The organism is Streptomyces sp. NPDC003032 (assembly GCF_053591415.1).
The window spans coordinates 169567-281893 of the sequence record NZ_JBSFTT010000008.1 but is presented as its reverse complement, the minus strand read 5'-3'; the positions used below and the strand labels follow the sequence as shown (position 1 = coordinate 281893).

Sequence of the window (112327 nt, the reverse complement as noted above, 5' to 3'; positions counted from 1 at the left end):
GTACGGCGAGTTGGCCGTGATGGCGATCAGGAGAGGAATCCACGGACGCAGGTGGTTGCTGATGCGCAGCGCCGTGGCCAGATCGGGGACGCCGACGTGGATGTGGCACGCGCAGGCGCTCTGCTCGTCGTCCAGGGCGCGGAACATCGCGGCGCTGCGGGCGTAACGGGGGCCGTCGGTCAGCGGCGGCGGGCCGGGTGGGCCATGGACGGGTGTACCGCTGGAGATGATGCGCAGGCCCAGACGCGCGGCGGCCCGTGCGACTGTCTCCCGCGTGGCACGGACCTGTTCGGCCAGGGCACTCAGGCTGGTGTGGGGGTCGGTGCGCACCTCGACCTGGTAACGCGTGATCTCCGTGGTGACCCGGTCGCCGAGTTCGCGCGAGGCTTCGGCCACCACCTTCGCGGCCTCGGTGCTCAACTCGCGTGACACCGGATCGACCAGTAGGTACTCCTCCTCCGCTCCCACCGTCGGCGGGGCCGTTCCCGCGGAGTGTCCATCCGTCATGTGACCATGCTGTCACGTGCGGTGATCGTCGTGCAGAACGCAAAGGCGTCAATCTCCCGGCCCCACCTGGTGTGGGAGACGGCGCGGGACCGTGCCGGAAAACTGCGTGTAGTCGTCCCGTAACACGTCTGGTGTTATCTTCCGGACCGGAAGACTCCAGGCTCCACGGGGCGGTGCTGGTCAGATGGCAGTGGGACAACTCCCGGAACAGGCGGGGGAGTTCGCAAGGTACTTGAGGGATCTGCTGGGGCGGCTCGATCAGTCCACCGGCTGGTGCGGCGTGTTCTGGCAACGGGACCCGGACGGCATGCGCGCCTGCCTGGACGGCGCGGAGGTGCCGCCCTGGGACGTGGTGCAGGCGCTGCTCCACGACCTGGCGGCGGACCGCGGCATCCCGGAGGCCGAGCGCGAGATTGACCGGGCGCGCATCCTGCACCGCGCCTCGCTCACCGCGTACGACGCCCGGCCCGGCGCCCGCGAGCTGCTGAGCACCCGGCTCGACATGATGCTCGGGGAGCAGCGGATCGCCCTGGAACGGCAGGCGGAACTCGGTCGGCAGCTGACCGAGGCGACCGGTCCGGACGAGGCCGACCGCATCAACCTCGACCTGGCGTGGGTCCGGGACGACCACGAGCGCGCGACCGCCCGGTGCGCGGAACTCCAGGAACGTATGGACCGCCTGGACGCGGCGGAGCGCCCCGCATGGGTGGACCTCGGCACGGCGTCTGCGCCGGACAGGCCCGACCTCTACGGCTCCGACCACATCCCCGAGGGGCGCGAACACGCCCGGCGAGCCCCTCGTGGCGCCCGCTTCGCGGGCCTCACGGACACGGACACGGATACGGATACAGGTACGGGTACGGAGGCCGAGGCGCCTTCACTCTTCGCGCCCGAAGCGGACCCCGCACGAGCCACCCCGCGCGGCGCGCGCTATGAGCCCGCCACGCGAACCTCCGCGATCCCCCGATCTCGACCTCAAGCCCCCGACGACACCACCGACACGACGGACGCCACCGAGACCACCGCCACCGTCCAAACCCTCCTCCGGCTCCGCGGCGCGGCCCGCACCGGTGAGGCCCACGCCGTCCTGGTGGAGGCCGCGGCCTGGCCCGCCCCCCGCCTGCCGCCGCTGGCCGTGGAACTGCACCGCGCGGGCCTGGCCGCCGACTGGGCGACCCTCCTGTGGGAGGCCGCCTCGCTGCCGCCCGGCCAACTGGTCGCCCTGGCGGACGCCCTCGCGGGGGCGGGCCGCGCCGACGACTGCCGGAAGCTGCTGCGCCAGGGCGTCGCGCGCCCCGCCCCGGAGATCGCCGAGGCGATCCTCGCGCTGATCGACGCGGACAGGGAGCGCGAGGCCCGCGCCCTCCTCGACTCCTACCTCCGCGTCCGTACCCCCGAGGACGCGGCCCGCTGCGCGCACACCGACCCGCACCGCCTCATCCCGCTGCTCCTGGAGACGGCCCGAGCGGTCTCCGAGGAGCACCACTGGGACCTGGTGCACGCCCTGCGCGTCGCGGGGTTCAACACCTGACCCCCCCTGGTCCCGTGCCGCTTTCCGCTCGTTTCCGGCCCGCGCGGGTACGAATCATGAGAGTCTCTACGGGCGTAGAAGCTCTCTGATGTTCTCTTCAGGACAGTCCTCCCCAGGGCAGTGAAGGAGCAGCTCATGGTCAACGTCGTACGCGCCGCACTAGTCCAGGCGACCTGGACGGGCGACACCGAATCCATGATCGCCAAGCACGAGGAGCACGCCCGCGAAGCGGCTCGGCAGGGCGCGAAGGTCATCGGGTTCCAAGAGGTCTTCAATGCCCCCTACTTCTGTCAGGTCCAGGAGCCCGAGCACTACCGCTGGGCCGAGCCCGTGCCGGACGGCCCCACCGTCACACGCATGAAGGCGCTCGCCCGCGAGACCGGCATGGTGATCGTCGTCCCGGTCTTCGAGGTCGAGCAGTCCGGGTTCTACTACAACACCGCGGCCGTCGTCGACGCCGACGGCAGCTACCTCGGCAAGTACCGCAAGCACCACATCCCCCAGGTCAAGGGCTTCTGGGAGAAGTACTACTTCAAGCCGGGGAACCTCGGCTGGCCCGTCTTCGACACCGCCGTCGGCAAGGTCGGCGTCTACATCTGCTACGACCGCCACTTCCCGGAGGGCTGGCGCCAACTCGGCCTCAACGGCGCCCAGATCGTCTACAACCCCTCCGCCACCCACCGCGGCCTCTCCTCGCACCTCTGGCAGCTGGAGCAGCCCGCGGCGGCCGTCGCCAACGAGTACTTCATCGCCGCGATCAACCGCGTGGGCCAGGAGGAGTACGGCGACAACGACTTCTACGGAACGTCGTACTTCGTCGACCCGCGCGGCCGGTTCGTCGGTGAGCCCGCGAGCGACAAGACCGAGGAACTCCTCGTCAGGGACCTCGACTTCGGACTCATCGAAGAGGTACGCAGGCAGTGGGCGTTCTACCGCGACCGACGCCCCGACGCCTACGAAGGGCTGGTGCAGCCGTGACCGACCTGTACGCCCGCCACAAGGCAGTGCTGCCCGAGTGGCTCGCGCTCTACTACCAGCAGCCCCTCGAACTCACCCACGGCGAGGGCCGTTACGTCTGGGGCGCCGACGGAAGGAAGTACCTCGACTTCTTCGGCGGCATCCTCACCACCATGACCGCGCACGCCCTGCCCGAGGTCACCAAGGCGGTGAGCGAGCAGGCCGGACGGATCATCCACTCCTCCACCCTCTACCTCAACCGCCCGATGGTCGAACTCGCCGAGCGCGTCGCGGCGTTGTCCGGCATCCCCGACGCCCGCGTCTTCTTCACGACCTCCGGCACCGAGGCCAACGACGCGGCGCTGCTGCTCGCCACCGCCCACCGCCGCTCCAACCAGATCCTGGCGATGCGCAACAGCTACCACGGCCGTTCCTTCACGGCCGTCGGCATCACCGGCAACCAGTCGTGGTCGCCGACCAGCCTCTCGCCGCTCCAGACGCTGTACGTGCACGGCGGCGTCCGCAGCCGGGGGCCGTACGCCGCTCTGAGCGACGCCGAGTTCACCGCGGCCTGCGTCGCCGACCTGCGGGACATGCTCGGGCAGGCGCGCGGGGGAGTGGCGGCGCTGATCGCCGAGCCGATCCAGGGCGTCGGCGGCTTCACCTCGCCGCCCGACGGGCTGTACGCCGCCTTCCGCGAGGTCCTCGCCGAGCACGGCATCCTGTGGATCTCCGACGAGGTGCAGACCGGCTGGGGCCGCACGGGCGAGCACTTCTGGGGCTGGCAGGCGCACGCCCAGCACGGCCCGCCGGACATGCTGACCTTCGCCAAGGGCATCGGCAACGGCATGTCGATCGGCGGTGTCGTCGCCCGCGCCGAGGTGATGAACTCCCTCGACGCCAACTCCATTTCGACGTTCGGCGGGTCCCCGGTCACCATGGCGGCGGGCCTCGCCAACCTCTCGTACCTCCTGGAGCACGACCTCCAGGGCAACGCCCGGCGCGTCGGGGGCCTGCTGACAGAGCGGCTGCGGGCGATCTGCGCCCAGCTGCCCGTCGTACGCGAGGTGCGCGGGCGCGGCCTGATGATCGGCATCGAACTGGTCAGGCCCGGCACCGACGAGCCGAACCAGCGAGCGGCCGCCGCGGTGCTCGAAGCGGCGCGCGAGGGCGGCCTGCTCATCGGCAAGGGCGGCGGCCACAGCACCAGCGTCCTGCGCGTCGCCCCGCCGCTGACGCTGACCGTGGCGGAGGCGGAAGAGGGCGCGGCCATCCTCGAAGAGGCCCTGCGGAACGCGTAGTCGACCCCGTACCCCTGTCGACACCCGTACCCCTGTCACGTACGTACCCCTGTGCAGAAAAGGGAGCGCACCACATGAGCACCCGCACCCTGATCCGCGGCGGCCTCGTCGTCACCGCCGCCGAGGAGACCCACGCCGACGTGCTGGTCGAGGACGGCAGGATCGCCGCGCTCGCCGCGAGCACCAGCGCCGCGGCGAGCGCGTGGACCGCCGACCGTGTCATCGACGCCACCGGGAAGTATGTGATCCCGGGCGGCGTCGACGCCCATACGCACATGGAGTTCCCGTTCGGCGGCACCTTCTCGTCGGACACCTTCGAGACCGGGACCCGGGCGGCGGCCTGGGGCGGCACCACCACCATCGTCGACTTCGCGGTGCAGTCCAAGGGCAGGGCGCTGCGGTCCGGCCTGGACGCGTGGCATGCGAAGGCCACCGGGAACTGCGCGATCGACTACGCCTTCCACATGATCGTGTCGGATGTGAACGACTCGACGCTGAAGGAGATGGACGGGCTCGTCGAGGAGGGCGTGACCTCGTTCAAGCTCTTCATGGCGTATCCCGGGGTCCTCTACTCGGACGACGGGCAGATCCTGCGCGCGATGCAGCGGGCCGGCGAGAACGGCGGGCTGATCATGATGCACGCCGAGAACGGCATCGCGATCGATGTGCTCGTGGAGCAGGCGCTGGCCCGCGGCGAGACCGATCCCCGCTTCCACGGGGAGGTCAGGAAGGCGCTCCTCGAAGCCGAGGCGACGCACCGCGCCATCAAGCTCGCGCAGGTGGCGGGGGCGCCGCTGTACGTGGTGCACGTGTCGGCGCGGGAGGCCGTGGCCGAGCTGACCCGGGCGCGGGACGAGGGGCTGCCGGTCTTCGGGGAGACGTGCCCGCAGTACCTGTTCCTGTCGACGGACAACCTCGCCGAGCCGGACTTCGGCGGCGCGAAGTACGTGTGCAGTACGCCGCTTCGCCCGAAGGAGCACCAGGCGGCGCTCTGGCGCGGCCTGCGCACGAACGATCTCCAGGTGGTGTCGACGGACCACTGCCCGTTCTGCTTCTCGGGGCAGAAGGAGCTGGGGCGCGGCGACTTCTCCAAGATCCCCAACGGGATGCCTGGCGTGGAGAACCGCATGGACCTGCTCCACCAAGGAGTGGTCGACGGCCGCGTCTCGCGGCGCCGCTGGATCGACATCGCCTGCGCGTCACCGGCCCGGATGTTCGGCCTGTACCCGAGGAAGGGCACCATCGCGCCGGGCGCCGACGCGGACATCGTCATCTACGACCCGCACGCCGAGCAGACGATCTCGGCGGCCACGCACCATATGAACGTCGACTACTCGGCGTACGAGGGCAAGCGCCTGACCGGCCGGGTGGAGACGGTCCTGTCGCGCGGCGAACCGGTCATCACCGGCCGGGAGTTCACCGGCCGCACCGGTCACGGCGCGTACACCGCGCGCGGCACGTGCCAGTACCTGGACTGACCGCGCCACTCCGGGGCCAGAACCGCCCAGTTCTGCTTGTCGTAACGGGTGCCGGCGTAGGGCCAGGCCTCGCGCTGCACCCCTTCGAGTGTCATGCCGAGCCGCTTGGCCACCGCGGCGCTGCGGTCGTTGTCGGCTCGGCAGCGCCACTCGGCGCGGTGCAGGCCCCGGGTGGTGAACGCCCACTCCAGCAGCGTGCGGCACGCCTCGGTGATCAGGCCGTGGCCCTCGGCGGCGGGCTCCAGCCAGCAGCCGACCTCGCACGAGCCCGCCGCCGCGTCGAAGGCGACGAACATGACGCCGCCGACCAGCGTGCCGTCCAGCCAGATGCCGTACAGGCGGGCGCCGTCCGCGGCCTGCCGCTCGGCGTACCGGCGCAGGGTGGCCCGCGCGCCGTCGACGTCGTCCGTGACGAAGCCGGGCCCCACCCACGGCCGGATGTGCTCGCGCGCCCGGTCCAGGTGGGCGGCGAACTCCTCGGCGTGCCGGCTCTCAAGGGGACGCAGCTGGGCATCGCCCCGTAGCGGGAGGGAGAGCGAGAGGGAGAACATCGGGACCCCATTCACACAACAAGCGTTACGGTTATGTACCGTAGCAGCATGCCACGGACCAAGGGCGACCACGAGGCCCGCCGCCGCGATGTCTCCGAGGCGGTCTGGCGGGTGCTGGCCGCGCACGGCTTCGGCGGGCTGACGATGCGCGCCGTCGCCACCGAACTCGGCGCCACCACCGGCCTGCTCACCCACTACTTCCGCACCAAGCGCGACCTCGTCGCCTACGCCCTCGACCTGCTGGAGCGGCGCACCGCCGCCCGCCCCCGGCGCGCGGCGACCGCGGGGCAAGGCATGTCCGCCGTACGGGCCGCGCTCCTCGACGTCCTGCCGCTGACGGAAGAGGCCACCGACAGCAACCGCATCTGGGTCTCCTCCTGGGACACCGCGCTCGCCGACCCCGAACTGAGCGCCGACCACGCGCGCAGGTACGCGCAGAGCCGCGACAAGCTGCGCGACCTGGTCGAGCGGGCCCAGCGGCTCGGCGAACTCCTGCCCGGAGACCCGGTACGCATCGCCGCCGGCGCCCAGGCCTTCGTACTCGGCCTCGTGGTGCAGGCCCTGCTCGACGCCCCGGCGTTCCCGCCGCAGCGCCAGGTCGAACTCCTCGACGACTACCTGTCCGCGCTCGCCCCTACGCCCGCCCCCGCGCACGACGCCTGACGCGGGGCGGCCCTCTTGCCAAGGACCGAGGGGAAGTCCACGATTGTCCCTTCTCGGATCACCTTCGAGACCAGGAGGTCCCGCTGTGGATTTCGGACTTGTGCTGCAGACCGATCCGCCCGCCTCGGCGGTCGTCGGACTCATGCGGCGCGCGGAGCGCAACGGCTTCCGCTACGGCTGGACCTTCGACTCCGCGGTCCTGTGGCAGGAGCCGTTCGTCATCTACAGCCGCATCCTCGAACACACCACACGGCTGACGGTGGGCCCCATGGTCACCAACCCGGGCACCAGGACCTGGGAGGTCACCGCCTCCACCTTCGCCACGCTCAACGACATGTACGGCAACCGCACCGTCTGCGGCATCGGGCGCGGCGACTCCGCGATGCGCGTCGCGGGCCGCAGACCCCACACGCTGGCCCGGCTCGGCGAGGCGATCGACGTCATCCGTGACCTCGCCGAGGGGCGCGAGGCGGACATCGACGGGCGGCGGCTGCGGCTGCCGTGGGTGCGGGACGGGAAGCTGCCGGTGTGGATGGCGGCGTACGGCCCGAAGGCGCTCGCGCTCGCCGGGCAGCGGGCGGACGGCTTCATCCTGCAGCTCGCGGACCCCTATCTCACCGAGTACATGGTGAAGGCCGTACGGGACGCGGCCGCCGCGGCGGGGCGCGACCCGGCCGACGTGAGGATCTGCGTCGCCGCGCCCGCGTACGTCGGCGACGACCTCGCGCACGCCCGCGAGCAGTGCCGGTGGTTCGGCGGCATGGTCGGCAACCACGTCGCCGATCTCGTCGCCAGGTACGGCGAGCAGTCGTCGGTGGTGCCGCAGGCCCTCACCGCGTACATCAAGGCGCGCGAGGGCTACGACTACAGCCACCACGGGCGGGCCGGGAACCCCGACACCGCCTTCGTGCCCGACGAGATCGTCGACCGGTTCTGTCTCCTGGGACCCGTTGAGGCACATCTAGAACGGCTCAAAGGGCTACGGGAGTTGGGCGTCGACCAGTTCGCCGTGTATGCGATGCACGACGCCCGGGAGGACGTCATCGACGCGTACGGAACCTCCGTCATCCCGGAGCTCGCCCGAGCGGCGAGGTGAACGCGAGCAGCAGCTCCGCGGTGCGTCCGGGCGCTTCGAGCATCGGCGTGTGGCCGACGCCGGGGAGGAGTTCGAGCCGCAGTCCCGGTACGGCGCGGTAGCCATCGGCGGACGAAGGACGCCACCGGCGGTCCTGGCTCCCGAAGATGACCAGGAGGGGTATGTCCAACGCGCCGAGGCGGGAGGGTAGTTCGCGCTCGCTCAGGTAGGTGAGGGACTCCCGTGACGTCGCGGTGACGGCGAGGTAGGTCATGCCGCGCACATCCATGACGACCCGGTCGGGGAGGGTGGTCTCGCGGCCGACGGCGGTGTCCAGGCCCCGCCGGATCGTGGTGTCGTTCCGCATGCGCCACACCCACCGGCCGAGCACGGGCACCGTGACGAGGCGCCCCGGCCAGGGCTCCGGCAGGCGCGCGTCGGGGCTCGGGCCCGTGTTGATGAGCGCCAAGGCGCCCACAAGGTCCGGCCGTTGCTCGGCCAGCGCCGTGCCCACCAGGCCGCCTGTCGAGTGCCCGGCCACGGCGGCCCCCTGTACGCCGATTCCGTCCAGGGCGGCGGCGACCCGGCGGGCCTGGGCCGGGATGTCGTAACCGCCCCGGGGCGGCCGCGCCGACCTGCCGTGCCCGGGAAGGTCGAGGCGGATGACGCGGTGGGCCCGTGCCAGCTCCGGGACCACGGCGTCCCACCAGGCCGTCGAACCGGCGAGGCCGTGGAGCAGGACGAGGGCGGGAGCGTCCGCGGGGCCGCTCTCGGTGATGTCTGTCGGGTCATGGCTCCGCATGCCCTGACCCTCACCGGCGCCGGGGGTCCACGTCTTGGACGAATGTTCCCCGCTGGGCTGTTCTCCGCTGAGCTGTTCCCGCCGAGCTATTCCCCTGCCGAGGCGCCCAGCGCGCGTAGTGCTCCCGGTGTGCACCCCGCGAAATCCCGCAGATCGCGGTGCAGATGGGACTGGTCGGCGTAGCCGCACGCCGCAGCCACCTCTGCGGCGTCCCGGCCCGCCGAGAGGCCGCGCACGGCCCGGTCGAAGCGGACGAGCATCGCGGCGCGCTTCGGCGTCATCCCGATCTGGGCGCCGAACCTGGACCACAGCCGCTTGCGGCTCCAACCACAGGACGCCGCGAGGTCGTTGACGCGCACCTGCCCCCGCCGGGCGACGATCTGCCGCCAGGTGGCCGCGACCTCCGCGTCCATCCGCGCACCCGATCCGATCCGCTCGGCGAGGAACGCCTCAAGAGCCGCGAAGCGCCCGTCCCACCCCGGCGCGGCGGCCAACCGCTGGTGCAGAGTTTCCAGCTGTCGTCCCCACAGGTCCCTCAGGTCGGTCACGCCTTCTCCCTCGCGCTCGGACGGGGCGATGCCCAGCGACGCGTACGCCGCGACGGGCGACATGCGGACCTCGACACAGTCGACGTGCTGCCCCCGGATGCGGGCCGGACCGGGTGACATACCGGCGACGAGGCTGCTCAACGCCCGCCTGCCTCCCGCCCGTTCCACGACGATGGCCTCGTCCCCGAGTTCGAACACGACGGTCACGGCCGGCTGGGGCAGCACCCGCGCGTCGAGGCCGACCGCGTCCCGGTCGCGGAACCCGGCCACCGTCACGCCGTCGAACGGCGTGCCGCCGCGCGGGCGGGCGATCTCCCAACCGGGCAGCCGGTCGGGGTCGTGCGGGCCCGTTTCCATGCGGTTCAGGCTAACGGGCGTGCGCCTGCCACGTTTCTGGGCAGGTGTTCGCAGTGCGTGACGTGACGTTCGTACGCCCGCTCGATCCCGGGTCCGACGGGGTGGTCCTGGCCGCTGAAGCGTTCCACGGGTGCGTGTCCCTTCATCGTCCGTGACGTTGTGCCGGTGACGCCCTCACCGGTGAGCTGCTCGGCCGAGCCGGCTGCACCGACGCGCGCAAGGGAGACTGTGAGCTCTATGGCGGACATCTTCGACAGGGACCAGGAGTCGATTCCCGCATCCGTTCTGACCATGGTGAGAAGCGGAGATCGTCCTTTCTACCGGCCCATGCATCCGGCAGCGGAGTGCGGGGAGGTGGTGGTGGAAGGAAGGGTCGTCGTCCAGGCGGGCTCCAACGACTATCTGGGTCTGTCCACCGATCCCCGGGTCACCGGCGCCGCGGCGCGAGCGGTCCAGAAGTATGGTTCCTCCTGCTCGGGATCGCGGGTCATGAACGGCACCCTGCCGATACACGTGGAGCTGGAAGAGCGGCTCGCCGCGTTTCTCGGCACCGAGGCGGCCGCCGTGGTGACGACGGGATTCCAGGCGAATCTGGCCGTCTCGGCACTCCTCGGCAGGGACGCCATCGTCTTCAGCGACACCGCCAACCACGCCTCCCTGGTCGAGGGCATCCGGCTCGGAGGCGCCCGCCGGTTCCCGTACCGGCACGCTGACGCGGCACATCTGGCCGAGCGGCTGGCGGCGGCGGACGCGGCGACCCCCGAGGCGGCCAAGGTGATCGTCACGGACGGCATGTTCTCCATGGAGGGCGACCTGTGCCCGCTGCCGGAACTCACGGCGCTGGCACACCGGTACCGGGCCCGGCTCGTCGTCGACGGCGCCCACGACATCGGGCTGATCGGGGCCGGCGGGCGCGGCGTGGGCGAACACTTCGGCGTGCCGGACGCGATCGACCTGCACACCGGCACCCTCTCCAAGTGCTTCGGCTCCACCGGCGGCATCATCGCCGGCCCCGCGCACGTCATCGAGTATCTGCGGTACGCGGCGCGCTCGATCACCTTCTCCGCGTCGATGCCCCCGGCCGCGCTGGGCGCGGGCCTCGCCGCCCTCGACATCATCGAGTCCGAACCGTGGCGGCGGTCACGCGTCCTTGAGCTGGGCGAGAGGCTGAACAAGGGGCTGAGCGCCCTGGGGTACGACACCGGGCGGTCGGTCACACCCGTCGTCCCCGTACGGATCGGCGCGGCGGAGAAGTGCGCGCCGATGTGGAACGCGCTTCTGGACGAGGGCGTTCTCACCAACGCGGTCAGCGCTCCCGCGGTCCCCGAGGGCGAGTGCGTGATCCGGACGGCTCTCCAGGCCTGCCACACCGATCAGCACATCGACCGCGTCATCGACGCCTTCGCCACCGCCGGACGCAGGCTCGGGCTGATCCCCGGACCCGCCGCGGTGACCCGGGCACAATCTCCGGAGCGTGGCCGATGAGCAGTACGGCCATCACTGTCACGCCCGCCGCCGTCGCGCCCGTCACCGTCACCCCCGTACGGGGCCGCGCGGACACCACCGCCTTCATCCGCCTGCCCTACGCCGTCTACCGCGACGACCCGCACTGGGTCGCCCCGCTGGAACGGGAACGGCGCGCCTTCCTCGACCCGAGCCGCAACCCGTTCTTCGAGACGGGCACCGTCCGGCTCTTCCTGGCCCGGCGTGGGCGCACCCCCGTGGGCAGGATCGCCGCCGTCATCGACCCGCGGTTCCAGTCCCGCCATGACGCCCGGTGCGGCCACTTCGGCCTCTTCGAGTGTGCCGACGACACCGAGGCGGCCGCCGCGCTCCTCGACGCGGCGGCGGGCTGGCTGGCCGAGCGGGGTCTCGACCGGATGCTCGGGCCGCTGAGCTTCTCCACCAACGACGAATGCGGTGTACTGGTGGACGGCTTCGACGGACCGCCCACCGTCCTCATGCCGTACAACCGGCCTTACTACGCCGCCCTGTTGGAGGGATGCGGCTTCGTCAAGGCCATGGACCTGCTCTCGTACCGGGTGCCGATGTCCTGCGACGGCGAACCCCCGGCGGCCGTAGGGCGGGCCGCCGAACAGGCCCTGCGCACACCGGGAACGCGGGTCAGACCCATGGACCCGGCGCGTTTCGAAGCCGACATGGCCGTCGTCAGAAGCATCTACAACGACGCCTGGACCGAGAACTACGCCTCCATCCCCATGACCGACAGCGAATTCGCGCACTGGGTGCGGGAGTTGCAGCCACTCCTCCCCGCAGAGCTTCTCCAGATCGCCGAAGTCGAGAACGAACCCGTCGCCTTCGTGCTCTGGCTCCCCGACATCAACCAGGCGCTGCGTGCCGCCCGCGGCCGCCTCACCTCGTACGGCCTGCCCATCGGACTGCTCCGGTTCAGAAGGGCCCTGCGCACGGTCGACCGGGCCCGTCTCGTGGCCCTAGGCATCAAGAAGGAGTATCGCGGCAGCGGCCTGGCCTACGCGCTGCTCACGGAGAGCCTCCGCGCCGCGTACCGCCTCGGCTACACCGGAAGGGAACTCTCCTGGGTCCTGGAGGACAACCGCGCGTCCAACGGCGCCGCCAGAGCCGTCGGCGGTGTCCACTTCCGCACCCACCGGCTCTACGAGCGCCGATCCGGGTGAACCACGCTGGTCAGGCAGTACAACTCATGGGCAGGCCACCGTTAGACGGGTGCGGACGCCGTCAGGGCACCCGGGCCGTCCATTCGGCGGTGCCGAACTTGCTGTGCACCAGCTCCTGGGCCCGGGCCAGTTCGGCGTCGGTGACCTTCCCCCGGGTGAGGCCGTAACGGGAGCGGAAGGAATCGATCATGCGGTCGATGACGGTCTCGCGCGGCAGACCGGTCTGGCGGCGCAACGGGTCCACCCGCTTCTTGGCGCTCTTGGTGCCCTTGTCGGAGAGTTTCTCCTTGCCGATGCGGAGCACTTCGAGCATCTTGTCGGCGTCGATGTCGTACGACATCGTCACGTGGTGCAGGACCGCGCCCGCGCCCCCACCGGGCCCCACCACGCGCTTCTGCGCGGCGCCCGCGATCTTCCCCGCGTCCGTCGCGATGTCGTTGAGCGGCTGGTACCACGCCTTGATGCCCATGTCGGCCAGAGCGCCGAGCACCCAGTCGTCCAGATAGGCGTAGCTGTCCTGGAAGGACAGCCCCTGCACGAGTGCGTCGGGCACGGAGAGGGAGTACGTGATGGTGTTCCCCGGCTCCACGAACATCGCGCCGCCACCGGAGACGCGGCGCACGACATCGATCCCGTGCCGGGCCGCGCCCTCCTGATCGACCTCGTTGGCCAGCGACTGGAAGCTGCCGATGATCACCGAAGGGGCGCCCCACTCCCACACCCGCAGCGTCGGCGGGCGCCGGCCCGCCGCGACCTCCTGGGTCAGCACCTCGTCCAGGGCCATGTGCAGGGCGGGCGGCTGCGGCCCGTCGTGGACGAGCTGCCAGTCGTAGTCGGTCCAGTCCGTCGCGTGCGCCAGGGCTCGGCGCACGGCGATGCCGATGCCCTCCGACGTCAGGCCGTACATCACGGTGCCTTCGGGGAGGGCCGCCTCGATGCGGGCCGCGAGGCCCGCGGCGTCCGTGTCGGCGGGGGCGCCGTCCAGCGCGCCGTTGATCGCGTCGAGCGCCTCGTCCGGTTCGAGGAAGAAGTCGCCGGCCACGCGCGTGCGCCGCAGCTCGCCGCCCTCGACGTCCAGATCCACCACGACGAGCTTGCCGCCGGGGATCTTGTACTCACCGTGCACCGTGCGTCCTCCAAGTGCTCCGAGCCCCCGGGACGCGCGTCACGCCCCTCGGCTCACTGTCTCGCAATCATCCCCACGCTAGCCGAGTGCCGGAATGCCCGGCCCGACGGAAGATGAGGCAGGAGGGACGAGAGGGACGGGTCGGGACGGGACGGGACGGGACACGCGAGGGTGAGCAGGTGGAGGAAGCGATGAGCGTTCACGCCGGACCGGGCGGCGAGCCGGGCCCGCACGTCCTGCTGCCGGGCCCGCACGTCCTGGTGACGGGAGCGACGGGCTACATCGGTGGCCGTCTGGTCCCCGAACTCCTCGACGCCGGATACCGCGTGCGCTGCCTGGCCCGCACACCGGAGAAGCTGCGCGACCACCCCTGGACACCCCGCACCGAGGTCGTACGAGGCGACGTCACCGACGCTCCCTCGCTGGCCGAGGCGCTGCGCGGCATCGACGTGGCGTACTACCTGGTGCACGCCCTCGGCACCGGCGCACGCTTCGAGGAGACCGACCGCAAGGCGGCCGAGACCTTCGCGGAACAGGCCCGCTCCGCCGGTGTGCGACGCGTCGTCTACCTCGGCGGCCTCACCCCCGCGGACGTACCGCCCGAGGAACTCTCACCGCACCTGCGCTCCAGGGCGGAGGTCGGCGAGATCTTCCTGCGCGCGGAGGTCCCGGCCACCGTGCTGCGCGCGGCCGTCATCATCGGCTCCGGCTCCGCCTCCTTCGAGATGCTCAGATACCTCACGGAACGGCTGCCGGTCATGGTCACGCCGAGCTGGGTCGACACCCGCATCCAGCCCATCGCCGTACGCGACGTCCTGCGCTACCTCGTCGGCGGCGCGGGCATGCCGCCCGACGTGAACCGCGCCTTCGACATCGGCGGCCCCGACGTCGTCACGTACGAAGAGATGATGCGGCGGTACGCGGTGGTGGCCGGGCTGCCGCACCGGTTCATCGTGCGCGTGCCGATGCTCAGCCCCGCGCTCTCCAGCCTCTGGATCGGCCTCGTCACGCCGGTGCCCCGCTCGCTGGCCCGGCCCCTCGCGGAGTCGCTGCGGAACGAGGTGGTCTGCGACGAGCACGACATCGGGCGCTACGTGCCCGACCCGCCCGGCGCCCCGATCCCCTTCGACGAGGCGCTCGCGCTCGCGCTTCGCCGGGTGAAGGAGGCGCAGGTCGTCACCCGCTGGTCGTCGGCGGCGCTGCCCGGCGCGCCGAGCGACCCGCTGCCCACCGACCCCGACTGGGCGGGCGGCAGCCTCTACACCGACCACCGCCGGATCACCGTCGACGCCCCGCCGCAAGCCCTGTGGCGGATCATCGAGGGGGTCGGCGGCGACAACGGCTGGTACTCCTTCCCGCTGGCCTGGGCAGCGCGGGGCTGGCTCGACCGCGCGGTCGGCGGCGTGGGCCTGCGGCGGGGCCGCCGGGACGCGGCACGGCTGCGGGTCGGTGACTCGCTCGACTTCTGGCGGGTCGAGGAGGTCCAACCGGGCCGGCTCCTGCGGCTACGGGCCGAGATGAGGCTGCCGGGCCTCGCCTGGCTGGAAATGCGCGCCGACCGTGACGCCGAGGGCCGCACCCGCTACCGCCAGCGCGCGCTCTTCCACCCACACGGGCTGCTGGGCCACGCGTACTGGTGGAGCGTCTCGCCGTTCCACGCGGTGGTGTTCGGCGGAATGGCCCGCAACATCGCCAAGGCGGCGGCCAGGGAGGCGGGGAGGCGGGGCGGCGGCGGTGCCGGTGCCGGCCCTGGCCCCACAGAAGCAGCGCCCTGACCACCTCGGTCGTCCTGTTCGTTCGCGACCGGGTCATCGACGGGATCGGGTTCGCGGGGCCGAACCGGGAGGCGTTCCTCGCCGACTGTCTGGCCGACCTCGACCGGCGGCTGTGCGAGGCGCTTGGGGCGGACGGCCGCCGGCCGCACGTTCACGACGCCGTGATCACCCGTCTTCACCCTGTCCCTCCGCCGCTGGTCCGCGCACGGCGTACGGGCCGTCCTCGGCGCCCCGCGCACCGTACGCGTCCCCGACCACGTCCGCTCGCGGCCCGTCCCCGCGCGCGACGGCATCACCGGCGTCTCGCCGGGCTCGCACGCGGCGGCGAGAGCGAGGGCCGGGCGCTTTGGAGGGCATGGCTGTGCGACGGCATCGACCGGACTTCGTCCGGCGACCGTGCCGGCGCGACTTCCACCACCAGGTGCCGGCGGCGGCCAAGGGACGGATGCCTCGCGCGGTCGGGTGCGCGACCGGCCCGCGGCGCAGGCTTCGCGCACCGCTTCCGGTGGAATACGTGCGTATGCGCAGCGACTGCCCAGGCCCGAGGAGGCCGACGTGCCAGAGACCATGGATTCCGTGTACGCCCCCGTCGGACAGGAGGTGGCCGCTCGCGCCGACCGGCTCTGGGACGTGAGCCTCGCCCTGCACCGGGAACCGGAGACCGCCTACGAGGAGCACCGGGCGGCCCGCCTGCTGGCCGGTGAGCTCGAACGGGAGGGTTTCCGTGTGGAGCGCGGGGTGGCCGGGCTGCCGACCGCCTTCGCCGCCCGTACGGGCACGGGAGCCATGGAGACCATGGGGGCCTCGCCAGGCGAAGGGCCCCGCGTCGCCCTGTTGATGGAGTACGACGCGCTGCCGCTGCTCGGGCACGCCTGCGGCCACAACCTGATCGCGTCGGCAGGCCTCGGTGCGGCACTCGCCGTGCGGGCCGCGCTCGGCGAGATCGACGGGACTCTCCTGGCCGTCGGGACACCGGCGGAGGAGAGCGGCGGCGGCAAGGTCGCGGAGGTGGCGGCGGGCCTGTTCGACGGGGTGGACGCGGCGCTGATGTTCCATCCGGGCGTCTACGACTGGTCGTGGGCGCCGCTGACGGCCAGCGCGCAGGTCCGGGTGGGTTTCCACGGGCGGGCCGCGCACCCGACCGGCAATCCGACGGAGGGGATCGACGCGTTGGGGGCACTGATCCAGCTCTTCAACACGCTCGGCGTACTCGACAGGCGGCTGCCCGCCGGATCGCACATCCAGGGCATCGTCACGGACGGGGGCCGGGCCACGAACATCGTCCCCGCGTACGCGGAAGGCCTGTTCGGATTGCGCGGAGGGACCACGTCAGCGCTGGAGGAACTGGTGGAGGAGCTGCGTTCCTGCGCGCAGGGCGTCGCCCTTGCCACCCGTACGAGGGCGGAAGTGACCGACGTGGGCGGCCGGTACGAGCACTTCCGTGACAACGAGGTGCTGTCCGGGCTGTTCGCCCACCACCTGGGCCGGGCGGGCATCCAGCTGTCGGAGCCCGCGCCGGGCGTCCACCTGGGCTCATCGGACATCGGCAACGTCAGCACGCGCGTGCCGGCGATCCATCCGTTCGTCGCCATCATGGGCTCCGACGGCTCCGATCACACACCCCAGTTCGCACAGGCGGCCGCCGGGCCACGCGGGCGGGACGTGATGCTGGCCGCGGCGCAGGCACTGGCGTGCACCGCGGCCGACGTCCTCCTGCGGAAGGACGTGCCGCGGCAGGCCTGGACGGCCTTCCGGCAGAAGGACGCGGCGGGGCTGTAACGCGAGGGGGCTTCGAAGCAGAGGGGCGTGTGGTGAGGAACCGCTCCAGCGCGCCGCGCGTTGACACCGTCGGGGCTCGGCAGCGGGGTGCCGATACCCGCTGGACCGCCGTTCGCGCGGAAACAACGAGGCGAGAGGCCCTATGTTTCCCACCCGCCCTGCTCTCCAGGGCACCTTCGCGATCGCGTTCTCAAGGCGGGAGCGTGAAGACGGGTGCAGCGGAGAGAGCAGGATTCGAACCTGCGTGGGGCAGAACCCCTGACCGGAGCGGACTCCGGTCCCCATTGGGCCGCTATGGGCATCTCTCCTTGCCACCCTTGGCGGGTGACGAGTCACAGCATGGCAGTTCCGGCTTGCACGGCGCTGAGACGATCTTCTCAGCGGGCGACGACGGGGGCGGACGCCTCCGTCAGACCCGGCGCTCGGCGGCTCCGAGCAGGTAGTCCCCGCTGATGAGGGTCACGGCGTCGCGTACCGTCAGGCCCTGCCGATGCAGTTCGGAAAGGAACTGCCCTGCCGTGAAACGATCCTCGTCGGGGTGATCGAACAGCAGCCGGTAGCTGGGCCTGGCGAGCGCGTGCGCCGTCACCTCCTCGAAGGCGAACAGGCCACCCGGCTTGAGTACACGGGCGACCTCGGCCACCGCGTCACGCCAGTTCGGCACATGATGGATGATCGCAAAATCGAACACAGCGTCGTACGAACCGTCGGCGGCGTCGAAGGCGGACCGCAGGTCCGTCGCGTCTCCCACGGTGACCCGCGTCCGGTCCGCGTGGTGCCGGGCCAGTCGGCGGCGCGCCTTGGCGACCATGCCGGGGTCCAGGTCCACGGCGTCCACCCGCGCCGCGCGGAACTTCTCCAGGATCAGCTGGGTGCCGTAGCCGGAACCGCAGCCGATCTCCACCGCGTGTGCGCCGGGCGGCAGTGGCCCGCCTGCGAGCCGCAGCAACCGGGGGAACTCGTAGTGGCGTTGCAGCGCCCGGCGGCCGGCGTTGTCGATCGCCGCCTTCTCGATGCGGTTCATCAGCACTGCGCAGCCCCTGTCCGGCACCTCGAGTGCCCTGTCACCGCTGTCACGTCCACCGTCCGATGCCGATCCCCGCGGTCCCCGCGAGGAGCTGCTCGCGCAGCATCGTGCGGCGGATCTTCCACGTCGCGGTGCGTGGAAACTCGTCCCATCCGATGCGGACGGGCGCCGCCATGACCGGCAGGTCCGCGGTCGCCCGACGCCACTGCCCGGGTGCGATGTCGGCTCCTTCGCGCACGCTGAGTACGGGTTGCGGGTTGCCGTCCCGCACGGCGAGCACGACCACCTCGGTGATCTGCGGCAACCGGTCCAGAAGCAGGTCCTCGATCTCCAGCGCGCTCGTGCCGGGAATCCGGTCGATCTCACGGTCGATCAGGCGGACCGATCCCCAGCGGCCGATGACGGCCATGTCACCGAGGTCCCACCACGGGCCCTCGCACTTGTCGGTGTGCCGCTTCTGCTCGCCGACGTAGCCGAGGCAGCGGCCGGGCGCCGAGAACTGGATCAGACCCACCTGCCCGGCCGGTACGGCGTCACCGCTGTCCGGGTCCACGGCGCGAACCTTGCCGAATCCCGGTATCGGCCACCCCACGTTCTGCGTCGGCGACGGCCGGCGTCCGCGCCGCCTCACCGAACCGCGCACATACGGGCGGATGGCGACGGCCCCGGCCTCCGTCTGACTCCACGACTGCACCCAGACGGGCAGCCTGCGGTCGGTGGCCGCCAGGAAGATCCGCACGGTACGGGTGTGGATGGCGTCGAAGGAGTTGACGTACAGGCGGACGTTGCGGAACGGCCGACGCGGGTCACGGGCCAGTTCCTCCCAGGCCAGGAAGGCGTTCGGCAGTGTCTCCACGAGCGTCGGGGCGTGCTGGGCGAGGAGCTGGTGGGCCTGGGGTGACTCCGGGTCCGACAGCATCAGCAGCTTCGGCCCGACGGTGGTCAGGGGAAGCAGACCGGTGATGACGCGCTGGTGCGAATACGGGTGGCAGAACGCCACGGTGTCGTTCCCGCGCAGCCGGAAGAGCGGCCACCGCTCGGTCTCGACCAGGCCCAGGGAGTAGAGGGACTCCGCCGAGTGGAGCACCAACTTGGGCACCCCGGTCGTGCCCGACGTGTGGGTGATGACCATCGGCTCGTGCGGCCTGCGCATGCTCACCTGTGGCGCCGGTCCGTCGGCCAGGTCCGCGAGGTCGGGCACCTGGGGCAGGTCCGGCGGAGGCGCGCCCACACAGGCGGTGCGTTCCGTCAGCGCGGCAAGGCCCTCCTCGTCCAGGCCCAACCGCTCCAGGGTGTTCCTGTCCGCCACCAGGAAGGGGCGCTCCAGGCGTTCGAGCAGCACGACGAGGGTCTCGGCGGGGTGGTTGTCCGTGATCAGCGCCGGTATCGCGCCGAGCCGCGCGGCGGCGGAGGCGAGCAGCGCCACGTCGAGATGGTTGCGCTTCACGACGGCGACCCGGTCCCACGCACGGACCCCCAGCGCGTGGAGCCGTGCGGTCAGCTCGTCCACCAGCGACGCCCACTCGGCATAGCCGCGTACCAGGGGCCCGTCCGGGTCGACGTCGGGCGCGCGGTCGACGATCACCGGGCCGAACCGGCCGCGCCGGGCGGCGAGATGCCAGGCCTCACCGATCCGTCCGGTGTGCGGGGTCCGGGACAGCGGGCTCAGTCGGCGCCGGAACCGGGTCGGGGAGCAGTCCGTCAGGAACGCCGGACGTGGTCTTCCGCTCTGATCGGCCGTGGCGGGAGTCGTGCTCATGTCTGCCGCCCGGAGGGGGATTCCAAGGGCGCGTCCTCAAAGGCCGCCTCGCCGAGCGCGATGCTCTCCTCGACCTCCGCCGTGCGGGCGATGGTGTCGCGGCGCTCCCTGTCCAGCTCGTCTGCCTGTGCCTCGTCGGACTCCATGAGTTTGACCAGGTCGCTGTTGGCCATGTCCAGGACCCCCATGCGGTCATAGGCGTCCCGGACCGGCTGGCCCCACAGTCCGATGTCCCTCACGCACGGCACGATGCGTGCGAAGAGCAGTGACCGGAAGGCACGCATCCGCGGTCCTCGGTTCATGTACTCCATGCACTCCTTCATGTCGAAGCCGAGGTTCTCCCACACCTCCTGCATGCGGAAGCGGTCCCGCATCAGATGACAGCCCTCGATGACGAACTCCTCGCGCTCCGCGATCTCCTTGCTCGACAGCTCGGCGTAGTAGTCGCGCAGCCCCAGTCGGCCGAACGCCACATGCCGTGCCTCGTCCTGCATCACGTACGCGAGGATCTGTTTGGGCAGCGGCTTGTCGGTCCGGTCGCGCAGAATCCCGAAGGCCGCGAGCGCAAGTCCCTCGATGAGGACCTGCATTCCCAGGTAGGGCATGTCCCAGCGGGAGTCGTTGAGGGAGTCTTCAAGGAGGGACTTGAGATGCGGGTTGATCGGATAGGTCATGCCGATCTTCTCGTTCAGGAAACGAGTGAATATCTCGGCGTGCCGGGCCTCGTCCATCACCTGGGTCGCCGCGAAGAACTTGGAGTCGATGTCGGGCACCGACTGGACGATGCGGGCTGAGCAGATCATCGCGCCCTGTTCGCCGTGCAGGAACTGACTGAATTCCCAGGCCGCCATGTGCTGACGCATTTCCTGCCGCTCACGCGCGTTCAGCTTCTCGTACTGCCGGGACCCGTACAGCGCCAGGGTCTTCTCGGGTGTTCCGAGGGCGTCGTAGGGGTCGACCTCAAGTTCCCAGTCGATGCGCTGCGTGCTGTCCCACTGCTTGTCCTTTCCTTTCTGGTAGAGGTTGAGCAGCCGTTCGCGTCCCGTGTCGTACTCCCAGGAGAAGAAATTGTCACCGGCGGTGGGAAACGTCCAGCTTGTGCTCTCCGGCGTCCCATCGGGGACATTGCTGGCATTCATGACCAGTCCTCCGTGTTCGGCTTTCCTCTGGCCCTCGCTCATACGCCCGGTGCGGCAAGGACGGGAAGGATGTCGGGCAGCACCTCGATCGTGTAGCGACCGGCGTCGGTGGCGGGGAGTTCACCGTCGTGCTCGAAGGTCAGGGGCGCGCCGTCGGTGCGCTCCAGGACGATGCGGCGGCCCCTGGCATAGACGGTCTCGGGGCGATCCACATGGCTTCCGTCGGCTGTCAGGCCCGGGAGCGCCGCGGGGTCGAGCTCACCGCCCACGACGCACACGTCCAGCAGGCCGTCGTCGAGCTCGGAGCGCGGCAGCACCTTGAACTGACCGCCTCGGTAGCGGCCTCCGCCGACGTTGGCGAGCACCGCGGTGCCTTGGTGGACGATCACTCCGTCCACCGTCACCCGGCCCGGATAAGGCCGGAACGTCCGCAAAGTCTGTGCCACGGCCGCGCGGTATCGCTCCCGGCCCGTCAGATCCCGGAGCCCTCCCGCCGTCACCAGTGCCTCGGCGACCAGACCGGAGCACGCGCCGAGCAGTACCAAGGTGCCCGTCTCGACGATCCGCGCCATGTCGATCCTGCGGATCCGTGGACGCTCCGTCGCGAGCGCGCCTTCCAGGGCGCCCCGCCAGGGGTGGTCCGACCAGATCTCGCGGTAGAAGGAGTTGCCGGTCCCCGCGGGCAGGTTGACCATGGCGGTGCCGGCCGTGACCGTGCTCCGGGGGCTCCGCAGGCGTGCGCGGGCGATACCGGACGCCACGTCCCGTGTCGTGCCGTCACCCCCGAGAACGACGATCACGTCGATGCCGTTCTCGCATGCTTTCGCCGCCGCGTCCGCCGCCTCGCCCGGACCCTGGGTGGTGATCAGGTCCACGTCGTCCACGTGGGAGCGGCAGCGGCGCGTCACCTCCTCGACAAGGTGCGCGTCGACCGCGCCGGCCACCGGATTCACGAGGACCAGCGCCGTACGGGCCCATCGAGGTGCGGGCATGCCACCACTCTCCTCCCTCGTCGAAGAACCTCGGGAGGAACACTGGCAGCCGCCACTGGCACGCCGCTGAGACCGTGGTGCCAGCGACTGCCCAACCGGTTCAGTGGCCGCCGGACCGGAGCAACAAGGCCTCCCCGAGGCTGCCTTCGCCGCAGACGCCCGCCGCTCCGAGACCGCCGCCCCTGCGGTGCAGGGAGTGCGCCAGGTGGAGCACGATGCGCGCCCCCGACGTGCTGGTCGGATGCCCGAGAGCGATGGCTCCGCCATGCGGGTTGATGCGGTTCACGCCGGTGCACAGCACGCTCACCGCCTGGGCCACGACGGCCGCGAACGTCTCGTTGATCTCGATGAGGTTGAGGTCTCGCACCTTGAGGCCGAGCCGAGCGAGAGCCTGGCGGATGGCGAGCGAAGGTTGCAGGTGCAGGCCGTCCGCACGGCCCGACACTTCGCCGTGCCCGACGAGTTCGGCGAGCCAGTCCAGGCCGCGCTCCTGCGCGAGCGAGCGGCGCATCAGCACCACCGCCGCGGCCCCGTCGGCCGCCGACGAGGTGTTGGCGGCCGTGACCGTGCCGTCCGGAAAGTACAGCGGTTCGGCCGCGGCCAGCGTCCCGGCGTCGAGGTCGTGCCGGACGCCCTCGTCGCTGCGGACGAAGCCGCCTCCGGCGCGCCGGGGCAGCGCGACCGGCACGATCTCCTCCCCGAAGAGGCCCTTGAGCTGGGCTGCGGCAGCACGCTCGTGGGACAGCGCGGCGATCTCGTCCTGGGTGCGCCGGTCCAGCTTCAGCGGTCGGCGCCGCGGACACGCAGGGCGGGACGACGCGGGGGCTTCGAGGGCCGGGCGTGAGGCGGTCATGGACTCCATGCCGCCGGCGACGACGATGTCCCTGGTGCCGGAGCGGATCAGACGGTCGGCCAGGGCGATGGCGTTCAGACCCGACAGTGACATCCTCACGATGACGCGCAGGGGCACCTCGGGCGGGATCCCCGCGTCGACCATCGCCGTGCGTGCGGCACGGCCGTCGGAGGCGTCGGCGCCCGTATGCCCGAGGAGCACCTGATCGACCTCGTCGGCAGGCACCCGGGCCCGCTCCAGTGCCGCACGGATCGCCACGGTGCCCAACTGGGCGGCGGACAGCGCCCGCAGGCTGCCGAACGGAAGCGCCAGGGGTGTGCGGGCGCCCGCCAGGACAACGGTCTCGCTCACTGGTGATTCCCTCCACAGGTCGTTCCGGACAGTTGCCGGGAACGGCTCGCGCGGCAGCGGATGTACGACCCACGTGCGGCTTGGCCAGGGGGTGACCTTCGCGCAATTCCCGGCGCCGCGCCAGGGGACCGCCGACATCAACTCTCCTGCCCTCACGGAACGTTGCCGACCGAAATCTGCCAGACATCGCATCCGGGGTCCGTCAGGATTGCATGGCTCCGACTCTTCTGGAGGACACTGCTGATGCTCGAAATGAAGCCCACGTGCGAGAAGTGCGGTACCGCGCTCGCATTCGGAACCCCTGCCAAGATCTGCAGCTACGAGTGCACGTTCTGCGTCACGTGCGCCGAAAGCGGGGGCGGTCGATGCCCCAACTGCGGGGGCGAGTTGCTGACCCGTCCGCGGCGCGCCACGGAGGGCGCCGCGTGAGCGGGGGCGAGGCCTCCACGCGGCAGCCGGGGTACCTGACGATCGCCGCGCTCGCGGCCGGCGCCATGTTCCTGGCGATCCTCGACTCCACGATCACCAACCTGGCCGTCGCCGACATGCAGGAGACCTTCCGGGGCGCGTCGATCGCCGATTTCTCCTGGGTCATCACGCTGTACGCCATCTTCTTCGCGGCACTGCTGGCCCCGGCCGGACGGCTCGCGGACGCTGTGGGGTGGCGAACGATCTACAGCGCGGGTGTCGGGATCTTCGCGCTGGCATCCCTGTTGTGCGCCGTCGCGCCGAACCTGCCCTTCCTCCTGGTCTCCCGTGCGGTGCAGGGCGCGGGCGCGGCGGCCATGATCCCCGCGTCGCTCGCGGTGATCCTGTTCAACACGCCTCCGGCGCGCCGCATGGCGGCCATCGGCCTGTGGAGTGCTTCCGGGTCCGCCGCCGCGGCGGTCGGCCCCAGCCTCGGCGGTGTCCTCATCGACGCGTTCGGCTGGCGGGCCGTCTTCCTCGTCAATGTGCCGCTCGGTATCGCGCTGATAATCGGTGTGCGCGCCGTCCAGATGTCCCGGCCGCCCGCCGGCCGCGTCCCCGACATCCTGGGCTCGCTCGCCCTGGCGCTCGGCATGGGGGGCGTGGTCCTCGGAGTGACACAAGGGTCGGACTGGGGATGGGGCGACCCTTTGACGCTGGGATGCCTGCTGGCGGGGATCGGCGTGCTCGCGTACGGCGTAGTGCGGGCACGGACCCAGCCGATCCCCGCGATCGACACCGCCCTGTGGCGGAGCCGGACCTTCTCCCTGTCGAACGTCGTCTCGTTCTTCTTCGGCGCGGCGCTCTACGCGTGGCTGCTGTGGGGGGTGCTGTTCCTGGTGAACGTCTGGCGGTACTCGGAGCTGAAGGCCGGTTTCGCCGTCAGCCCCGGCGCCTTGTTCTCGGCGCTCGCGGCCATCGGCATCGGCCGCGTGCTCGGCAGGCGCGCATCACCGCGGCTGATGGTGTGCGGCGGGTGCCTGCTCATCATGGGGGTCGGGGTGTGGCTCATGGCCGTGCTGTCCGCCGAGCCGCACCTGATGGACCTCTGGGTGCCGACGGGCATCATCGCGGGCTTCGGCATGGGCGCGGTGAGCACCGGCGTCTCGACGGCGGCGGCCCTGTCCGTGGCTCCCGAGCAGTTCGCCGGCGCGACCGGGCTCAACATGGCGGCGCGCCAAGTGGGCGGCGCGCTGGGCATCGCGGGGCTCGCCTCGATCGTCGCCGCTGGGGACGCGTCCGCCACCACCACGTACGCCCATGTGGTGCTCTTCTGCACGGTGTCGGCGGGGATCGCCGGCCTGACCGGTCTGGGACTGTCCATGAAGCCCCGCCCACCCAAGCCCTCGGCTCCCGCCGCCGCCACACCGACGCGAGGAGCCACCACCAAGAGTGGCTGACCCCGACCGGCGAGGGCCGGGCGCGAAGGCCTCCGCTGAACCCGGCTCGTTGCTGACCTACCGAGTGGCTCTCCAAGTGGCCCTCCAGAGAAGGGAGTTCGACGGCCGAGACTTCGAGCGGGGCGACGGAATCATCCTGATGGTGGGCGCGGCGAACCGCGATCCGATGGCGTTCCCGGACCCCGGGATTCCGCGGGGCTCGGCCGGCCGTCGCTCACCGACGAGCCGCCATGCCGGGATCCTGGACCGCATCCCCTGCACCACGTCCCGGCCACACGGACGTTGATGTCGGATTTCTGCTGGCATTGCCCTCCTCATGACTCCATGGTGGACAGATGACGGAAGAGGAGCTCCATTACCGGGCCGCTCTGAGCAACGACAGCCGGTTCGACGGGCGGTTGTACATCGGAGTGGCGAGCACGGGCATCTACTGCCGTCCGTCCTGCCCGGCCATGACACCCAAGCGTGTCAACATGCGTTTCCACCGGACGGCGGCCGCCGCACAGGCCGCCGGGTTCCGCGCCTGCAAGCGCTGCCGGCCCGACGCGACCCCCGGGTCGCCGGAGTGGAACAGCAGAGCCGACCTGGTCGGTCGTGCGATGCGTCTGATCGCCGACGGCCTCATGGACCGCGAGGGCGTCGGCGGCCTCGCCGCTCGGCTGAACTACAGCGAGCGCCAGCTCCAACGGCAGCTCGTCGCCGAGGTCGGCGCGGGCCCGCTCGCACTCGCCAGGGCCCAGCGGGCGCGCACCGCGCAGCTCCTCCTCGAGACCACCGACCTGCACGTCAGCGAGGTCGCGTTCGCGGCGGGATACACCAGCATCCGGCAGTTCAACGACAACATCCGGGCGATCTTCTCGATGCCTCCGACGGAGCTGCGGGCCCGCGCCACCGCCCGCCGCCCGCGCACGGGCGCGCCCGCCCGGCCGTGGGGCCACGGCATCCGCATCCAACTGCCGTACCGCACCCCGCTGGACCTCGGGGCGCTCTTCGGTCAGCTCGGCGACGAGGCGGTGCAGGGCATCGAGGAGTACACCGACGGTGTCTACCACCGGGCGCTGTCCCTCCCGCACGGCCCCGCCGTCGCCACACTCTTCAAGGCGGCCGGACGCCCCGGGGGCAGAACACTCCAGCCCCCGGGGCGCGGCTTCCTGGAGTGCGAGCTGCACCTCCAGGACCTGCGCGACATGACCGCCGCCGTCCAGCGGTGCCGCGACCTCCTCGACCTGGACGCCGACCCCGGGTCCGTCGACGAGGTACTCGCGCGCGATCCGCTCCTCGCCCCGCTCGTCGCACGCGCCCCGGGCCGCAGGGTGCCCGGCTCGGTGGACCCGGCCGAGTGCGCCGTGCGCGCGGTGCTGGCCCAGGACGCGGACCAGCAGGAGGCCAGGAACGACGCGGCACTGCTCGTCGCCCGCTACGGCAAACCGCTGACCAGGGAGATCAGCGGGATCACGCATACGTTCCCCGCAGTCGAGACCCTCGCGCAGCCGGCGCCGGTTGAGCTGGCGAGCACCCACGAGCGGGGACTCCTCGTCAAGGCGATCGCCACCGCACTCGCCACCGAGGACCTGGTCCTCGACCGCGGCGTCGACCGGGACGAGGCCACCAGGAAACTGCTCAAGGTCGACGGCATCGGACCGCGGACCGTCGCCGTGATCAGAATGCGGGCACTGGGCGACCCCGATGTGCTCGTGCCCGGGGAAACGGAGCCGCCGACGCCGCACGACGTGTTCCGGCAGGTCTCCGCCGACGCGGTACCGCCGGCCGATGACCGGGCCGAGGCCTGGCGCCCGTGGCGCTCGTACGCCGTTCAGCACCTGTGGGCCGCCATGGGGGACACACGTTGATCCACCAGGACCAGGACGCGCTCTTCGGACGCCCACCGCTCGTGCTGCGCGACGGCGCGGTGCTGCTCCCGCGGTGGCTCGACGCCGAACGGCAGCGGACGCTGCTCGATGCCTGCCGGGAGTGGGCCCGCGGAGCCGCGGGACTGCACCGCCCGGTGATGCCCGACGGCACCCCGATGCGCGTGCAGTCGGTCTGCCTCGGCTGGCACTACTCCGTGGGCTTCGGATACACGCGGACCACGCCTGACTCGGTCCCGGTCAAACCGCTGCCCGGCTGGCTCGCCGAGCTCACGCGCGACGCCGTCACCGAGGCCGCCGCACTCGACCGGGAGGTGTGCCGAAGCCCCCGGGCACACACCGCCGATGCCTCGATCGTGAACTTCTACGACGACCGGGCCCGACTGGGAATGCACCAGGACCGTGCCGAGGAGAACAGCGCGCCGGTGGTCTCGTTCAGCCTCGGGGACAGTTGCGTGTTCCGCTTCGGGAACAACGAGACGCGCACGCGCCCCTGGCAGGACGTGACGCTGCACAGCGGCGACCTGTTCGTCTTCGGCGGCCCGGCGCGGATGGCCTACCACTCGGTGGTGCGCACCCTGCCCGGCACCGCCCCGGCCGAACTGGGCATCCGCGGGGGCCGGGTGAGCGTCACGGTGCGCGAGACCGGCCTCGTCGCCGGTCCCACGGCACGGCGCGGTGCCTGACGGCGGGCGCCCAGGGGGTATATCAGCGGCATCTCAGAGTCGGCTGACACGGTTGCTCGGACAAGAGGCCCAGTGGTGACGGTGACGGCGTCGGCGGCGTGGCATCACGCGGCAGCCGACCGCGACCCCCGCGCACGCGTCTCTCCCCCGTATCCGGCGAAAGGTCTGCTGCTCGTGTCTGCACAGCCACCGCACCTCACCTATCCGGTCCAGCGGACGACGGTCACCGATCCGCCTGAGGAGTACAAGCGGCTCCAGCAGGAGGCGCCGGTCTGCCCCATCACTCTGGCCACGGGGTTCCCCGCGCTGTTCGTCAGCGCGTACGACGACGTCAGGACCGTGCTCTCCGACCCTCGCTTCAGCCGCGACGCGCTGTTCGAGCCCGGCGCTCCGCGCTCCCAGCTCGCCGAGCCCGACCAGGACAGCGTCATCAGCATCGACCCGCCGCGCCACACGCGGCTGCGGGGGCTCATCAACCGGGAGTTCAGCCGGCGACGCGTCGAGTCCATGCGCCCGAAGATAGAGAAGCAGGTGGCCGAGCTCCTCGACGCGATGGAGGCCGCGACGCCGCCCGGTGACCTCAACGAACTCCTGGGGCGGCCGCTCGCCTTGCAGGTCATCTGCGATCTGCTGGGGGTGCCCTATGCCGACCACATGAAGTTCGGCCGGTGGTGCGACCACTTCATGTCGTACGCGAAGTACCCGCTGGAGGAGGTCGGCCGGGCCAACGGTGAGATGCGTGCCTATCTGGCCGGGCTGATCGAGACCAAGCGGCGGGATCCCGGCGAGGATCTGCTCAGCGCCCTCGTGCACGCTCGGGACACGGACGGGAAGCTGACGGAGAACGAGCTCGTGAGCCTCGGCGTGATCCTGCTCCTCGCGGGCCACGACACCACGGTGACCTCGCTCGGCGGCGGGGTCGTCACACTGCTGCGCAACCCGGAGGCACTCGCTGAACTGCGGGCGGACCCGTCACTGATCCCGCGGGCGATCGAGGAGCTGGTGCGGCTCAACGAGCCCGGAGACGGCTCGTTCCTGCGCATCGCGACCGAGGACGTCGAACTGGGCGGCGGGCAGGTGCCGGCGGGGACCGCGGTCGTCGCGTCGATCAGTACGGCCAACCGGGACCCCTCGGTCTTCCCGGAGCCGGAGCGGCTCGACATCCACCGCGAGAGCAACCCGCACCTCGCCTTCGGCTTCGGCACGCACTTCTGCGTCGGCTCCTCGCTGGCCCGCGTCGAACTGGAGAGCGCGCTGAGCGCCCTCCTCCCGCGCTTCCCCGACCTGCGTCTCGCGGTGCCCTTCGAGGATCTGCGCTGGCGCTCCTACGCCCACCTCGGCGGCATCGAGGAGCTGCCGGTCACTTGGTAGAGCGCTCGTGGCCGTGCACCGGCCCTTCACGGCCCCTTCAGCTTCCTCCCGCCCCAACAGCGAGGCCAGATGTCTCTGGATCGGCAGCCTGATCAGGCCAAGGAGTACGACGTGGAAGCACTGCGGTGAACTGGGTCTGCTGGGGCTCTGTGCGGTCCGGCGGCGAGGCCGTGCCGATCGGCGGGCTCTCCGCCATGGCGGGCTACTGGGGTCCCGGCGCGCACAAGGGCCCCCACTGGAACGGCGACATCGTCCGTGTGCGGGCGGACGGCGGCTTCGAGTACCGCGGACGCCTCGACCAGATGGTCACGGTGCGAGGCCACCGGGTGGAACTCGGCGAGATCGAGGCGGGCCTGTCCCGGCGCCCCGGGGGCGGCGAGGCGGGCCGGGCTCGTGGAGGGCGCAGGCACCGCCCCGCGGATCGTCGCCGCCGTGGTCCCCGACGGGAGCCCGCCAGGACTCCTGACGCTGAAGCGGCACCGCGCCGAGCGGCTGCCCAGACACATGATCCCGGACGCCTCGGCCCGGCGAGCGGTACGAGGTGACCATGTCGCCCCGGGACATGAGCCCGGACAATTTCCGGACCATCGAGAACGTGGCACTGATGGTGCTCGACAAACGGCGGGACCGGCCGACGGTCTGACCGCACGGCCCGGGATTCATTCCACTGAGGGAGTTGGCACCTGTGCGCTGGAACGACATCTGCATCGCCGGTCTGGGAATCCGCCTGCCGCCACCGGAGCCGGCCGTCGACATGGCGGCGGTCGCGGGGCGGCAGGCGATGGCCCGCAGCGGGCCGGCCGACCGCGGCGGTGGCGTCGCCCGGGTCCTGGCCACCCACTCCTCGTCGGAGCCGTTCTTCGAAGGGCTGGACCGCGACACCGACTGGTCGGGGCCGTACGCCGAGATCCTGCGGGTGGCGGAGTGAAGGCACGCGTGCGTGGCAGCGTATCGGTCGCGGCTCCGAGAGAGATCGACGATCCGTGCTGCCTGCCCGAGGAAGAAGCCCAGCGGCTGGTGTCGGGCTCCCCCTGGCATCGCCTCGTGGTGATCGGCGACGGAGCGGCCGAGGGAGTCGGGGAGCCCATGGAGGGATTCCGGCGCAGGTCGTGGGCGGACCGCGTCTCGAACACGCTGCGGGCCGTCCATCCCGAACTGGCCTACATCAACCTGGGCAAGCGGGGTCTGCTGGCCGCTGACGTACGGGCCCGTCAGCTCGCCAGGGCGCTGACCCTCAAGCCCACCCTCGCGGTGATCGCCTGCGGGGGAACCGACGTCCTCGGCGACTCCTTCGACGCCCACGCGGTGGAGATCGAGCTGAGCCGTATGATCGGCCCGCTGCGCGACACCGGCTGCACGGTGCTCACGATGGGCGTGCCCGACATGTCCTGCTCACATCTCGTGTTGGAACAGTGCCAGGCCGAAGCGCGGTACCGCGCCCGGCGGCTGGCCGAGCGCACCGAGGCCATCTCATTGCGGCACGGGGCGCTCTACGTGGACCTCGCGCGGCGGCCCGTGACGCCGGGGCCGAGCCCTTGGAGCTCGACCGCTCCCTATCTGAACGGCCGTGGCCACGCCATCGCGGCGGGGGCCGTCATCCAGGGCCTCGGAACGCTCCTGTCGAGCCGTATCTGAGCGACGACGAGCCGTCCTGCGGGGCCCGGGAGAACCCCGGCCGCGCAGGACGGCTTCTCAGGTAAGGGCGTCGGCGGCCTGCGGCGCGGCAGACCTGTGCCGTGCCATCGCCAGGGCCGACGCGGCGCGCAGCAGCCCGCTCAACTCGTCCGCCTCGCACGCGCTCAGCGCCTCGTAGGCGGGGGCCGCCATCCGGTCGGTCAGTTCCTCGGCCGCCGCACGACGGGCGTGCGTCTCCCCGTCGATACGGGGGTAGGGACCTTGCCATCCCAGGAACTCCGCTCGCCGAAGGCCGTTGTCCCGGGTGAGGGTGGCCTCCAGTGGCGTGATCTCTGTGGTCAGCACGGCCGAGAGATGCAGGCCGCCACGGTGTTCCCGCAGGAGATGGGCCAGTTGGACGACGCGCGCGGGAGCGTCATCGGGGCGCTGGACGTCCCGCCAGCCCGCGAACAGAGGGATACCGGGCACCTCCACCCGGTCGGCGACTGTCTCCATGAGCTCGGCGAGCCGGGCGGCGGACGAGAAGCCCGCCAGGCAGCGGCGCCCCCAGGCACGGCACGACTCCGCGTAGCGGGCCGTGATGTCCGGTGGCGGCGGTGTGTGCTGCGGCGCCGCACAGTGCGTGCGGACGAACTCCAGCGGAAAGAACCCGAAGACGGCGGCGGTGACGTCCGCGGTCACTGGACCCAGGACACCGCCGCGTCCCCGGAAGTAGTAGCCGTGGCGGGACATGCCCAGGTCCGCGGCGGCTTGCCGGGCCTCCGGACTCTTCATGAAGGAACCACCGAGGCGGCGCACGTCGTCCTTGGTCGTGGCCACGCACGCACGCGAACCGGACATCACAGATCCTCCCCTGGGCAGATGTGGTGGACGGCGCCCGCGACGCCGGCCTCGCTCAGCGGCTCCGCAGGTGCTGCCCGAGGCTTCGTACGATCTCGGTGCACAGGATCGCCTGGCCGCGGGCGTTGAGATGCAGGCCGTCGGTGCTGAAGATCTCCTCGTTGCCCGCGGGGTGCCGGGGCAGGTCCACGTGGACCGCTCCGAGCCGCTCGGCCACCTGCTTGGTCCGCTCCGACCAGGCGGCGATGCGCTCGCTCATCGGCTTGCGGTACCGCTCGTCGACGTACGGGGAGACGGTGATGTCGAAGAGGCCCGAGGTGACGACCGTGCACCCCGATTCCCGCAACGGCGTGATGATGAGCGACAGTTCGGACTCGACCGCGTCGACGTCGAAGTGCCGCTGCAACATGTCGTTGCCTCCGCAGAACACGACGGCCAGGTCCGGCCGGAACTCCAGCGCCGGTGCCAGCTGCGTCTCGCGCACCTGCGCGGCGAAGAGGTTGCGCAGCCCCAGCTCGAGGACCTCCAGGTCCGGCTGCACGGTCCGCAGCTCCTGGATGAAGCGCTCCCCCCAGGGCAGGTACCGATAGCCCTCGTACGCCTCGGTGACTCCTTCGGCGCCGCTGTCCCCCAGTACGGCAAGCCGCTTCCACGGGGCGTCTGCCAGCACACGGGCGCCCTCGCCCGGGGACAGCAGGTAGGGGTCGGCGGCTTCGGCTGCGTACTCCGTCGTGTCGGTCATGTCCGGACTCCTCTGAAGGCTGCGCGGGATGGGGGATCAACGATGCCAGCCGGTGGGTGGCCGGGCTGGCGAGAATCCGGCGCCATCCTCCGACGCCGTTCCGGTGTCCGGCCGGCCGGCCCGGCCCGGCAGCCTTCGCCAGCCACGGGCCGTCGCGTGCCGGACCAGGACAGGATCGTCGCCCACCACGACCGGGTGCCCGACGGTCAGGAGCATGGGAAGGTCGGATGCGTGATCGCCGTAGGCACCGCACTCGGCGGGGTCCATGCCGTGGGTGTCCATGACGGTCCGTGCCGCGGCCGCCTTGTCCTCGCCCAGCATGGGCGTGATGAGGCGTCCGGTGTGGACGCCTTCGACGGTTTCGAGGCGGGCGCCCACGACCTGCGCGGCGCCGAGGCAGTCGGCCAGCGGATCGAGGCAGGGGGCGAAGGAGCCGGACACCAGCACGGTGAGGTCTCCCCGGCGCAGATGCTCCTGGAAGGCCTCCAGGCCGGCGGGCAGGAACAGGTTCCCCGCACACCGCTCCTGCCGGAACCACGCACGCCCCTGGGCGGACAGATCCACGGCGCGCTGCCCCGCGTACACGCGGTAGTAGGCGCGCATGACCTCTGCCCTGCCGGCTCCCTCGGCGGCGAGCGCGCGCAGTTGGGCGATCACCTCGTCGTAGGCGGACGGAGGTCTGCCGATCGCCGCGAGGTGGTGTGCGAGAAACCGGAACATGCTCTTCACTGCGATCAGGGTCTCGTCGACGTCGAAGAAGGCCGCCCGGGAGCGGGTGCCGACGCGGGTGTGGTCCGTCATGCGCCGAGCACCTCCCGGACCGTCGCGTCGAGCTGGGCCGCCCCGAGCGAGGAGGTGTGCTCCAGCGCCTCGATGGCGTCCGGCGGCACACCGGTGGCGGCCAGCTTGGCGCGCGCGATCACCCGGTGGTCGCGGCGGGTTCGGGCCCCGGCCGAGCCCACGGCGTGTGTGCGCTCCGCCCGCAGTACGCGGCCGCCGCGCAGCGTGACGTCGATCCGGGAGCCGATTGCCTTCGTGGCGTGCTCGAAGGTCACGCTCGGCCCGCCCTTCGGGAAGACGCCGGGCGCGGCTCTCCCACCGGAGAACGCGGCGAACCACTCCTGCGCGCCCCCCTCGGCCTGGCGCAGCGCCTCCCCCAGCGGTGCCGTGGCAGCCAGCAGCCGACGGCTCAGCTCGGGGTCGTAGGTGAGGCGGACCTTCGACGCCAGCGCCCAGCGCACGGGGTCGGCGGTGGCGGGCTCGGCGAGGTCGTCGGCCGTCACGGAGCCGGTGAGCAGCGCGGTCGCCACGTTGTAGGCGACGGAGAGGTTGAGCGCGAGGATCGCGGAGCGCTCACGGTCGAGATACGGGCGTGCCTCGCCGTCCATCACCATGGTCAGGCGCGCGGCCCGCACCACGATCTCGTCGATGCCCTCGATCTCCGCGGACGTGAGCAGATCGTGCAGCTCGGCGGCACAGTCGATGGCCGCGTCGACGTAGGCGCCGGCGGGATGAACCTTGAAGGACAGCGTCTCCGTGTGCCAGCGGGCGCCGAAGCCCGCCGTGACCACCTCGGGCGAGGCCACGTCGGAGACCTTGGCGAACAGCCCTCCGGGGTGTTCCAGGATGTCCTCGGCTCCCGTGAGCCCCGCCTCCGCCGCCCGGCACGCGTCCAGACCGATGCGTACGGGTACGGCGGCGGAGAGCACCTTGGCGTCACTGCCGAGGAAGGCGCGGCGCAGGGACCACGGCGGGGCGGCCAGAGCAAGGCCCCAGGCGTCGGTCCAGCGGTGTACGGGCGCGCCCGCCCCGTGCGACACCGCCGCGACGGCACCGACCAGTTGGGCGTGCGCGGCGGTCTGGCCGCGGAAGGGGCCCAGAGTGCTCGCCGCGGTCACCCTGGCCGCGCACTCGTTGGCGGCGACCACCGCCGTGAGCAACCGCGCCCCGGTGAGCCCCTGTTCGTTGCGGAAGGCCAAGGGCACACCGACCGAGGAGTGCGAGACGTGGCCCACGTACATGCTGTCCTCGTAGTACAGACACGCGGAGAGCGCCGCCAGGACGTACGCCGCCTGATCGGGGCGGTCGTCGGTCGGTGACCCGAACGCCTTGACCAGCCTCTGCCCCAGCGGGTGCGCCATGCCGGCCCGGACCACGGCGAGGTGCGAGATGAGCTGGCTGGTCGCATAGGCGTTGATCCGGTCGGGCAGGTCCGCGTGGCGCAGACCGGACGCCCACTGTGCGAGCCGCACGGTCAACGACCCGTCGGCTTCCGGTGGTCGTGGCACCTCATACCCCTGCCTGTCGTGGTGGGCCCGGGGGTCAAGCCCGAGTGAGTACGAGCACGGCGTTCTGTCCGCCGAACCCGAAGGAATTGCTGACGGCCACCTCGGGACGGCTGTCCCGGCCGGTCTTGGAGACGACGTCGATCTCGATGCGGGGGTCCTGGCTCTCCAGGTTGGCGGTCGGTGGAATGAAACCGCGCTCCAGTGTCATCGCCGTGACCGCGGCCTCGATCGCCCCGGCCGCGCCGAGCGCGTGCCCGAGCACGCCCTTCACCGAGGACACGGCCGGACGCGCCCCGAGCGCGCGGCTGATGAGTCTCGCCTCGGCGACATCGTTCAGCGGCGTGGAGGTCCCATGTGCGTTCACGTGGTCGACGTCCCCAGGGCCGACGCCGGCGTCGGCCAGGGCGGCCCGCAGCGCCAGTTCCGCCCCCACGCCCTCGGGGTCGGGGGCGGTGGCGTTGTAGGCGTCCGCGGACGCGCCGTATCCACTGACCAGCGCGTGGACCCGTGCTCGACGGGCCTGTGCGTCCTCGGCCCGTTCGAGGACCAGGACGGCGGCGCCCTCCGCGGGCACGAATCCGTCCCGGTCGACGTCGAAGGGGCGGGAGGCGGTACGGAGATCCCCGCGCCGCTGGGACAGCGCGCCCATCTGACTGAATCCGGAGATGATGGAGGGGACCAGGCACGCTTCGGTGCCGCCGGTGATCACGACGTCGCAGGCTCCGGACCGCAGCAGGTCACGGGCGACGCCCACGGCTGTGGCGCCCGACGCGCAGGCCGTCGCCGTGACGAGGTTGGGGCCCTGCGCGCCGCACTCCATGGCCACGTAGCCCGCCGCCATGTTGATGGCCAGCATCGGGATGAGGAGCGAGGAGACCCGTTCGGGTCCGTCCCGCAGCAGCGCCTGGTGCTGCTTCTCCCAGGTGGCCGCACCACCGATGCCGCTGCCGAGCACCACGGCGACGCGGGCTCCGTCCCAGGTGGCGGGGGAGAGGCCGGAGTCCGCCAGCGCCTCGCTCGCCGCGGCGACGGCGAACTGACTGCTGCGGTCGAGCCTCCATGCCTTGCGCCGCTCGATGAGGCCCGACCGGCCGAAGTCCTGGACCGCGCAGCCGAAATCGGCGGGCGTTCCCTCCAGCGCGGGGACGGGCGCCGCGGCCGTCGCCTCGCCCGCGCAGATGTTCCGCCACGCGGTCTCCGCGCCGATGCCCGCGGCGGTCACCAGGCCGATGCCGGTCACCGCCACGTGCGACGGTCTGCGGGCGGACGTCATGCGAGGCTCGCCACCTTGGTCTCGATGACCTTGGCGGCCTGGCTGATGGTGTCGCCCGACTGGATATCCTCGTCCGCGAGCGCGACGCCGAACTCCTGCTGGGCGGTGAGGCCGAGCTCGACCAGAGCGAGGGAGTCCATCTCCAGTTCGCTGAACGTCTGGTCCGGATCGATCTCGCCGGTCTCCAGGCCGAAGCCCTCCGCCAGTAGGGCCACGAGACGATCGTAGATGCCGTTGGTGTCGCTCATCGGAGTCTCCTCGAGATGTCAGGTACTGCTGTTGGACGGGGGCGGGACGGACTGTTTTCCTTCGGGGGCGCGCTGTTCTCAGCCGGGCGTCAGGTCGGGCCATCTCAGGGCGCACGAGCCCCACGTGAGTCCACCGCCGAAGGCGGTCAGGACCACCTGGTGGCCGGGGAGGAGCGTGCCGTCCTCCACCGCGTCGACGAGCGCGAGCGGGATGGACGCCGCCGCGGTGTTGCCGACCCGGTCGACGTTGACCGCGCAGCGCTCGCGGGGGAGCCTCATCTGATCGGCGACGGCGTGCATGATGCGCAGATTCGCCTGGTGGGCCACCAGCAGGTCGATGGTGGCCACGCTCCAGCCCTTGTCCTCGGCGACGCGCCGGGCGGACGCGGCCATCCGTTCCACCGCGTTGCGGAAGACGGCCTTGCCCTCCATGCGGAAGTACGGATCGGCCCGCTCCACCGAGTCGGCGCGGATCGGGTCGCGGGAGCCGCCCGAGGGAACAGTGATCAGCCCGCTGCCCGTGCCGTCGCTCGCCAGGTCGAAATGGCCCAGGGCGCCCGGCTCCTCGGCGTCGCCCGCGGTCACCACGGCCCCGCCCGCCCCGTCCCCGAAGACGGCCCGGGTCGAGCGGTCCTGGGGGTCGAGGATGCTGGAGAAGGTGTCGGCGCCCAGCACGAGGACGCTCTGGGCCGTACCCGCGGTGACGAGTCCGGCCCCGGCGGCCAGCGCGTAGAGGAATCCGGTGCACACCGCGCCCACGTCGAACGCTGCGGCCGTGCCCAGGCCGAGCCGGGAGGCCACCAGGGGCGCGGTGGCCGGGCAGACCCGGTCCGGCGTGGTGGTGGCCACGATGACGCAGTCCGCCGCATCCATCGAAGCGGACTTCAGCGCTCTGCCGCCGGCCTCGACCGCCAGGTCCGAGGTGGCCATACCCGGGTCGGCGATGTGCCGCCGGGCGATACCGGTCCTGCCGCGGATCCACTCGTCCGAGGTGTCGAGCTCCGCGGCCAGCTCCTCATTGGTCACGACCCGGGGAGGAACCCAGGCGCCGATGCCCCGGACCACTGCCGTCGGGCTCACCGACGGGCCCGCGCGAGGACGGCGTCCTCCTGCTCCAGGTCCCGTACCTGCCGGCTGACTTCGCCCAGGTAGTCCGCGACTTCCAGATAGGACCTCACCACTCGTACTTCGACGTAGGGGAGCCCGTGGCTCACGAGGTAGTCCTTGATCAGAGGTTGTGCCCGATGCAGGTTGCGGCGGGGCATGGACGGGAACAGGTGGTGCTCGATCTGGTAGTTGAGCCCGCCGTAGAAGAACTGGGTGATGCGGCTGGGGAGCAGGTTGCGCGACGTGACCACCTGGCGGGTGATCCAGTCCAGCTCCTCCTTCTCGCCGTCCCGCACGGGCAGACCCTTGTGGTTCGGCGCGAACAGCAGGCCCATGTAGAAGCCGAACAGCGCCTGATGGACCACGATGAACGCGACGGCCTTGCCCGGCGGCAGCACATAGAACACGGCGGCGAGATAGGCCACCAGATGGAAGGTGAGCACGCTCAGGTCGGCGGCCTTGTGCCGCTTGAGCGCCCCTTTGCGGGCCGCCACATAACCGGACAGATGCAGTCGCAGCCCTTCCATCATGATCAGTACGTAGAACATCCAGGCCTGGTGGCGCACGATGAACCGCCCGGCGGTACTGGTGCGTTTGCTGCGGTCCTTGCTCGCGAAGATGACCTGACGGCGTGTGACGTCCGGGTCGAGGGAGAGGTGGTTGGGGTAGTTGTGGTGCTTCGTGTGGTGTCCCACCCACCAGCCGAAGCTGACGCCGGTCAGCAGATTGCCGTGGAGGTACCCGATGACGTCACTCGCCTTGCGGGTGCGGAAGATCTGCCGGTGGCCCGCGTCGTGTCCCACCAGATCCGTCTGGGCGAAGCAGAAGGCGAGCAGCACCGCGGTCGCCAGCTGCCACCAGCTGTCGCCCAGCCAGGCGAAGAGGGTCCAGGCCCCGGACAGCAGCAGCAGATTGAACGCGATCTTGTAGACGTAGTAGGCGGGCTGCTGATCCATCAGTCCGGCGGACCTCACCAGGCGGGTGACCTCGTCCAGGTCGGCCGGCCCGGTCCGAGCGGCGCTCACGGCACCGGCCACCGGTGTGTCGGGCCCCTTGTCCAGGTGGGTCACAGCGCCTCCTCAAGGCCCATGGAAGCGAGGCGGGAGCGCTGCATGCGCTGCGCCCACTCCTGACCGGTGGCCATGCGCTCCTCGATCGTGGTGTCGACGAGCCGGCGTCCGGGCCACACCTCGTAGTCGCCGAGCAGCTCGCCGTGCTGTTCGACGCCCTGCTGGAAGAGCTTCTCCCGGTCGAGCACCACGTCCTCGACCGGCAGCCGCCCCCACAGCTCGTAGCCCTCCTTCAGGAGTTCCAGGAGGCGCGGCTTGTCCTCGGGGCGGTTGAGCAGGTGATCGCGGATGATCGAACTGCCGACCGCCAGATGCCGTATCTCGTCGATGCCCGCGCCGCGCTCGATGTCGGCGGCGGCCGGATCGAAGACGCGCCACTTGCGCTCGCTCAGCTCGGCGGCCGGCGCCAGGACACCCTCGACCAGGACCGTCAGGACCAGCACGCCGCCGATGAAGTCACCCCGGTCGCGCAGGGCGCGCAGCCCGAACTCCTCCAGCGGCACCAGGACCGCGTCCCGGTCGGCCCCCGCGAGACGTTCGACGGTCGCCCACAGTTCGTCCTGCCCTATGCCCAGTTGCAGCAGATGGCTCCGGAACACCATGGCGTGCCGTGCCTCGTCGAGCAGCTGGGTGGAGTAGAACTCCAGGCTGTCGTTGTCGGGGGCCAGCGCCACCATGTGGGCGATGGCGCGCGTGGCCTTCTCCTCCGCGATGGAGCGGAACGCCAGCTCCTGCGTGAGCGCGCTGTTCAACGGGCCCGGCCGGGTCGTCACGGGATGGGGGCGTACGTCGTCGGCGTGCCCCAGCACGTTGCCTTGCAGGGTGCCCTGCGGTACGGCGCCCAGCCAGTACCGCAGGTCGCACGAGCGTGCGCTCAGTTCGAGTTCGATGGCCCCGTCCACCAGCGACGGGGCTTGCGTCCAGTCGGCCTCTGCCGGGATGTTCGCGAAAGCCATGGTCAGTCCCTCTCCGAAGTCGTGGTGGCAGGCAACCGGTGCAACCCGCCGGCGAAGTTGAGCAGCGGCGCGCCACCGCCGCGCACGGACCGGTCGACCCCGGCCAGCAGCAGTTCGTGATCACCCACCGGCACGGTGCGCTGCACGCTGCACAGCAGCCAGCCGAAGGCGTCACGCAGCACGGGCACGCCGTCCTGCGTGCGGCCGGCCCAGGTCTCGGGAGCCAGCTGATCGACGCCCGTCGGCCGGCGTCTGTGGGCGAAGTGCCTGGCCAGCCCTTCCTGCCCCGATCCCAGGACGTTGACGACGAAGGCGGAGGTGCCGAGCAGAACCCTCAGCCCCCGGCTCCCGCGCCGTAACGCGACGGAGACGATGGGCGGCTCGACCGACGCCAGGGCCAGCGTGCTGACGGTGACTCCCTGGACATCCGCCTCGCCACCGCAGGTCAGCACCACGACACCGGTGGCCAGCTGGTCCGCGGGGCCGCCCGCCGATACCGCCGCCGACGGCGCCGCCGCTCCCGGCGGCCAGGCCGTGAGCGTCTGCTCGGCGGTCACGCCGCTCACAGCGAGCCCGTCCCGACCGGCCGCGGCACGCGTACGGCGTCACTCGCTGCCACCACCTCGCCGAACTCGCTCCTGAAGCGCCGGTACGCGGGGTGTACCTCCGGCTCGAAGGCCAGGGCGAAGGGCTTGAGGAAGTTCCCGAACAGCGCGCGGTCGCCGAAGAGATGGATGGGCAGGGCCAGCAGGGCCCACTCGAAGCCCCACACCGATATCCACACCAGCGCGACGAGGCCCTGTGTCACCAGGCTGTGCATGACGTTGTAGAGGATGTAGTAGATCTTCGGGATCTCCGTGCCGCCGGACCGCCCAGCGGCCTTGTCCCTGGCGTGGGTGCGGTGATAGCGGTAGGCGCCGGGCAGGTAGCCGATCAGGTCGATGTAGACGAAGAGCACGACGGCCGGGATCCAGCGCACGTCGCCGAGGTGCACGAAGAACAGCACCACCGAGACGATCAGGCCAAGACCGTACTCCGCGCGGACCAGCCACGCGGTGGTGCCGGTCATGAAGAGGTTCTTGGTGTCCATCAGCTCGACCCCGCAAGTGCCTCTGCGACCGCCTCGTCGTCCATCACGGCGGCGCCGGCGAAGAGGGCGCTGACGATGCGGGCGATGGTCTCCTTGAAGACCCGCACGGCGACCGGATCCAGGATTCCGGCCAGACTCGGAATGCCGAAGTCGAACTCGGCGTCGAAGTCCACGCGGCACCCCGCGCCCGCCCGGGACACGCGCCAGGATCCGGTGAACGAGTCGAAGTCACCGTCGAGTTGGGAGAAGTCGATCGTCAGCCGCGCCCGGTCCAGGCGGTCCTCCTCCGTCCAGCTCAGGATGCCGTTGTGGAAGTACACCTCCCAGTCGCTGGTCTCCTCCGTGGCACTGACCTCGTGCACGGTCACGGACCGGACCACGGGAACCAGCTCGGGGTAGGCGGCGAAGTGCCGCACCCGGTCGAAGACCGCGCCGGGGTCGGTGTCCGGCACGGCGAGAGCCACGTGAACACTACGCATGATCAGGGCCACCTTTGGAAGTCGGCACGTAACGGGACGCCTGCGCCCGGCAGGCGCTGTCGAACGCCTCGTACAGGAATGCCACTTCCGACCTGTCGAGGATCGCGGGCGGCGTCAGCCGCAGCGTCAGATGGGAGTTGAGCGAGTGATTGGCGATGACGCCCCGCGCGACCAGCTCGATCAGCAGGTCCCCGGCGATACCGGGCTCGGCGAACTCGAATCCGAGCAGAAGGCCGCGCCCACGCACCTCGTGGACCGCGTCGCCGAAGTGCTCCCTGACCGTGTCGCCCAGGGTCGTGAGCAGTTCGGCACCCAATTCACGGGAGCGTTCGACGAGCCCTTCGTCCTTGATGGCCGTGATCGCGCCGCGAGCCGCCGCCATGGCGAGAGGCACGCCGGAGAACGTGGACGTGTGCAGATAGGGGTCGCGGTCGAAGACGGAGAACGCGCTCGGCGTGGCCACCACCGCCGACACGGGGATCACACCGCCGCTGAGCCCCTTGCCCACGAGCAGCGCGTCGGGCGTGACGCCCTCCCGGTCCGCCCCGAACCAGGTGCCCAGACGGCCGAGTCCGGTCTGCACCTCATCCAGCACGAAGAACGCGCCGTGCCGGCGGCACGCCTCGGCCACGGCCCGCAGATAGCCGTCGGGCGGCAGAATGACACCTGCCTCTCCCTGGACGGGCTCGACGACGACGCAGCCCCGCCCCGGAATGGTGGCGAGCAACCGCTCCAGTGCCTCGGCGTCGCCGAACGGCACATGGTGGACGTCGGGCAGCAACGGCCGGAAGGGGGCCTGGAACATCTCCTTGCCGGTGAGGCTGAGCGCCCCCATGGTCTTGCCGTGGTAGCCGGCGTGCATCGCCACCAGCTGGTCCTTGCCCTTGGTCCGGGCCATCTTGATGACGGTCTCGACGGCCTCGGCCCCCGAGCTCGCGAAGTGGACGCGTTCGAGGCCGGGCGGGACCACCTCCACCAGGGCGTCCGCCGCCAGGGCCGCCTGCGGTTCCAGGAGCACTCGGGTGGCGACCGGGTTCCGGTGCAGCTGCTCCTCGACCAGTCGTACGACGGTGGGGTGCCGCGCGCCCAGCAGCAGTACGCCGTACCCACCGCAGTTGAGGATGCGCTTGCCCTCGGTGGTGGTCACCCAGGCGCCCTTCGATTCCCACTCGACGTGGCCGCCGAACATCTCGCCGAGGACGGCCCGGCCCTTGTTGAGCCGGGTCCGGTAGAGCTTCCCCAGCGCCTCTCGCTCGTACGCCGGTCCGGCGCTCCCGGCGGACGTCGCGGAGGGTGCTGATGTGACGCTCATCGGTGTCCTCATGTGAGTCTCAGCGGCCGGCCGTCGACGTGCTCCATGAAGGGGCCGGCGAAGCTGCTGCGGGATGGGGGGTGGAAGGCGAGGCCGTGTGAGGCCGCGGCGAGGTAGGCGACGTCCGAGGAGCCGATGAACGCCATGCCGCCGAGCGCTTCCACGGCCCGGCGGACCGCGTCGCCGAGCGCGTCCTGGCAGCCGAACCTGGCCAACAGAGCTTTGCCGAGCGCGGTGTTGCCCGTCTCGCCGTCCATGATCATGCGGGCCGCGCCCTCCAGCAGGAGCATGGCCGACTCAAGACGCGCGACCAGCTGGGCACGGTCGGACTCGCTGCCGCGCCCGCGGGCCACCACCCGCTCGACGAGGGAGCTGGCCATGCCCACGTAACAGGCCGAGATGAGCAGTTCGAACCAGATGAACCCGACGGTCTGGAGTTCGTCGAGCTCCCCCGCGTCACCCAACTCGGTCCGCATGAGCTGCTGTTCGTCGACGAATACGTCGGTGAGCCGGATCTCGTCGCTCTCCGCGCCCGCCAGCGCCCAGCTGGACCAGAACGGCCGCACGCTCATGCCCTCGACCTCGCTCGGCACGAGCAGCACCGCCAGGTCGCTGCCGCCGTCCGGCCGGGGCAGCGCCACGCTCGCGGTGAGCAGGTCCATCGACCGGGACAGACTGCACGGCTTCTTCGATCCGTCGATGGCGTAGCCGCCCTCGACGGCCCGTGCGGTCATCGTGGGGGCGAGGATGCCGCGCCCCGGCTGCCCTTCGGCGAAACCGGAGGCCACCAACAGGTTCTGGGAGCAGATGCCCTCCAGGAGCGCCCACTCCATGCCGCTGTTCCGCAGGCTGTCGGCGAGCGTGAAGAGGGTGGCCACCGAGAAGTGGTGCATGGTGGTGGCGACGGCCAGTGAGGGGGCCGCCGCGGCGATGGCGCGCGTCACCTCCAGGGCCTGGAGCGGATCCGCGCCCGCCCCCTCATAGGTCTTGGGGATCACCAGACCGGGTCCACCGGCTGAGCGGAAGAGGTCGACGGAGGGGCTGCCCGGCCGCTCGAGCTCTTCCAGCGGGACGTCGCCGAGTCCGCCCAGGAGGCCGGGCAGGAAGTCCTCGCACGTCCGTCGTGCCGCGTCGAGTGAACGCATCAGAACTCGCGACTCCTCTTCGTGGGGAACAAGGCCTTCCACGCTCCGAAGACGGCCTCCCGAGGCCTGGATCCGGGGCTGATGCTGACTCCCTGCAGGTGGCTCGTCCGCAGGATCGGATAGTTGGCCTCGCCGAAGACACCTCCGGTCAGGCCGGTGCCGCCGTGGGTGGGCAGATAGGGGAGAAAGCCGATGTGGGAGTCGTTGATCTTCAGCAGTCCGCCGCTGCGGATCTGGCTCAGGAAGGTGTCGACGACCGTCGACGAGGTCGCCCACACCGAATTGCGCAGGCCGTACTCATTGCTGTTCACATAGGCGACGAAGCGCTCAAGGAGCACCTCGTCCGGCGCCGGTTCCGCGACGATGAGCGGCAACAGCGGGAAGAACGTCTCGTGTCGTACGGCGTCGATGTCGCGCGCGCCCTCCAGGCCGCGTACGACCACGACCGTCGGTTCCAGGAAGATGCCGGCGGTGTCGCGGCTCTCGTCGGCCTGCATCGCGTGTCCGCCACAGGCCAGTTCGGCGCCCTTGTCCAACGCGTCGCGCAGGCAGCTGAAGAACTTCTCGTTGCGCAGCACGGGGGTGAGCAGGACGTCTTCCTCCTCCGGCCGCCCCGGCCTGATGTGGCCGACCTGGCGGACGAGGGAGGCGATGAGGGCGTCGGCGATGTCCGGGTGCACCACCACCTGGTTGGGGATCATGCAGAGCTGGCCCGAGCCGTAGAAGCTCTCCGTCAGCGCTTCCGCCACCAGCTCCGGGTCGGCGTCCTTCCAGACCACCACCACGTCGTTGCCCGCGAGTTCCAGGATCGGCTTCTTGCCCGCGGCAAGGCAGCGCTCCTGGAACCGGACGCCGTTCTCGCTGCTGCCGAAGTAGATGATGTCGTTCACATGAGGGCTCTCCACCCACGCCGAGAGCAGCGGAACGGGGTCCCCGCACACCACGTTGAGCGTGCCGGGCGGCGCCCCGACCTCTTCGAGCACCGGCCGTACCACCTCGTGCAGGACGTACATCGCACCGAGGGGCGCGCTGCGCGGAGCGCGGACGACCAGGGCGTTGCCGGCCATGATGGACGTGACGCCCAGCAGGGCGCTGGACAAGGGCGCGTTCTGCGGCGGGTTCAGGCACACCACGCCGTCCGGGCACCGGCGGACCTGGATGCGGCGCTCGCCGTGCCGGAACTCCTGGTGCATCTGCGAGCGGTAGAAGCCCAACGATTCCGGACCGAAGCACTCCAGCATTCCCGAGACCTGCCAGCGGGCCAGGACCACCGGGTGCCCTTCGGCGACCAGGATCCGCGTGATCTCCTCGGCTCGTTCGGTCAGCCTGCGATAGAGGAGCTCGCCGACCTTCTCGAGGCGCGTCTCCAGGGGGTAGGCCCCCCAGACCGGCGCGGCGGCCGCGGCCGCCTCCAGCGCCGCCTCGACGGTCGGCCGGTCCGCCTTCGCGACACGGCCGACGATGCTGGGTGGGAGGTCCTTGGGCGCGACGCGCCCCTGCTCCAGCCTCCGCTTGAGCGACAGGCTCGCGAAAGCGTCGTCCAGCAGCACCCCGGAATTCACGACATACACCCAGGCATCGCTGTCGCGGTCCTGCCCGCCCACATAGGAAGAATAGGACCGGAAAGGAACGGTGCTTCTCACCGCATTTGATGGAGCCGGATTCGCGTGGGACAACTGCGTGATCCCCACTCTCACTCCCTGCTGTCGTGTTCACGTTCTCGGTGGGCATTTCGACGTTGCCTCGACCCTGACAGCGGGCACTGAAACAGCACTGACAGCGCGCTGAAACCATCCTGTCAGACGACTTGCCGCAGCAATGGATATGCTTTCCCTCAGGTGCTGTGGCGAGGCGACGTGAAGGATGGATTTTCCATGAAGCGGTCAAAGGAACAGGCGCCGGCCCCGAGTCTCATGAGTGACCTCGAAAGGTCACGGATTAAGTCGGCGATCGAAAAGTACGCGGACAACCCGAGCGCGTTTCTGGCCCTTAACGACGGAAATGAAACCTTCTCTGTGTCCGGGGAGGAGGGGGTGATCGTCTTCCGTGGAGCCGGCCGCTATCTGATTCAGTTCGGAGGAGTGTTCGCCCCGGAGGAACGCCGCGTGGAACTACTGCGCGAGTTCAAGAAGTTCGCGGCCGAGAAGCGTCGTCGCATCGTCGCGATGCAGCTGCAGACATCGGACTCCGGTATGTACGAGTCCGAAGGTTTTGTGGTCAACCAAGTCGGTGCGTCATATTCGGTGGACCTCGCTGGTTTCTCCCTGCGCGGATCGAAGTTCGTCAAGATCCGGAACAAGATATCGCGCGCCGAGCGGAGCGGTCTCGAGGTGCGCGAGGTCGATTTCGACAGCTACCGGAGCCAGTTGGCCCAGCTCGACAGCAACTGGCTGCGATCGAAGGGCCGACACGTGAAGGAGATCGAATTCCTGGTGGGCCAGCTCGGAGGTCCCGCGCAGAAACATCGCAGACTCTTCGTCGGCCTGCTGGAGGGGGCGCCCATCGCCTACATCTCCTACTCGCCGGCCTACGGCTCGAACCCCGGGTGGCTGCACGACCTCAGCCGGCGAGTCGCGGACCCCCCTCCCGGCGTCATGGAGGCCCTCAACTCCACGGCCATGGGCGTCTTCCGGGAGGAGGGGGCGCAGTGGCTGCACTTCGGCTTCACTCCGTTCACGACGCTGCGGTCCGAGCACGAGTTGCCGGGCCACAGCCCGATGACGGCGAAGTTCATGAGGTTCCTGGCGGAGCACGGTGAGTCCGTCTATCCGTCCAGAAGCCAGCTCGCCTACAAGGAGAAGTGGGGACCGCACCTGGTGCTCCCGGAGTATCTCGCCTTCGAGGGCGGTGTGAGGCCGGGGGCCATCTGGCAGATACTAAGGGTGACCAAGTCAATCTAGAGAGCAGACCTTCACCGGACCATCGGTGTGCGGCTGAGTATCTTCTGAAACCGCTGTTGCAGCCTCTCGCTCGGTTCGAGACCCAGGTCGTGGGTCAGCCGGTGTCGGGTGCGCTGATATGCGTCGAGTGCTTCCGCTTGGCGCCCCGAGTGGTACAGCGCGGTCATGAGCTGTTCACAGAATCTCTCCCTCAAGGGATACTGCATGGAGAGCTGTTCGATCTCCGGCACCATCGCCTGGTATTCACCCAGTGCGAGGCGTGCGTCGATCAGACGCTCGCGAGCGATCAGCCGGGTCTCTTCCAGGCCTGCGTAGGCGGTTCGGCACATCATGCCGGAACCGGCGTCCAGAAGTGCGGGCCCCCTCCAGAGCGCGAGCGCCTCGGTGAGTCGCTCGGCGACCTGCTGAGGGGAAATGTCAATGATCCGTTCGACCGAGGTGATGAGTGTCTCGAATCGGGTGGCGTCCACGTCGACGGGCCGTATGCGGAGGATGTAACCGGAGGGGGTGGTCTCGATGACCTCGCGCATGTCCGGCTTTCCCGTGCCTTCCGCAAGAATGCGGCGCAGCCGGGCGATGTGACTCTGGAGGGAGTTGGCGGCATTCCTCGGCGGCCGCTCTCCCCACAGTTCGTCTATGAGATCGTTGAATGAGACGGATGTGCCGGGGGATAACGCAAGGACAGCCATGATGGCCCGCAGCTTTTCGCCCGCCAGCGCAACCGCAACGCCGTCCTCCACCACCTCCATATCACCCAGTAGATTCACCAGCATATGCATTCCCTTGAGACGCAGAGCAGAATATTTCCGTTCGATGCATCCGCGGTCTGAAGTGTTTGCTCAATCTGTTTGGATTTTGAACCCTTCATGTTGTCCCCCGTTTCCCATAGCTGCCCAGCGAGTTTAAGTCGACGCGCGGCACCGGTCAACGACTACTTCAAAATTGGATCATGGAAGTTGCAATAAACTGCACCCGGAGGTGTAGAAATGGCCAGCAGTGGAAACGGCGAGGCCTCAGGTTCCTCGCCCTGCGACGCTGACGAGCAGGCATCGGTGATTCCCGAGATCGCCAGGCGGTTGCGTCATATACGACGACATCACCCGGAAGGCCCGTTCACCTTAATGGAGTTGGCCCGGCTGACAAGTGTCTCAAAACGTACCCTGGCCGCCGCGGAGTCGGCCGAGGGCACGAATCTGACGATCGAGACACTGGTGAAGCTCACGCGGGGCCTCGGGATCCGACGCTGGGCCTACTTCCTGGACGAGCAGGTATTCCAGCAGGTGAACGCCGAATTGCGCAGCGGTGGCGCGGTGGCGAAACGGGCGGCACATTCCATGGAATCGCTCGGCACGCTGGGAACCCTCCTGGGCGGCATCCTGGCGACCACACGTCCCGGCCGCCCCAGCTCGACCTAGATGAATGAGTTCGACCTGGATGAATGCGTCCGATGTCTTCAGCGGTGATAGGGGATCAGGGATCGATCGACCGAGGCGTCGGTGGTTCGGGGTGGCGAGTTGTATCTTCCCAAGTCCTGGAGGAACGATGCGGACCGCTGATGCCGGCGGAAGACCGGCTGGTGCTGCAGTGGGTGGCCAAGGCGTCCCGACCCCTGGTCGACCTGCATGATCCGGTGCCGGCGCGCGATGTACTGGAATCGTTGCGCCGCAAGCTCGACGGTGGTGAGGCGGCCGTGGAGACGATGCGACGCAAGCGCACCGTCGTGCCCGCGGTTGTCGGCTGGTCGGGTTCTTCGCCGGCATGTACTACGCGGGTCTGCGCCCCGAGGAGGCGGTTGCGGTGGCATTGCGGGACTGCCGCCTGTCCAGGATTGGTTGGGGGCGGTTGATCTCGCGCCGTACTCGGCCGCAGGCGGGCAAACGGTGGACCGGCACCGGCCAGTTCCACGACGAGCGCGGGCTGAAGAACCGCCCCGAGGGTTCGGCGCGGCCGACGACGGGCGGCTGTTCTTCACCGAGCAGGACCGGGGCATCGGCTGCACCACCGCCGGCACCCCGCTGGCGAAGCGTCCGTACGACCTGCGGCATTCGGCGCTGTCCACGTGGCTGTGGTGCCGGGGCGGATCCGGCTGAGGTCGCCCAGCGGGCGGGGAACGGCGTCGAGGTCCTGCTGAGCCGTTACGCGAAGTGCCTGTACGACCGGCAGTCCATCAACAACCAGCGCGTCGAAGGGCTTCGGAGCGCCTACGAGGACCAGTCACCTGACCTGGATCAGTAGCGGCTGGGCCGAAAAGCACTGCCCCATCGACGAGGGGTCGGATCAGACCTTGATCACGGTGGCCCGTCCGCCGCACAGCACGGTCAGGTCCTCGGGATCCGAGGTGAGGATCGTGACGGGGCCGGGGGCGGCGAGGGCGGTGGCGCTGAGCATGGCGTCGATGGCGTATTTGTGGCCGTGCAGGCCGGCATCGGCGAGGATGGCGGCGGCGTGGCGGGCGATCGGCTCGGTGACCGGCTCGACGACCAGGCGGGACAACGTCCATTCCAGGGCCGGGCGGTTGATCCGGGGGTGGACCACCTCGACGAGGGTTGCCGCGGAGGTGATCACGCGCAGGTCGTCGGCGCGGGCGAGGGCCAGCCAGCCGGTGACCGTGCGGTCACGCAGGACGGCCTTGGCCAGTCCCTCACTGTCCAGGACCAGCGTGCCGCCGGGAAGGGCGGGGGAGCGGGTCACGCGGCGTTCGCCCCGCCCTGCGTCTGATCGGTCTGCTCACGGCGGGCCTGGTGGAGCTGGTCGCGCAGCGCCTGGATCTCCTCGTCGGTGACGGGCCCGTGCTCGGCTTCGGCGACCCGGATGAGTTCGTTGAGATTGTCGCGCTCGATCTGCCGGGCCACGGCGGCAGCCACGTAAGCAGAGAGACCGGAGGGACCGCTGCGGGCCTTGGCGGCTTCGGCGATATCGCGCGGCATGGTGATCGAATACTTGCCGGTAGGCTCGCTCATGCTACTCATCCTACTGCAGATCCTCCCCTCGGGCGCCTTGCTGGAGATCTGGTCGGGAGCCGGTCTGCCGGAGAAGTCTCCTGTGGGAGGCATGGATGAACCGACGTCACAGCAGGTGCGGTGCGCCCGGTAGACGGCTGCGTGCGGGGGCAGCCGGGCTGTCGCCCAGGGGGAGGACGCCCATCCCTGATCGCGGACCGGATTGCGGCCACCCTCGTGCCCATTGAGGCATTCGTTGAGAGCCCGGGTGGAGCGTTGTGGGGCGGCCGCCCGCTCAAGGAGAAGAGAACTGGGCGTGGTGTCGGTCCGACGTGCGTCATAAGGGCAGGGCGGCGGCCGTACGGGCCGGATGGTGGGGGCCGAGGAAGACGGTGATGCCGTTGTCCTGCGAGGAGGGACGGGTGGCCTGGGTCCAGCCCTGGCGGCGGTAGAAGGCGAGGGCCCGGGGTGCCCGGACCGAGGTGAGCAGCCAAGTGCGGCCTTCGGGGGCGTCGGTGGTGACGGCCTGAAGGAGTGCGGCGGCGATGCCGGTGCCCTGGGTGGCGGGGCGGACGGCGAGTTCGTCGATTTCGCGTGCGCCGCACAGCCACTGCAGGGTGCGCTCGGGGCCGAGACCTGCGGCGGCTTGGGGGTAGCAGCGGTCCGTGGGGAAGGGGGCGCGAGTGGTCCAGGCCGTGGCGAAGCCGGCCACCTCCGAGCCTGTGAGGGCGAGCGCGGCGGTGAAGCCCGGCCGGTGCACGTTGACCGCCAGCCGTCCCACGAACTCGACCGCCTGCTCCTCGTCCTCGTTCCAGGGCGGGGCGCAGAAGGCGTCGGCATACACGGAGTGCAGCGTGGCGGCATGCGTGAGCAGGTCCTCGCCTGTGAAGAGGCGGATGTCCGAGTGCGTCAGGCCGAACGGAGACGGCACACGACCACCCTTTCTGCATGCATATAGCTATTGCAACCAGTGTGCAATAAGGCAGGGGTGCTGTGTACCCGGGGCTGTGTCCGGATTGTCGGGTGCGGGGACCTTCCTCCGTGCCCGGCGCCTGGCGGCGCGACCGAGCCGGGCAGCAAGAAAGAGTGTTCGCCGCCGTCGACGCGGCCGAGCGACTGGGGTTCTACTCCCTGATCCTGGAGCCGCCGGAGCTGGACCTGGCGTTCGTACGGCTGTCGCGTATTCCTCGCCGAGGGCCGCCCGCGCTGTCGAAGATGTCCTGACGCGTCACCCGTATACGAGCGGCGAGGTCGGGATGCTTGTCCAGGTGGGCGTTGAGCCGGGCGGTTGCGGCATACGAGGTGTCGACCGCTGTGACGGACAGGCCGCCGCGGCCAGGGCGAGTGCCACGCGGCCGCGGGTCGTCGTCGTAGAGATCGGTGACGCGCAGGGCAGGCAGGCGGTTCAGCAGGTACCGGAACGGGGACAGGCGGATTCGCCGTAGATCGTCGAGGGTTGTGGTCATTGCCGCTCCGTCGCCTTGTCCTGTTCGGGGGCGGCTTCCCGGGCCGGGCCGGTTCGGGTCAGTACGGCGTAGGCCACGGCCAGGACGGTCAGGGCGCCGGCTGCCAGCCACAGGGGTGCGCGCAGGCCGAAGGCATTGGCGACGGCTCCGCCGGTGACGGCTCCGAGAGGGACGGCAGCCATGGAGAAGGTGCGGTTGGCGCTGTTGACGCGGCCCAGGAGGCCGGCGGGGACGAGGCGCTGGCGCAGGGTGACCGACAGGACGTTCCAGACGGCGAAGGCGGCGCCGGTGCCGCCCCAGGCGAGGGCTGCCAGGGCCGGGTGGGGGAAGGCGGCGAGGGCGAGGGCGAGGGCGGCGGTCGTGGCGATCGCCGTGATCTGGAGGGCGCGGCGGTCGAAGCGGCGGACGAGCGCGGGGGTGACGAGGGCGCCGGTGACGCCGCCGATCGCGCCGATGGCGAGCATGACGCCGTAGCCGGACTCCGACACGCCCATGGGGCCGCGGGCCAGCAGGACCAGGGTGGCTTCCCAGGCCATGGTGAAGAAGGTGAGCGCGGAGCCGGTGAGGACGACGGCGCGTACGAAGCGGGCCTGCCACAGCCAGCGCATGCCGGCCACGGCGTCGGCGAAGACGGTGCGGACCACCCGCCCGCCGGGCGTGGCGGCGACCGGGGTGGGAGTGGTGGTGCGCAGGCGGGCGAGCAGCAGAACGCCCACGGCCATGGCGGCGGCGTTGAGGCCGAAGGGCAGGGCGGGGGAGAGAGCGAACAGCAGGCCGCCCAGGGCGGGCCCGACCAGGTCCTGACCGACGCGTTCTGCGGTGATCAGCGCACTGTTGGCCTTCTCCAGGTTCTCGTCCGGGACCACGCGGGGGATCAGGGACTGGGCGGCGTTGTCGTAGGCGGCTTCGCCGATGCCGAGGAGGAAAGCGAGGGTGTACAGCAGTGCCATGGAGCGCATATCGGCCAGGAGGGCGAGAGCCAGGACGGCCAGGAGCAGGGTGCGGGCGGTGTTCGCCCAGACCATGAACCGCTCCGGGCGGCTGCGGTCGACCAGGGCGCCGATGGGCAGGCCGAAGAGGAACCAGGGCAGGAAGGCCACCGCGGTCAGGGCGCTCACCGCGAACGCGTCCTGTGTGGTGGCCGCGGCCAGCAGGGGCAGGGCGACCACGCGGATGCCGTCGCCGACGTTGGAGAGCGCGGCGGCGGCCAGGACGCGGGGGAAGCGGGTGTCGGCGGACGTCACCGGGGCGGCTCCGTGGCGGGTGTGCCGGCGAGGGCGTTGGCGAGGCGGCCGCGGGGTGCTGGCTCGGGCAGGGCCGCGTGGCGGTCGACGATGCCGGCGGCCAACTGGTCGGTGTCGACGGTGTCGAGGAAGGCGCGCAGGGCGGCGAGGCGTTCCTTGGCCTGACCCGCGAGAACGTCCGGGTCGTCGGCGAAGCGCCGGGGCAAGGTCTCGCGCAGGGCTGGGTCCGCGGCGGCGGCCTGGTCGACGAGGTCGTGCGGGACGTCGGCCCCCATAGGCGGGGTGTCGCCGCTGAAGGTGATGTGGACGGACTCGCTGTCGGTGGTCCAGGCGTCGTGGACCACGCCGCGCGGGATGTAGAGGGTTTCGCCGGGGTGCAGGTCGAGTTCGGCGATCACCGGGGTGTCGTACCGTTCGCTGGGCGCGGGCAGGGTGCGCGGCCAGCAGGTGGGCGGGGCCTGGATGCGCCGGTGCTTCACCCCGTGCACCTGGCGGACCAGGACGGACATCGGGTCGTAGTGCGGGCCCGCGCCGCGGGAGTTCGCCGGGGTGAGGTAGGCACCGGCCGAGGTGGGGAAGCCGAGCTCGGTCGACAGCTGTTCGCAGAAGGCGGCGACTTCGGGGCTGTAGCGCACCAGGCCACGCAGGACCACGGTCGCGCCGCGCCCCATCTCCCGCAGCACGGCGTGTGGGTCGGCGACGCCGTCCGCCTGGCCCGCGCCGGTGCCGGTGCGATGGGTGAACCGGGAGGCGGGCACGTAGCCGCCATTGGGTGCCATGGGCACACCCGTGGTGACGCCGGCCCAGCTGACGGGCCTGCCCAGTTCGCGGGAGTGCAGCGGACCGGTCTCCCAGGCTTGCCGCAGGGCGTCGGTGTCGCCGACGAGGCGGTGCAGCACTATGTCGGGTACTCCTGTTCGTGGTTCAGCCATCCAGCAGCCGCAGACGGGGCGGATCGGCCAGGCCCAGGTGCGGGGCGAAGCGCACGGCGCGGGCCTCGAGATCGTCGACGCCGGTGAAGCCGCGGTCGTAGAGAGCGGGGACGAGCGAGCCGGCGTTCCATCGGCGCAGGCAATGCCGGTGCAAGGCCGTGCGGGAGACCCGCTCAAGGGTATAACCGCGCGTGGTCAGCTCGGCGTTTAGCTGTTCGGCCTCGGCGATCAGCTCCCGCAAGCGACCCACGCCCGGGACGCGGCGGACGGCGTCCGCCAGGGCGGGCAGTGGCGTAAGGCCGCAGGACCAGCGATACGAGCGCACCAGCACGCGGGCGAGCGCACTGTCATCCGGCGTGTCCGCCTCCTCACCGCTCAGCCACGCCGTGAAGACGGGGCCGTGGGCGGGCAGGAGCCCGCGGCGCCGCGCCGCGGCGACGGCGTGTTTCTCCAGCAGCCGGACGTCCTCGTCCCGAGCGTCGGTGAGAAGCTGCAGCACGGTCCGGTGGTGCAGAGCGGGATAGTCGTCGGCGTAGAGCTGCGCGGCCGTCAAAAGGGTGGGGCTTTCGGCGTCGACGGTTCGCCGCCAGTTCTCTACGTGAATGGTCGTCGGCACGGGGGCGGCGGACCGGAGTCCGGGTGACACCGGGTTGCCGGCCAGTCGGGAGAGCAGGGCACGGGCGTCCTGGGCCTTGACGTCCCAGGTGTGCGCGGGGCCGGCCGCGCTCTCGCGCACGGCATCGGCCGCCGCCAGGGACACGCCCTCGACTTGTTGGAGGATGCCCCGCCAAGTGCGGGCGGTGAACGGCAGTTGCTCGGCAGCGGCCAACAGCCGTGCCTCGTCGCGGTCGGTGACGGCGCGGCGGCGGACCAGACGGCGCAGCGCTACACGGACCGAGACCAGGGCGACGGTCAGCGCACGGGATCCGGCGTCCGGCTCGGTGTGGACGAGGGCCACCTCGTCGTCCCGTTCGATCAGGCCAGTGGCGTACAGGCGGTGGACGACGCCGCTGCCCGTCATGCCGTAGGGGCCGAGTTCGGCCGCCCGCAGTGCGCCCATGCTCGCCGCCCCGTATACGGCCGCGCCGTCTCCGATGACCTCGCAGATCTCCTTGTGGCGTACGGACGCCGACTGGAAGAACTGTCCGTCCAGGACGACCACCCGGTCGCCGGGTCCGGCCGGTAACGCCGTCAGGTCGCCGTGCCGTACGGGCGGGTGAACCACAGCGTCCGGCAGCAGAGAACGGACGGCGGCGGCGTCCAGGGAGGGCCCGGCGTAGACGTGAGTGACGCTCATCGGACATCACCGCCGATACGGGGGTGGCCGGTGCTCGCGCTGACATTGGTCCGGTCGTCGAAGGCAAGGCCCGGCGCGATCACCTTGACCACGGGGATCGCGGTCGGACTGGGCAGGACCACGCGGATCGGCTCGCTGCCGGTGCGGCCGGCGATGATCTCGGCGAGGGCGCGGACGTCGGCGTCGAAGTCGCCTCCGGCCGGAGCCGTCCACCATGCCATGGCACGCGTGCCGAGATCCTCTTGCGCCCGGGGGCGGCCGTCGGCCGGGCGGTACAGCAGCGGCGGGAGGTCGTCGCGGGCCCCGGTGATGGCGGTCAGCCGGCTCTGCGCGGCCTCGGTCAGCGCGCGGCTGAGAGCGACGGCCGGGTCCAGATGGCAGCCGGCGCCGGTGTAGGTGACCGGATGGGCCTCGGAGCGGACGCGGGCCTCGAAGCAGGCGGGATGCCGGTCGGTGACCACTGCGTCGACGGTCACCTGCGCCGCGGCGTAGAGCCGGAGGAGAGTTCGGCAGTCCGGGTCGTCGACGGTGCCGAGGTCGAGCTGGTGCCAGTCGCTCCGGGGCCGGGCGCGCAGGCGGGCCAGGGAGTCCCGTTCGCACAGTTCCGCCAGGGCGTGTGCGGTCGCCTCCGCGATGGTGTTGCCGGAGGCCAGGCCGTTGCTGGTGGTGCGGAACAGCGGGGGCGTCCATTCGGCGCGGTAGGTGTGGTCGAGGCGGATGGCGGGCTCAGGGACCGGAACCGGGGCTCCGGTGAGAAGGCCCTCGCCCGCCAGCCAGGGCAGCGGCAGACCGTCGTGCACCAGCGATCCCTCGGCGAGATCGAGCTGGTTCAGGCGATAGGGCAGGGCAAGTTGGGCTGCGCTGCGGGCTGCTGACGGGGCGGGCAGGTTCTCGGCGTGCCACAGTTCGATGGCCTCCATCGCCGCTGACACGCGAGCGGCGGAGGCGGTCAATCCCTTGCCCTGGGAGACGGAGACGGTCCGCGAGGCGGGGCGTACGGCCTGGAAGACCGGGATGCCGATGTCGTCGAGGCCCGTCACGTCGGCCACTCGGGTCACCCCGTACCGCGGGAGCTGGGGGCGGATGCGCTGCCATGTCTCCTCGGGCGGCACCGCCCGGTGTGTGCCGCGGTGATAGCCCTTGGCCGCCGCGTGGGCGCCGGTTGCCAGCACCGTTCGGTTCCCCTCGTCGGTCCGGATGGCCCGCGCGGACGGCGGGCGGTCGGGTGGGTACGGGGCGGCGCCCATGGGACGGACACTGTCAGGCGGGATCGCCGCCCCGCACCCGGCTCGTCTCGGCAGGGCCGGTCAGGTGTGGTGGGCCACGCTCACCACGGTCTCCTCGTCGGTCTTCTCGACCTCGAAGACCTCAGCCAGTTCCTCGTTCGAGTACTGCATGCCGCACTTCCTTTCCCCCATTCGGAGGTCCCCCATGCGGGGCCCCTCGCTCGTCACTCTGGCTGACGCTTCACATTTCTGCAAGGGTTTAGTTCTTGCAAGGCATGTGCAATAAAGGGGGCTTGAGTGGTGGAAGTTGCGGCGTACGACTGTCGGCGGTCCTTGGGTCGTGGGCGGGGTGGTGCCGGGTGCCGCCACGGCACTACCCCGTGTGCACGGGGCCACTCGGTGAGGCAGTGTGCGCGCTGCGGGCTGCAGCGGTGGGAGCGCAGATCCGCTCCGGCTCGTGCGGGACGGAGCGGACCTGCCTCTCAGAGGCTGGCTACGACAGCTCGTCGCGTACCGTGCGGGCCGCGGCGACCAGGTTCTCCAGTGCGGCCCGGGTCTCCGGCCAGCCGCGGGTCTTCAGGCCGCAGTCGGGGTTGACCCAGAGCCGCTCGGCGGGGATGGCCTTGAGGCCAGTGCGGAGGAGCTCGGCCGCCTCTTCCACGCTGGGCACGCGGGGGGAGTGGATGTCGTACACGCCGGGCCCGGCCTCCCGGGAGTAGCCGTGGGCGGCCAGTTCCCGGGCGACCTGCATGTGGGAGCGGGCGGCCTCCAGGCTGATGACGTCGGCGTCGAGGTCATCGATGGCCTGCACGACGTCGCCGAACTCCGCGTAGCACATGTGGGTGTGGATCTGAGTGTCCGGGCGCACCCCGCTCGTGGTGAGCCGGAACGCCTCGGTCGCCCAGGCCAGATAGTCCGGGCGGTCGGCGGCACGCAGCGGCAGTGTCTCGCGCAGCGCGGGCTCGTCCACCTGGATCACCGAAGTCCCTGCCGCCTCCAAGTCGTTCACCTCGTCGCGTAGGGCGAGGGCGACCTGGCGGGCGGTGTCGGCCAGAGGCTGGTCGTCGCGGACGAAGGACCAGGCGAGCATGGTGACCGGGCCGGTGAGCATGCCTTTGACCGGCCGGTCGGTGAGGGACTGGGCGTATGTCGTCCAGCGCACGGTCATCGGTTCAGGACGGGTGATGTCGCCGGCGAGGATCGGCGGGCGGACGTAACGGGTGCCGTAGGACTGGACCCAGCCGTGGCGGGTGGCGAGGTAGCCGGTGAGCTGCTCGGCGAAGTACTGCACCATGTCGTTGCGTTCGGCTTCGCCGTGCACGAGGACGTCAAGGCCCGTCTTCTCCTGGAAGGAGATCACCTCCTGGATCTCGGCCTTGATGCGCTGTTCGTAGCCGGCCGTGTCGATCCGGCCCGCATGCCGGTCGGCGCGGGCGGTGCGCAGTTCGTTCGTCTGCGGGAAGGAGCCGATGGTGGTGGTCGGCAGCAGGGGCAGGCCGAGGTGAGCGCGCTGGGCGGCGGCCCGTTCGCCGTAGGACTGGGAGCGTCGGGCGTCGGCGTCGGTCACCGTGCTCATGCGGGCGCGGATGGCAGGGTCGCGGGCGATGGGGGAGCTCGCGCGGGAGGCGAGGTCGGCGCGGTTCGCGGCCAGTTCGGCGGCGATCGCGTCCGTCCCCCGGGCAAGGCCGCGGGCCAGGGTGACGATCTCGGCCGTCTTCTGGCGGGCGAAGGCGAGCCAGCGCAGAATCTGCGGCTCGATGTCCCGCTCGGCCGAGGCGTCCAGCGGCACATGGAGGAGGGAGCAGGAAGCGGCCACATCGACCTGCCCCGCCAAGCCGAGCAGGGTGCCGAGGGTGGCGAGTGACGCCGACAGATCGTTGGCCCAGATGTTGCGGCCGTTGACAACGCCGGCCACCAGACGCTTGCCAGGCAGCCCGCCCACCGCGGCCAGCGCGTCCAGGTTGGCGGCGGCGGCCTCGGTGAAGTCCAGGGCGAGGCCGTCGACCGGTGCCTTGGCCAGCACCGGCAAGGCGTCGCCGAGTCGGTCGAAGTAGGAGGCGACCAGCAGCTTCGGCCGGTCGGTCAAGGCGCCGAGGTCACGGTAGGCGCGCGCGGCGGCGTTCAGTTCGGCCGGGGCGCGATCCTGGACCAGAGCGGGCTCGTCGAGCTGTACCCACTCCGCGCCGGCCGCGCGCAGGTCGGCGAGGACCTCGGCGTACACAGGCAGCAGCCGGTCGAGGAGGGTGAGCGGAACGAAGTCGGCAGCCACCCCGGGCGCGGGCTTCGCGAGCAGCAGGTAGGTGACCGGGCCGACCAGGACGGGCCGGGCAGTGAGACCCACTGCCAGGGCTTCCTTCAGCTCGGCGACCTGCTTGCCCGAGTCGGCCGTGAACACCGTGTCCGGGCCCAGCTCTGGGACCAGGTAGTGGTAGTTGGTGTCGAACCACTTGGTCATCTCCAGCGGCGCCACGTCCTGTGTGCCGCGCGCCATGGCGAAGTAGCCGTCCAGGGCGTCGGCTTGGACGGCGGCCCGGTGGCGGGCGGGGATCGCGCCGACCATGACGGTGGTGTCCAGAACATGGTCGTAGTACGAGAAGTCGCCGGTCGGAGCCTCGTGGATGCCGGCCTCGGCCAGCTCCTGCCAGTTGGTGCGGCGCAGTTCGGCGGCTGTGGCGCGGAGGGTGTCGGCGGTGATGCGGCCCTTCCAGTAGCCCTCGATCGCCTTCTTCAGTTCCCGGTTTCCGCCCTGGCGGGGGTAGCCGTACACGGTGGCCCGTGCTGCCGCGGCTGCAGGCTTGGTGGTCACGGAGATCTCCTTCGCGAGATGAATCCCTGAGATCCCGGCGACGGGACGAGAGCGCGAAGGGTGACGCACCGGACGGAGACCGACTGCGCGCGCGTACGGCGCGGTCGTCCGCCCGGTATGTACGCCGACCCGCCCACGAGGTCACCGGAATATCCGTGTGCGAATGCTTCGCGCACGGGCAACGGGCAGGTCTTCGGACTCACGGGCATGTCCCGTCGTACGAAACCGTCGTACGACACTCCTACTGGCCGTCGCTTCCCAGACCCTGTTCACCGGGTCCAGTGCGTATGACGGCGGTCGTTCCCGCTCACCGCTGCGGGGCAGTCCCGGATTCCCACCGGGTTCCCTCTTACGACGCCCCGCCTGGCGGACGGGGCGAACCAGCTGCGCGGGCCAGCCTACGGGGTGGCTCGCGGGAGGCAGCGCTACGTCCATTATCCGGATAGTGAGCCGGGGCACCCGAGGCCGGGGACGCCACGGGGCGGGAAGCGCCGCACTCTCGCTTCCCGCACTCCCCCTGTGACGCCGTCCAGGCCCCTTACCCGGTTGGCGGTGCGGGCTCCTCAGCCCGCGTCGCACCAGGCCCTGAGCCCTGGTCGTAGAGGACGTTGACCACCGGCGCGGGGTCGAAGGGGGCGAAACCGCGGCAATGGCAAGCAGCCCCGAAGGACGGGTTCCATGTGCTGAGGCACACGTACGCATCCCTCGTACTGGAGGCAGGAGAGTCGGTCGTAACCCTCGCAAATGGCTGGGCGGGGGCGATCGATAGCCTACTGGGGGAGCGGACCGGGGAGAGCTCCGGCCCGGACTCCCCAGATTCTCCCCAAGACCGATCCTGAGCGCCCATCGGTTTGGCCGATACGCGGAAACATCGAGGTCAGAGCCCGTATGTTCACCACCCGCCCCACGCTCCAGGGCACCTTCGGCATGGTGTCGTCCACCCACTGGCTCGCCTCCCAGTCCGCGATGGCCGTACTGGAGGACGGAGGCAACGCCTTCGACGCCGCGGTCGCCGCGGGGTTCGTCCTGCACGTGGTCGAGCCCCATCTCAACGGGCCCGCCGGTGAGGTCCCGATCATCCTCGCCCCCGCGGGCGGCGACGTGCGCGTGCTCTGCGGCCAGGGGCCCGCGCCCGCCGGTGCCACCGTGGCCCACTACCGTTCCCTCGGGCTCGAACTGGTGCCCGGCACCGGCCCGCTCGCCGCCGCCGTGCCCGGCGCCTTCGACGCGTGGATGCTGCTGCTGCGGGACCACGGCACGAAGTCGCTCGCCGACGTCCTCAAGTACGCCATCGGGTACGCGGAGGACGGGCACGCGCCCGTCGAGCGCGTCGGTGAGACCGTGGAGACGGTCCGGGAACTCTTCGAGAAGGAGTGGCCGTCGTCCGCCGACGTCTATCTCCGTGGAGGCCCTGCCGGAGGTGAACCGCCCCGCACCGGTGAGCTGTTCCGCAATCCGGCGCTTGCGGCGACGTGGAGGCGGCTCATAGCGGAGGCAGAGGCAGGGGCGGGAGTGGAGGGTTCTGCGCGGGCGGGGTCACGGGCCGCTGTGATCGATGCCGCGCGCGAGGTGTGGCGTGCCGGCTTCATAGCCGAGGCGCTCGTGCGGCAGGCCGGGCGGCCCACCATGGACACGAGCGGCGAGCGCCACGTCGGAACCCTCTCGGCGGAGGATCTGCGGGGCTGGTCCGCGTCCTACGAGGACCCGGTCACGTACGACTGGAACGGCTGGACCCTGTGCAAGGCCGGGGCCTGGAGCCAGGGCCCCGCCTTCCTGCAGCAGCTCGCGCTGTTGCCCCGGGATGTCGCGGAGCTTCCGGAGTACGGGTCCGAGGAGTACGTGCATCTCCTGGTCGAGGGCTGCAAGCTCGCCATGGCGGATCGGGAGGCCTGGTACGGGGACGCGGGTGCTGGGGACACCGGTGCCGGGGGCGCGGACGGTGTGCCGGTCCGGGAACTGCTCTCGGAGGAGTACAACGCGCTGCGGCGCGAGCTGATCACGGACAAGGCCTCGTACGAGCTGCGGCCCGGCTCGCCCGGCGGGCGGAGGCCGCGGCTCTCCGCGCATGCGCTCGCGGTGGCTTCAGGGGAGCCGGGTGAGGCGGGGAAGGCGGGGGGCTTCGGCTCGGTCCCCGGGGGTGGGGAGCCGACCGTGGCCGGGGACGGGGGAACGCGGGGCGACACCTGCCATCTCGACGTCGTCGACCGCTGGGGGAACATGCTCTCCGCGACGCCCAGCGGGGGGTGGCTGCAGTCCAACCCCGTCGTGCCGGAACTCGGCTTTCCGCTGGGTACGCGGCTTCAGATGGCGTGGCTGGAGGACGGGCTGCCGAACTCGCTCACGCCGGGAAGGCGGCCTCGGACCACGTTGACGCCGTCGATGGCGCTGAAGGACGGCGTCCCGGTCATGGCCTTCGGCACGCCCGGGGGCGACCAGCAGGACCAGTGGCAGGTCCACTTCTTCCTGGGGGTGGCCCTGCGGGCCTCCGTACGGGGCGGCCTCGACCTGCAGGGCGCGATCGACGCGCCCAACTGGCACACGGACAGCTTTCCCGGGTCGTTCCACCCCCGGGGGATGCGGGCCGGAAGCGTGACGGTGGAGTCCCGGATGGCTCCGGAGGTGGTGGCCGGGCTGCGACGGAGGGGGCACGACGTGCTGGTGGGCGGCGCGTGGTCGGAGGGGCGGCTGTGCGCGGTGGCGCGGGACCCGGGGAGCGGGGTGCTATCGGGGGCGGCGAATGCTCGGGGGATGCAGGGGTATGCGGTGGGCCGCTGAGTCCGGCGGGGGCGCCTTGGGCGGGTTCTGGTCCGCCGCTTCGCGGCGGGTGTTCCCATCCACCCGCCCGTTTGCCCCGGGTTCAGTGTCTGAGGTAGGAGCCGGCCCGTTCAGCAGCCACGTACGGGATGTCAGTGCGGCGTGCTCTCATGGATGCATGATCGAAGAGTTTTTGACGCACGGCGTACGCGACGTGGAGGAAGCCTTGAGGAAGGCCGCCGCCGCGGAGGTGACCCCCCGCTTCCGGCAGCTCGCCGAGGGTGACGTGGTGGAGAAGAGCGGCCCGCACGACGTGGTGACCGTCGCCGACCGCCGCGCCGAGGAGCAGCTGACCGCCGACCTGTCCGCCCTCCTCCCGGGCTCCGTCGTCGTGGGCGAGGAAGCGGTGCACGCCGACCCGTCGACGTACGACGCGATACGCGGCGAGGCCCCTGTGTGGATCGTCGACCCCGTCGACGGCACTCGGCAGTTCGTCCGGGGCGAACCGGGGTTCTGCATGCTCGTGGCCCTCGCGGTGGGCGGAGAGGTACTGGCATCGTGGACGTACGCGCCGGCGCTGGACGAGTTCGCCTGGGCCGTGCGCGGCAAGGGCGCGTGGCTGGACGGGCGGCCGCTGGTCTCCGGGGCGCCCGAGCCGGGACGGGAACTGGAAGTGGCCACCTCTCACCCGGACTTCACCACCGAGGAGCAGAAGCACGCGCTGCTCGGGCTGCGCGCGGAGGGTGTGCGGCCCCGGCCGTGCGGTTCGGCGGGCCTTGAGTACCTCGCCGTCGCGAAGGGCGAGTTGGACGCCGTCGCCTTCTCGTGGGAGCTGGCCTGGGACCACGCCGCGGGTCTGCTGCTCGTCGCCGAGGCGGGGGGCGCCGCTCTGACGCTGACGGGCGAGCCGTTCCGAATAGCCGGGGGCAACGCACTGCCCTTCACCGCGGCCCGCGACGCCGCCACGGCCCGGCGGGTGGTGGACCTCCTCGCGAACGGGGCCTGAGGCGAGCGGGCAGTGCCCCGGCCTATCCTGAGCGACAGTGGCCATCGGCTGACAATCGGCTGACAAAGGAGTCCGAAGGTGCCGTCGATGCTTGACGCCGTCGTCGTGGGAGCGGGGCCGAACGGGCTGACCGCTGCCGTCGAGCTGGCCCGCCGCGGCTTCTCCGTGGCCGTCTTCGAGGCCAGGAGCACGGTGGGGGGCGGAGCGCGCACCGAAGAGCTGACGCTCCCCGGCTTCCGGCACGACCCGTGCTCCGCCGCCCATCCGCTCGGCATCAACTCACCGGCGTTCCGCGCCATGCCCCTGGAGAGGTACGGCCTGGAGTGGCTGCACGCCCCGCTGCCCATGGCGCACCCCTTCCCGGACGGCAGCGCCGCCGTGCTCTCCCGCTCCGTCGCCGAGACCGCCGCCTCCTTCGGGCCGCGTGACGCGGGGACGTACAGACGCCTGGTGGAGCCCTTCCTCCCCAAGTGGGACGTCCTGCTGCGCGACTTCATGTCCCTGCCGATGAGTTCGCTGCCCCGCGACCCCGTCACCCTCGCCCGCTTCGGGCTCGCTGGACTGCCCCCGTCGACGTGGCTGACGCGGCGCTTCCGCGACGACCGGGCCCGCGCCCTGTTCTCGGGTCTCGTCGCCCATGTCATCGCGCCGCTCGACGGCATCGTCACGGGCGGCGTCGGCATGGTCTTCGCGCTGGCCGCGCACGCCCGCGGCTGGCCGCTCGCGCGCGGCGGTTCGCAGTCCATCTCCGACGCGCTCACCGCGTATCTGAAGGACCTCGGCGGCTCCGTCCACACGGACTACGAGGTCAAGCGGCTCGACGATCTGCCGCCCGCGCGGGCCTACGTCTTCGACACCTCGCCGACCGCGCTCGCCCGGATCGCAGGGCTGGGCCGCGCCTATGACGGCTACCGGTACGGCGCCAGCGTCTTCAAGATCGACTACGCGCTCGACGGGCCCGTCCCCTGGACCGCCGAGGAGCCGAGGTCCGCGGGGACCGTGCAGATCGGCGCGAGCAGCGCGGAGATCGGCGCCGCGCTGCGCGCCGCCTCGCGCGAGGGGCGCGCGCCGGACTCGCCGTTCCTGATCACCGTGCAGCCCAGCGTCGTCGACCCCTCCCGCGCCCCCGAGGGCAAGCATGTCTTCTGGGCGTACGGCCATGTCCCGAACGGCTGGGACGGTGACCTCACCGACGCGATCGAGCGGCAGCTGGAGCGGTTCGCGCCCGGCTTCCGCGACCGCGTCCTGGCCCGCGCCACGGCCGGACCGCCCCAACTCGCCGCGAACAACGCCAACTACGTGGGCGGCGACATCGCCTGCGGCGCCGCGAGCGGTCTGCAACTGCTGCTGCGGCCCAAGCTCTCCCTCTTCCCGTACGGGACGAAGCACCCGTCGGTCTTCATCTGCTCCTCCGCCACGCCCCCGGGACCCGGCGTCCACGGCATGTCCGGCCACAACGCCGCCAAGGCCGTATGGAAGAGGCTGCGCGGTGCGTGAGGCCCCGCCCGTGAGCCCCGCCCATGTGCCCCGCCCATGTGCCCCGGCAGCGCGACGTTGATGTCGGATTCCCGCCAGTCAGGCGGGGAGGAATCCGCGATGCTGAAGCGCATGCACACCGACACCGAGCGCTGTGTACGCGCCGTTCAGTCGAAGGACGCCCGCTTCGACGGCTGGTTCTTCACGGCCGTCCTCACCACCCGCATCTACTGCCGTCCCAGCTGCCCGGTCGTGCCGCCCAAGGCCGAGAACATGACCTTCTACCCGAGCGCCGCCGCCTGCCAGCAGGCGGGCTTCCGCGCCTGCAAGCGGTGCCGCCCGGACAGCAGCCCCGGCTCGCCCGAGTGGAACCAGCGGGCCGACCTCGTCGCCCGCGCCATGCGCCTCATCGGCGACGGCGTCGTCGACCGCGAGGGCGTCCCCGGCCTCGCGACCCGCCTCGGCTACAGCACCCGCCAGGTGGAGCGGCAGCTGCTCGCCGAGCTGGGCGCGGGGCCGCTCGCGCTCGCCCGCGCCCAGCGCGCCCAGACCGCGCGGCTGCTCATCGAGACGACCGCGCTGCCCATGGCGGAGATCGCCTTCGCCGCCGGGTTCTCCTCGATCCGCACTTTCAACGACACGGTGCGCGAGGTCTTCGCACTGGCTCCCGGAGAGCTGCGAGCCCGCGCGCCCAAGCGGGCCGGAGCCGCGGCCTCCGCCACTGCCTCCACCACGCCCGGCGTCCTCTCCCTGCGGCTGCCGTTCCGCGCCCCGCTGAACCCCGACAACCTCTTCGGGCACCTCATCGCGACGGGCGTACCGGGTGTCGAGGAGTGGCGCGACGGGGCGTACCGCCGGACCCTCAGCCTCCCCTACGGGCACGGAGCCGTCGCCCTCACCCCGCACCCCGACCACATCGGCTGCCGCCTCAGCCTCACCGACCTGCGCGATCTGACCATCGCCATCAGCCGCTGCCGCCGCATGCTCGACCTGGACGCCGACCCGGCCGCCACGGACGACCAGTTGAGGAGCGACCCGCTGCTCGCGCCGCTCGTCGACAAGGCCCCGGGGCGGCGGGTGCCGCGCACCGTCGACGAGGCGGAGTTCGCCGTGCGCGCCGTCCTCGCCCAGCAGGTCTCGACGGCCGCCGCCCGCACCCACGCGGCGCGCCTCGTCACCGCGCACGGCGAGCGCGTCGACGACCCCGAGGGCGGCCTCACCCACCTCTTCCCCGCCCCGGAGGCCCTCGCCGCGCTCGACCCGGAGTCCCTGGCCCTGCCCCGCAGCCGCCGCACCACGCTGACCACGCTCGTGCGCCACCTCGCCGACGGCAGCATCCGGCTCGGCGCGGAGAGCGACTGGGACGAGGCCCGCGCCCGGCTCACCGAACTGCCCGGCTTCGGGCCCTGGACGGTCGAGGTGATCGCGATGCGCGCGCTCGGCGACCCCGACGCCTTCCTCCCCTCCGACCTCGGCATCCGGCGCTCCGCGAAGGACCTCGGCCTGCCGCACACTCCCGCCGCGCTCACCGCGCGCGCCACCGCCTGGCGGCCGTGGCGGGCGTACGCGGTGCAGTACTTGTGGGCCACCGACGACCACCCGATCAACTACATCCCCGCGTAAGGGACGGAAACCCGTGCAAAATGAACGCGCACACGAAGACGCACAGCAAGGCGTACACGAACGCCTGCACACCCTTATCGACAGCCCCTACGGGCCGCTCACGCTCGTCGCCACGGACGGCGTCCTCAGCGGTCTCTATATGACCGAGCAGCGCCACCGGCCGGCGGAGGAGACCTTCGGCCACCGTGACCCGGCGCCCTTCGGCGAGGCGATCAGCCAGCTGGAGGCTTATTTCGCGGGGGAGTTGAAAGACTTCGACCTGCCGCTGCGGCTCGACGGCACGCCGTTCCAGCGCACCGTCTGGGACGAGCTCCAGCGGATCCCCTACGGAGAGACCCGTACGTATGGCGAACTCGCCGAGATCCTCGGCAAGCCCGGCGCGTCCCGCGCGGTCGGCCTCGCCAACGGCAAGAACCCGATCGGCGTCATCGTCCCCTGCCACCGCGTCGTCGGCGCCAACGGCAGCCTGACGGGCTACGGCGGCGGCCTCGCCCGCAAGCAGCGGCTGCTGGCCTTCGAGGGCGGGACCGCGGGGAGCGAGGACGCGCTCTTCTGAGGGGTCGGCGGGCCTCGGCCGAAGGGGGAGCGGGCTTCGCTTCGACGGGCGTCGGGTCAGTTGACCCGGTGCCCGTTCTCCAGTTCCGCCGCGCCGTCGCCCCGCGCCAGTACGTCCAGCGCGGCCGCGACCCGGCGGCCGAGTCCGCCCGGCAGCAGCTCCGCGAGTTCCTCGCCGGGCACCAGGCGCCAGGAGAGCAGCTCCGCTTCCTGGAGCTTGATCGACTCCAGCTGCTCCGCGTCCAGGACCCCGCCGTCGTACAAGTAGGCCACCAGGGGAGGCCGCTCCCGCCGGGGCCCGGACGGGACCCAGTCCACCGCGAGCAGCCGCCCGAGCACGACGTCGAGGCCGATCTCCTCGGCCGTCTCCCTGCGCGCACCCTGGCGAGGCGTCTCCCCGTCGTCCGACTCGACGGTCCCGCCGGGCAGCGCCCAGCCGTCGCGGTAGTTGGGCTCGACGAGCAGGACCCGGCCCCGCGCGTCCCGGAAGAGCGCGGCGGCCCCGACGAGGACGCGCGGGAGGCCCGCTATGTACGTGGCGTAGTCCTGAGTGGTCATCGGGGAAGGGTAACGCCGAGCCGTTCTGCCCGGGAATGTCGTCTCGCTCCGCAGTCGGCCATGGGCACGGGCCCCCTCCTGCGGTTATGGTCGCAGCGGCGCGACTGCCTTGACGCGAGCAAGGCCGAAAGCAAGGGGAATGCAAGGTGGCGGACGCTGCAAGGACGACGGGACGCGAGCAGCAGGCGCGGCGCGAGCAGCAGGCTCGGCACGCGCAGGCGCAGCACGTGCTCATCGCCGCGGACAAGTTCAAGGGATCGCTCACGGCCGTGCAGGTCGCGGAGCGGGTGGCGGCCGGGCTCCACCGCGTCGCCCCCGGCGTGTCTGTCGAGGCGCTCCCGGTCGCCGACGGCGGTGACGGCACGGTAGCCGCGGCCGTCGCCGGCGGCTTCGAACGCCGGGACGTACGCGTCACGGGACCGCTCGGTGAGCAGGTGACGGCGGCGTACGCCCTCAAAGACGGCACCGCCGTGGTCGAGATGGCCGAGGCCTCGGGCCTCCAGCTGCTCCCCGAGGGTGTCTTCGCGCCGCTCACCTCCACGACGTACGGCTCCGGAGAGCTGATCCGCGCCGCGCTCGACGCGGGCGCCCGCACCATCGTCTTCGGCGTCGGCGGCAGCGCCACGACCGACGGCGGCGCGGGCATGCTGGCCGCGCTCGGCGCGCGCTTCCTGGACGCGGACGGCGAGCCCGTCGCGCCGGGCGGCGGGCCGCTCAAGGACCTGGCAACCGCCGATCTGTCCGGTCTCGACCCGCGTCTGAAGGACGTCGACACCGTGCTCGCCAGCGATGTCGACAACCCGCTGACCGGGCCGAAGGGCGCGCCCGCGGTGTACGGGCCGCAGAAGGGGGCCACCCCTGAGGACGTCGCCGCGCTGGACGCGGCGCTCGCCCACTTCGCCACGGTCCTGGAGAAGTCCATCGGCCCCAAGGCCGCCGAGTACGCGCAGTCGCCGGGCGCGGGTGCCGCGGGCGGCATCGGGTACGGCGCGCTGGTCGGGCTCGGGGCGGGCTTCCGGCCCGGCATCGAGGTCATGCTGGACGTGCTGGGCTTCGCGCCCGCGCTGGAGCGGGCGACCCTTGTGATCACCGGTGAGGGGTCTCTGGACGAGCAGACCCTGCATGGCAAGGCACCCGCCGGGGTGGCCTCGGCGGCGCGTGCCGCGGGCGTGGAGGTCGTCGCGGTCTGCGGGCGGCTCGCGCTGGCCCCGGAGGTGCTGGGCAAGGCGGGGATCCGCCGTGCGTACGCCCTCACGGACGTGGAGCCGGATGTGGCGCGGTGCATCGCGGAGGCGGGGCCCCTTCTGGAGACGCTGGCGGAGCGTCTTGGGCGGGATTACTTGGCCTGAGGCCGCTTGGCCCGTCGGCCCGGGATTACTTGGCCTGAGGCCGCTTGGCCCGTCGGCCCGGGTCTGGCCCCGCCCGGGCCGGGGCGCCCCGCCGTTTCCGTGCCGTTCTCTCGCCTGCGGCGGGCTTCCGCGCGTCGCGTCTGCCCGGCCTTGCTCTCCTCGCGGGTGCGGGTTCTCCTGGGTTGCTCGCGCGGTTCCCCGCGCCCCTTACGGGGCGCGCAGTGCCCCGCGCCCCCGGCCGGGTGCTCCTACCCCGGGGACAGCCGATGCGCCTCCACCGCCAACGCCACCTCCACCAAGTCCCTCGGCCGCGCCAGCGACCGTGAGGTCAGCTGTTCCAGGCGGCGCAGGCGGTTGAAGACCGTGTTGCGGTGGCAGTAGAGGAGCCCGGCCGCCCGGCCGGCGGAGCCCTCGCAGGTCAGCCACGCGTCCAGGGTTTCGAGGAGGACCGCGCGGTCCGCCGGTTCGAGCGCGAGGACCTCACCGAGCACGTCCGCGACGAGGCGCCCCGCCAGCTCCGGCTGGCTGACCACGAGGGCGGTCGGCATCCGCTGGTCGAGGCGTACGATGCCGGTCGCGTCCGGCGGGCAGGTGCGCAGCGCCAGCTCCGCGAGCCGGCGCGCGTGGCCGAGGTCCGCGAGGCCGGGCACCACGGGGCTGATGCCGCCGGGCCCCGGGCACCGCCCGTCCAGCAGCCGGGCGAGGCCGTCCAGCCCCTCGTCCGCGCCGAGCGCGACCACGCCGACCTCGCAGTCCGTCCGCATCCGCCAGATGAAACGGAACCCGGGACGCTGGATCTGCCGATGGAACGCCTCGCGCCCGTCACGCCGTTCCACGCGCAGCACCACCACCGCGTACGGCCCCTGCTCGGGCAGGTCGAGCCCGGCCGCCGCGCGCGCCGCGAGGCCCGGCGCGGTCTGCCCCTCCAGGAGCGCGTCCAGCAGCGCCTGCAGCTGCTCGTCGGTGCGCCGCCGCAGCTCCAGCTCCGTCGCGCGGTACGCGTCGGACGCCACCGCCGCCTGCGCGTCGACCGCCGACCACACCATCGTCGCCGAGCGCATCAGGACCGCCAGCTGCTCGGGGTCCTTGCCCGCCACGCCCTCCAGGAGCGAGTCCCAGACCAGATAGCCCGCGTTGCGGTACGAGTGCACCAACAGGTCGAGCGGCAGGCCCTGCTGGGCGCGGCGGCGGCCCGCCTCCTCCGCGTGCTCCAGATCGCGGCGCGGCGAGGCCCGCGGCGCCGAGATCGCCTCGATGCCGATCCGCATGGCCTCCTCGGACTCGCGCCAGTGCACGTCGTACGGCAGGACGCGCCCGAACACGGGCGAGTGCTCGGAGAGCTGCCGCAGGTGTTCGTCGACCAGTTCGGGCAGCCGGGGCAGCAGGGCCGTGCACGCCTCCTTGAGGAGCCTCCAGTCGTGCCCGGTCCGAGGCCTGCGGCCGTTCGTGAACCCGGTCATGGATCCCCCATCGCCGCGCTCCAGGACGTCGTTGCTGCGGAGGATGCCATGGGGGCGCGGCCCCGCGCAGGCCCCTGACACGCGGTGTTGTGCGCGTGCACAACGGCGGCGCGCCGCCGCTGGTCTCCCGCAGCGTTTCCCCCGCTGACCGTGGACGGGCCGGTCCCGCGGTGCTGGGGTGAGCGCCACGCGACGGCGGCACGAGCCGCGCGGGACTGGGGGTCGGTACGTGGGTGGTTCCAATACGCAGAGCCCGGACGCGGACAACACGGGCGCGGGCAAGCCCGAGGCTCGCGGTGCGGGTGCCTCCGAGGCTTGCGGCGCGGGTGACCGCAAGGCTCGGGGCGCGGGTGAGTCCGAGGCTCGTGGCGCAGGTGACCCCGAGGCTCGCGGTGCGGGTGACCCCGAGGCTCGCGGTGCGGGTGACCGCAAGGCTCGGGGCGCGGGTGAGTCCGAGGCTCACGGTGCCGGTGACCCCGAGACCCGTGGCGCCGGTGGCGCCGGTGGCGCCGGTGGTCCCAAGACCCGCGGGGCGGGGCTCGTCGTGCGGGAGGTGTCCGTCGGCTACGGCCCCGTCCGCGCTCTGCGTCGCGTCTCGCTCGACGTGCCGGACGGCGCCGTCGTCGCCGTGCTCGGCGGCAACGGCGCCGGCAAGTCGACGCTCCTGCGGGCCGTCTCGCGCACCCTCTCGTTCCAGGGCGGGGCGCTCACCTCGGGCGACATCCACTTCGACGGCACACGCGTAGACGGCCTCGCGCCGGACCGCGTGGTGGCCGCCGGGATCTCCCAAGTACCGGAAGGAAGACGCGTGTTCGCCCGGATGACCGTCGCCGACAATCTGCGTGCGGGGGCGCTCGGCTCGACCGGGTCGCGCGCCGCCAAGGCGGACGCCCTGCGCCGCGTCCACGAGCTGTTCCCGGTCCTCGCCGAGCGCGGCGCCCAGCGCGCCGGGCTGCTCTCCGGCGGTGAACAGCAGATGCTCGCCGTGGGCAGGGCCCTGATGGCCTCGCCGCGCCTGCTCCTCCTCGACGAACCGTCCCTCGGCCTCGCGCCGCTGATGGCCGCCCGCATCACCGACACCATCCGGGAGATCAACGCCCAGGGCACCTCGGTGCTCCTCGTCGAGCAGAACGCCGCCCTCGCGCTGCGGCTCGCCTCACGGGCGTACGTCCTCGACGTCGGCGAGGTCGCCCTGGCGGGCCCGGCCGACGAGCTCGCCGCCTCCGACGAGGTGCGCCGCCGCTACCTCGGCGTGGTCGACGAGGACGCCGCCGCCGACGCGACCCGGGGCCTCGGCGCGCTGCCGACACTGCCCCGGTGGGAGGACCGACGGTGACCGGAGAGCCCGTACCGCCCCTCGAAATCCACGAGTTGACCGTCCGCTTCGCCGGGCTCACCGCGCTGGACGCCGTCAGTTTCACCGTCCGCCCCGGCACCGTGCACGCCGTCATCGGGCCCAACGGCGCGGGCAAGTCCACCTGCTTCAACGTCCTGTCCGGCGTCTACCGCGCCACCGGCGGCAGCGTCCGCTTCGGAGAGCACGAACTCACCGGCATGCGCTCGCACCAGATCGCCGGACTCGGCGTCGCCCGGATCTTCCAGAACCTCGCCCTGCCGCCGCGCGCCACCGTCGCCGACAGCCTGCTGCTCGGCCGCCACCGCCTGACCCGCACCGGTTTCGTGGCCGCCGGGCTCCGGCTCCCCGCGGCGGCCCGCGAGGAGCGCCGCCACCGCGAACGCGTCCGCGAGATCGCCGCGTTCGTCGGGATCGAACGCCAACTCGACGTTCCCGCGGGCGCCTTGCCCTACGGACAGCAGAAACTCGCCGAGCTGGCCCGCGCCCTGTGCATGGAGCCGCGCCTGCTGCTCCTCGACGAGCCGGTCGCCGGCATGACCGCCGACGAGCGCCGCCGCACGGCCGCCGTCATCGCGGGCGTCCGCGACAGCCTCGGCATCTCGATCGTCCTGGTGGAACACGACATGGGGGTGGTGATGCGGCTCGCGGACGCGGTGACCGTACTCGACTTCGGGCGCCGCATCGCCGACGGCGCCCCCGCCGACGTACAGAACGACCCGGCGGTCATCCGCGCCTACCTGGGCGAGGGCAACGACGGCGACCGACCCGGTGAGGAGGGCACCCGCTCATGACCACCTTCACCGAACTCCTCCTCAACGGCGTCTCGATGGGCTCCGTGTACGCGCTCATCGCACTCGGCTTCGTCGTCATCTTCCGCGCCACCGAGGTGGTGAACTTCGCCCATGCCTCGTTGCTCCTCGCGGGCGGCTACATCACCGCGTCCCTCCACGACGACCTCGGTTTCTGGCCGGCGCTCCTCGTCGGCATCGCGGGCGCCGCGGTGGTCGGGGCGGCCGTCGAGTTCCTGGTCATGCGCCGCTACCGGGGCACCGACCACAGCGTGCTCGCCATCGTCACCATCGGCGTCGACATCCTGCTCACCACCGAGCTGACCCGGCGCCTAGGCACCGACGTCCTGCCACTCGGCGACCCCTGGGGCGACGACGTGCTGAGCGTCGGCCCGGTCTCCCTCGCGCACACCCGCATCGCCGCGTTCGTCGCGGCGGCCCTGCTCATCACCGTCTTCCTGCTCGCCTTCCGCTACACCTCCTGGGGCGTGGCCATGCGCGCCGCCGCCGAGAGCCCGGAGACCGCCGCGCTGATGGGCGTACGCCTGGGCAGGGTGTCGCTCGGCGCGTGGGCGGTGGCGGGCGCGCTGGCCGCCGTGGCCGCGCTCTTCCTCACCGTCTTCCCGACGCCGGGGCTCGAACGCGCCACGTCGCTTGCCGCCCTGAAGGCGTTCCCCGCCGCGATCCTCGGCGGCCTCGACTCCACCACGGGCGCCCTCGTCGGCGGCCTCGTGGTCGGCGTGACCGAGTCGCTCGCCACCGGCTACCAGAGCGAACTGACCTTCCTCGGGCGCGGCCTCGGCGACCTCGCGCCCTACCTCGTGATGACCGCGATCCTGCTCATCCGCCCCGCCGGGCTCTTCGGCACGAAGGAGCTCGCCCGTGTCTGACACCCTCACCACCCCCGCCACACGCCTCCGCCGCCGCACACCGATCAGCAGCCGTCGTACGTACGTCTGGGCGGCCGGAGCCGTCCTGCTGCTCGCCCTGCCCTTCTACCTGGACCGCTTCTGGCTCCAGGCGGGCCTCTTCGCGATGGCCGCCGCGATCGGCGCGATCGGCATCAACCTCCTCACCGGCGCGACCGGCCAGCTCTCCATGGGGCATGCCTTCTTCCTCGCCATCGGCGCGTACGGCTACTGCGTCCTCGCCGGTGACGGCGGCGACGGCCTGACGGGGCTCGGCCTGCCGACCTGGCTCGCCGCCGTGCTCGCGGTGGCCGTCGCCGGGCTCGCGGGCGGCCTCTTCAGCCCCATCGCGGGCCGCCTGCGCGGCGCCTACCTGGGCATCGCCACCCTGGCACTGATCTTCATCGGGCAGCATGTGCTGTTCAACGCCCACGACCTGACCGGCGGCTCCAACGGACGCGACGTACCGCCCCTGAACCTCTTCGGCCTCACCTTCGACGAGCGCGAGGTCGTCGTCGCCGCCGTGCCGTTCGGCTCCGCGGAGAAGCTCTGGTACGCCGGTCTGGTGCTGCTCCTGCTCGGCGGGCTGTTCGCCCGGGGCGTGCTGCGCGGGCGGCCGGGGCGCGCCATGAACGCCATCCGCGACCACCGGGTCGCCGCCGGTGTCATCGGCGTGCCGGTGGCCCGTTACCGCGCCGGCGTCTTCGTCCTGTCGTCGATGTACGCGGGCCTCGCCGGGGTGCTGCTCGCCCTGATCTTCCAGCGGACCGTGCCCGACTACTTCGGCATGACGCTCTCCCTGGAGTACCTCGCCATGATCGTCATCGGCGGCCTCGGCTCGGTCTCCGGGGCGGTCGCGGGCGCGGCCCTGGTCTCCCTGCTGCCGCAGCTGCTGACCCGGTACAGCGACGCGCTGCCCCTCGTCTCGGCGCCCGGCACCGGCGGGATCTCACCGGGGGAGGCGTCCCGGTATCTGTACGGCGCCGCCGTCGTGGCGGTGGTGCTCTTCCTGCCCGGCGGCCTGGTGAGGCTCGCCGCCCGCCGCCGAGGACCCGCCCCGGACACTCCAGCCACTCCAGGCACATAAGGCACCTCAGGGGAGACAGCATGAATTCACTGACCAGGGCCACGGCGGCCGCCACCGCGCTCGCCGCCCTCCTCGCGCTCACCGCGTGCAGCTCCAAGGCGAACGACGGCGACGGCGACGGCGAGAAGAGCGCGGGAGGGGTGAAGACCGGCGACGGCATCTCGGGCAAGACCATCAATCTCGGCGTGCTCACCGACATGACCGGCGTCTACGCCACCCTCGGCAAGAGCGTCACACAGGCCCAGCAGCTCTACGTGGACCAGACCAATGAGGACGGCGGCATCTGCGGCCACAAGCTGAAGCTGACCGTCCGCGACCACGGCTACGACCCGCAGAAGGCGGTCGCCGCCTACACCGAGCTGGAGCCGGAAGTCCTCGGCTTCGCCCAGTTCATCGGCTCCCCGTTCGTGGCCGCCGTCAAGAAGCGCGTCGACAGCGACAAGGCCCTGGTCCTGCCGCAGGCCTGGTCGGCGAACCTCCTGGGCAGCCCGTACGTACGGGTCATCGGATCGACGTACGACCTGGAGACGATCAACGCGATCGACTTCCTGATGAAGGAGAAGGGCCTCGAGAAGGGCGACAAGCTCGGCCACGTCTACTTCGAGGGCGACTACGGCGAGAGCGCCCTGAAGGGCTCCCAGCACATGGCGGACAAGGCGGGCCTGACCGTCGTCGAGCAGAAGATCAAGCCGACGGACAACGACATGACCGCCCAGGTCTCCGCCCTGAAGAAGGCCGGGGTCAAGGCCATCGTGATCAGCGCGGGCCCGCGCCAGGCGGCGTCCCTGGTCGGCGTCGCGGCGGCCGGCCGCTTCGACGTCCCGGTCATCGGCAACAACTCGGCGTTCGCCCCCCAGCTCCTCGCAACGCAGTCCGGCCCCGCCCTGGAGAAGAACTACTACGTCGCCTCGCCCACGCTGCCCGTCGGCGCGGACACGGCGGCGGCGAAGAAGCTCGTCGCCGACTACAAGAAGGCCCACCCGAAGGACTCCCTCGACAACGGAGTGGTGGCGGGCTGGACGGCGGCCTCCGTCTTCGGCGAGGCCCTGAAGAAGGCGTGCGAGGACAAGGACCTCACACGCGAGGGTGTCGACAAGGCCCTGCTGACCCTCGACGCCTTCGACTCGGGCTTCGGCGTCCCGCAGAACTTCACCGACCCCAAGGCACCCTCGTCGAAACAGAGCGTGATCCTCCAGCCGGACAAGGAGGCGACGGGCGGGATGAAGGTCGTACGCGAGCCGCAAGCGGCGGAGGCGGCGCGGCTTTTCAGCCCGTCCGGCGATTGACGGCACGCAAAGGGGCCCGAACCAGATGGTTCGGGCCCCAGGGCTACGTACAAGAAGAAACTACGGCAACTGCGCCGCACGGGCCTCGCGCCGGTTGTCGCGGAAGTTGTTCACCCTCCGAGCGGTGGCGAAGAGGGGGATCACCGCGCCGAGGACGAGCTGGAGCGCGCAGCCGGTCTGCAGGAGCAGCTGACCGCCCGGCGCGTCGAACGCCCAGGCCGCGAGCAACCCCATGGCGGCGACGATCCAGGCGAGCATGGCCACCGCGAGGGGGCCCCGCGGCTTGGGGTACTCGACGCGGCTGACCATGAGCCAGGCCGTGCCGATGATCGCGAGGAGCGTCGCCACGAAGGGCAGCTCCAGGAGCACGATCGAGACGACCGTGAGCGCACCGAAGGGCGATGGCATGCCCTGGAAGGTGCCGTCCTTCACGGTCACGCAACTGAACCGCGCAAGCCGCAGCACCACCGCCAACAGGACCACGATCGCGCCCACCGCCGCCACCCGCTGGTGCGCGTCGTCCGCGACCATGCCGTAGACCAGCACGAAGTACGCGGGAGCCAGACCGAAGCTGATCAGGTCGGAGAGGTTGTCCAGCTCCGCGCCCATCGGCGAGGACCGCAGCTTGCGCGCCACGAGCCCGTCGAAGAGGTCGAAGACGGCCGCGCAGAGCATCAGGATCACGGCGGTCGCGGCGGAGTGTCGCGCCATGCCGCTCTCGGTGCTGCCCTGCACGTAGGGGATCAGGATGCCCGTGGTGGTGAAGTACACCGCCATGAACCCGCACGTGGCGTTACCGAGCGTGAGGGTGTCCGCTATCGAGAGGCGCAGTGACAGCGGCATCTCGTCGGCGTCGCAGGGCGCGTCGTCCTGCACCGCCTCCGGCACCCAGCCGGCCTGTGTCTCGGGATCAACCACGGTCAATGCGAGTCACCCCAGCCACGGTCTTCTGACCGACCTCGACGTCCACCTCGACACCCTCGGGGAGGTAGATGTCGACACGCGAGCCGAAGCGGATCAGGCCGATCCGCTCGCCCTGCTCCACCTTCGTGCCCTGCGGCACGTACGGCACGATGCGCCGTGCGACCGCGCCCGCGATCTGGATCATCTCGATGTCGCCGAGCTCGGTGTCGAAGTGCCAGACAACGCGTTCGTTGTTCTCGCTCTCCTTGTTGAACGCCGGGACGAACCCGCCGGGGATGTGTTCCACGGACGTCACCGTGCCCGCGAGGGGCGCGCGGTTGACGTGGACATTCAGCGGGCTCATGAAGATGGCGACGCGGGTACGCCCGTCCTTCCACGGCATGATGCTCTGCACCACGCCGTCGGCGGGGGAGATGACCCGGCCCTGAGCGATCTCGCGCTCGGGGTCGCGGAAGAACCACAGCATTCCCGCCGCCAGAGCGGTGGCGGGGACGGCGACGGCCGCGGCGCCCTTGGAGCGGCGCGCGCGGACGAGGCTGAGTGCCGCGGTGGCGACGGTCGGCAGGAGCCACGGCGATGCTCCGCGAGCAAGGCGTCCCTGAAGAATGCCGTCGCGTGGTGCAGAGGTTTGGCTGTGGGGCATGGATGACCTTCGTAGCGGATGATGCCGCGCGGTGATACGGGGGACGGCGGCTTTCTCCGGATGCTATCGGTTGCGAGGCACAACTGGGCAAGCCAGGAAGCCGAGTCGACGGCCGAAGAGTGTTGACAGGGTGTGATCTTCTTCGCGAAGAAAACACCCCAAACCGGGCATCTAGCCCTGGAATCGATACTCTTCGAGCAGTCGACGACCAATGATCATTTTCTGGATCTCGGCGGTACCTTCACCGATGAGCAGCATCGGGGCCTCCCTGTAGAGGCGCTCGATCTCATACTCCTTCGAGAAGCCGTAACCGCCGTGAATCCTGAACGCGTCCTCGACGACTTCCTTGCAGTACTCGGATGCGAGGTACTTCGCCATCCCAGCCTCGAGGTCGTTTCGCTCCCCGGAGTCCTTTTTGCGTGCTGCGTTGACCATCATCGCATGGGCGGCCTCGACCTTGGTAGCCATCTCGGCCAGTTTGAACTGGATCGCCTGGTGTTGGGCGATCGGCTTGCCGAAAGTGTGGCGTTGCTGGGCATATGAGACGCCGAGCTCAAATGCACGCTGCGCGACACCACAACCACGCGCCGCGACATTCACGCGGCCCACTTCGACACCGTCCATCATTTGGTAAAACCCTCGGCCGGTGACCCCGCCGAGCACGCGATTGGCCGGAATTCGCAGGTCGTCCATGATGAGCTCGGTCGTGTCGACGCCCTTGTAGCCCATCTTGTCGATCTTGCCCGGGATGGTCAGGCCGGGGCGGACCTCGCCGAAGCCGGGCTCCTTCTCCACGAGGAACGTCGTCATCGACTTGTGCGGGGCGGTGCCCTCAGGGTGTCCTTCGTCACTGCGGCACAGAACGGCCACCAGCGTGGACGTTCCGCCGTTGGTCAGCCACATCTTCTGACCGTTCAGGACGTACTCGTCGCCGTCCTTGACGCCCTTGGACGTGATCGCCGACACATCCGAGCCGAGGCCCGGCTCCGACATGGAGAACGCGCCGCGCACCTCGCCGGCCGCCATCCGCGGCAGGAAGGTCTCCCTCTGCTCCCGCGTGCCGTGCTGCTTGAGCATGTAGGCGACGATGAAGTGGGTGTTGATGATGCCGGAGACCGACATCCAGCCACGCGCTATCTCCTCGACGCACAGCGCGTATGTGAGCAACGACTCGCCCAGACCGCCGTACTCCTCCGGGATCATCAGCCCGAAGAGCCCCAACTCCTTGAGGCCGTCCACGATTTTCTGCGGGTACTCGTCCCGGTGCTCCAGCTCCGTCGCGACCGGAATGATCTCTTTGTCGACGAAGTCCCGGACGGTGGACAGGATCTCCTGCTGGACGTCGGTGAGACCGGCGGTCTGCGCGAGTCGGCTCATGGCTACTTCTCCTGGCTCTTCAGCTCCGGGCGGCCGGGCTGCTCTCCGCCGCGCTCCTTGATGTACGTCTCCGTGGGCACCATCACCTTGCGGCGGAACACACAGACCAGGGTGCCGTCCTGCTTGTAGCCCTTGGTCTCCACGTAAACGATGCCACGGTCGCTCTTGGACCTCGACGGCGTCTTGTCGAGGACGGTCGTCTCGCCGTAGATGGTGTCGCCGTGGAAGGTCGGCGCCACGTGCTTGAGCGACTCGACCTCCAGGTTGGCGATGGCCTTGCCGGAGACGTCCGGGACGGACATGCCGAGGAGCAGCGAGTAGATGTAGTTGCCCACGACGACGTTCTTCTTGAAGTCCGTCGTCCGCTCCGCGTAGTTGCTGTCCATGTGGAGGGGGTGGTGGTTCATGGTGAGCAGGCAGAAGAGGTGGTCGTCGTACTCGGTGACCGTCTTTCCGGGCCAGTGCTTGTACACGGCGCCGACTTCGAACTCTTCGTAGGTGCGGCCGAACTGCATGGTGTCCTACGCCTCCGGGGCCTCGAACTTGGACGTGCGCCGCATCCCGGCGGCACGCCCCTTCCCGGAGATGACCAGCGCCATCTTCCGGCTGGCCTCGTCGATCATCTCGTCGCCGAGCATCGCCGAGCCCTTCTTGCCGCCCGCCTCGGACGTGTAGTACTCGTACGCGTCCAGGATCAGTTCGGCGTGGTCGAAGTCCTCCTGGGAGGGCGAGAAGACCTCGTTGGCGGCCTCCACCTGGCCGGGGTGCAGGACCCACTTGCCGTCGAAGCCGAGGGCCGCGGCGCGGTTCGCGACCTCGCGATAGCCGTCGACGTTCTTGATCTGGAGGTAGGGGCCGTCGATCGCCTGGAGGTCGTTGGCGCGGGCGGCCATCAGGATCTTCATCAGGATGAAGTGGTAGGCGTCCGCCGGGTAGCCGGGCGGCTGCTCGCCGACGACCAGGGACTTCATGTTGATGGACGCCATGAAGTCGGCCGGGCCGAAGATGATCGTCTCGACGCGCGGGGAGGCCTCGGCGATCGCGTTGACGTTGTTGAGGCCGCGCGCGTTCTCGATCTGCGCCTCGATGCCGATCCTGCCGGCTTCAAAGCCCATCGTCTTCTCGATCTGGGTGAGCAGGAGGTCGAGGGCGACGACCTGGTCGGCCGTCTGCACCTTCGGCAGCATGATGCAGTCGAGGTTCTGGCCCGCGCCCTCGACGACGGTGACGACGTCGCGGTACGTCCACTCGGTCGTCCAGTCGTTCACGCGCACGACCCGTGTCTTGCCCGTCCAGTCGCCCTCGTTGAGGAACTTGACGATGGTGTGCCGGGCCTCCGGCTTGGCGAGCGGCGCGCAGGCGTCCTCCAGGTCCAGGAAGACCTGGTCGGCGGGGAGGCCCTGGGCCTTCTCCAGGAAGCGCGGGTTCGAGCCCGGTACGGCCAGACACGAGCGCCGGGGGCGAAGACGGTTCACGGTCATGCGGGGACCTCCAGAGGGTCGAGCTTGTTCGCTTTCCGGATCTCGTCGACGATACGGCCGATGATCTCCGTGATGCCGAAGTCCTTGGGTGTGAAGACGGCGGCGACACCCGCCGCCAGCAGATCCTCGGCGTCGCTGTTGGGGATGATGCCTCCCGCGATGACGGGAATGTCGCGCGCGCCGGCCTCGCGCAGGCGGACCAGGACGTCCGGCACCAGCTCGGCGTGCGAGCCGGAGAGGATCGACAGGCCCACCGCGTGCACGTCCTCGGCGAGCGCCGCGTCGACGATCTGCTCGGGCGTGAGCCTGATGCCCTGGTAGACCACCTCGAAGCCGGCGTCACGGGCGCGCACCGCGATCTGCTCGGCGCCGTTGGAGTGCCCGTCGAGGCCGGGTTTGCCGACCAGGAAGCGGAGCTTGCCGGTGCCGAGGTCGGCGGCCGTCTTGGCGACCTTCTCGCGGACCAGGGCGAGCGGCGTGCCCGCCTCGGCGGTGACGGCCACGGGGGCGCTGGAGACGCCCGTGGGCGCCCGGAACTCGCCGAAGACCTCCCGCAGGGCACCCGCCCACTCGCCGGTCGTCACACCGGCGCGTGCGCACTCCAGTGTGGCCTCCATGAGGTTGCCCGTCCCCGCGGCCACCTCCTTGAGGTTCTCCAGGGCCTTGCACGGGCGGGGGTGGTTGAACGGCGGCTGCCAGCGGTGGTCGCGCCAGTGCCGCAGCGCGTTCACGACGTTCGCCTCGACCGCCGGGTCGACCGTCATGATCGCCGCGTCCAGGTCCGAGGTGAGCGGGCTCGGCTCGGTGGACGCGTAGGAGTTCACGCCGACGATCTTCTCCTCGCCGGACTCGATGCGCGCCCGGCGCTCGGCGTGCGAGGAGACGAGCTGCGACTTGAGGTAGCCGGACTCGACGGCGGCCATCGCGCCGCCCATCCGCTCGATGCGGTCCATCTCGGCGAGGGACTCCTCCACGAGGGACGCGACCTTGTCCTCGATGACGTGCGAGCCGTCGAAGATGTCCTCGTACTCCAGTAGGTCGCTCTCGTGTGCGAGGACCTGCTGGATGCGCAGCGACCACTGCTGGTCCCAGGGCCGGGGCAGGCCGAGCGCCTCGTTCCAGGCGGGCAGCTGCACGGCACGCGCGCGTGCGTCCTTGGAGAGCGTGACGGCCAGCATTTCGAGGACGATCCGCTGGACGTTGTTCTCGGGCTGCGCCTCCGTCAGGCCCAGGGAGTTGACCTGCACGCCGTAGCGGAAGCGGCGCTGCTTGGGGTCCTCGATGCCGTACCGCTCGCGCGTGACCTGATCCCAGATCCGCCCGAACGCCCGCATCTTGCACATCTCCTCGATGAAGCGGACACCCGCGTTCACGAAGAAGGAGATGCGGGCCACGACGTCCCCGAACTTCTCCTCGGGGACCTGCCCCGAGTCGCGCACGGCGTCGAGGACCGCGATGGCGGTGGACATCGCGTACGCGATCTCCTGGACCGGGGTGGCCCCCGCCTCCTGGAGGTGGTAGCTGCAGATGTTGATGGGGTTCCACTTGGGGAGGTTGGCCACCGTGTACGTGATCATGTCGGTGGTCAGGCGCAGGGACGGCACCGGCGGGAAGACGTGCGTCCCGCGCGACAGGTACTCCTTGACGATGTCGTTCTGCGTCGTCCCCTGAAGCTTGGTGATGTCCGCGCCCTGCTCCTCCGCGACCACCTGATAGAGCGCCAGAAGCCACATGGCGGTGGCGTTGATCGTCATCGAGGTGTTCATCTGCTCCAGGGGGATGTCCTGGAACAGCCGTCGCATGTCGCCGAGGTGGGAGACCGGTACGCCGACCCGTCCGACCTCGCCCCGGGCGAGGATGTGGTCGGGGTCGTAGCCGGTCTGTGTGGGCAGGTCGAACGCGACCGAGAGGCCCGTCTGACCCTTGGCGAGGTTGCGCCGGTACAACTCGTTGGACGCCTCCGCCGTGGAATGACCGGCGTACGTCCGCATGAGCCACGGCCGGTCCTTCTGGCGCTCTGTCATGTCCCGCTGCTCCTTAGGGCGTCAGACGTTGCGGAAGCGGTTGATCGCGTCGATGTGCTCGGCCCGCAGCTCCGGGTCGCGCACCCCGAGGCCCTCCCGGGGGGCGAGCGTGAGGACGCCGACCTTGCCCTGGTGGAGGTTGCGGTGGACGTCGTAGGCGGCCTGGCCGGTGTCCTCCAGGGAGTACACCTTGGAGAGGGTGGGGTGGATCTTGCCCTTGGCGATCAGGCGGTTCGCCTCCCACGCCTCGCGGTAGTTGGCGAAGTGCGAGCCGATGATGCGCTTCAGGGACATCCACAGGTAGCGGTTGTCGTACTCGTGCATGTAGCCCGAGGTCGAGGCGCAGGTGGTGATGGTGCCGCCCTTGCGGGTGACGTAGACGCTCGCGCCGAAGGTCTCGCGGCCGGGGTGCTCGAAGACGATGTCGATGTCCTCGCCGCCGGTCAGTTCACGGATGCGCTTGCCGAAGCGCTTCCACTCCTTGGGGTCCTGGGTGCGCTCGTCCTTCCAGAACTTGTACCCCTCGGCATTGCGGTCGATGATCGCGTCGGCGCCCATGGCGCGGCAGATCTCGGCCTTCTGGGGGCTGGAGACGACGCAGATGGGGTTGGCGCCGCCCGCGAGCGCGAACTGTGTGGCGTACGACCCGAGTCCGCCGCTCGCGCCCCAGATCAGGACGTTGTCGCCCTGCTTCATGCCGGCGCCGTTGCGGGAGACCAGCTGGCGGTAGGCGGTGGAGTTCACCAGGCCGGGCGAGGCCGCCTCCTCCCAGCTCAGATGGCCGGGCTTCGGCATCAGCTGGTTGGACTTGACGAGCGCGATCTCGGCGAGGCCGCCGAAGTTGGTCTCGAAGCCCCAGATGCGCTGCTCGGGGTCGAGCATCGTGTCGTTGTGTCCGTCGGAGGACTCCAGTTCGACGCTCAGGCAGTGCGCGACGACCTCGTCGCCGGGCTTCCAGGAGTTCACTCCGGGCCCGGTGCGCAGCACGACGCCCGCCAGGTCGGAGCCGATGATGTGGTACGGCAGGTCGTGGCGCTTGGTCAGCTCGCTGAGCCTGCCGTAGCGCTCCAGGAAGCCGAAGGTCGCCATCGGCTCGAAGATCGACGTCCACACGGAGTTGTAGTTCACCGAGGAGGCCATGACGGCCACCAGGGCCTCGCCCGGCCCGAGTTCGGGGATCGGCACGTCGTCGAGGTGGAGCGACTTGCGGGGGTCCTTGTCGCGCGTTTCCAGGCCCGCGAACATCTCCGTCTCGTCCTTGTGCACGGTGATCGCGCGGTACGAGTCGGGCAGGGCGAGAGCGGCGAAGTCGGCGGGCTTTGCGTCCTGCGACTGAATCGCGTCCAGGATTTCCTTCACGGTGTTGCCTCCGGCTAAGAAGCGGTCTGTGGAGAACGCTGCTTGACGTTACGGGGGTTCTGGTGGGGCTCTGGAGGTGTGCCGTCGGTTCGGCTGAAGATGGTGCTCGGCAACGCCTTGGTGGGGCGTGGGAGGTGCCTGTGACGCAGGCGTCCGGACGCGCAAGCCGTGGCTTGAGGGGACAGCCGACGTACGGAGGATCTCTGTACGCCGGCCGCCCGGACAACATCAACGTATGGCACCGCGTGCCAGTGAGCAAGACACTCGGTGCCAATATTTTTTGACCGATGATCGATCAGTGCAGGTCAGAGGGGGTGGGGGCATGGCTGAGGGGCTGCTACCGGCCGGTAGCAGCCCCTCAAAAGCCAAGGACGAAATGGGCAGAACGGGCTAAGAGGCGTGCTCTCTGAGCGCCTTCTCGATGGTTCGCATGACCTCGTCGAGGGGAGCGTCGGTTCGAGCCACCGTGACCAGAACCTCACCCTGCGCGGAGACCGCCGCCGGAGCCGCCGGGGGCAGCGTCTCGCGGCCCGCGCCGATCCCCGTGCCGAAGGTGCGCCGCACGATCGCGAAGGCGTGGTCCAGGTGGTTCTCCACGTCGCCCTGGCCGCCGGCCCGCAGCCAGCGCCGCAGGACGTGGTTGTGGGCGGTCACCACGGCCGAGGCGGCGACCTCGGCGAGCAGCGGGTCGTCGTTGCCGTCGTGGTGCGCGTGCTCGTCGAAGTGGCCGAGGAGATAACGGGTGAAGAGCCGTTCGTAACGGGCCACCGAGGCGATCTCGCGCTCACGGAGCGTGGGCACCTCGCGGGTGAGGCGGTAGCGCTCCACGGAGACCGCGGGGGAGGCCGCGTACATCTTCATGACTTCCTTGATGCCGCGGCACACCGTGTCCAGCGGGTGCTCGTGCGGCGGCGCCGCGTTCAGCACCGCCTCCGCGCGGATCAGGGTGTCGTCGTGGTCCGGGAAGATCGCCTCTTCCTTGGAGCGGAAGTGCCGGAAGAACGTCCGGCGGGCTACGCCCGCGGCAGCGGCGATCTCGTCGACCGTCGTCGCCTCGTACCCCTTGGTCGCGAAGAGCTCCATGGCCGCCGCCGCCAGCTCCCTGCGCATCTTGAGCCGTTGGGCGGCGGCACGGCTGCCCGCGGCGCTCTCCGGGGCGTCGGGCGTGGCGGGCGTACGTGAGGACTTGGCGGCCTTGGACATGTCACGAACGTACTGCATATGCGCGGCGCGGTGCTCCCGCGGGACGGGGCCGCCCGACGGTTCGAGCAGCCCGCCCCAGTCCGTCCGTGCCCCCGGGCACTCCTCGGCCGGCTCAGCGCCGGGCATATTCGCGGAAGCCCCGGCCCGTCTTGCGGCCGAGGCAGCCCGCGGCCACCAGGTGTTCGAGCAGGGGCGCCGGGGCGAGGCCGGGGTCGCGGAACTCGCGGTGCAGGACCTTCTCGATGGCCAGCGAGACGTCCAGGCCGACGACGTCCAGGAGCTCGAAGGGGCCCATGGGGTAGCCGCCGCCGAGCTTCATCGCGGCGTCGATGTCGTCGAGCGTGGCGTAGTGCTCCTGGACCATCTTGATCGCGTTGTTGAGGTAGGGGAACAGCAGCGCGTTCACGATGAAGCCCGCCCGGTCGCCGCAGTCCACCGGGTGCTTGCGGACGCGTGCGCACACCTCGCGGACCGTGGCGTGCACGTCGTCGGCGGTCAGCACGGTGCGGACCACCTCGACCAGCTTCATCGCCGGGGCCGGGTTGAAGAAGTGCATGCCGATCACGTCGCGCGGGCGCGTGGTGGCGCGGGCACAGGCCACCACCGGCAGCGAGGACGTCGTCGTCGCGAGGATCGCGCCCGGCTTGCAGACCTTGTCGAGCGCCGCGAACAGCTGCTGCTTGATCTCCAGATCCTCGGCGATGGCCTCCAGGGCCAGATCGACGTCGGCGAACGCCTCGTACGAGCCGGCCGGAGTGATCCGCTCCAGGGCCTGGGCCGCGGCCTCCGCCGTCATCCGGCCCTTGTCGACAGAGCGCGAAAGGGACTTTCCGACACGGGCCTTTGCCGCCCCGGCCTTCTCGTCGGTGCGCGCGGCGAGGACCACGTCGTAGCCGGCCTTGGCGAAGACCTCCGCGATGCCGGACGCCATCGTCCCGGACCCGGCGACACCGACGGAGCGGACCGTACGTGCCTCACCGTGCCGCGCGCCCTCCAGCGGGGTCAGCGCGTCGGGCACCACCTCCGCGCTGCCCGGCTCGTCGTACGTGTAGAAGCCGCGGCCCGTCTTGCGGCCGGTCAGGCCCGCCTCGCTGAGCTGCTTGAGGATGGGCGCGGGCGCGTGCAGCCGGTCGCGCGACTCGGCGTACATGGCCTCGAGGACGGTGCGCGCGGTGTCGACGCCGATCAGGTCGAGCAGCGCGAGCGGGCCCATCGGCAGACCGCAGCCCAGCCGCATCGCGGCGTCGATGTCCTCGCGGGAGGCGTACTTCGCCTCGTACATCGCGGCGGCCTGGTTGAGGTAGCCGAAGAGCAGCCCGTCGGCGACGAAACCGGGCCGGTCGCCGACCGCGATGGGCTCCTTGCCGAGGGCGTGCGCCAGATCGGTGACCGCGGCGACGGCGGCGGGCGAGGTCAGCACGGACGAGACGACCTCGACGAGCTTCATCGCGGGCGCCGGGTTGAAGAAGTGAAGGCCCAACACGCGCTCGGGGCGGGCCGATTCGGCGGCGAGGCGGGTCACGGAGAGCGCGTTGGTGCCGGTCGCGATGATCGTGTCGGGGCGCACGACGCCGTCGAGCTCGCGGACTATCTGCTGCTTGATCTCGTACGACTCCGGGGCGACCTCGATCACCAGGTCGGCGTCGGCCGCGGCCCGCAGGTCGGTGAAGGTGCGGAAGCGGGCGAGGACGTCGCGCCGCTCCTCATCGGTGAGCCGTTCGCGGCGCACGGCACGGGCCGTCGAGGACTCCAGGGACGTGACGGCCTGGGTGGCCGCCGCCTGGCTGATGTCGATGCCGATGACCTCACGGCCCGCACGGGCCAGGACCTCGGCGATTCCGGTGCCCATCGTGCCCAGGCCGATGACGGCGACAGTGTTCAAGGGAGTGTCCATGCGTGGACTCCATTAAGAGAGTGACGACTGTGGGGCGCACGCGGACACGTTAACTGTCGCAGGGCGTGCGGAACTTGAAGGTGTCGTGTCCCGGGCGGCGCAGAGTCCACGCCCGGTGAGGTCGGCCGGCCCTGTCCCGGGCCATGCCGTACTGGATACCTGAGGTACCGAACCGACTTGCACCCACGACGGCTGCGTCACCAGGCCGTCATGAGGAGGTGCTCACGGGGAGTGTGCCCCGCTCACATGAGGTTAACCGCCGGGTAACGAGCGCGCCAGTCCATGGCGAATCCCGGTCTCTGTGATCTACATCGCGACCGCCGGGTGAGGCGACCGCCGGGTAAGGCTTAGGCTCGCGGCCATGGATCAGGAGTTGCGGACGGTGACGGAACGTTTACGCCGTGAGGCGGGGGCCTCGCGGGAGTACGAGAGGCTGGTCGCGTCCGGCGACCTCGATGAGCTGGCCGAGGTGCTCGTCTCTCCCGGGCAGCCACTCTGGGCACGGGAGTTGGCGGCGGTCCGGCTCGGCGTCGCCGGTGACCGCAGGGCCTTCGAGTCGCTCGTCCTCCTCCTCAACCATCGGGACGCCCCGCGGTGCGCCGCGGCGGCCCACGCCCTGGCGCGGCTCGGCGACCCGCGCACGGCGCGTGCGGCGGCGGCCCTCGCGACGAACGAACTCCGTGTCGCCTACGCCCTCTACCCGGTGCGGCTCCTGACGGAGCTGCGCGCCCCCGAGTCGGCGCCCGCGCTGATCACCACCCTGCGCCGCAGGCTCGCGCCGCACGACCCCTACGGCAAGATCGCGCTCGCCTGTGTGGAGGGCCTCGGGGCGCTGGGCGACGGGCGGGCCCGCCCGGTACTGACCGAGGCGCGCGGCCACCCCCGACTCGCGGCGGCGGCCTCGGCGGCGCTGGCGCGGCTGCCGGAGTGAGATGGGGTGGCGAGGCTGCCGGGGTGAGGCGGGGGTGGGCCACGGCCGCGCCGGGGGAGGGGCTGCCGGGGTGAGATGGGGGTGGCGAGGCTGCCGGAGTGAGGCGGGGGTGGGCCACGGCCGCGCCGGGGGAGGGGCTGCCGGAGTGAGGCGGGGATGGCGAGGCTGCCGGGGTGAGGCGGGGACGGCGAGGCTGCCGGAGTGAGACGGGGGGCGGCGCGGCCGCCGGGTGTGGGGCGCCGGCGCGCGCCGGGTGCTGTGGGCTCAGCCGAGACCGAGGGCGTAGCGGACATCGGGGACCGGCGTGCCGTCGATCTCGTCGGGTTCGCGGGCGCCGTCCGGTGCGAACCCCGCCCGTTCGTAGAAGCGGCGGGCGCGGAGGTTGCCCTCGACGACCCACAGGCGCAGCCGGGTGTATCCCGCGGCCGCGCAGCGGGCCAGGCACTCCTGGGTCAGCGTGCGGCCCACGCCCGTGGAGTACTGCGCGGGGTGGACGTACAGCGCGTACAACTCCGCCTCGCCCGGCGGTAGACCGGCATCGCGCGCCGGTCCGAAGCAGGCCCAGCCGACAATCCGCCCGGTGCGCTCGGCGACCAGGTCCACGCTCGCCCCGTGGCCGCGTGCGAGCCGCTGCCGCTGCTGGGCGGCGCCCTCCTCGACGCTGAGCGCGTCCAGGAACGGCTGGGGCATCAGACCGGCGTAGGCACTGCGCCGGCCGAGCACGCGGATCTCGGCCACGGTCGCGCAGTCCGCCCCGGTCACCTCCCGCGTCAGCACGTCCGGCATCTACTCGGCCACCACCGCGAACGCCTCGATCTCCATCAGGAACAGGGGGTCGACCAGCGAGGCGACCTGCACCGCCGAGGCGGCGGGGAGCCGCCCGGTGTCCAGGAAGGCGTCCCGGGCGGCGCGGACCGCCGGCATGTGCGCCATGTCCGTCACGAAATACGTCAGCTTCACCACGTCGTCGAAGGTGGCGCCCGCCGCGGCGAGGCAGCGCCGCAGGTTCTCGAAGACCTGGCGGGCCTGCGCCGCCGCGTCGCCCTCTCCGACCAGCTCGCCGTCCTCGTCCAGGGCCAACTGGCCGGAGACCGCTATGAGTCGGCCCGATCCCATGACGACGTGGGTGTACGCGGTGGCGGGGGCGACGCCGTCGGGGGCGCTGATGTGGGTAAGTCGGCTCATGACCTCATGGTGGACCACGGCACTGACAACGCCCCGCGCCCGGTCCCGGAGGAGCCGCCCCCTAAAGCAGCGTCAGCTGAGTCGGTCCGGCCGTCGGCCCCGGCTCCGGCTCCTCGGGCACGCGGATGCGGCGCGCGGCGCCCGGGCGGGTGAGTCCTGAGCGTGTGGGGTCCGAGCGTGCGGGGCCGATGCCGAACTCCTCGGCCAGCTCGTGCACGTGCCGCGTGACGCGCCGCTGGTACCACTTCGGGGCGTAGGCCCCCTCCGCGTACAGCCGCTCGTACCGCCGCACCAGGTGCGGATGGTGCCGACCCACCCACTCCATGAACCACTCGCGCGCCCCGGGCCGCAGATGCAGCACCAGAGGCGTCACGGAGGTCGCGCCCGACGCGGCGATGGCCCGCACCGTGGCGCGCAGCTGGTCGGGGTGGTCGCCCAGGAAGGGGATGACGGGCGCCATGAGGACCCCGCAGCCGATGCCGTGCTCGGTCAGGGTGCGAATGACGTCCAGGCGCCGCTCGGGGGCGGGCGTGCCCGGCTCGACGGTGCGCCACAGCTCGTGGTCGGTGAAGCCGACGGAGACGGAGATGCCGACGTCCGTCACCGCGGCGGCCTGCCGCAGCAGATCGAGGTCGCGCAGGATCAGCGTGCCCTTCGTCAGGATCGAGAAGGGGTTGCCGCGGTCGCGCAGGGCCTCGATGATCCCCGGCATCAACCGGTAGCGGCCTTCCGCCCTCTGGTAGCAGTCCACGTTCGTGCCCATGGCGATGTGCTCGCCCTGCCAGCGGGGCGAGGCGAGCCGACGCCGCAGCAGTTCGGCGGCGTTGACCTTGACGACGATCTGGCTGTCGAACCCGAGGCCGGTGTCCAGGTCCAGATAGCTGTGGGTCTTGCGCGCGAAACAGTAGACGCACGCGTGCGTGCAGCCCCGGTACGGATTGACCGTCCATTCGAACGGCATACGGGACGCGCCCGGCACGCGGTTCACGATCGACCTGGCCCGGATCTCGTGGAAGGTGATGCCCGCGAATTCAGGGGTGTCGAAGGTCCGTGTCGTCACCGCGTCCGCGCCGAACAGCGCGGCATCAGCGGTGGTCTGACGCGGCCCGTCGGAGAGGTTCTCCCAGCGCATGACGCCTCCTCGGTAGCACTGATCCCAGAATAGAACACATGTTCCCTTGATGTGCACGGTCCCTTGAGCGTGCGTCGGTGGCGGGCGCGGGCCGGCGGCGCTGTTTGATAGCGTCCCGTCAAGCGCGATACGCGCGACCCGCACTGCGGCGAGGGAGGTTGATGAATATGGCCCGCCGGACGCTTCATCGCCATGCCCTTGTCCGGGTCGCCCGAGCCTGAAGGAACCAGCCTGAAGAGGCGGGGCTCACCGCGAGCGGCCCGGTCGTCACAGAAAACGACCTGGAGTGTCGCGTGTCTTCTTTCTCCCTCACCACCGCCGAGCTGACCACTGAACGTCTCGTGCTGCGGGCCTGGTCCCGAGGCGAGGTCGCCGACGTCCTCGCCGGGCGCCGCCCGGCCCACTGGGCGCAGGACTTCCCCGCCGACGGCGACCGTGTCATCGCGGGCGTCATCGCCGAGCAGATCGCCGAGGGTCCTGGCGACCCCGGTGACCCCGGCGCGCACGGCCACCGGCTGATCATCGAACGCGAGAGCGGTCTCGTCGTCGGGTCCGTCAGCCTGCTGCTGCCGCCGAGCGAGGGCTCGGTGGAGTTCGGCTACGGCGTCATCGCCTCCCGGCGCGGCCGCGGCTACGCCCCGGAGGCCGCCCGCGCCCTCGTGGCGTACGCCCTGACCTCGCCGGACATCACCACCGTCCACGCCGATGTCGAACTCTCCAACCCGGCCTCCGTCCGCGTCCTGGAGAAGGCCGGGCTGCACCGCTGGAGCGATGACGGGACGACGGCCCGGTTCCGGGCGACGGGGACGGAGGCGTCCCGCCGCTAGCCGAACCGGATGCGCCGGGTCCGGCGACGGGCAGGTCGAACGCGCGATGCGTGAGCGGAAGCATGCTCGTAGAGTTCCTGTCCGTCGCCGCCCCGGCCGCGCCGCCGGGAGGCCCCGTCGGCTGCTCGCCGCCGCCTTTGGGCTCGCCTCGGTGGTCACCGCGCTCCTCGCCAACCTCATCAACAACCTGCCCGCCGTCCTCGCCAGGTCCCGCGGGCCGGGCTGAGGGGGCCCGCCGAGGCGGCCCCGATTTGGGGGGCCGGTGCGCCGGGTGGTTGGCTCTCCCTGAACTCCCCGAGAAACCAAGTGCTGGAGGAAGTGCAATGGCGCAGGTCGAGGCGACCACGGAGCGGATCATCGCGGCACAGCCGGACGACGTCTTCGACGCACTGGCCGACTACAGCGGCACGCGCGGAAAGATCCTTTCGGAGCACTTCAGCGAGTACGAGGTGCGCGAGGGCGGCGACGGCGAGGGCACCCTGGTCCACTGGAAGCTCCAGGCCACCAGCAAGAGGATCCGCGACTGCCTCCTGGAGGTCAGCGAGCCCACCGACGGCGAGCTGGTCGAGAAGGACCGCAACTCCTCCATGGTCACCACCTGGACCGTCACCCCGGCCGGTGAGGGCAAGGCCCGCGTGGTCGTCTCCAGCGTGTGGAACGGCGCGGGCGGCATCGGCGGCTTCTTCGAGAAGGCCTTCGCGCCCAAGGGCCTCGGGCGGATCTACGACGCCGTCCTCACCAACCTCGCCGCCGAGGTGGAGAAGTAGCACCGGCCGTCACCGGCCAGGAGGGAGAGGGGGTGGCGGGTTCGCTCGCCGCCCCAACTCCCGTGTAACCCATCAGGGTTGACTTCACGCTCACCGTTTCGAGTGGTTTTCCGCTCGGCCCCGTTGTACGCCGTAGGGCTCCGACCGGCGCTTACGTCCGTGAGGCCCGACAAAAGGGCGACTCGTCGCGCTTGCTCACAGTTGTCGCGTAATGCGAGAAAGCTGGCGGCGCAGGCGCGACGAAGGGGAGCAGTACGTGGGTGGGACGACGCTGGTGAAGGCCGCCGGGCAGGACGGCGAGGCGGCCGCGGAGACGACGGCCGCGGAGACGGCGGACGCGGCGCCCGGTGGACAGGGGGCGGGACAGCCGCCGCCCCCGGCCCCCGATCCGACGGCGCAGGGGCTCAGCCCCCGCCGCGTACGGATGGTCTTCTTCGGGCTGATGCTCGCGCTGCTGCTCGCCGCGCTGGAGCAGATGATCGTCGCCACCGCGCTCCCCAAGATCGTCGGAGAGCTGCACGGCCTGGACAAGATGTCCTGGACGATCACCGCCTATCTGCTCACCTCCACCATCGGACTGCCCATCTACGGCAAGCTCGGTGACCTCTTCGGGCGCAAGGGCGTCTTCCAGTTCGCGATTCTCGTCTTCGTCATCGGCTCCGCGCTCGCCGGATGGTCCCGGACGATGGACCAGCTCATCGCCTTCCGCGCTCTCCAGGGCGTCGGCGCGGGCGGCCTCATGATCGGCGTACAGGCGATCATCGCGGACATCGTGCCGCCCCGGCGGCGCGGCCGCTACATGGGCCTGATCGGCGCCGCGTTCGGCCTCGCCTCGGTCGCGGGCCCCCTGCTCGGCGGCTTCTTCACCGACCACGCCTCCTGGCGCTGGTGCTTCTACTTCAACGTGCCCTTCGGCCTGGTCACGCTCCTCGTCGTCACCCTCGTCCTGAAGCTGCCCAAGCGCACCGGCAGGCCCCGGCTCGACGTGCTCGGCGCGCTGCTGCTCGCCGCCGCCTCCACCTGCCTGGTGCTGCTCACCAGCTGGGGCGGGACCCAGTACGCGTGGGGCGACCGCGTCATCGTCGGGCTCGGCGCCGGCGCCGTCGTGACGAGCCTGCTCTTCCTCGTCGCCGAGAAGTACGCCGCAGAACCGATCATCCCGCTGCGCCTCTTCCGTGATCCCGTCTTCAACATCACCTCTCTTGTGGGCATGGTCGTCGGAATCGGCCTCTTCGGAGCGGCCAGCTATCTGCCGACCTTCCTCCAGATGGCCGACGGCGCGAGTGCCACCGAGTCCGGCCTCCTGATGCTGCCGATGATGGGCGGCGTCGTCGGCGCGTCGATCGTCTCCGGACAGCTCATCAGCCACACCGGGCGCTACAAGATCTATCCGGTGCTCGGCGGTGCCCTGTCCGTCGTTGGCATGTGGCTGCTCTCGCGGCTCGAAGCCGACACGCCGCGGCTGGAGTACAGCGTCTGGATGGCCGTGCTCGGCGCGGGCATCGGCCTGGTCATGCCCGTCCTGATCCTCGCCGTGCAGAACGCCGTACGCCCCACCGACCTCGGCACCGCCACCAGCGCGCACAACTACTTCCGGCAGATCGGCGGCAGCGTCGGAGCCGCCGTCTTCGGCACGCTCTTCGCCGACCGGCTCGCCGACGCCCTCGCGGACCGGCTCCCCGCCGGATCGGACAAGGTCCTGCCCGACCCCGAGTCCCTCACCCCGCAGCTCGTCCACGCGCTGCCCGCGCCGCTGCGCGAGGGCTACATCCAGGCCTACGCCGACGCGATGCCGCGGATCTTCCTCTATCTGGTGCCGGTGCTCGTCCTCGGCATGCTGCTCGCCTTCTTCCTCAAGGAGATCCCCCTGTTGTCCAGCGCCACCTCCCCCAACGCGCCCGCCGCCGAGCCCACCCCCATCCCGCACGCCCGTACGACGACGTACGCGGCCGGGGTCCCCGTCTGCGGCACTGTGCAGCACCCCGACGGCACCGTGGTGCCCCGCGCGGCCCTCACCCTCATCGACGTGGCCGGGCGGCAGATCGGACGCGGCGCGAGCGGCGAGGACGGGCGGTACGCCCTGGCGACGCCGGGATCGGGGTCGTTCGTGCTGATCGCGGCCGCCGGCGGACACCAGCCGCAGGCGGTCACCGTCACCGTCGGCGAGCGGCCCGTCGAGCTCGACGTGGTACTCGGCGGCGCGGGCCGCCTCGCCGGGACCGTGGTGACCGCCGACGGAACGCCCGTCAGGGATGCCGCCGTCACCCTCACCGACGTCCGCGGAGAGGTCGTCGCCACCACCCGCAGCGGCCGCGAGGGCGGCTACGTCATCACGGAGCTGGTCGCGGGCGAGTACACCCTGGCCGCGAGCGCCCCCGCGTTCCGGCCCGCCGCGCTGCCCGTCACCGTGCAGGCCGCCCGCGAGACCCGCCAGGACGTGGAGCTGGCGGGCGGCGCGGTCCTGCGCGGCGCCGTGCGGGCGAGCGCGGGACGAGTCGTCGAGGACGCACGCGTGACGCTGCTCGACGCCGCGGGCAATGTCGTCGACACCCTGACCACCGGAGTTGACGGCACCTTCCGCTTCGTCGACCTGTCGTCCGGCGAGTACACCGTCATCGCGGCGGGCTACCCGCCGGTCGCCACCGTCCTCCAGGTCGCGGGCGGCGGCCGCACGGAGCGGGACCTTCAGCTGGGCCACGAGGACTGACGTCGCTTCAGGACCGGCATCGCGAGGACCGGCGTACGGGAGGCCGGGGCGCCAGGGGGGCGTGCGCCGGGGGTTTTCCGGCCTCGGTCAATTCCCGCATTGCCCCGCACGGCAACCCGCGCCCGCCGTACGGTGGTTGGTGGCGGCCCAGATCTTGTGCTGCCGCGGGAAGGAGCACGCGTCATGGAACGAGGCACTCCGGACGGGTCGGTGGCAGAGGGTGCCGCGGCCGGACGCATCCCCTTGGCCGTGGTCGTCGTCGACGGGGCGGGACTCGTCTCGCACTGGAGCGTCGGGGCGCGCCGCCTCTTCGGGTGCGCCAAGGAGGAGGCCGTCGGCCGTCCCGCCGGTGATCTGCTCCCCGTACACGGCGCGATCCCCGAGGACCGCGAGCCCTATGGGGCGTACGACGGCCTCGGACCCGACCTGGAGACCTCCCTCGACGGACGCATCTCCTACCCGGCCGCGGGCCGGGCGCGGCTGACCGAGCCGGGGCACGGCGGCAACCGCGTCGACGTGCTCTGGTGGGCGTATCCGCTGATCGGACCCGGCCCGGAGCGGCTGCTCGTGCTCGCCGCCGACGCCGCCCGGCTCGCCGCGCCCGAGGGGGCAGAGGGGTCCGCGGGCGGCCGGGACGAGCGCGGCGAGCAGGTCGAGCGGATCGTGCCCGGCTTCGCCCTGCACACGGACTTCCCCGGCGCCGACGAGCTGGCGGGCCGGCTGCCCGAGATCCTGCCGAGCATGAGCGTGGGCGAGAGCTCCCGCATCGTCGCCCAGGTCCTCGAACTGGGCTACCCCGTCCTGGAGTACAGCCAGCACGACCGGGTGCCCGTCACCCCGGACTGGGGCGTGGCCCGCCGCACCGAGCGCAAGGCCCGCAGGCAGCGCGCCGAACAGGCCGCCGCACGCGGACTCCCGGCGCCCGCGCACGACCAGGACGGCGCGGACGGCGCCGACGACGAGGGCGAGGACCTTGAGTACGTGGCGGTGCGCGAGCGCCTCGAATTCCTCAACGAGGTCAGCGGGCGCATCGGTTCCTCGCTCGACCTGTCCCACACGATCATGGAGGTCAGCAGGGCGGTCGTGCCGCGCTTCACGGATGTCGCGGGCACCTATCTGCGTGAGCAGGTCGTCGCGGGCGAGGGTTTCCCCGAGGGCCCGCCGGACGAGACCACGCTCTGGCACCGGGTCGCCGTGGAGCACACCGACGAGCCGGGCCGCTGGGACGACGTCGTGCCGGTCGGCGAATCGATGCCCTTCCCGGCGCATACGCCGTTCTTCCAGTGCATGACCTCGGGCGACCCGGTCCTCGTGCCGCGCATCACCGAGGAGATGGGCAACGCCATCGCCTCCCAGTTCGAGAAGCGCGACATCCGCCCGCTGATCAACCACCGCTCGATGCTCGTCGTACCGCTCAAGGCCCGCAATGTGGTGCTGGGCTTCATGATCCTGCTCCGCCACCGGGAGCGGCCCGTCTTCAACGACATGGACCGCGTCACCGGCGCCGAACTGGCCGCCCGCGCGGGCCTCGTCCTCGACAACGCCCGCATGTACACCTACCAGGAGAGCGTCGCCGACACCCTCCAGGACAGCATGCTGCCGCACATCCAGCCCCGCATGGCCGGCTGCGACATCGCCACCCGCTATCTGCCGGGCACGCTGCTCGGCCGCGTCGGCGGCGACTGGTTCGACTCCGTCAAGCTGCCCGGCTCCCGGACCGCGCTCGTCGTCGGCGACGTGATGGGGCACGGCCTCAACTCCGCCGCGATGATGGGCCAGATGCGTACGGCCGTACAGACCATGGCCGCCCTCGACCTGCCGCCCGAGCAGCTCCTGCGCAACCTCGACGACCTCGCGCAGCGCCTCGGCGAGCACTATCTGGCGACGTGCCTGTACGCGGTCTACGACCCGATCGCGGGCGAACTGAGCCTCGCCAACGCCGGGCACATCCCGCCCGTCCTGGTCCGCGCGGTGGACGGCCGCAGCGAGCTGCTCGACCTGCCCACCGGAGCGCCGATAGGCGTCGGCGGTGTCCCCTTCGAGTCGGTCCGGGTGCCGGTGGCGCCCGGCGACCGGCTGCTGATGTGCACCGACGGCCTCGTCGAGGTCCGCGGCGAGGACATCGGCGTCGGCCTCGCCACGCTCACCGAGTCCGCCGCGCACCCCGCCGCCTCCATGGACGCCGCCTGCGACACGATCATCCGGGCGCTCGCCGTGACATTCGCCGACACGGGCCGCGGCGGCCGCAAGGACGACGTGGCGCTCCTGATGGCCCGGCTCAACGGCATCGCGGCCGAGGACGTCGCGCAGTGGCGGCTCGCCCTCGACCCGAGCGAGGTGAGCAGGGCCCGCGAACTGGTCCGCGAGCAGCTGCGGGCCTGGTCGCTCGACGCCCTCGCCGACACCGCCGAGCTGCTCGTCAGCGAGCTGGTCACCAACGTCGTGCGCCACTCCCGCAGCAGCCGTCTCGACCTGCGGCTCGTCCGCTCCGGGGTGCTGCTGTGCGAGGTCGAGGACGACGACCACACGCTGCCCACACTGCTCAGCGCGGGCCCGGCCGACGAGTTCGGGCGCGGTCTGCGCGTCGTCAGCGCGCTCGCCAAGGAGTGGGGCACGAGCCGTACGAACTCCGGCAAGACGGTCTGGTCCGAACTGGCCCTGCCGCGACGCTAGTTCGCCTGGCGGGGCGCGCGGTGCGCGGACCCGGCGGGGAACGTGCCGGATGAGCCGTGAAGGATCGCGCGGGCACCTTGTCCATGGACCCGGGGCGCGGTAGACCGATCTTGCCGTCGGCTTCGGCGGCTGTCGTCGCACCCTGGGGAGCTGGGCATGAGCGTCACGAGTCGGTACAGGGAGGCCTGGGAGGGGTTCTGGCGGGAGGCGTCCGACGAGCAGGGCGCCGTGTTCTGGGACGCCGAGCCCGCCGTCACCGTCGGCCCCCATCTCGCCCTGTTCGAACCGCACATGGTCGCGGCGGGCCTGCCGGTCGTCGACCTCGGCTGCGGCAACGGCACCCAGACCCGCTTCCTCGCCGACCGCTTCCGGCGCGTCCTCGGCGTCGACCTGTCCGCCGCCGCCCTCGCGCACGCCCGGCACGCGGACCCCGCCGACCAGGTGGACTTCCGGCAGCTCGACGCCGCCGAGAAGAGCCAGGCGGCCCAGCTCCACGCCGAGTTCGGCGACATGAACGTCTATATGCGCGGCGTACTCCACCAGTGCGAGCCCGACGACCGCCAGCCGCTCGTCGACAGCGTCGCGACGCTGATCGGTGAGCGCGGCAGGGCCTTCCTCGTCGAACTGTCCGAGACGGCCAAGCCCGTCCTGCTGGGCCTCGCGCAGAGCCCCGCCGGCCCACCGCCGAAGCTCGCCCCGGTCTTCGCACACGGCATCGCGCCCGCCGAGGTGATCGACGAGGCCGTGCCCCGGTATGTCGCCGCGGCGGGCCTCGGCATCCTGGACGGTGGCGAACTCCCGCTGGCCACAACGGAGTTCGCCCCGGACGGCACCCGCATCGAACTGCCGTCGAAGTGGGTGGTGTTGGGGCGGGCCGGCTGATACCGCCCGGGAGGCGGGAGCCCGCGATGCCCGGCATGATCACCCGGGTGCGCCCGCCACGGCGGGATGAGATGGGATGAACGCGTACTGCCGGGACCGCCGGGCCTTGCCGCTCCGCGATCCGGGCAGACCGCGACCGCATCGTCATCACACGGAAGACGCCAACGCATGAATACGCCGCCAACGCCGCCAACGCCGCCAACGCCGCCCACGTCGCCGACGCTGCCCACGCCGCCGACGCTGCCCACGCCGCCCACGTCGCCAGCGCCGCCCATGCCCTCGACGCCGCCCGGCGCGGCACGCGCTGGCGGTTCACCTGTCCGGATCGGCGCTCTCGTCCCGTTGACTCGGCCCGGCTGGGTCGAGGCGGGCCGGCACTTGCTCGCCGGACTCGAACTGGCCGTTCGCGACGTCAATGACGCCGGCGGGATCGTCGGAAGACCACTTGAGCTGATGGTGCGGGACACCGCGGCAGACCCGCGCAGGGCCGAGGCGGCCGTGGACGAACTGGCGCGCCTGGGCGTGGCCGCCCTGGTGGGGGAGTATCACAGCGTCGTCGCTCGCACCGCTGCCACCAGGGCCGACGCCCTCGGCCTGCCGTTCCTCTGCTCGTCGGCGGTGCTCGACGCGCTCACCGAACAGCCGACGGAGTGGGTCGCGCGCCTCGCCCCGCCGCAGTCCCGCGGCTGGCAGGAGTACGCGGACTTCCTTCTCGGCGCGGGCCACAGCCGTATCGCCGTAGCGGCCCAGCCGAGTGTCTACTGGGCGTCCGGGACCCGCGTCCTTCGGGACCACCTCGCTCCACGCGGCGGGACCGTCGTCGAACTCGACATGAGCGCGCTCACCCCTGCGGACGTGTGCGACGCACTCGCCGACAACGGGGCGACGGCCCTTCTTCTTCTGGCCGGCCACCCGGAGCCGGCGGTGTCGATCGTCAAGTCCGTCCGCGGTGACCAGCGCCTCGCCGAGATCCTGATCGGTGCTCCGGCCGGGCAGCCGGAGTTCGCCGAGTGGGCGACGCTGCTGGGCGACGACGGCGCCGGGGTCCCGTTCCTGCGCTACCTGCCCGAGCAACTCACCCCACTCGGCGTACGCGTCGGGACGGCCCTGCGCGAGCGGCTGGCCGAAGCGCCCTCCTTCGTCGGCTTCGAGGGCTACGACGCGGTCACCGTCCTCGCCGAGATGCTGCGTACTCACTTGCGTACTCACGGCACGGACCGGGCGCGCACCGCCGAATCCTGGCCGCGCGTCGCGGTCGAAGGCACCCGAGGGCAGATCCGGTTCTCCCGCATGCCGGGCATCAGCGTCTGGCAGTGGGCTGGGGCGCCGGTCCAGGTCGTCGACCGTGATCCGGCGGAACCCGATCGTTTCCGGATCCTTCGGGTGGCGCCGGCCTGACAGGCGGGCGGCCCGCCCGGGCCCGGGCGGAGGGGAGGACATCGCCGGAGAGCGGAAGGCCGAGTCCGGCGACCGCCCGCGCGACCAGGCGGGCCATCCGCGTCGCCCCGTACTCCTGGAAGTGGGTGTTGTCCTGCACCCCTTCCGGGAAGTTCGGGTACTGCCCGGGGGCGAGCCACAGGAACACTTTCTTCGAGGCCTCCACGCCGATCCCGTCGAGGTAGGCGCGGGAGAGCGCGGACAGATCGATCAGCGGGACGCCCTCCTCCGCGGCGACCGCCTTGGCGGCCGCCACATATGCGGGGAAGGAGACGTTGAACCGGCCGGTGGACGGGTTGTAGTCACGGCGCGAGACGGGCGTGACGACGACCGGCGTCGCCCCGCGGGCCCGGGTGGCGCGGATGTAGTCGTGGCGCAGGTACTCCTTGTAGTCCGCGGGCGGGGTATAGCGTTCGGGCCTGCTCGCGGTGGCGTCGTTGTGGCCGAACTGGACGAAGAGGCAGTCACCCGGCTTGATCACCCGGTGGATGGCGGCGAGGCGGCCCTGCTCGATGAAGGAGCGCGAACTTCGCCCGCCCAACGCGTGGTTGGCGACCGTGACGGCCGGGGTGAAGCAGCGGGGGAGCAGCTGACCCCAGCCGGCTTCGGGGTGGTAGGAGGCGTTGTACGTCTGTGCCGTCGAGTCGCCGGCGATGTAGAGGGTGGCGGCAGCGGCCGCCGTCGGGTCCCCGGCGGCCTGTGCGGCGGGTGCGCGGAGCACGCCGAGCCCGGCGAGGCCGAGCGCCGCGGCGCCGCCCGCGAGGAATCGGCGTCGGCCGGTGCGCGGCGTGATCGGTGGGGCAGTCGCTTGGCGGCCCATGAACCACTCCTGGAGATCGGGTCGTTGAACGGTCGGTCATGGGTTGCCGCCGGGATGCGAAAGGTTGCGGGGTGTGGGCGGGTGATCGCGAAAGTGGGTGGCGGTGACCAGGTGTCATTGAAGTTCACCTCAAAGAAATTAAGTGTGACACGTCGACATCTTAAAAAACTCAAGGTACAAATGAATGACGAACGGGTCGCGGGTCGCGGGTCACGCGTCGCCAAGGGAAGGGAGCCGAGGGTGGACTGGCAGGAACTGACGGACCTGACGCAGGGGCGGTCGTTCGTGGTCGAACGGGTCCGCCTCGTCGACAGCGGCGTCGCGGTCGAGGGTCAGTTCGAGCCGCCGCAGCTGGCGCGACTCGGCGCGGATGACCAGGTGTTCGTCGCCGCGTTCGTGCGGTCGCACGGTTCGATCAAGGAGATGGAGCGGATCTTCGGGGTGAGCTACCCGACGGTCAAGTCCCGGCTGAAACGGATCGCCGAGGCCCTCGACTTCATCGACACCGACCCGGCGCCCAGCGGAGCCGACGTCATCGACCGCCTGCAGCGGGGAGAGATCAGCGCTCAGGAGGCCCTGGCCGAGTTGGAGCGCGGCCGATGATCCCCCAGCTGGTGATGGTGCGCTACCGCCGTGCCGACGGCCGTCGGCGGCGGCTGTACGTCCCGGTTCTACCGGTGGCGCTGGTGCTGTCGCCGCTGCTGCTGCTCGCCGTGCTGGGCGGAGTGATCGCATGCCTCGCCACCCGGGTCAGTCCGGTGGGCGCGCTGCGCGGCGCGGGGCAGTTGCTGTGGGCGTTGCCTGGTACCCGGTTCGAGCTTGAGCAGGGCCGAACGGCATTCCTGGTAAGCGTCAGATGAGTCGCATGAGTCGCATGAGCGCATGCATCACATGAGCGCATGCGTCGGATGAGTCAGATAAGTCGGAGGGGAAGAGTAACGATGGACGAGCAGCGCCGCCAGATCCTGCACATGCTGGCCGAGGGAAAGATCACGGCAGACGAGGCCGAGCGGCTGATCGACGCCCTCGAACGTGAACAGCCCCAGCCGGCGCAGTCGCCGCAGGCCGCCGCAGCCCGCCAGAAAGCCCGGCCCAAGTACCTGCGTGTAGTGGTGAACTCGACGGACGACTCCGGGGGCGACGCGGCGAGCCGGGTCGACATCCAGGTCCCGCTGCAGCTGCTGCGCGCCGGGGTCCGGCTCACGAGCCTCATCCCTCCGCAGGCGCTCACCAAGGTCAACGCGCACCTGGGCAAGTCGGGGGTGCCGATCGACCTCACCGAGCTGAAGCCGCAGCACCTTGAGGACCTCATCGATCAGCTCGACGAGGTCACCGTCGACGTCGACGACCCCGACGCGAAGGTGCAGGTGTTCTGCGAGTGACACCTGCCGCGGCGCCGGGTGCCGGCCCGGGTGCCGGCCTGGCCTATGGCCCGGACACGGCCTGGGCCTATGGCCCGCCCACGGCCCCGGCCCCGGCCCCGCCCACGGGCCGGTAGCCCGGCCGGTCGGCCGGTGGTCGCCCCGCCTGCGGCCGCGACCGCTGTCGTTCACCCCGTCACGCGACGGACCCGCAACGTCCCTGACTTCAGCCTTCGAATGGAGAAGTTCATGCCGTCTTCTGTCATGCCCACATCCAAACGCGTCGACGATCGACAGTCGCCCACCGCCGTATCCGCCACCGGCCTGCGCAAGTCGTACGGCGACAAGACCGTTCTCGACCGCATCGATCTGACCATCCCGGCCGGGTCCGTCTTCGCGCTGCTCGGACCGAACGGCGCGGGCAAGACCACCGTCGTCAAGATTCTCTCCACGCTCATCGGAGCGGACGGCGGGCAGGCCCAGGTCGCGGGTCACGACATCGCCACGTCACCGGACGGGGCGCGGGCCGCGATCGGTGTCACCGGGCAGTTCTCCGCCGTCGACGGCCTGATCACCGGCGAGGAGAACATGCTCCTCATGGCCGACCTGCACCACCTGTCCAAGCGCGAGGGACGCCGGGTCGCCGCCGAACTCCTGGAGCGCTTCGACCTGGTCGAGGCCGCGAAGAAACCCGCCTCCACCTACTCCGGCGGCATGAAACGCCGCCTCGACCTCGCCATGACCCTCGTCGGCAACCCCCGCATCATCTTCCTCGACGAGCCCACCACCGGCCTCGACCCCCGCTCCCGCCACAACATGTGGGGCATCATCCGCGAGCTCGTCTCCGACGGGGCGACCGTCTTCCTCACCACCCAGTACCTGGAGGAAGCCGACGAACTCGCCGACCGCATCGCCGTCCTCCACGACGGGAAGATCGCCGCCGAGGGGAGCGCCGAGGAGCTGAAGCGGCTGATCCCCGGTGGACACATCCGGCTCCGCTTCACCGACCCGGCCGCCTACCAGTCCGCCGCCACCGCCTTGCGCGAGGCGACCCGCGACGACGAAACCCTCACCCTCCAGATCCCCAGCGACGGCAGCCAGCGCGAGCTGCGCTCCATCCTCGACTGGCTCGACTCCGCCGATATCGAGGCGGACGAACTGACCGTGCACACCCCCGACCTCGACGACGTCTTCTTCGCCCTCACCGGGCCGGCCCACGCCGTCAACCAGCCCAAGGAGAAGAACGTCCGATGAGCGCCCTCTCCCTCGCCGTCCGCGACTCGAACACGATGCTGCGCCGCAACCTGCTGCACGCCCGTCGCTACCCGTCCGGGACCCTGAACCTGCTCCTCACGCCGATCATGATGCTGCTGCTCTTCGTCTACATCTTCGGCGACGTGATGAGCGCGGGCATCGGCGGCGGCGGCGCCGACCGCTCCGACTACATCGCCTACATCGTCCCGGGCATCCTGGTGATGACCATCGGCAGCACCGTGATCGGGGCCGCGGTGTACGTATCCATGGACATGGCCGAGGGCCTCATCGCCCGCTTCCGCACCATGGCCCTCTACCGCGGCTCCGTGATCATCGGACACGTCGTCGGCAGCGTGTTGCAGTGCATGATGAGCGTGCTCCTCGTCGGCGCCGTCGGCGTGGCCATCGGCTTCCGCTCCACCGGCGCCACCGCCCTGGAGTGGCTGGCGGCGTTCGGACTCCTCGTACTCTTCGCCCTGGCGCTCACCTCGATCGCGGTCGGGATGGGCATGGCAAGCCCGAACCCGGAGGCGGCCAGCAACATGGCCATGCCGCTGATCCTCCTGCCGCTCGTCTCCAGCGCCTTCATCCCGGCCGCAACGATGCCGGGCTGGTTCCGGCCGATCGCCGAGTACCAGCCGTTCACCCCGGTCATCGAAACCCTGCGTGGCCTGCTGCTCGGCAGCGAGATCGGCCGGAACGGGTGGATCGCGGTCGTCTGGTGCGTCGGTCTGGCCGCGCTCGGCCACCGCTGGTCGATGGCGCAGTTCAACCGGGACCTGAAGTAACCCGAACCCGGCTGACCGCGCTATGAATCGATTCACCGCGTCGGGCATCCCAGCGTGAGCCCACCCCGCCGTTCGGCCACTCGCACACGAGAGAAGCGCTTCGACCAATTCGTGCTCGAACCGTTGACGCGCCTGGCGACTCTCCCTACGTTGGCCCGGCAAGCGCTTGCCTATAACGATTCAAGTCGCGGGTGAAGGAGCACAACTGTGCCTATGCATGAGGAACTCGACCGGCGGAGCCTGCTGAAACTCGCGGGAGGCTCGCTCGCCGCCCTGGGCATGACGGCGGCGGGCTGCGGTGCCGGGAGCGGTTCCGGGGACGGCACTGTCACGCTCCGGTACGCGTGGTGGGGGTCCGACGACCGGGCCGAGCGGATCAACAAGACGATCGCGCTCTTCGAGAAGAAGTACCCGAAGATCAGGATCAAGACGGACTTCCAGCCGTACCTGGACTTCTGGAAGAAGTTCAACACCCAGGCGGCGGGCGGCAATCCGCCGGACGTGTTCCAGAACGCCATCGGCTTCCTGCGCAAGTACGACGAGCGCAATGTGCTGCTCGACCTGCGCGCGCAGGCGAAGGCCGGGAACCTGCGACTCGACGGCTTCCGCGCGGGCCTGGAGAAGTTCGGCGAGGTCGACGGCAAGCTGCTCGGCGTGCCCGTCGGCAGCAACTCCATGGCCCTGGTGATCGACAAGCCGCTCTTCGCGAAGGCCGGCGTCACCCCCGAGATGGGCTGGACCTGGGACGACTTCCACACGGCGATGGAGAAGATCCGCGACGAGGGAAGGCCCGGCGACAGCGGGCTCTACGGCGTCATGTACCTCTACGACCTCTATCTGCGCCAGCACGGCAAGGCCTTCTTCACCAAGGACGGCCTGGGCTTCACCGAGGCCGACCTGAAGGACTGGTGGAGCAAGGGCCGCAAGGGCGTCGAGTCCGGTATCTACGCCGACCCGAAGAAGGTCGCGCAGGTCAAGCCCAAGTCCGCGGTCGCCGCCGAGCTCGCCGCCGCCGAGTTCACCTGGGACAACTTCACCGTCCGCTACACCGCCGAGGGCAAGAGCAGCTACGGCCTCGCGCCGATCCCGACGACCGACGGCAAGAAGACCGGCCAGTACCTCGGCTCCCTCATGCTCAGCGGCTCCCGGCGCACCAAGCATCCCCAGCAGGTCGCGCGGTTCATCGACTTCATGGTGCACGACCCCGGGGTCGCAAAGATCATGGGGTACGACCGCGGGGTGCCGCCCACCAAGGCGCAGTACGAGGCGTACCAGCCGTCCCAGGAGAGCGACAAGGTCATCGCGTCCGTCAACAAGGAGATCGCCGCGTACGAGGAGAGCCTCGTCGACGCCGGTGTCCTGGAGGCCATCACGCCGCATCCGGCGGGCGCGGACGTCTGTGAGGCGGCGTTCCTGCGCGTCGCCGAGGAACTCGCCCTCGGCAAACGGTCGGTGGACGACGCCGTCGAGCAGTACTTCAACGAGTGCAAGACGGCACTCGGCTCCTGATGAGCGGCACGATGACCACCTCGAAGACCGCGACCGCACGGGCGGCACGGTCGCGGTCGCGCGGCCCCGCTGACTCCCGTCCCCCCGGCGCCGCCACCCGGCGCCGGCGGCGCGGCGAGAACCTCGCCGGCTATCTGTTCATGTCCCCCTGGATCGCCGGGTTCCTGCTGCTCACCGCGGGCCCGATGGTCGCCTCCCTCTACTTCGCGTTCACCGACTACGACCTCTTCGACGCCCCGAAGTGGGTCGGCCTCGACAACTTCACCGAGATGTTCGGCGACCCCCGCTGGCGCAAGTCGGTCGAGGTGACGCTCTGGTACGTGGTCATCGGCACCCCGCTGAAGCTGGCCGCCGCGCTCGGCGTGGCGCTGCTGCTCAACCAGAAGCGGCTCGGCCAGGCCTTCTACCGGGCCGCGTTCTACGCCCCGTCCCTGATCGGCGCGAGCGTGTCCGTCGCCGTCGTCTGGAAGGCGATCTTCTCGGAGGACGCGATCGTGGACCGCGCCCAGAGCACCCTGTTCGGGATGGACGTGGGCGGCTGGACCGGTGACCCGGACTGGATCATCTACAGCCTGGTCGCGCTCACCGTCTGGCAGTTCGGCGCGCCGATGGTCATCTTCCTGGCCGGCCTCAAGCAGGTGCCGCGCGAGCTGTACGAGGCGGCGGCGATGGACGGCGCGGGCACCTGGCGGCGGTTCTGGCACATCACCCTGCCGATCATCTCCCCGGTGCTCTTCTTCAACGTCCTTCTGGAGACCATCCACTCCTTCCAGATCTTCGCCTCCGCGTACATCGTCGGCGGTGGCGCGGGCGGCAACGCCTGCGGTCCGGCGGACGGCTCGCTCGTCTACACCTGTTACCTCTACGTCCAGGGCTTCGAGAACAGCCGGATGGGCTTCGCCTCGGCCATGGCCTGGATGCTGCTGCTCGCCGTCGGCCTGGTCACGGCGGTGCTGTTCTGGTCCCAGAAGCGCTGGGTGCACTACGAGGAGGGCGCCCGATGAGCACGAGTACGAGTACAAGTACGGGTACGAGTACGGTGCGTGCGGCGGCCCGTGACCGCAGGCGCGGCGGCGCCGGTTCCTGGGCCTGGCACGTCGGTGCCCTGGCGGTGCTCGCGGTGGTCCTCTACCCCGTGGTGTGGCTGATCGGCGGCTCGTTCAAGCACAACGACGAGATCGTCGGCAGCCTGGAGCTGTTCCCGACGGACCCGGTCGCCTCCAACTACAGCGGCCTCGCCGAGGGCATCGCCGACATCCCCATCTCCACCTTCTTCACCAACTCCCTCTTCCTGGCGGGCGGTTCGGTGGTGGGTGTGCTGGTCTCCTGCTCGCTCGCGGGCTACGCCTTCGCCCGTATCAAGTTCGCGGGCCGCAATCTGCTCTTCGCGCTGATGATCGGCACCCTGCTGCTGCCGTACCACGTGCTGCTCATCCCGCAGTACGTGCTGTTCCAGAAGCTCGGCCTGATCAACACCTATACGCCGCTGCTGCTCGGCAAGTATCTGGCGGTCGACGCCTTCTTCGTCTTCCTGATGGTGCAGTTCATGCGGAACCTGCCCCGCGAGCTGGACGAGGCGGCGCGGCTCGACGGCTGCGGGCACCTTCGGATCTACTGGTCGATCGTGCTGCCGCTGTGCCGCCCCGCGCTGATCACCTCCGCCATCTTCACCTTCATCAACGCGTGGAACGACTTCATGGGCCCGCTGATCTACCTCAACGACCCATCCAAATACACCGTTTCGCTCGGCCTGAAGATGTTCGTCGACCAGGAGGGCCTCGCCAACTACGGCGGCATGATCGCGATGTCCCTGGTGGCGCTGCTGCCGGTGGTCGCCTTCTTCCTGGCCTTCCAGCGCTATCTGATCGACGGCATGGCCACATCGGGGCTGAAGTGAAGGGGGCGTCCGGGCGCCGTTTCGGGGTCTTCGCGGAGTGCCTGCTCACCGGGGTGTGGATCGCGGTCGCCGCGCTGCCGCTGGTGACGGTGCCGGCGGCGATCGCCGCGGGGGGCGCGCATCTGCGGCGCCATCTGGCCCATGAGGCCGGGGGATGGCGGGAGTTCGTGGCGGACTTGCGGGTCGCCGCGCGGCGCGGGTGGCTCGTGGGGGTCGCCGGGTGGGCCGCGCTCGCCCTGCTGTGGGCGGACCTCGCGGTCGTACGTTCCGGAGTGCTGCCCGGGGGCGCGTTCGTCGGGGTGGTGGGCGTTCTGGTGCTGTTCGTGCTGGTCGTGGGCGGGGTGCGGGCCGCGGTCGGCTGGCGGCCGGGCGCGTCGTGGCGGGCGCTGCTCGCCGTGGCGGTCCGCCGTACGGTGCGGGATCCGGCGGGGTCGCTGGCGCTGGTCTGTGGCCTTGCGGTCGTGGCGGTGTCGGGGTGGTTCGCGGCGCCGCTTGCCGCTCCCGCGATGGGGGTTCTGGTTGCCGCGGGGGTCGCGGTCGAGCGGCGTCTCGTCTGAGCGTCTGCGGGGCGGGTGACGGTTCTTCCCCCGCGGGTGCGTTGTGGCTGGTCGCGCAGTTCCCCGCGCCCCTGAGGGGGCGCGCCCCGGTGGGCCGCGCTCAGTTATGTGTCATGTACATGGCTATCGCTATCCGAGAAATGAGGGCTCGTACACATGTCTTCCGTACCCCGTAGGACCCTGCTCAAGGCCGCCGCCGCGGCCGGCGCCGCCGCTCAGTTCAGCTGGGTGCTCGGGAGCGGTCAGGCGCGGGCCGCCGCCCCCGGCGCCCCCGTGCCCGACGGGCCCGTCGGCATCCGGTGGCTGGAGGACGGCGGGCTCGGCGCCGCCCCCGGGTCCACCTTCGGCGTGCCCTGGCCCAAGGGCGTCCACGGCGCCGACGCCGTGTTCGCCCTCGTCACCGGCGACGGCAAGGACGTGCCCATGCAGAGCTGGCCCACCGCGTACTGGCCCGACGGCTCCCTGAAGTGGACGGCACACGCGGTCGGCCCCGGGGCAGGCGAAGCCGACCGGTTCACGCTCGCGGCCGGGGCCCCGGCACCGTACAAGGAGAAGATCAAGGTCACCCGGGCCGGCCGCAAGGTCACCGTGGACACCGGTGTCATCACCGCGGTGATCGGCGAGGACGGTGAGCGGCTCGTCCGGTCGGTGACGCGGGACGGTACGAAGATCGCCACGGACGGGCGCCTCGTCCTCCTGCGCCAGGGCGACATCGACGACGGCGACACCGGCAACGCCAAGTGGGAGCGGTTCGACGGCGAGATCGGCGAGGTGAAGGTCGAGCAGGACGGGCCCGTGCGCGCGGTCGTCCGCGTCGACGGCAAGCACCGCAAGGGCGGGCGGAGTTGGCTGCCGTTCAGCGTCCGGCTGTACTTCTACGCGGGCGCCGAGTCGTTCCGCATGGTGCACACCATCACGTACGACGGTGACCAGGAGAAGGACTTCATCCGCGGGCTCGGCGTCCGCTTCACCGTGCCGATGCGCGACGCCGCGTACGACCGGCACATCCGCATCGAGGGCGAGGGCGAGGGCTTCCTCACCGAGGCGGTCAAAGGGATCACCGGGCTGCGCCGCGACCCGGGCGCCGCGGTGCGCGCCGCGCAGGTCAAGGGCGAGAAGCTGCCCGACCCGGCGACCTGGGACCAGCGGGTCACCAGCCGGCTCCGGTACGTCCCCACGTGGGGCGACTACACCCTCGCCCAGCTGTCCGCCGACGGCTTCACGCTGCGCAAGCGCACCGAGGCGGGGCGCGGCTGGATCCCCGCGGGCGGCGGCGGGCGGGCCAACGGCTTCGGGTACGTGGGCGGGGTGAGCGGCGGGCTCTCCTTCGGCCTGCGCGACTTCTGGGAGAAGCACCCCGCGCAGCTCGACATCCGGGGCGCGGCGGGAGACGAGGCGGAGGTCACGCTGTGGCTCTGGTCGCCCGAGGCGCCCCCCATGGACCTGCGCTTCTACCACGACGGCATGGGCCAGGACACCTACCCGGAACAGCTCGAAGGTCTCAACATCACCTACGAGGACCACGAACCCGGCTTCGGCACCCCGTACGGGATCGCCCGCACCAGCGAGCTGATGTTCTGGGCCAACGCCGCGACACCGTCGGCCGCCACACTCGTCGACCAGGCCCACGCCGTCCGCACCCCGCCCCAACTCGTCGCGGCTCCCGAGCACTTGAGCAAAACCAAGGTCTTCGGCGGTCTCTTCGCGCCCGTCGACCGCTCCACGCCCGCGAAGGCCGAGATCGAGGACCACCTCGACTTCCTCTTCACGTACTACAAGGACCAGGCCGAGCAGCGCCGCTGGTACGGCTTCTGGGACTACGGCGACATCATGCACACCTACGACGAGGACCGGCACCAGTGGCGGTACGACGTCGGCGGGTACGCGTGGGACAACTCCGAACTCTCACCCGACCTCTGGCTCTGGTACGCCTATCTGCGCTCGGGCCGCGCCGACATCTTCCGCTTCGCCGAGGCCATGACCCGCCACACCGGCGAGGTCGACGCCTACCACCTCGGCGAGTGGGCCGGGCTCGGCACCCGGCACGGCGTCCAGCACTTCGCGGACAGCGCCAAGCAGCAGCGCATCTCCACCGCCGTGTACCGGCGCCCGTACTACTTCCTCACCGCCGACGAACGGGTCGGCGACCTCATGCACGCCCTCGTCGACTCCGACGAGACGTTCCTGGCCCTCGACCCGCTCCGCAAGATCCGCACCGAGCCCTACGAACCCGACCGCCACGCCCTGTCCATCGGCTTCGGCACCGACTGGAGCGGGCTCGCGGGCGCGTGGCTCACCGAATGGGAACGCAAGGGCCCCAAGGCCGGGAAGGCGGAGGCCCGGCTGCGCTCCACCATGCGGACCATCGCCGCGCAGCCCAACGGGTTCGTGCAGGGCAGCGGGCTGTACGACCTGGACACGGGCGAGTTCGCGGTCGCCGGCGAGGCCGCCGTGAGCGTCTCCCACCTCTCGGCGATGTTCGGCCTCGTGGAGATGTGCGCCGAGCTGGTCGACCTGATCGACCTGCCGGAGTTCAAGAGCGCCTGGCTGGACTACTGCCGCTACTTCAACGCCACCAAGGCCGAGCAGAAGCAGCGCTACGGCAAGGACTTCGGGAGTTTGCTGCTCTTCCAGGGCCACTCCCGCCAGGACGCCTACGCCGCCGCCCAGTCGAAGGACGACCAACTGGCCGCGCGCGCCTGGCGGAAGTTCCTCGACAGCGACGGCTACACCCGCGCGATGAAGTGGGAGCGTACGAAGATCGAGGGCCCCGACGCACTGGAGCCGGGCCACGAGCACCCCCGGATCAGCACCAACGAGACGGCCCTGTTCGGCCTCGCCGCCATCCAGAACCTCGCCCTCATCGGCGACAAGCTCCCCAACTAGCCGCTGCCCGACAGGAGTCGCTCATGAGGCGATACGGATCCGTCTTCGTCGCACGTCACGGGCTTGCCGTGTCCCTGCACGAGCGTGCCTCGATGGACTCCGCGCTGGGCTTGAGCCGACTGGCCCAGCTCGGATCGGTCTTGGGGATCTCCGGCAGGGAGACCTGGATGTCCTCGATCCAGTCGTTGCTCTCGACGTACTTCTTGATGAACTCGCGCAAGCGGTGGCAGTCCGAGCGATGCCCCTTGGGCATGCCGACGCCGTAGTACTGCGGTGCTCCCACGGTGAGGTCAGGGATCACCTTCAGGTTCTCCTTGACGTATTGATGCGCGAATCCGTACAGAACCAGCTGGTCGGTCGAGAAGGCGTCGACTTCGCCGTCGACGAGGGCGTTCAGGCAGGCCTCGGCACTCGGCATCTCGACGACCTCGAAGCCCAGGCCCTGGAGCGGGCCGATATTGGTGGTACCGGACCAGGCGCAGACTCGCTTGTTCCGCAGGTCGTTCATCGAGCGGATACCGGCCCCCTTCTTTCCCACCAGGAAGCCCTGGTAGTTGGTCAGGTAGGGGCCGGCGAAATCTATCTTCCGCATTCTCTCCGGGGTGATAGAGAACGCCGCGATGGCCAAGTCGGCGCCGTCACTGGTCAGTGCCGTGACGCGGTCTTTCGTCGCGACATCCACGGGAGCGACTTTGACATCGAACTCGTTCTTCAGCTTCTGCGCGAAGAGATAGTCGAAACCCGACCAGGTGTAACCGTCGAGGAGGGAGACCCCCGGAAGGTCGTTGTGCATGGCGACCGTGAGTCTGTCCGTCCCCATGAAGGTGTGAGCCTTCTCCTCGGGGGAACAGCTCGCGGCCACCACCAGGCCCGCCGTTACCAGGCCCGCCACCGCCGTCGCGACGACCGCTGTCATCCTCCAAGCCATCGGCTTTCTCGGACTCATGCCTTCCCCTCATTCATGCAGTATGGCTTCGGCCGCCGAAACGTTCATGCTGCAACCCCGGGGGGCATGGATGGTGATGGTCAGCATGATGTCGGTGCGCGATCCGCCCAGCGGTATGTCGACGGGGCGCATCGGGCGGACGTGCTCGAATCTGGGCGTGTCCCCGCCGCTCAGCACCAGGGTGAGCCGGGTCTCCGGGGTGCAGCTCTGCCAGCTGGGCCGGGCGTCCTCCACCCGTACGGTCAGCCGCAGATCGCTGCGGTGGGGAACGTCGGACAGGCTCAGTGTGCGCTGGGAACTCTTGGCGGTGGGCCGGATCTCGACCTGTCCGGTGACGTCCACTTCGCCGTCCCGGCGCAGGAGGTCCGCCCGCACCGCTCCGGCCACCGCGCAGATCAAGAAGACCGCGAAGACACAGGCGCGCAACGCCAGGGCGGACGCCGGCGGCTTCTGCGCGCGGTCGCGCTTGGGCCAGCGGACATCCAAGCCGAGGAGACGCAGGAAGGACGCGGTGAACGACAGGCTCAACAGGATGATGACCGGGGTGAACTGGTGGAGCGGGCCCTCGGGGGCGCGCAGCCATGCGGTGGCCGCCGCCGCGACGAAGAGGCAGAAGGGCAGAGAGTTCCAGAAGTTCTTCCAGTGGCCCTCGCCGCCGATGACGAGATTGACGATGAGGTCACCCACGACCTGGCCCGCGGCCACGGCCCAGTTACGGCCCTCTGCCCGAGCGGTGTTCGATGCCCTGGGCGCTGCGCCGTCCTCCGGTTCCGGTGCGGCCTCTTCGCGGCCGGGGCTCATGGGCTCTCGGTGGGGTGGTGGTTGATGGTCAGGCCACCCTCCAACGTGCCGATGCCGATGGCGTACGTTCCGTAGCCCCTCCCGGAGTTGTGCTCCCGGCCCCGCGCCCTTGCCGCCTCTTCGACGTGGTGGCGCAGGCAGCTCTGAGTCAGGTCCTCCGTGGACAGCCAGGCGTCGATCGCCACGACGAGTTCTTCCACGGCCGGACGGGAGAGGTTCCGCAGCGCCGCGACCTGTTCCTGCTCGTCGGGCGGTACGTCATCCTCGCCCCGGTGCAGCAGCGCGCGCACCAGCTTCTTTCCCCGGTCGAGCGTGTTCTGGGCGAAGTCGGCCTGAGCGGCCGCGATCACGGCGACTCCGGTCGAGGCCACATACGGCACGATCTGATCAGCCGCATCGAGCAGTTCGGACATCGGGTCCCCCGTCCCCTCCGAAGATCCCCGTCGTGGGCGAGCGCCGTTTTCGCGCCCAACACACCTCGGGGGAGGGTCAGTTACCCAATCGGCGGCGTTGTATGCGCGGGGCGGCCGACGTCGTCGCGCCGGGGGCCCCGGCAGGCCGCGGATCCAGCGGCGCGCGCTCCAGGGGCGATGAGGGCAGGAGGGAGAAACCCCACCTCTTGCCACTCTCAACTTATAGCGCACAGGGGGGCTTGCGGCAAGGCCCCTCTGGTGGGGCAAAATCGCGGTCCGAGGCCAGAACCTGCGGAAATGGGGGATTTGCTCAATGCATCCGCTTTTGTCGACTGACGGGACGTGCGGCGACGTCGAGCCGGGGGTGGGCCCCGTGCCGCGGATGGCTCCACCCGGCGCCGAGGCGCGGACGGCTCCACCCGGCGCCGGGGCGCGGGTGTGCGCGCCAGCGGACCGCGCGGGAGCCACCTCGGATCGGAGCGACGACATGACTCACCTGGCCACCAGCGCGTTCGATCTTCCCGACCACCTCGCCCCGAAGGCCGACCCCGCGCTGATCGCCGGGGACGAGCGGCACTTCGCCGCCATCGAGGCGAGCCTTGAGGAGACGGTCACGGAACTGTCCGACCGGCTTGCGGCCGCGCGCAGGGCGCCCGGCGGCATCGGCCGTGAGGCGATGGACCGGGATCTGGAGATCCACCGGCTGACCGGCCGCCTGCGCGCCTTGCGCCGCTTCGGCCTCGATCTGTGCCTCGGGCGCATCGTCGGCGCGGACGGCTCCGAGCCGGTGTACATCGGGCGGCTCGGCCTCACCGACAGCGAGGGCCGCCGGCTGCTCGTCGACTGGCGTTCCCCCGCGGCCGAGCCGTTCTTCGCGGCCACCCACGCCAAGCCCATGGGCCTGGTGAGCCGCCGCAGGTACCGCTGGACGCGCGGCCGGATCAGCGACTACTGGGACGAGGTGTTCACCGCCGACGGGCTCGAAGGGCACGCCGCGCTCGACGACCAGTCCGCCTTCGTCGCCGGCCTGGGCTCCAGCCGCTCCAGCCGGATGCGGGACGTGCTCGCCACCATCCAGGCCGACCAGGACGCCATCATCCGGGCGGGCTCCCGCGGCACCCTCGTCGTCGACGGCGGCCCCGGCACCGGCAAGACCGTCGTCGCCCTGCACCGCGCCGCCCACCTCCTCTACTCCGATCCCCGTCTCGGTCACCGTCGGGGCGGTGTGCTGTTCGTCGGCCCGAGCCGGCCCTACCTGGCCTACGTCGCCGACGTGCTGCCCAGCCTCGGCGAGGAGGGCGTGCAGACCTGCGTCCTGCGTGACCTCGTCACCGAGGGCGCGGGGGCGGCGGTCGAGAGCGACCCGCGCGTGGCCGCGCTGAAGGCGTCCAAGGAGATGGTGAAGGCGATCGAGCCGGCCGTCGGC

The 112327-nt window shown here is 71.0% G+C and carries 103 protein-coding genes, 1 tRNA gene, 1 pseudogene and 1 riboswitch (2 of these 106 running past the window's edge); of the genes and pseudogenes, 51 read left to right on the top strand and 54 right to left on the bottom strand.

What is annotated here, in order from left to right:
- Window positions 1-507: the beginning of a carboxylate-amine ligase gene (locus ACWDZ7_RS14570; RefSeq protein WP_451797041.1), read on the bottom strand. Its footprint begins 642 nt before the window's first position; only the first 507 of its 1149 coding nucleotides appear in the window; the start codon lies at window positions 505-507; its stop codon lies beyond the left edge, outside the window.
- A gap of 232 nt (window positions 508-739) precedes the next feature.
- Between ACWDZ7_RS14570 and ACWDZ7_RS14565 the strand changes: the two genes are divergently transcribed.
- The 4 genes from ACWDZ7_RS14565 (at window position 740) to hydA (ending at window position 5774) form a co-directional block, all read left to right on the top strand.
- A complete protein-coding gene (locus ACWDZ7_RS14565) occupies window positions 740-2038 on the top strand; it encodes a hypothetical protein (RefSeq protein WP_451797039.1) in 1299 nt (432 codons plus the stop codon).
- Between the two features lie 135 nt (window positions 2039-2173).
- Window positions 2174-3016 (top strand): nitrilase-related carbon-nitrogen hydrolase, encoded by an 843-nt coding sequence (locus ACWDZ7_RS14560; protein ID WP_451797038.1) that lies wholly within the window; start codon window positions 2174-2176, stop codon window positions 3014-3016.
- Window positions 3013-4296, top strand: coding sequence for an aspartate aminotransferase family protein (locus ACWDZ7_RS14555; RefSeq protein WP_451797037.1), 1284 nt, complete (start codon window positions 3013-3015; stop codon window positions 4294-4296). The genes ACWDZ7_RS14560 and ACWDZ7_RS14555 overlap by 4 nt, the downstream gene beginning before the upstream one ends.
- A 74-nt stretch (window positions 4297-4370) precedes the next feature.
- Window positions 4371-5774 carry a dihydropyrimidinase gene (hydA, locus tag ACWDZ7_RS14550; RefSeq protein ID WP_451797036.1) on the top strand — a complete coding sequence of 468 codons (1404 nt, stop codon included), beginning with the start codon at window positions 4371-4373 and terminating at the stop codon, window positions 5772-5774.
- Here the strand turns inward: hydA and ACWDZ7_RS14545 are convergent.
- On the bottom strand, window positions 5729-6325 hold the full coding sequence (locus ACWDZ7_RS14545; protein WP_451797035.1) for a GNAT family N-acetyltransferase: 597 nt from the start codon (window positions 6323-6325) through the stop codon (window positions 5729-5731). The genes hydA and ACWDZ7_RS14545 overlap by 46 nt on opposite strands.
- Window positions 6326-6373: 48 nt before the next feature.
- Here ACWDZ7_RS14545 and ACWDZ7_RS14540 point away from each other — a divergent pair, with 48 nt between their 5' ends.
- Both ACWDZ7_RS14540 and ACWDZ7_RS14535 read left to right on the top strand, forming a co-directional pair.
- The gene (locus ACWDZ7_RS14540) at window positions 6374-6988 is read left to right on the top strand and encodes a TetR/AcrR family transcriptional regulator (protein WP_451797034.1); all 615 of its coding nucleotides are present in this window, start codon (window positions 6374-6376) and stop codon (window positions 6986-6988) included.
- An 85-nt stretch (window positions 6989-7073) separates the two neighbouring features.
- Window positions 7074-8084, top strand: a complete 1011-nt coding sequence (locus ACWDZ7_RS14535; protein ID WP_451797033.1) for a TIGR03842 family LLM class F420-dependent oxidoreductase — start codon at window positions 7074-7076, stop codon at window positions 8082-8084.
- Here ACWDZ7_RS14535 and ACWDZ7_RS14530 read toward each other — a convergent pair.
- Window positions 8053-8865: an alpha/beta fold hydrolase gene (locus ACWDZ7_RS14530; RefSeq protein ID WP_451797032.1), complete on the bottom strand. Its 813-nt coding sequence runs from the start codon at window positions 8863-8865 to the stop codon at window positions 8053-8055. The two genes, ACWDZ7_RS14535 and ACWDZ7_RS14530, sit on opposite strands and share 32 nt — an antisense overlap.
- Before the next feature lie 86 nt (window positions 8866-8951).
- Window positions 8952-9770, bottom strand: coding sequence for a helix-turn-helix domain-containing protein (locus ACWDZ7_RS14525; RefSeq protein WP_451797031.1), 819 nt, complete (start codon window positions 9768-9770; stop codon window positions 8952-8954).
- A gap of 327 nt (window positions 9771-10097) precedes the next feature.
- Here ACWDZ7_RS14525 and ACWDZ7_RS14520 point away from each other — a divergent pair, with 327 nt between their 5' ends.
- Window positions 10098-11255, top strand: coding sequence for an aminotransferase class I/II-fold pyridoxal phosphate-dependent enzyme (locus ACWDZ7_RS14520; RefSeq protein ID WP_451797030.1), 1158 nt, complete (start codon window positions 10098-10100; stop codon window positions 11253-11255).
- Window positions 11252-12427, top strand: a complete 1176-nt coding sequence (locus ACWDZ7_RS14515) for an N-acetyltransferase family protein (RefSeq protein ID WP_451797028.1) — start codon at window positions 11252-11254, stop codon at window positions 12425-12427. The genes ACWDZ7_RS14520 and ACWDZ7_RS14515 overlap by 4 nt, the downstream gene beginning before the upstream one ends.
- A gap of 61 nt (window positions 12428-12488) precedes the next feature.
- Here ACWDZ7_RS14515 and ACWDZ7_RS14510 read toward each other — a convergent pair whose 3' ends face one another.
- On the bottom strand, window positions 12489-13553 hold the full coding sequence (locus ACWDZ7_RS14510) for a lipoate--protein ligase family protein (RefSeq protein WP_451797026.1): 1065 nt from the start codon (window positions 13551-13553) through the stop codon (window positions 12489-12491).
- A 191-nt stretch (window positions 13554-13744) separates the two neighbouring features.
- On the opposite strand from ACWDZ7_RS14510, the gene ACWDZ7_RS14505 reads away from it, so the two are divergent.
- Together ACWDZ7_RS14505 and ACWDZ7_RS14500 are read left to right on the top strand one after the other, a co-directional pair.
- The gene (locus tag ACWDZ7_RS14505; RefSeq protein WP_451797024.1) at window positions 13745-15328 is read left to right on the top strand and encodes an SDR family oxidoreductase; all 1584 of its coding nucleotides are present in this window, start codon (window positions 13745-13747) and stop codon (window positions 15326-15328) included.
- A gap of 567 nt (window positions 15329-15895) precedes the next feature.
- On the top strand, window positions 15896-17107 hold the full coding sequence (locus ACWDZ7_RS14500) for an amidohydrolase (protein WP_451797106.1): 1212 nt from the start codon (window positions 15896-15898) through the stop codon (window positions 17105-17107).
- Window positions 17108-17326: 219 nt separating this feature from the next.
- Here the strand turns inward: ACWDZ7_RS14500 and ACWDZ7_RS14495 are convergent.
- The 6 genes from ACWDZ7_RS14495 to ACWDZ7_RS14470 all read right to left on the bottom strand — a co-directional run bounded on the left by ACWDZ7_RS14495 (window position 17327) and on the right by ACWDZ7_RS14470 (window position 23228).
- Window positions 17327-17415, bottom strand: a tRNA-OTHER gene (locus ACWDZ7_RS14495).
- Between the two features lie 101 nt (window positions 17416-17516).
- Window positions 17517-18131 carry a class I SAM-dependent methyltransferase gene (locus ACWDZ7_RS14490; RefSeq protein WP_451797023.1) on the bottom strand — a complete coding sequence of 205 codons (615 nt, stop codon included), beginning with the start codon at window positions 18129-18131 and terminating at the stop codon, window positions 17517-17519.
- Between the two features lie 49 nt (window positions 18132-18180).
- Window positions 18181-19893: an AMP-binding protein gene (locus tag ACWDZ7_RS14485; protein WP_451797021.1), complete on the bottom strand. Its 1713-nt coding sequence runs from the start codon at window positions 19891-19893 to the stop codon at window positions 18181-18183.
- Window positions 19890-21032: a ferritin-like domain-containing protein gene (locus ACWDZ7_RS14480; protein ID WP_451797020.1), complete on the bottom strand. Its 1143-nt coding sequence runs from the start codon at window positions 21030-21032 to the stop codon at window positions 19890-19892. The genes ACWDZ7_RS14485 and ACWDZ7_RS14480 overlap by 4 nt, the downstream gene beginning before the upstream one ends.
- A gap of 38 nt (window positions 21033-21070) precedes the next feature.
- Window positions 21071-22024 carry a diacylglycerol/lipid kinase family protein gene (locus ACWDZ7_RS14475; RefSeq protein ID WP_451797019.1) on the bottom strand — a complete coding sequence of 318 codons (954 nt, stop codon included), beginning with the start codon at window positions 22022-22024 and terminating at the stop codon, window positions 21071-21073.
- 100 nt (window positions 22025-22124) lie between these two features.
- Window positions 22125-23228 (bottom strand): thiolase family protein, encoded by a 1104-nt coding sequence (locus ACWDZ7_RS14470; RefSeq protein WP_451797017.1) that lies wholly within the window; start codon window positions 23226-23228, stop codon window positions 22125-22127.
- Window positions 23229-23288: 60 nt separating this feature from the next.
- Between ACWDZ7_RS14470 and ACWDZ7_RS14465 the strand changes: the two genes are divergently transcribed.
- From ACWDZ7_RS14465 to ACWDZ7_RS14430, 8 genes are all read left to right on the top strand, one after another.
- Window positions 23289-23657, top strand: coding sequence for a DUF1272 domain-containing protein (locus ACWDZ7_RS14465; RefSeq protein ID WP_451797015.1), 369 nt, complete (start codon window positions 23289-23291; stop codon window positions 23655-23657).
- On the top strand, window positions 23654-25096 hold the full coding sequence (locus ACWDZ7_RS14460) for an MFS transporter (protein ID WP_451797014.1): 1443 nt from the start codon (window positions 23654-23656) through the stop codon (window positions 25094-25096). Before ACWDZ7_RS14465 ends, ACWDZ7_RS14460 begins: the two co-directional genes overlap by 4 nt.
- A 335-nt stretch (window positions 25097-25431) precedes the next feature.
- Complete coding sequence (locus tag ACWDZ7_RS14455) at window positions 25432-26946, top strand: AlkA N-terminal domain-containing protein (RefSeq protein WP_451797012.1); 1515 nt, start codon at window positions 25432-25434, stop codon at window positions 26944-26946.
- Window positions 26943-27650 (top strand): alpha-ketoglutarate-dependent dioxygenase AlkB, encoded by a 708-nt coding sequence (locus tag ACWDZ7_RS14450; protein ID WP_451797010.1) that lies wholly within the window; start codon window positions 26943-26945, stop codon window positions 27648-27650. The genes ACWDZ7_RS14455 and ACWDZ7_RS14450 overlap by 4 nt, the downstream gene beginning before the upstream one ends.
- A gap of 174 nt (window positions 27651-27824) precedes the next feature.
- Window positions 27825-29021 carry a cytochrome P450 gene (locus ACWDZ7_RS14445; RefSeq protein ID WP_451797008.1) on the top strand — a complete coding sequence of 399 codons (1197 nt, stop codon included), beginning with the start codon at window positions 27825-27827 and terminating at the stop codon, window positions 29019-29021.
- Between the two features lie 125 nt (window positions 29022-29146).
- Window positions 29147-29566 carry a hypothetical protein gene (locus ACWDZ7_RS14440; RefSeq protein WP_451797006.1) on the top strand — a complete coding sequence of 140 codons (420 nt, stop codon included), beginning with the start codon at window positions 29147-29149 and terminating at the stop codon, window positions 29564-29566.
- A 140-nt stretch (window positions 29567-29706) separates the two neighbouring features.
- Complete coding sequence (locus ACWDZ7_RS14435; RefSeq protein WP_451797005.1) at window positions 29707-29949, top strand: hypothetical protein; 243 nt, start codon at window positions 29707-29709, stop codon at window positions 29947-29949.
- A gap of 8 nt (window positions 29950-29957) precedes the next feature.
- Window positions 29958-30656 carry an SGNH/GDSL hydrolase family protein gene (locus tag ACWDZ7_RS14430; RefSeq protein ID WP_451797003.1) on the top strand — a complete coding sequence of 233 codons (699 nt, stop codon included), beginning with the start codon at window positions 29958-29960 and terminating at the stop codon, window positions 30654-30656.
- Window positions 30657-30713: 57 nt separating this feature from the next.
- Here the strand turns inward: ACWDZ7_RS14430 and ACWDZ7_RS14425 are convergent, their stop codons facing one another.
- The 15 genes from ACWDZ7_RS14425 to ACWDZ7_RS14355 form a co-directional block, all read right to left on the bottom strand.
- Complete coding sequence (locus tag ACWDZ7_RS14425) at window positions 30714-31496, bottom strand: SCO6745 family protein (RefSeq protein WP_451797001.1); 783 nt, start codon at window positions 31494-31496, stop codon at window positions 30714-30716.
- 55 nt (window positions 31497-31551) lie between these two features.
- Window positions 31552-32238 carry an SGNH/GDSL hydrolase family protein gene (locus ACWDZ7_RS14420; RefSeq protein WP_451797000.1) on the bottom strand — a complete coding sequence of 229 codons (687 nt, stop codon included), beginning with the start codon at window positions 32236-32238 and terminating at the stop codon, window positions 31552-31554.
- Window positions 32239-32274: 36 nt separating this feature from the next.
- Window positions 32275-33039, bottom strand: a complete 765-nt coding sequence (locus ACWDZ7_RS14415; protein ID WP_451796999.1) for an HAD family hydrolase — start codon at window positions 33037-33039, stop codon at window positions 32275-32277.
- A complete protein-coding gene (locus tag ACWDZ7_RS14410; protein ID WP_451796998.1) occupies window positions 33036-34526 on the bottom strand; it encodes an MmgE/PrpD family protein in 1491 nt (496 codons plus the stop codon). Before ACWDZ7_RS14410 ends, ACWDZ7_RS14415 begins: the two co-directional genes overlap by 4 nt.
- 34 nt (window positions 34527-34560) lie before the next feature.
- Window positions 34561-35799: a beta-ketoacyl-[acyl-carrier-protein] synthase family protein gene (locus ACWDZ7_RS14405; protein WP_451796996.1), complete on the bottom strand. Its 1239-nt coding sequence runs from the start codon at window positions 35797-35799 to the stop codon at window positions 34561-34563.
- Window positions 35796-36047: an acyl carrier protein gene (locus ACWDZ7_RS14400; protein WP_451796995.1), complete on the bottom strand. Its 252-nt coding sequence runs from the start codon at window positions 36045-36047 to the stop codon at window positions 35796-35798. Before ACWDZ7_RS14400 ends, ACWDZ7_RS14405 begins: the two co-directional genes overlap by 4 nt.
- Before the next feature lie 78 nt (window positions 36048-36125).
- On the bottom strand, window positions 36126-37127 hold the full coding sequence (locus tag ACWDZ7_RS14395) for a beta-ketoacyl-ACP synthase III (protein ID WP_451796994.1): 1002 nt from the start codon (window positions 37125-37127) through the stop codon (window positions 36126-36128).
- Window positions 37124-38224: a fatty acid desaturase family protein gene (locus ACWDZ7_RS14390; protein WP_451796992.1), complete on the bottom strand. Its 1101-nt coding sequence runs from the start codon at window positions 38222-38224 to the stop codon at window positions 37124-37126. Before ACWDZ7_RS14390 ends, ACWDZ7_RS14395 begins: the two co-directional genes overlap by 4 nt.
- Entirely contained in the window at window positions 38221-39180 is a 960-nt protein-coding gene (locus ACWDZ7_RS14385; RefSeq protein WP_451796990.1) for a VlmB-like protein, read from the bottom strand. Before ACWDZ7_RS14385 ends, ACWDZ7_RS14390 begins: the two co-directional genes overlap by 4 nt.
- A 2-nt stretch (window positions 39181-39182) precedes the next feature.
- Window positions 39183-39746: a flavin reductase family protein gene (locus ACWDZ7_RS14380; RefSeq protein ID WP_451796988.1), complete on the bottom strand. Its 564-nt coding sequence runs from the start codon at window positions 39744-39746 to the stop codon at window positions 39183-39185.
- Complete coding sequence (locus ACWDZ7_RS14375; RefSeq protein WP_451796987.1) at window positions 39743-40270, bottom strand: hypothetical protein; 528 nt, start codon at window positions 40268-40270, stop codon at window positions 39743-39745. The genes ACWDZ7_RS14380 and ACWDZ7_RS14375 overlap by 4 nt, the downstream gene beginning before the upstream one ends.
- Entirely contained in the window at window positions 40270-40749 is a 480-nt protein-coding gene (locus ACWDZ7_RS14370) for a type II toxin-antitoxin system RatA family toxin (protein ID WP_451796986.1), read from the bottom strand. Before ACWDZ7_RS14370 ends, ACWDZ7_RS14375 begins: the two co-directional genes overlap by 1 nt.
- A complete protein-coding gene (locus ACWDZ7_RS14365; protein WP_451796985.1) occupies window positions 40742-42061 on the bottom strand; it encodes an aspartate aminotransferase family protein in 1320 nt (439 codons plus the stop codon). Before ACWDZ7_RS14365 ends, ACWDZ7_RS14370 begins: the two co-directional genes overlap by 8 nt.
- Before the next feature lie 8 nt (window positions 42062-42069).
- Window positions 42070-43206: an acyl-CoA dehydrogenase gene (locus ACWDZ7_RS14360; protein ID WP_451796983.1), complete on the bottom strand. Its 1137-nt coding sequence runs from the start codon at window positions 43204-43206 to the stop codon at window positions 42070-42072.
- On the bottom strand, window positions 43206-44810 hold the full coding sequence (locus tag ACWDZ7_RS14355) for an aldehyde dehydrogenase family protein (RefSeq protein WP_451796982.1): 1605 nt from the start codon (window positions 44808-44810) through the stop codon (window positions 43206-43208). Before ACWDZ7_RS14355 ends, ACWDZ7_RS14360 begins: the two co-directional genes overlap by 1 nt.
- Before the next feature lie 309 nt (window positions 44811-45119).
- On the opposite strand from ACWDZ7_RS14355, the gene ACWDZ7_RS14350 reads away from it, so the two are divergent.
- Entirely contained in the window at window positions 45120-46106 is a 987-nt protein-coding gene (locus tag ACWDZ7_RS14350) for a bifunctional lysylphosphatidylglycerol flippase/synthetase MprF (RefSeq protein WP_451797105.1), read from the top strand.
- Window positions 46107-46117: 11 nt separating this feature from the next.
- Here ACWDZ7_RS14350 and ACWDZ7_RS14345 read toward each other — a convergent pair whose 3' ends face one another.
- Entirely contained in the window at window positions 46118-46879 is a 762-nt protein-coding gene (locus tag ACWDZ7_RS14345) for an AfsR/SARP family transcriptional regulator (protein ID WP_451796981.1), read from the bottom strand.
- 213 nt (window positions 46880-47092) lie between these two features.
- On the opposite strand from ACWDZ7_RS14345, the gene ACWDZ7_RS14340 reads away from it, so the two are divergent.
- Both ACWDZ7_RS14340 and ACWDZ7_RS14335 read left to right on the top strand, forming a co-directional pair.
- Window positions 47093-47521, top strand: a complete 429-nt coding sequence (locus ACWDZ7_RS14340) for a helix-turn-helix domain-containing protein (RefSeq protein WP_451796980.1) — start codon at window positions 47093-47095, stop codon at window positions 47519-47521.
- Window positions 47522-47661: 140 nt separating this feature from the next.
- Window positions 47662-48341, top strand: a pseudogene (locus ACWDZ7_RS14335) (tyrosine-type recombinase/integrase); the annotation flags it as partial.
- Window positions 48342-48383: 42 nt separating this feature from the next.
- Here the strand turns inward: ACWDZ7_RS14335 and ACWDZ7_RS14330 are convergent.
- From ACWDZ7_RS14330 to metE, 9 genes are all read right to left on the bottom strand, one after another.
- A complete protein-coding gene (locus ACWDZ7_RS14330) occupies window positions 48384-48797 on the bottom strand; it encodes a PIN domain-containing protein (protein ID WP_451796979.1) in 414 nt (137 codons plus the stop codon).
- Window positions 48794-49066 carry a CopG family transcriptional regulator gene (locus ACWDZ7_RS14325; RefSeq protein ID WP_451796978.1) on the bottom strand — a complete coding sequence of 91 codons (273 nt, stop codon included), beginning with the start codon at window positions 49064-49066 and terminating at the stop codon, window positions 48794-48796. Before ACWDZ7_RS14325 ends, ACWDZ7_RS14330 begins: the two co-directional genes overlap by 4 nt.
- 316 nt (window positions 49067-49382) lie before the next feature.
- The gene (locus tag ACWDZ7_RS14320) at window positions 49383-49976 is read right to left on the bottom strand and encodes a GNAT family N-acetyltransferase (RefSeq protein WP_451796977.1); all 594 of its coding nucleotides are present in this window, start codon (window positions 49974-49976) and stop codon (window positions 49383-49385) included.
- Between the two features lie 193 nt (window positions 49977-50169).
- Complete coding sequence (locus tag ACWDZ7_RS14315; RefSeq protein WP_451796976.1) at window positions 50170-50511, bottom strand: hypothetical protein; 342 nt, start codon at window positions 50509-50511, stop codon at window positions 50170-50172.
- Complete coding sequence (locus ACWDZ7_RS14310; RefSeq protein WP_451796975.1) at window positions 50508-51755, bottom strand: MFS transporter; 1248 nt, start codon at window positions 51753-51755, stop codon at window positions 50508-50510. The genes ACWDZ7_RS14315 and ACWDZ7_RS14310 overlap by 4 nt, the downstream gene beginning before the upstream one ends.
- Window positions 51752-52654, bottom strand: a complete 903-nt coding sequence (locus tag ACWDZ7_RS14305) for a JmjC domain-containing protein (RefSeq protein WP_451796974.1) — start codon at window positions 52652-52654, stop codon at window positions 51752-51754. The genes ACWDZ7_RS14310 and ACWDZ7_RS14305 overlap by 4 nt, the downstream gene beginning before the upstream one ends.
- Window positions 52655-52679: 25 nt before the next feature.
- Entirely contained in the window at window positions 52680-53984 is a 1305-nt protein-coding gene (locus tag ACWDZ7_RS14300; RefSeq protein ID WP_451796973.1) for a TfuA-like protein, read from the bottom strand.
- The gene (locus ACWDZ7_RS14295; protein WP_451796972.1) at window positions 53981-55231 is read right to left on the bottom strand and encodes a YcaO-like family protein; all 1251 of its coding nucleotides are present in this window, start codon (window positions 55229-55231) and stop codon (window positions 53981-53983) included. Before ACWDZ7_RS14295 ends, ACWDZ7_RS14300 begins: the two co-directional genes overlap by 4 nt.
- A 472-nt stretch (window positions 55232-55703) precedes the next feature.
- Window positions 55704-58016, bottom strand: coding sequence for a 5-methyltetrahydropteroyltriglutamate--homocysteine S-methyltransferase (metE, locus tag ACWDZ7_RS14290; protein WP_451796971.1), 2313 nt, complete (start codon window positions 58014-58016; stop codon window positions 55704-55706).
- 167 nt (window positions 58017-58183) lie between these two features.
- A riboswitch (cobalamin riboswitch) is annotated at window positions 58184-58416 on the bottom strand.
- A gap of 488 nt (window positions 58417-58904) precedes the next feature.
- Between metE and ACWDZ7_RS14285 the strand changes: the two genes are divergently transcribed.
- The 5 genes from ACWDZ7_RS14285 (at window position 58905) to ACWDZ7_RS14265 (ending at window position 65431) form a co-directional block, all read left to right on the top strand.
- Complete coding sequence (locus ACWDZ7_RS14285) at window positions 58905-60791, top strand: gamma-glutamyltransferase family protein (RefSeq protein WP_451796970.1); 1887 nt, start codon at window positions 58905-58907, stop codon at window positions 60789-60791.
- A 157-nt stretch (window positions 60792-60948) separates the two neighbouring features.
- A complete protein-coding gene (locus ACWDZ7_RS14280; protein WP_451796969.1) occupies window positions 60949-61776 on the top strand; it encodes an inositol monophosphatase family protein in 828 nt (275 codons plus the stop codon).
- An 87-nt stretch (window positions 61777-61863) separates the two neighbouring features.
- Window positions 61864-63273 (top strand): phytoene desaturase family protein, encoded by a 1410-nt coding sequence (locus ACWDZ7_RS14275; protein WP_451797103.1) that lies wholly within the window; start codon window positions 61864-61866, stop codon window positions 63271-63273.
- A 111-nt stretch (window positions 63274-63384) separates the two neighbouring features.
- Window positions 63385-64875: an AlkA N-terminal domain-containing protein gene (locus ACWDZ7_RS14270; protein WP_451797101.1), complete on the top strand. Its 1491-nt coding sequence runs from the start codon at window positions 63385-63387 to the stop codon at window positions 64873-64875.
- Between the two features lie 13 nt (window positions 64876-64888).
- Window positions 64889-65431 (top strand): methylated-DNA--[protein]-cysteine S-methyltransferase, encoded by a 543-nt coding sequence (locus ACWDZ7_RS14265; protein WP_451796968.1) that lies wholly within the window; start codon window positions 64889-64891, stop codon window positions 65429-65431.
- Window positions 65432-65487: 56 nt separating this feature from the next.
- On the opposite strand, the gene ACWDZ7_RS14260 is transcribed toward ACWDZ7_RS14265, so the two are convergent.
- A complete protein-coding gene (locus ACWDZ7_RS14260; protein WP_451796967.1) occupies window positions 65488-65988 on the bottom strand; it encodes an NUDIX domain-containing protein in 501 nt (166 codons plus the stop codon).
- Window positions 65989-66215: 227 nt separating this feature from the next.
- Here ACWDZ7_RS14260 and ACWDZ7_RS14255 point away from each other — a divergent pair, with 227 nt between their 5' ends.
- A complete protein-coding gene (locus ACWDZ7_RS14255; RefSeq protein ID WP_451797099.1) occupies window positions 66216-67337 on the top strand; it encodes a glycerate kinase family protein in 1122 nt (373 codons plus the stop codon).
- Between the two features lie 248 nt (window positions 67338-67585).
- Here the strand turns inward: ACWDZ7_RS14255 and ACWDZ7_RS14250 are convergent, their stop codons facing one another.
- Window positions 67586-68797, bottom strand: a complete 1212-nt coding sequence (locus ACWDZ7_RS14250) for a PucR family transcriptional regulator (RefSeq protein WP_451796966.1) — start codon at window positions 68795-68797, stop codon at window positions 67586-67588.
- Between the two features lie 544 nt (window positions 68798-69341).
- On the opposite strand from ACWDZ7_RS14250, the gene ACWDZ7_RS14245 reads away from it, so the two are divergent.
- The 5 genes from ACWDZ7_RS14245 to ACWDZ7_RS14225 are packed head-to-tail and all read left to right on the top strand — an operon-like array spanning window position 69342 to window position 74223.
- Window positions 69342-70133, top strand: coding sequence for an ABC transporter ATP-binding protein (locus ACWDZ7_RS14245; protein ID WP_451797097.1), 792 nt, complete (start codon window positions 69342-69344; stop codon window positions 70131-70133).
- Window positions 70130-70945, top strand: coding sequence for an ABC transporter ATP-binding protein (locus tag ACWDZ7_RS14240; RefSeq protein ID WP_451796965.1), 816 nt, complete (start codon window positions 70130-70132; stop codon window positions 70943-70945). Before ACWDZ7_RS14245 ends, ACWDZ7_RS14240 begins: the two co-directional genes overlap by 4 nt.
- Window positions 70942-71832 carry a branched-chain amino acid ABC transporter permease gene (locus tag ACWDZ7_RS14235; protein WP_451796964.1) on the top strand — a complete coding sequence of 297 codons (891 nt, stop codon included), beginning with the start codon at window positions 70942-70944 and terminating at the stop codon, window positions 71830-71832. The genes ACWDZ7_RS14240 and ACWDZ7_RS14235 overlap by 4 nt, the downstream gene beginning before the upstream one ends.
- On the top strand, window positions 71825-72937 hold the full coding sequence (locus ACWDZ7_RS14230; protein WP_451796963.1) for a branched-chain amino acid ABC transporter permease: 1113 nt from the start codon (window positions 71825-71827) through the stop codon (window positions 72935-72937). Before ACWDZ7_RS14235 ends, ACWDZ7_RS14230 begins: the two co-directional genes overlap by 8 nt.
- Window positions 72938-72957: 20 nt before the next feature.
- Window positions 72958-74223, top strand: coding sequence for an ABC transporter substrate-binding protein (locus tag ACWDZ7_RS14225; protein WP_451796962.1), 1266 nt, complete (start codon window positions 72958-72960; stop codon window positions 74221-74223).
- 60 nt (window positions 74224-74283) lie between these two features.
- On the opposite strand, the gene pssA is transcribed toward ACWDZ7_RS14225, so the two are convergent.
- The 9 genes from pssA to ACWDZ7_RS14180 form a co-directional block, all read right to left on the bottom strand.
- Complete coding sequence (gene pssA, locus ACWDZ7_RS14220) at window positions 74284-75147, bottom strand: CDP-diacylglycerol--serine O-phosphatidyltransferase (RefSeq protein ID WP_451796961.1); 864 nt, start codon at window positions 75145-75147, stop codon at window positions 74284-74286.
- Window positions 75134-75790, bottom strand: a complete 657-nt coding sequence (locus ACWDZ7_RS14215) for a phosphatidylserine decarboxylase (protein WP_451514114.1) — start codon at window positions 75788-75790, stop codon at window positions 75134-75136. The genes pssA and ACWDZ7_RS14215 overlap by 14 nt, the downstream gene beginning before the upstream one ends.
- A gap of 171 nt (window positions 75791-75961) precedes the next feature.
- Window positions 75962-77167, bottom strand: coding sequence for an acyl-CoA dehydrogenase family protein (locus ACWDZ7_RS14210; protein ID WP_451796960.1), 1206 nt, complete (start codon window positions 77165-77167; stop codon window positions 75962-75964).
- Between the two features lie 2 nt (window positions 77168-77169).
- Window positions 77170-77682, bottom strand: a complete 513-nt coding sequence (locus ACWDZ7_RS14205; RefSeq protein WP_451796959.1) for a MaoC family dehydratase — start codon at window positions 77680-77682, stop codon at window positions 77170-77172.
- Window positions 77683-77688: 6 nt separating this feature from the next.
- Window positions 77689-78648 (bottom strand): HpcH/HpaI aldolase/citrate lyase family protein, encoded by a 960-nt coding sequence (locus tag ACWDZ7_RS14200; protein WP_451796958.1) that lies wholly within the window; start codon window positions 78646-78648, stop codon window positions 77689-77691.
- A complete protein-coding gene (locus ACWDZ7_RS14195; protein ID WP_451796957.1) occupies window positions 78645-80672 on the bottom strand; it encodes a protein meaA in 2028 nt (675 codons plus the stop codon). Before ACWDZ7_RS14195 ends, ACWDZ7_RS14200 begins: the two co-directional genes overlap by 4 nt.
- Before the next feature lie 21 nt (window positions 80673-80693).
- Window positions 80694-82031 carry a crotonyl-CoA carboxylase/reductase gene (gene ccrA / locus ACWDZ7_RS14190; protein WP_451514119.1) on the bottom strand — a complete coding sequence of 446 codons (1338 nt, stop codon included), beginning with the start codon at window positions 82029-82031 and terminating at the stop codon, window positions 80694-80696.
- Between the two features lie 390 nt (window positions 82032-82421).
- Window positions 82422-83252 (bottom strand): TetR family transcriptional regulator, encoded by an 831-nt coding sequence (locus ACWDZ7_RS14185; RefSeq protein ID WP_451797095.1) that lies wholly within the window; start codon window positions 83250-83252, stop codon window positions 82422-82424.
- Between the two features lie 94 nt (window positions 83253-83346).
- Window positions 83347-85128, bottom strand: a complete 1782-nt coding sequence (locus tag ACWDZ7_RS14180) for a 3-hydroxyacyl-CoA dehydrogenase family protein (RefSeq protein WP_451796956.1) — start codon at window positions 85126-85128, stop codon at window positions 83347-83349.
- Window positions 85129-85489: 361 nt separating this feature from the next.
- Between ACWDZ7_RS14180 and ACWDZ7_RS14175 the strand changes: the two genes are divergently transcribed.
- Window positions 85490-86059: an adenylosuccinate lyase gene (locus ACWDZ7_RS14175; protein ID WP_451796955.1), complete on the top strand. Its 570-nt coding sequence runs from the start codon at window positions 85490-85492 to the stop codon at window positions 86057-86059.
- Between the two features lie 264 nt (window positions 86060-86323).
- Here the strand turns inward: ACWDZ7_RS14175 and ACWDZ7_RS14170 are convergent, their stop codons facing one another.
- From ACWDZ7_RS14170 to ACWDZ7_RS14160, 3 genes are all read right to left on the bottom strand, one after another.
- Window positions 86324-86845: an N-acetyltransferase family protein gene (locus ACWDZ7_RS14170; protein WP_451796954.1), complete on the bottom strand. Its 522-nt coding sequence runs from the start codon at window positions 86843-86845 to the stop codon at window positions 86324-86326.
- Window positions 86846-87244: a RidA family protein gene (locus ACWDZ7_RS14165; protein ID WP_451796953.1), complete on the bottom strand. Its 399-nt coding sequence runs from the start codon at window positions 87242-87244 to the stop codon at window positions 86846-86848.
- Between the two features lie 61 nt (window positions 87245-87305).
- The gene (locus ACWDZ7_RS14160) at window positions 87306-88376 is read right to left on the bottom strand and encodes an Rv2578c family radical SAM protein (protein WP_451796952.1); all 1071 of its coding nucleotides are present in this window, start codon (window positions 88374-88376) and stop codon (window positions 87306-87308) included.
- A gap of 293 nt (window positions 88377-88669) precedes the next feature.
- On the opposite strand from ACWDZ7_RS14160, the gene ACWDZ7_RS14155 reads away from it, so the two are divergent.
- The 7 genes from ACWDZ7_RS14155 (at window position 88670) to ACWDZ7_RS14125 (ending at window position 97630) form a co-directional block, all read left to right on the top strand.
- Entirely contained in the window at window positions 88670-89203 is a 534-nt protein-coding gene (locus ACWDZ7_RS14155; RefSeq protein ID WP_451796951.1) for a GNAT family N-acetyltransferase, read from the top strand.
- 46 nt (window positions 89204-89249) lie between these two features.
- Complete coding sequence (locus tag ACWDZ7_RS14150; RefSeq protein WP_451796950.1) at window positions 89250-89429, top strand: hypothetical protein; 180 nt, start codon at window positions 89250-89252, stop codon at window positions 89427-89429.
- 97 nt (window positions 89430-89526) lie between these two features.
- Window positions 89527-89970: an SRPBCC family protein gene (locus tag ACWDZ7_RS14145; protein WP_451796949.1), complete on the top strand. Its 444-nt coding sequence runs from the start codon at window positions 89527-89529 to the stop codon at window positions 89968-89970.
- Window positions 89971-90226: 256 nt separating this feature from the next.
- Window positions 90227-92677, top strand: a complete 2451-nt coding sequence (locus tag ACWDZ7_RS14140; RefSeq protein WP_451796948.1) for an MFS transporter — start codon at window positions 90227-90229, stop codon at window positions 92675-92677.
- Window positions 92678-92860: 183 nt separating this feature from the next.
- The gene (locus tag ACWDZ7_RS14135; RefSeq protein ID WP_451796947.1) at window positions 92861-95350 is read left to right on the top strand and encodes a SpoIIE family protein phosphatase; all 2490 of its coding nucleotides are present in this window, start codon (window positions 92861-92863) and stop codon (window positions 95348-95350) included.
- A gap of 156 nt (window positions 95351-95506) precedes the next feature.
- Entirely contained in the window at window positions 95507-96232 is a 726-nt protein-coding gene (locus ACWDZ7_RS14130) for a class I SAM-dependent methyltransferase (protein WP_451796946.1), read from the top strand.
- A gap of 273 nt (window positions 96233-96505) precedes the next feature.
- Window positions 96506-97630 carry an ABC transporter substrate-binding protein gene (locus ACWDZ7_RS14125; RefSeq protein ID WP_451796945.1) on the top strand — a complete coding sequence of 375 codons (1125 nt, stop codon included), beginning with the start codon at window positions 96506-96508 and terminating at the stop codon, window positions 97628-97630.
- Here ACWDZ7_RS14125 and ACWDZ7_RS14120 read toward each other — a convergent pair.
- Window positions 97533-98489, bottom strand: a complete 957-nt coding sequence (locus tag ACWDZ7_RS14120; RefSeq protein WP_451796944.1) for a rhamnogalacturonan acetylesterase — start codon at window positions 98487-98489, stop codon at window positions 97533-97535. The two genes, ACWDZ7_RS14125 and ACWDZ7_RS14120, sit on opposite strands and share 98 nt — an antisense overlap.
- Window positions 98490-98729: 240 nt before the next feature.
- On the opposite strand from ACWDZ7_RS14120, the gene ACWDZ7_RS14115 reads away from it, so the two are divergent.
- From ACWDZ7_RS14115 to ACWDZ7_RS14070, 10 genes are all read left to right on the top strand, one after another.
- Complete coding sequence (locus ACWDZ7_RS14115; RefSeq protein WP_451796943.1) at window positions 98730-99092, top strand: DUF2089 domain-containing protein; 363 nt, start codon at window positions 98730-98732, stop codon at window positions 99090-99092.
- A complete protein-coding gene (locus tag ACWDZ7_RS14110; RefSeq protein WP_451796942.1) occupies window positions 99089-99349 on the top strand; it encodes a hypothetical protein in 261 nt (86 codons plus the stop codon). The genes ACWDZ7_RS14115 and ACWDZ7_RS14110 overlap by 4 nt, the downstream gene beginning before the upstream one ends.
- A gap of 81 nt (window positions 99350-99430) precedes the next feature.
- A complete protein-coding gene (locus tag ACWDZ7_RS14105) occupies window positions 99431-99871 on the top strand; it encodes an SHOCT-like domain-containing protein (RefSeq protein WP_451796941.1) in 441 nt (146 codons plus the stop codon).
- Between the two features lie 243 nt (window positions 99872-100114).
- A complete protein-coding gene (locus ACWDZ7_RS14100) occupies window positions 100115-101104 on the top strand; it encodes an ATP-binding cassette domain-containing protein (protein WP_451796940.1) in 990 nt (329 codons plus the stop codon).
- Entirely contained in the window at window positions 101101-101892 is a 792-nt protein-coding gene (locus ACWDZ7_RS14095; protein ID WP_451796939.1) for an ABC transporter permease, read from the top strand. The genes ACWDZ7_RS14100 and ACWDZ7_RS14095 overlap by 4 nt, the downstream gene beginning before the upstream one ends.
- A 213-nt stretch (window positions 101893-102105) precedes the next feature.
- Window positions 102106-103401 carry an ABC transporter substrate-binding protein gene (locus ACWDZ7_RS14090; protein ID WP_451797094.1) on the top strand — a complete coding sequence of 432 codons (1296 nt, stop codon included), beginning with the start codon at window positions 102106-102108 and terminating at the stop codon, window positions 103399-103401.
- 11 nt (window positions 103402-103412) lie between these two features.
- The gene (locus ACWDZ7_RS14085) at window positions 103413-104405 is read left to right on the top strand and encodes a carbohydrate ABC transporter permease (RefSeq protein ID WP_451796938.1); all 993 of its coding nucleotides are present in this window, start codon (window positions 103413-103415) and stop codon (window positions 104403-104405) included.
- The gene (locus tag ACWDZ7_RS14080; protein WP_451796937.1) at window positions 104402-105298 is read left to right on the top strand and encodes a carbohydrate ABC transporter permease; all 897 of its coding nucleotides are present in this window, start codon (window positions 104402-104404) and stop codon (window positions 105296-105298) included. Before ACWDZ7_RS14085 ends, ACWDZ7_RS14080 begins: the two co-directional genes overlap by 4 nt.
- A complete protein-coding gene (locus ACWDZ7_RS14075) occupies window positions 105295-105855 on the top strand; it encodes a hypothetical protein (RefSeq protein ID WP_451796936.1) in 561 nt (186 codons plus the stop codon). Before ACWDZ7_RS14080 ends, ACWDZ7_RS14075 begins: the two co-directional genes overlap by 4 nt.
- Before the next feature lie 156 nt (window positions 105856-106011).
- The gene (locus ACWDZ7_RS14070; RefSeq protein ID WP_451796935.1) at window positions 106012-108741 is read left to right on the top strand and encodes an exo-rhamnogalacturonan lyase family protein; all 2730 of its coding nucleotides are present in this window, start codon (window positions 106012-106014) and stop codon (window positions 108739-108741) included.
- 55 nt (window positions 108742-108796) lie between these two features.
- Here ACWDZ7_RS14070 and ACWDZ7_RS14065 read toward each other — a convergent pair whose 3' ends face one another.
- From ACWDZ7_RS14065 to ACWDZ7_RS14055, 3 genes are read right to left on the bottom strand one after another with little or no spacing between them, the layout of a single operon-like run.
- A complete protein-coding gene (locus ACWDZ7_RS14065) occupies window positions 108797-109657 on the bottom strand; it encodes a transporter substrate-binding domain-containing protein (RefSeq protein ID WP_451796934.1) in 861 nt (286 codons plus the stop codon).
- Between the two features lie 39 nt (window positions 109658-109696).
- Window positions 109697-110488: a hypothetical protein gene (locus ACWDZ7_RS14060; RefSeq protein WP_451796933.1), complete on the bottom strand. Its 792-nt coding sequence runs from the start codon at window positions 110486-110488 to the stop codon at window positions 109697-109699.
- Entirely contained in the window at window positions 110485-110901 is a 417-nt protein-coding gene (locus ACWDZ7_RS14055) for a hypothetical protein (RefSeq protein ID WP_451796932.1), read from the bottom strand. Before ACWDZ7_RS14055 ends, ACWDZ7_RS14060 begins: the two co-directional genes overlap by 4 nt.
- Window positions 110902-111388: 487 nt before the next feature.
- Here ACWDZ7_RS14055 and helR point away from each other — a divergent pair, with 487 nt between their 5' ends.
- Window positions 111389-112327: the beginning of an RNA polymerase recycling motor ATPase HelR gene (helR, locus tag ACWDZ7_RS14050; protein ID WP_451796931.1), read on the top strand. It continues 1215 nt past the right edge of the window; 939 of the gene's 2154 nt are visible here — the first part of the coding sequence; the start codon lies at window positions 111389-111391; its stop codon lies off the right edge, out of view.

What these genes read in the sequence shown, in the direction of transcription:
- ACWDZ7_RS14345 (WP_451796981.1), bottom strand. Translation starts at nt 46,879, where the DNA reads ATGCTGGTGAATCTACTGGGTGATATGGAGGTGGTGGAGGACGGCGTT.
- ACWDZ7_RS14275 (WP_451797103.1), top strand. Translation starts at nt 61,864, where the DNA reads ATGCTTGACGCCGTCGTCGTGGGAGCGGGGCCGAACGGGCTGACCGCT.
- ACWDZ7_RS14170 (WP_451796954.1), bottom strand. Translation starts at nt 86,845, where the DNA reads ATGCCGGACGTGCTGACGCGGGAGGTGACCGGGGCGGACTGCGCGACC.
- ACWDZ7_RS14530 (WP_451797032.1), bottom strand. Translation starts at nt 8,865, where the DNA reads ATGCGGAGCCATGACCCGACAGACATCACCGAGAGCGGCCCCGCGGAC.
- ACWDZ7_RS14500 (WP_451797106.1), top strand. Translation starts at nt 15,896, where the DNA reads ATGGATTCCGTGTACGCCCCCGTCGGACAGGAGGTGGCCGCTCGCGCC.
- ACWDZ7_RS14350 (WP_451797105.1), top strand. Translation starts at nt 45,120, where the DNA reads ATGAGTGACCTCGAAAGGTCACGGATTAAGTCGGCGATCGAAAAGTAC.
- ACWDZ7_RS14195 (WP_451796957.1), bottom strand. Translation starts at nt 80,672, where the DNA reads ATGACAGAGCGCCAGAAGGACCGGCCGTGGCTCATGCGGACGTACGCC.
- ACWDZ7_RS14235 (WP_451796964.1), top strand. Translation starts at nt 70,942, where the DNA reads ATGACCACCTTCACCGAACTCCTCCTCAACGGCGTCTCGATGGGCTCC.
- ACWDZ7_RS14300 (WP_451796973.1), bottom strand. Translation starts at nt 53,984, where the DNA reads ATGAGCGTCACTCACGTCTACGCCGGGCCCTCCCTGGACGCCGCCGCC.
- ACWDZ7_RS14135 (WP_451796947.1), top strand. Translation starts at nt 92,861, where the DNA reads ATGGAACGAGGCACTCCGGACGGGTCGGTGGCAGAGGGTGCCGCGGCC.
- ACWDZ7_RS14480 (WP_451797020.1), bottom strand. Translation starts at nt 21,032, where the DNA reads ATGAATGCCAGCAATGTCCCCGATGGGACGCCGGAGAGCACAAGCTGG.
- ACWDZ7_RS14485 (WP_451797021.1), bottom strand. Translation starts at nt 19,893, where the DNA reads ATGAGCACGACTCCCGCCACGGCCGATCAGAGCGGAAGACCACGTCCG.
- ACWDZ7_RS14365 (WP_451796985.1), bottom strand. Translation starts at nt 42,061, where the DNA reads ATGAGCGTCACATCAGCACCCTCCGCGACGTCCGCCGGGAGCGCCGGA.
- ACWDZ7_RS14280 (WP_451796969.1), top strand. Translation starts at nt 60,949, where the DNA reads ATGATCGAAGAGTTTTTGACGCACGGCGTACGCGACGTGGAGGAAGCC.
- ACWDZ7_RS14120 (WP_451796944.1), bottom strand. Translation starts at nt 98,489, where the DNA reads ATGGGCCGCCAAGCGACTGCCCCACCGATCACGCCGCGCACCGGCCGA.
- ACWDZ7_RS14180 (WP_451796956.1), bottom strand. Translation starts at nt 85,128, where the DNA reads ATGGACACTCCCTTGAACACTGTCGCCGTCATCGGCCTGGGCACGATG.
- ACWDZ7_RS14090 (WP_451797094.1), top strand. Translation starts at nt 102,106, where the DNA reads ATGCATGAGGAACTCGACCGGCGGAGCCTGCTGAAACTCGCGGGAGGC.
- ACWDZ7_RS14130 (WP_451796946.1), top strand. Translation starts at nt 95,507, where the DNA reads ATGAGCGTCACGAGTCGGTACAGGGAGGCCTGGGAGGGGTTCTGGCGG.
- ACWDZ7_RS14125 (WP_451796945.1), top strand. Translation starts at nt 96,506, where the DNA reads ATGCCCTCGACGCCGCCCGGCGCGGCACGCGCTGGCGGTTCACCTGTC.
- ACWDZ7_RS14475 (WP_451797019.1), bottom strand. Translation starts at nt 22,024, where the DNA reads ATGCCCGCACCTCGATGGGCCCGTACGGCGCTGGTCCTCGTGAATCCG.
- ACWDZ7_RS14060 (WP_451796933.1), bottom strand. Translation starts at nt 110,488, where the DNA reads ATGAGCCCCGGCCGCGAAGAGGCCGCACCGGAACCGGAGGACGGCGCA.
- ACWDZ7_RS14105 (WP_451796941.1), top strand. Translation starts at nt 99,431, where the DNA reads ATGGACGAGCAGCGCCGCCAGATCCTGCACATGCTGGCCGAGGGAAAG.
- ACWDZ7_RS14465 (WP_451797015.1), top strand. Translation starts at nt 23,289, where the DNA reads ATGTACGACCCACGTGCGGCTTGGCCAGGGGGTGACCTTCGCGCAATT.
- ACWDZ7_RS14070 (WP_451796935.1), top strand. Translation starts at nt 106,012, where the DNA reads ATGTCTTCCGTACCCCGTAGGACCCTGCTCAAGGCCGCCGCCGCGGCC.
- ACWDZ7_RS14295 (WP_451796972.1), bottom strand. Translation starts at nt 55,231, where the DNA reads ATGGGCGCCGCCCCGTACCCACCCGACCGCCCGCCGTCCGCGCGGGCC.
- ACWDZ7_RS14385 (WP_451796990.1), bottom strand. Translation starts at nt 39,180, where the DNA reads ATGGCTTTCGCGAACATCCCGGCAGAGGCCGACTGGACGCAAGCCCCG.
- ACWDZ7_RS14505 (WP_451797024.1), top strand. Translation starts at nt 13,745, where the DNA reads ATGAGCGTTCACGCCGGACCGGGCGGCGAGCCGGGCCCGCACGTCCTG.
- ACWDZ7_RS14250 (WP_451796966.1), bottom strand. Translation starts at nt 68,797, where the DNA reads ATGACCGGGTTCACGAACGGCCGCAGGCCTCGGACCGGGCACGACTGG.
- ACWDZ7_RS14520 (WP_451797030.1), top strand. Translation starts at nt 10,098, where the DNA reads ATGCATCCGGCAGCGGAGTGCGGGGAGGTGGTGGTGGAAGGAAGGGTC.
- ACWDZ7_RS14545 (WP_451797035.1), bottom strand. Translation starts at nt 6,325, where the DNA reads ATGTTCTCCCTCTCGCTCTCCCTCCCGCTACGGGGCGATGCCCAGCTG.
- ACWDZ7_RS14085 (WP_451796938.1), top strand. Translation starts at nt 103,413, where the DNA reads ATGACCACCTCGAAGACCGCGACCGCACGGGCGGCACGGTCGCGGTCG.
- ACWDZ7_RS14145 (WP_451796949.1), top strand. Translation starts at nt 89,527, where the DNA reads ATGGCGCAGGTCGAGGCGACCACGGAGCGGATCATCGCGGCACAGCCG.
- ACWDZ7_RS14225 (WP_451796962.1), top strand. Translation starts at nt 72,958, where the DNA reads ATGAATTCACTGACCAGGGCCACGGCGGCCGCCACCGCGCTCGCCGCC.
- ACWDZ7_RS14370 (WP_451796986.1), bottom strand. Translation starts at nt 40,749, where the DNA reads ATGCGTAGTGTTCACGTGGCTCTCGCCGTGCCGGACACCGACCCCGGC.
- ACWDZ7_RS14420 (WP_451797000.1), bottom strand. Translation starts at nt 32,238, where the DNA reads ATGACCGACACGACGGAGTACGCAGCCGAAGCCGCCGACCCCTACCTG.
- ACWDZ7_RS14150 (WP_451796950.1), top strand. Translation starts at nt 89,250, where the DNA reads ATGCGTGAGCGGAAGCATGCTCGTAGAGTTCCTGTCCGTCGCCGCCCC.
- ACWDZ7_RS14270 (WP_451797101.1), top strand. Translation starts at nt 63,385, where the DNA reads ATGCACACCGACACCGAGCGCTGTGTACGCGCCGTTCAGTCGAAGGAC.
- hydA (WP_451797036.1), top strand. Translation starts at nt 4,371, where the DNA reads ATGAGCACCCGCACCCTGATCCGCGGCGGCCTCGTCGTCACCGCCGCC.
- ACWDZ7_RS14490 (WP_451797023.1), bottom strand. Translation starts at nt 18,131, where the DNA reads ATGAACCGCATCGAGAAGGCGGCGATCGACAACGCCGGCCGCCGGGCG.
- ACWDZ7_RS14080 (WP_451796937.1), top strand. Translation starts at nt 104,402, where the DNA reads ATGAGCACGAGTACGAGTACAAGTACGGGTACGAGTACGGTGCGTGCG.
- ACWDZ7_RS14315 (WP_451796976.1), bottom strand. Translation starts at nt 50,511, where the DNA reads ATGACCACAACCCTCGACGATCTACGGCGAATCCGCCTGTCCCCGTTC.
- ACWDZ7_RS14455 (WP_451797012.1), top strand. Translation starts at nt 25,432, where the DNA reads ATGACGGAAGAGGAGCTCCATTACCGGGCCGCTCTGAGCAACGACAGC.
- ACWDZ7_RS14215 (WP_451514114.1), bottom strand. Translation starts at nt 75,790, where the DNA reads ATGCCCCACAGCCAAACCTCTGCACCACGCGACGGCATTCTTCAGGGA.
- ACWDZ7_RS14325 (WP_451796978.1), bottom strand. Translation starts at nt 49,066, where the DNA reads ATGAGCGAGCCTACCGGCAAGTATTCGATCACCATGCCGCGCGATATC.
- ACWDZ7_RS14095 (WP_451796939.1), top strand. Translation starts at nt 101,101, where the DNA reads ATGAGCGCCCTCTCCCTCGCCGTCCGCGACTCGAACACGATGCTGCGC.
- ACWDZ7_RS14540 (WP_451797034.1), top strand. Translation starts at nt 6,374, where the DNA reads ATGCCACGGACCAAGGGCGACCACGAGGCCCGCCGCCGCGATGTCTCC.
- ACWDZ7_RS14560 (WP_451797038.1), top strand. Translation starts at nt 2,174, where the DNA reads ATGGTCAACGTCGTACGCGCCGCACTAGTCCAGGCGACCTGGACGGGC.
- ACWDZ7_RS14375 (WP_451796987.1), bottom strand. Translation starts at nt 40,270, where the DNA reads ATGGACACCAAGAACCTCTTCATGACCGGCACCACCGCGTGGCTGGTC.
- ACWDZ7_RS14185 (WP_451797095.1), bottom strand. Translation starts at nt 83,252, where the DNA reads ATGCAGTACGTTCGTGACATGTCCAAGGCCGCCAAGTCCTCACGTACG.
- ACWDZ7_RS14405 (WP_451796996.1), bottom strand. Translation starts at nt 35,799, where the DNA reads ATGACGTCCGCCCGCAGACCGTCGCACGTGGCGGTGACCGGCATCGGC.
- ACWDZ7_RS14260 (WP_451796967.1), bottom strand. Translation starts at nt 65,988, where the DNA reads ATGACCACTCAGGACTACGCCACGTACATAGCGGGCCTCCCGCGCGTC.
- ACWDZ7_RS14100 (WP_451796940.1), top strand. Translation starts at nt 100,115, where the DNA reads ATGCCCACATCCAAACGCGTCGACGATCGACAGTCGCCCACCGCCGTA.
- ACWDZ7_RS14205 (WP_451796959.1), bottom strand. Translation starts at nt 77,682, where the DNA reads ATGCAGTTCGGCCGCACCTACGAAGAGTTCGAAGTCGGCGCCGTGTAC.
- ACWDZ7_RS14165 (WP_451796953.1), bottom strand. Translation starts at nt 87,244, where the DNA reads ATGAGCCGACTTACCCACATCAGCGCCCCCGACGGCGTCGCCCCCGCC.
- ACWDZ7_RS14065 (WP_451796934.1), bottom strand. Translation starts at nt 109,657, where the DNA reads ATGACAGCGGTCGTCGCGACGGCGGTGGCGGGCCTGGTAACGGCGGGC.
- ACWDZ7_RS14110 (WP_451796942.1), top strand. Translation starts at nt 99,089, where the DNA reads ATGATCCCCCAGCTGGTGATGGTGCGCTACCGCCGTGCCGACGGCCGT.
- ACWDZ7_RS14415 (WP_451796999.1), bottom strand. Translation starts at nt 33,039, where the DNA reads ATGACGGACCACACCCGCGTCGGCACCCGCTCCCGGGCGGCCTTCTTC.
- ACWDZ7_RS14175 (WP_451796955.1), top strand. Translation starts at nt 85,490, where the DNA reads ATGGATCAGGAGTTGCGGACGGTGACGGAACGTTTACGCCGTGAGGCG.
- ACWDZ7_RS14425 (WP_451797001.1), bottom strand. Translation starts at nt 31,496, where the DNA reads ATGTCCGGTTCGCGTGCGTGCGTGGCCACGACCAAGGACGACGTGCGC.
- ACWDZ7_RS14200 (WP_451796958.1), bottom strand. Translation starts at nt 78,648, where the DNA reads ATGACCGTGAACCGTCTTCGCCCCCGGCGCTCGTGTCTGGCCGTACCG.
- ACWDZ7_RS14515 (WP_451797028.1), top strand. Translation starts at nt 11,252, where the DNA reads ATGAGCAGTACGGCCATCACTGTCACGCCCGCCGCCGTCGCGCCCGTC.
- ACWDZ7_RS14160 (WP_451796952.1), bottom strand. Translation starts at nt 88,376, where the DNA reads ATGCGCTGGGAGAACCTCTCCGACGGGCCGCGTCAGACCACCGCTGAT.
- ACWDZ7_RS14360 (WP_451796983.1), bottom strand. Translation starts at nt 43,206, where the DNA reads ATGCGTTCACTCGACGCGGCACGACGGACGTGCGAGGACTTCCTGCCC.
- ACWDZ7_RS14340 (WP_451796980.1), top strand. Translation starts at nt 47,093, where the DNA reads ATGGCCAGCAGTGGAAACGGCGAGGCCTCAGGTTCCTCGCCCTGCGAC.
- ACWDZ7_RS14285 (WP_451796970.1), top strand. Translation starts at nt 58,905, where the DNA reads ATGTTCACCACCCGCCCCACGCTCCAGGGCACCTTCGGCATGGTGTCG.
- ACWDZ7_RS14210 (WP_451796960.1), bottom strand. Translation starts at nt 77,167, where the DNA reads ATGAGCCGACTCGCGCAGACCGCCGGTCTCACCGACGTCCAGCAGGAG.
- ACWDZ7_RS14525 (WP_451797031.1), bottom strand. Translation starts at nt 9,770, where the DNA reads ATGGAAACGGGCCCGCACGACCCCGACCGGCTGCCCGGTTGGGAGATC.
- ACWDZ7_RS14055 (WP_451796932.1), bottom strand. Translation starts at nt 110,901, where the DNA reads ATGTCCGAACTGCTCGATGCGGCTGATCAGATCGTGCCGTATGTGGCC.
- ACWDZ7_RS14400 (WP_451796995.1), bottom strand. Translation starts at nt 36,047, where the DNA reads ATGAGCGACACCAACGGCATCTACGATCGTCTCGTGGCCCTACTGGCG.